The sequence below is a fragment of the Pseudomonas sp. P42 genome (assembly GCF_017973755.1).
GTDB lineage: Bacteria > Pseudomonadota > Gammaproteobacteria > Pseudomonadales > Pseudomonadaceae > Aquipseudomonas > Aquipseudomonas iridis.
In genome coordinates, this window is sequence record NZ_JACOPU010000010.1 from 1 (window position 1) to 104,727 (window position 104,727).

General features: G+C 56.7%; 112 protein-coding genes, 1 tRNA gene, 3 pseudogenes and 1 riboswitch. Of the genes and pseudogenes, 61 read left to right on the forward strand and 55 right to left on the reverse strand.

Annotated features, from left to right (window positions below):
- Positions 1–238 precede the first annotated feature (238 nt).
- Positions 239–865 (reverse strand): TetR/AcrR family transcriptional regulator, encoded by a 627-nt coding sequence (locus H8B20_RS26910; protein WP_210625128.1) that lies wholly within the window; start codon positions 863–865, stop codon positions 239–241.
- Between the two features lie 130 nt (positions 866–995).
- Between H8B20_RS26910 and H8B20_RS26915 the strand changes: the two genes are divergently transcribed.
- Entirely contained in the window at positions 996–2,213 is a 1,218-nt protein-coding gene (locus tag H8B20_RS26915; RefSeq protein WP_210625129.1) for an MFS transporter, read from the forward strand.
- Between the two features lie 137 nt (positions 2,214–2,350).
- Here H8B20_RS26915 and H8B20_RS26920 read toward each other — a convergent pair whose 3' ends face one another.
- Positions 2,351–4,477 (reverse strand): TonB-dependent receptor family protein, encoded by a 2,127-nt coding sequence (locus tag H8B20_RS26920; RefSeq protein WP_210625130.1) that lies wholly within the window; start codon positions 4,475–4,477, stop codon positions 2,351–2,353.
- Between the two features lie 170 nt (positions 4,478–4,647).
- Here H8B20_RS26920 and ppk2 point away from each other — a divergent pair, with 170 nt between their 5' ends.
- Both ppk2 and H8B20_RS26930 read left to right on the forward strand, forming a co-directional pair.
- Positions 4,648–5,463 carry a polyphosphate kinase 2 gene (gene ppk2 / locus H8B20_RS26925; protein WP_042558878.1) on the forward strand — a complete coding sequence of 272 codons (816 nt, stop codon included), beginning with the start codon at positions 4,648–4,650 and terminating at the stop codon, positions 5,461–5,463.
- Between the two features lie 145 nt (positions 5,464–5,608).
- The gene (locus H8B20_RS26930; protein WP_042558879.1) at positions 5,609–5,812 is read left to right on the forward strand and encodes a hypothetical protein; all 204 of its coding nucleotides are present in this window, start codon (positions 5,609–5,611) and stop codon (positions 5,810–5,812) included.
- Positions 5,813–5,861: 49 nt separating this feature from the next.
- Here H8B20_RS26930 and H8B20_RS26935 read toward each other — a convergent pair whose 3' ends face one another.
- Complete coding sequence (locus H8B20_RS26935; RefSeq protein WP_210625131.1) at positions 5,862–8,507, reverse strand: bifunctional diguanylate cyclase/phosphodiesterase; 2,646 nt, start codon at positions 8,505–8,507, stop codon at positions 5,862–5,864.
- Positions 8,508–8,804: 297 nt separating this feature from the next.
- Between H8B20_RS26935 and H8B20_RS26940 the strand changes: the two genes are divergently transcribed.
- Positions 8,805–11,000, forward strand: a complete 2,196-nt coding sequence (locus tag H8B20_RS26940) for an OsmC domain/YcaO domain-containing protein (protein WP_210625132.1) — start codon at positions 8,805–8,807, stop codon at positions 10,998–11,000.
- A gap of 56 nt (positions 11,001–11,056) precedes the next feature.
- Here H8B20_RS26940 and H8B20_RS26945 read toward each other — a convergent pair whose 3' ends face one another.
- The 3 genes from H8B20_RS26945 to H8B20_RS26955 form a co-directional block, all read right to left on the reverse strand.
- Positions 11,057–11,515 (reverse strand): GNAT family N-acetyltransferase, encoded by a 459-nt coding sequence (locus H8B20_RS26945; protein ID WP_210625133.1) that lies wholly within the window; start codon positions 11,513–11,515, stop codon positions 11,057–11,059.
- An 11-nt stretch (positions 11,516–11,526) separates the two neighbouring features.
- On the reverse strand, positions 11,527–12,021 hold the full coding sequence (locus H8B20_RS26950) for a PaaI family thioesterase (RefSeq protein ID WP_042558882.1): 495 nt from the start codon (positions 12,019–12,021) through the stop codon (positions 11,527–11,529).
- 72 nt (positions 12,022–12,093) lie between these two features.
- Entirely contained in the window at positions 12,094–12,342 is a 249-nt protein-coding gene (locus H8B20_RS26955) for a hypothetical protein (protein WP_042562040.1), read from the reverse strand.
- A 170-nt stretch (positions 12,343–12,512) separates the two neighbouring features.
- On the opposite strand from H8B20_RS26955, the gene H8B20_RS26960 reads away from it, so the two are divergent.
- The 4 genes from H8B20_RS26960 to H8B20_RS26975 all read left to right on the forward strand — a co-directional run bounded on the left by H8B20_RS26960 (position 12,513) and on the right by H8B20_RS26975 (position 14,869).
- Positions 12,513–13,151: an ATPase gene (locus H8B20_RS26960; protein WP_210625134.1), complete on the forward strand. Its 639-nt coding sequence runs from the start codon at positions 12,513–12,515 to the stop codon at positions 13,149–13,151.
- Positions 13,152–13,236: 85 nt separating this feature from the next.
- Positions 13,237–13,578 carry a YajG family lipoprotein gene (locus H8B20_RS26965; protein ID WP_047302146.1) on the forward strand — a complete coding sequence of 114 codons (342 nt, stop codon included), beginning with the start codon at positions 13,237–13,239 and terminating at the stop codon, positions 13,576–13,578.
- 425 nt (positions 13,579–14,003) lie between these two features.
- Positions 14,004–14,729 (forward strand): SDR family oxidoreductase, encoded by a 726-nt coding sequence (locus H8B20_RS26970; protein ID WP_047302144.1) that lies wholly within the window; start codon positions 14,004–14,006, stop codon positions 14,727–14,729.
- Positions 14,729–14,869: a hypothetical protein gene (locus H8B20_RS26975; RefSeq protein WP_155418744.1), complete on the forward strand. Its 141-nt coding sequence runs from the start codon at positions 14,729–14,731 to the stop codon at positions 14,867–14,869. Before H8B20_RS26970 ends, H8B20_RS26975 begins: the two co-directional genes overlap by 1 nt.
- A gap of 34 nt (positions 14,870–14,903) precedes the next feature.
- Here H8B20_RS26975 and H8B20_RS26980 read toward each other — a convergent pair whose 3' ends face one another.
- The 6 genes from H8B20_RS26980 to H8B20_RS27005 all read right to left on the reverse strand — a co-directional run bounded on the left by H8B20_RS26980 (position 14,904) and on the right by H8B20_RS27005 (position 22,264).
- The gene (locus H8B20_RS26980) at positions 14,904–16,097 is read right to left on the reverse strand and encodes a GAF domain-containing sensor histidine kinase (RefSeq protein WP_210625135.1); all 1,194 of its coding nucleotides are present in this window, start codon (positions 16,095–16,097) and stop codon (positions 14,904–14,906) included.
- A 132-nt stretch (positions 16,098–16,229) separates the two neighbouring features.
- Positions 16,230–18,410, reverse strand: coding sequence for a TonB-dependent siderophore receptor (locus H8B20_RS26985; protein WP_042558888.1), 2,181 nt, complete (start codon positions 18,408–18,410; stop codon positions 16,230–16,232).
- A gap of 249 nt (positions 18,411–18,659) precedes the next feature.
- Entirely contained in the window at positions 18,660–19,499 is an 840-nt protein-coding gene (gene yghU / locus H8B20_RS26990; protein WP_115147981.1) for a glutathione-dependent disulfide-bond oxidoreductase, read from the reverse strand.
- Between the two features lie 269 nt (positions 19,500–19,768).
- On the reverse strand, positions 19,769–20,158 hold the full coding sequence (locus H8B20_RS26995; protein WP_210625136.1) for a hypothetical protein: 390 nt from the start codon (positions 20,156–20,158) through the stop codon (positions 19,769–19,771).
- A gap of 44 nt (positions 20,159–20,202) precedes the next feature.
- Entirely contained in the window at positions 20,203–21,246 is a 1,044-nt protein-coding gene (locus H8B20_RS27000; protein ID WP_210625137.1) for an alpha/beta hydrolase family protein, read from the reverse strand.
- A 76-nt stretch (positions 21,247–21,322) separates the two neighbouring features.
- Positions 21,323–22,264 carry a LysR family transcriptional regulator gene (locus H8B20_RS27005; protein WP_210625138.1) on the reverse strand — a complete coding sequence of 314 codons (942 nt, stop codon included), beginning with the start codon at positions 22,262–22,264 and terminating at the stop codon, positions 21,323–21,325.
- A gap of 124 nt (positions 22,265–22,388) precedes the next feature.
- On the opposite strand from H8B20_RS27005, the gene H8B20_RS27010 reads away from it, so the two are divergent.
- The 3 genes and pseudogenes from H8B20_RS27010 to H8B20_RS27990 all read left to right on the forward strand — a co-directional run.
- Entirely contained in the window at positions 22,389–22,664 is a 276-nt protein-coding gene (locus H8B20_RS27010) for a DUF2798 domain-containing protein (RefSeq protein WP_042558893.1), read from the forward strand.
- Between the two features lie 177 nt (positions 22,665–22,841).
- Complete coding sequence (locus H8B20_RS27015) at positions 22,842–24,629, forward strand: thiamine pyrophosphate-requiring protein (RefSeq protein ID WP_210625139.1); 1,788 nt, start codon at positions 22,842–22,844, stop codon at positions 24,627–24,629.
- Positions 24,630–24,675: 46 nt separating this feature from the next.
- Positions 24,676–24,780 (forward strand): annotated as a pseudogene (locus H8B20_RS27990) (DUF72 domain-containing protein); the annotation flags it as partial.
- Between the two features lie 51 nt (positions 24,781–24,831).
- Here the strand turns inward: H8B20_RS27990 and mntP are convergent.
- From mntP to H8B20_RS27030, 3 genes are all read right to left on the reverse strand, one after another.
- Positions 24,832–25,395 (reverse strand): manganese efflux pump MntP, encoded by a 564-nt coding sequence (gene mntP, locus H8B20_RS27020; RefSeq protein ID WP_210625140.1) that lies wholly within the window; start codon positions 25,393–25,395, stop codon positions 24,832–24,834.
- Positions 25,396–25,401: 6 nt separating this feature from the next.
- A riboswitch (yybP-ykoY riboswitch) is annotated at positions 25,402–25,573 on the reverse strand.
- Between the two features lie 136 nt (positions 25,574–25,709).
- Positions 25,710–27,080, reverse strand: a complete 1,371-nt coding sequence (locus H8B20_RS27025; protein WP_210625141.1) for an ATP-binding protein — start codon at positions 27,078–27,080, stop codon at positions 25,710–25,712.
- Positions 27,077–27,739, reverse strand: coding sequence for a response regulator (locus H8B20_RS27030; RefSeq protein ID WP_115147975.1), 663 nt, complete (start codon positions 27,737–27,739; stop codon positions 27,077–27,079). The genes H8B20_RS27025 and H8B20_RS27030 overlap by 4 nt, the downstream gene beginning before the upstream one ends.
- Positions 27,740–27,909: 170 nt before the next feature.
- Here H8B20_RS27030 and H8B20_RS27035 point away from each other — a divergent pair, with 170 nt between their 5' ends.
- The 5 genes from H8B20_RS27035 to H8B20_RS27055 are packed head-to-tail and all read left to right on the forward strand — an operon-like array spanning position 27,910 to position 32,729.
- Positions 27,910–28,176, forward strand: a complete 267-nt coding sequence (locus tag H8B20_RS27035; RefSeq protein WP_042558898.1) for a PepSY domain-containing protein — start codon at positions 27,910–27,912, stop codon at positions 28,174–28,176.
- Positions 28,176–28,721 carry a cytochrome b/b6 domain-containing protein gene (locus H8B20_RS27040; protein ID WP_115147974.1) on the forward strand — a complete coding sequence of 182 codons (546 nt, stop codon included), beginning with the start codon at positions 28,176–28,178 and terminating at the stop codon, positions 28,719–28,721. The genes H8B20_RS27035 and H8B20_RS27040 overlap by 1 nt, the downstream gene beginning before the upstream one ends.
- 51 nt (positions 28,722–28,772) lie before the next feature.
- Positions 28,773–30,068 (forward strand): sialidase family protein, encoded by a 1,296-nt coding sequence (locus H8B20_RS27045; protein WP_047302124.1) that lies wholly within the window; start codon positions 28,773–28,775, stop codon positions 30,066–30,068.
- Complete coding sequence (locus tag H8B20_RS27050) at positions 30,068–30,679, forward strand: hypothetical protein (RefSeq protein ID WP_210625142.1); 612 nt, start codon at positions 30,068–30,070, stop codon at positions 30,677–30,679. The genes H8B20_RS27045 and H8B20_RS27050 overlap by 1 nt, the downstream gene beginning before the upstream one ends.
- 22 nt (positions 30,680–30,701) lie before the next feature.
- Positions 30,702–32,729, forward strand: a complete 2,028-nt coding sequence (locus tag H8B20_RS27055) for an LTA synthase family protein (RefSeq protein WP_210625143.1) — start codon at positions 30,702–30,704, stop codon at positions 32,727–32,729.
- Between the two features lie 139 nt (positions 32,730–32,868).
- On the opposite strand, the gene H8B20_RS27060 is transcribed toward H8B20_RS27055, so the two are convergent.
- Complete coding sequence (locus H8B20_RS27060) at positions 32,869–33,087, reverse strand: hypothetical protein (protein ID WP_042558903.1); 219 nt, start codon at positions 33,085–33,087, stop codon at positions 32,869–32,871.
- An 86-nt stretch (positions 33,088–33,173) separates the two neighbouring features.
- Positions 33,174–34,109, reverse strand: coding sequence for a LysR substrate-binding domain-containing protein (locus tag H8B20_RS27065; protein WP_210625144.1), 936 nt, complete (start codon positions 34,107–34,109; stop codon positions 33,174–33,176).
- 206 nt (positions 34,110–34,315) lie between these two features.
- On the opposite strand from H8B20_RS27065, the gene H8B20_RS27070 reads away from it, so the two are divergent.
- From H8B20_RS27070 to H8B20_RS27090, 5 genes are all read left to right on the forward strand, one after another.
- Entirely contained in the window at positions 34,316–35,245 is a 930-nt protein-coding gene (locus H8B20_RS27070) for a LysR family transcriptional regulator (protein ID WP_210625200.1), read from the forward strand.
- A gap of 116 nt (positions 35,246–35,361) precedes the next feature.
- A complete protein-coding gene (locus H8B20_RS27075) occupies positions 35,362–36,873 on the forward strand; it encodes a GMC family oxidoreductase (protein WP_210625145.1) in 1,512 nt (503 codons plus the stop codon).
- Between the two features lie 19 nt (positions 36,874–36,892).
- The gene (locus H8B20_RS27080; RefSeq protein ID WP_210625201.1) at positions 36,893–38,350 is read left to right on the forward strand and encodes an aldehyde dehydrogenase family protein; all 1,458 of its coding nucleotides are present in this window, start codon (positions 36,893–36,895) and stop codon (positions 38,348–38,350) included.
- Positions 38,351–38,448: 98 nt separating this feature from the next.
- Entirely contained in the window at positions 38,449–39,378 is a 930-nt protein-coding gene (locus tag H8B20_RS27085; RefSeq protein WP_210625146.1) for a catalase family peroxidase, read from the forward strand.
- The gene (locus H8B20_RS27090) at positions 39,375–39,605 is read left to right on the forward strand and encodes a putative antibiotic biosynthesis monooxygenase (protein ID WP_210625147.1); all 231 of its coding nucleotides are present in this window, start codon (positions 39,375–39,377) and stop codon (positions 39,603–39,605) included. The genes H8B20_RS27085 and H8B20_RS27090 overlap by 4 nt, the downstream gene beginning before the upstream one ends.
- Before the next feature lie 43 nt (positions 39,606–39,648).
- Here H8B20_RS27090 and H8B20_RS27095 read toward each other — a convergent pair whose 3' ends face one another.
- The 6 genes from H8B20_RS27095 to H8B20_RS27120 all read right to left on the reverse strand — a co-directional run bounded on the left by H8B20_RS27095 (position 39,649) and on the right by H8B20_RS27120 (position 45,411).
- Positions 39,649–41,328: an MFS transporter gene (locus tag H8B20_RS27095; protein WP_042558908.1), complete on the reverse strand. Its 1,680-nt coding sequence runs from the start codon at positions 41,326–41,328 to the stop codon at positions 39,649–39,651.
- A gap of 191 nt (positions 41,329–41,519) precedes the next feature.
- Positions 41,520–42,287, reverse strand: a complete 768-nt coding sequence (gene phnE / locus H8B20_RS27100; protein WP_200617070.1) for a phosphonate ABC transporter, permease protein PhnE — start codon at positions 42,285–42,287, stop codon at positions 41,520–41,522.
- Positions 42,284–43,108, reverse strand: coding sequence for a PhnE/PtxC family ABC transporter permease (locus tag H8B20_RS27105; RefSeq protein ID WP_210625148.1), 825 nt, complete (start codon positions 43,106–43,108; stop codon positions 42,284–42,286). Before H8B20_RS27105 ends, phnE begins: the two co-directional genes overlap by 4 nt.
- Positions 43,102–43,899 carry a phosphonate ABC transporter ATP-binding protein gene (locus H8B20_RS27110; RefSeq protein WP_115147961.1) on the reverse strand — a complete coding sequence of 266 codons (798 nt, stop codon included), beginning with the start codon at positions 43,897–43,899 and terminating at the stop codon, positions 43,102–43,104. The genes H8B20_RS27105 and H8B20_RS27110 overlap by 7 nt, the downstream gene beginning before the upstream one ends.
- Positions 43,896–44,759: a putative selenate ABC transporter substrate-binding protein gene (locus tag H8B20_RS27115; RefSeq protein WP_047302104.1), complete on the reverse strand. Its 864-nt coding sequence runs from the start codon at positions 44,757–44,759 to the stop codon at positions 43,896–43,898. Before H8B20_RS27115 ends, H8B20_RS27110 begins: the two co-directional genes overlap by 4 nt.
- A gap of 250 nt (positions 44,760–45,009) precedes the next feature.
- Complete coding sequence (locus H8B20_RS27120; protein WP_210625149.1) at positions 45,010–45,411, reverse strand: RidA family protein; 402 nt, start codon at positions 45,409–45,411, stop codon at positions 45,010–45,012.
- Positions 45,412–45,526: 115 nt separating this feature from the next.
- On the opposite strand from H8B20_RS27120, the gene H8B20_RS27125 reads away from it, so the two are divergent.
- The 3 genes from H8B20_RS27125 to H8B20_RS27135 all read left to right on the forward strand — a co-directional run bounded on the left by H8B20_RS27125 (position 45,527) and on the right by H8B20_RS27135 (position 48,816).
- Positions 45,527–46,420: a LysR family transcriptional regulator gene (locus H8B20_RS27125; RefSeq protein ID WP_047303357.1), complete on the forward strand. Its 894-nt coding sequence runs from the start codon at positions 45,527–45,529 to the stop codon at positions 46,418–46,420.
- Positions 46,421–46,543: 123 nt separating this feature from the next.
- A complete protein-coding gene (locus tag H8B20_RS27130) occupies positions 46,544–47,704 on the forward strand; it encodes a radical SAM/SPASM domain-containing protein (RefSeq protein ID WP_210625150.1) in 1,161 nt (386 codons plus the stop codon).
- Between the two features lie 86 nt (positions 47,705–47,790).
- Entirely contained in the window at positions 47,791–48,816 is a 1,026-nt protein-coding gene (locus H8B20_RS27135) for a GlxA family transcriptional regulator (RefSeq protein WP_210625151.1), read from the forward strand.
- 480 nt (positions 48,817–49,296) lie between these two features.
- Here the strand turns inward: H8B20_RS27135 and H8B20_RS27140 are convergent, their stop codons facing one another.
- Complete coding sequence (locus H8B20_RS27140) at positions 49,297–49,665, reverse strand: endonuclease domain-containing protein (protein WP_210625152.1); 369 nt, start codon at positions 49,663–49,665, stop codon at positions 49,297–49,299.
- 637 nt (positions 49,666–50,302) lie between these two features.
- Here H8B20_RS27140 and H8B20_RS27145 point away from each other — a divergent pair.
- Positions 50,303–50,668 carry a DUF6124 family protein gene (locus tag H8B20_RS27145; RefSeq protein ID WP_210625153.1) on the forward strand — a complete coding sequence of 122 codons (366 nt, stop codon included), beginning with the start codon at positions 50,303–50,305 and terminating at the stop codon, positions 50,666–50,668.
- A 105-nt stretch (positions 50,669–50,773) separates the two neighbouring features.
- Entirely contained in the window at positions 50,774–51,133 is a 360-nt protein-coding gene (locus tag H8B20_RS27150) for a DUF6124 family protein (RefSeq protein WP_200617066.1), read from the forward strand.
- Positions 51,134–51,206: 73 nt separating this feature from the next.
- Here the strand turns inward: H8B20_RS27150 and H8B20_RS27155 are convergent, their stop codons facing one another.
- Complete coding sequence (locus tag H8B20_RS27155) at positions 51,207–52,235, reverse strand: alpha/beta fold hydrolase (protein ID WP_210625154.1); 1,029 nt, start codon at positions 52,233–52,235, stop codon at positions 51,207–51,209.
- Positions 52,236–52,553: 318 nt separating this feature from the next.
- Between H8B20_RS27155 and H8B20_RS27160 the strand changes: the two genes are divergently transcribed.
- Positions 52,554–52,628, forward strand: a tRNA-Gln gene (locus H8B20_RS27160).
- A 114-nt stretch (positions 52,629–52,742) separates the two neighbouring features.
- Here H8B20_RS27160 and H8B20_RS27165 read toward each other — a convergent pair.
- Positions 52,743–54,731 (reverse strand): peptidase U32 family protein, encoded by a 1,989-nt coding sequence (locus H8B20_RS27165; protein ID WP_210625155.1) that lies wholly within the window; start codon positions 54,729–54,731, stop codon positions 52,743–52,745.
- Between the two features lie 310 nt (positions 54,732–55,041).
- Positions 55,042–55,422 (reverse strand): RidA family protein, encoded by a 381-nt coding sequence (locus tag H8B20_RS27170; protein ID WP_210625156.1) that lies wholly within the window; start codon positions 55,420–55,422, stop codon positions 55,042–55,044.
- Between the two features lie 274 nt (positions 55,423–55,696).
- Between H8B20_RS27170 and H8B20_RS27175 the strand changes: the two genes are divergently transcribed.
- Complete coding sequence (locus H8B20_RS27175; protein WP_047303372.1) at positions 55,697–56,110, forward strand: cupin domain-containing protein; 414 nt, start codon at positions 55,697–55,699, stop codon at positions 56,108–56,110.
- 3 nt (positions 56,111–56,113) lie between these two features.
- Here the strand turns inward: H8B20_RS27175 and H8B20_RS27180 are convergent, their stop codons facing one another.
- A complete protein-coding gene (locus H8B20_RS27180; RefSeq protein WP_042558927.1) occupies positions 56,114–56,323 on the reverse strand; it encodes a hypothetical protein in 210 nt (69 codons plus the stop codon).
- Positions 56,298–56,471 carry a hypothetical protein gene (locus H8B20_RS27995; protein WP_228732773.1) on the reverse strand — a complete coding sequence of 58 codons (174 nt, stop codon included), beginning with the start codon at positions 56,469–56,471 and terminating at the stop codon, positions 56,298–56,300. Before H8B20_RS27995 ends, H8B20_RS27180 begins: the two co-directional genes overlap by 26 nt.
- Before the next feature lie 107 nt (positions 56,472–56,578).
- Between H8B20_RS27995 and H8B20_RS28040 the strand changes: the two genes are divergently transcribed.
- The 4 genes from H8B20_RS28040 to H8B20_RS27195 all read left to right on the forward strand — a co-directional run bounded on the left by H8B20_RS28040 (position 56,579) and on the right by H8B20_RS27195 (position 58,242).
- Positions 56,579–56,647, forward strand: coding sequence for a hypothetical protein (locus H8B20_RS28040; RefSeq protein ID WP_241866083.1), 69 nt, complete (start codon positions 56,579–56,581; stop codon positions 56,645–56,647).
- Positions 56,648–56,752: 105 nt separating this feature from the next.
- Positions 56,753–56,887: a hypothetical protein gene (locus tag H8B20_RS28100; protein ID WP_274611395.1), complete on the forward strand. Its 135-nt coding sequence runs from the start codon at positions 56,753–56,755 to the stop codon at positions 56,885–56,887.
- 178 nt (positions 56,888–57,065) lie between these two features.
- The gene (locus tag H8B20_RS27190) at positions 57,066–57,527 is read left to right on the forward strand and encodes a hypothetical protein (protein ID WP_210625157.1); all 462 of its coding nucleotides are present in this window, start codon (positions 57,066–57,068) and stop codon (positions 57,525–57,527) included.
- A 292-nt stretch (positions 57,528–57,819) separates the two neighbouring features.
- Entirely contained in the window at positions 57,820–58,242 is a 423-nt protein-coding gene (locus H8B20_RS27195; RefSeq protein ID WP_210625158.1) for a DUF4952 domain-containing protein, read from the forward strand.
- Here H8B20_RS27195 and H8B20_RS27200 read toward each other — a convergent pair.
- Positions 58,223–58,756, reverse strand: coding sequence for a hypothetical protein (locus H8B20_RS27200; RefSeq protein ID WP_228732775.1), 534 nt, complete (start codon positions 58,754–58,756; stop codon positions 58,223–58,225). The genes H8B20_RS27195 and H8B20_RS27200 overlap by 20 nt on opposite strands.
- Positions 58,757–59,693: 937 nt before the next feature.
- Between H8B20_RS27200 and rimA the strand changes: the two genes are divergently transcribed.
- From rimA to H8B20_RS27225, 5 genes are all read left to right on the forward strand, one after another.
- A complete protein-coding gene (gene rimA / locus H8B20_RS27205; RefSeq protein WP_210625159.1) occupies positions 59,694–60,467 on the forward strand; it encodes a S6 modification regulatory phosphodiesterase RimA in 774 nt (257 codons plus the stop codon).
- A gap of 218 nt (positions 60,468–60,685) precedes the next feature.
- The gene (locus tag H8B20_RS27210; protein ID WP_210625160.1) at positions 60,686–61,045 is read left to right on the forward strand and encodes a hypothetical protein; all 360 of its coding nucleotides are present in this window, start codon (positions 60,686–60,688) and stop codon (positions 61,043–61,045) included.
- Positions 61,046–61,047: 2 nt separating this feature from the next.
- The gene (locus H8B20_RS27215) at positions 61,048–62,337 is read left to right on the forward strand and encodes a sensor domain-containing diguanylate cyclase (RefSeq protein WP_210625161.1); all 1,290 of its coding nucleotides are present in this window, start codon (positions 61,048–61,050) and stop codon (positions 62,335–62,337) included.
- A 384-nt stretch (positions 62,338–62,721) separates the two neighbouring features.
- A complete protein-coding gene (locus tag H8B20_RS27220) occupies positions 62,722–63,186 on the forward strand; it encodes a DUF3429 domain-containing protein (RefSeq protein WP_210625202.1) in 465 nt (154 codons plus the stop codon).
- A gap of 179 nt (positions 63,187–63,365) precedes the next feature.
- Positions 63,366–64,502 carry an ABC1 kinase family protein gene (locus H8B20_RS27225; protein WP_342345727.1) on the forward strand — a complete coding sequence of 379 codons (1,137 nt, stop codon included), beginning with the start codon at positions 63,366–63,368 and terminating at the stop codon, positions 64,500–64,502.
- Positions 64,503–64,582: 80 nt separating this feature from the next.
- Here the strand turns inward: H8B20_RS27225 and H8B20_RS27230 are convergent, their stop codons facing one another.
- Entirely contained in the window at positions 64,583–65,542 is a 960-nt protein-coding gene (locus tag H8B20_RS27230; RefSeq protein WP_210625163.1) for an EamA family transporter, read from the reverse strand.
- Positions 65,543–65,903: 361 nt separating this feature from the next.
- Here H8B20_RS27230 and H8B20_RS27235 point away from each other — a divergent pair, with 361 nt between their 5' ends.
- The gene (locus H8B20_RS27235) at positions 65,904–67,100 is read left to right on the forward strand and encodes an MFS transporter (protein ID WP_210625164.1); all 1,197 of its coding nucleotides are present in this window, start codon (positions 65,904–65,906) and stop codon (positions 67,098–67,100) included.
- A 64-nt stretch (positions 67,101–67,164) separates the two neighbouring features.
- On the opposite strand, the gene H8B20_RS27240 is transcribed toward H8B20_RS27235, so the two are convergent.
- Positions 67,165–68,091 (reverse strand): universal stress protein, encoded by a 927-nt coding sequence (locus H8B20_RS27240; protein ID WP_210625165.1) that lies wholly within the window; start codon positions 68,089–68,091, stop codon positions 67,165–67,167.
- A 278-nt stretch (positions 68,092–68,369) separates the two neighbouring features.
- Here H8B20_RS27240 and H8B20_RS27245 point away from each other — a divergent pair, with 278 nt between their 5' ends.
- The 4 genes from H8B20_RS27245 to H8B20_RS27260 all read left to right on the forward strand — a co-directional run bounded on the left by H8B20_RS27245 (position 68,370) and on the right by H8B20_RS27260 (position 72,040).
- Complete coding sequence (locus H8B20_RS27245; protein ID WP_210625166.1) at positions 68,370–69,443, forward strand: NAD(P)-dependent alcohol dehydrogenase; 1,074 nt, start codon at positions 68,370–68,372, stop codon at positions 69,441–69,443.
- A gap of 35 nt (positions 69,444–69,478) precedes the next feature.
- Positions 69,479–69,691, forward strand: coding sequence for a hypothetical protein (locus tag H8B20_RS27250; protein WP_210625167.1), 213 nt, complete (start codon positions 69,479–69,481; stop codon positions 69,689–69,691).
- 54 nt (positions 69,692–69,745) lie between these two features.
- The gene (locus H8B20_RS27255; protein WP_210625168.1) at positions 69,746–70,987 is read left to right on the forward strand and encodes an MgtC/SapB family protein; all 1,242 of its coding nucleotides are present in this window, start codon (positions 69,746–69,748) and stop codon (positions 70,985–70,987) included.
- Between the two features lie 129 nt (positions 70,988–71,116).
- Positions 71,117–72,040 carry a universal stress protein gene (locus H8B20_RS27260; protein WP_210625169.1) on the forward strand — a complete coding sequence of 308 codons (924 nt, stop codon included), beginning with the start codon at positions 71,117–71,119 and terminating at the stop codon, positions 72,038–72,040.
- 52 nt (positions 72,041–72,092) lie between these two features.
- On the opposite strand, the gene H8B20_RS27265 is transcribed toward H8B20_RS27260, so the two are convergent.
- Both H8B20_RS27265 and fnr read right to left on the reverse strand, forming a co-directional pair.
- Positions 72,093–72,656, reverse strand: a complete 564-nt coding sequence (locus H8B20_RS27265) for a GNAT family N-acetyltransferase (RefSeq protein WP_042558939.1) — start codon at positions 72,654–72,656, stop codon at positions 72,093–72,095.
- Between the two features lie 213 nt (positions 72,657–72,869).
- The gene (fnr, locus tag H8B20_RS27270) at positions 72,870–73,610 is read right to left on the reverse strand and encodes a fumarate/nitrate reduction transcriptional regulator Fnr (protein ID WP_210625170.1); all 741 of its coding nucleotides are present in this window, start codon (positions 73,608–73,610) and stop codon (positions 72,870–72,872) included.
- Positions 73,611–74,175: 565 nt separating this feature from the next.
- On the opposite strand from fnr, the gene H8B20_RS27275 reads away from it, so the two are divergent.
- Positions 74,176–75,096, forward strand: coding sequence for a universal stress protein (locus H8B20_RS27275; RefSeq protein ID WP_210625171.1), 921 nt, complete (start codon positions 74,176–74,178; stop codon positions 75,094–75,096).
- Positions 75,097–75,190: 94 nt separating this feature from the next.
- Here the strand turns inward: H8B20_RS27275 and H8B20_RS27280 are convergent, their stop codons facing one another.
- The 3 genes and pseudogenes from H8B20_RS27280 to H8B20_RS28000 form a co-directional block, all read right to left on the reverse strand.
- Positions 75,191–75,967, reverse strand: coding sequence for an SDR family oxidoreductase (locus tag H8B20_RS27280; protein ID WP_210625172.1), 777 nt, complete (start codon positions 75,965–75,967; stop codon positions 75,191–75,193).
- Positions 75,961–76,293: a nuclear transport factor 2 family protein gene (locus H8B20_RS27285; protein ID WP_210625173.1), complete on the reverse strand. Its 333-nt coding sequence runs from the start codon at positions 76,291–76,293 to the stop codon at positions 75,961–75,963. Before H8B20_RS27285 ends, H8B20_RS27280 begins: the two co-directional genes overlap by 7 nt.
- Positions 76,294–76,382: 89 nt before the next feature.
- Positions 76,383–76,586: pseudogene (locus H8B20_RS28000) on the reverse strand (response regulator transcription factor); the annotation flags it as partial.
- 250 nt (positions 76,587–76,836) lie between these two features.
- Between H8B20_RS28000 and H8B20_RS27295 the strand changes: the two are divergent.
- Positions 76,837–77,754, forward strand: coding sequence for a LysR substrate-binding domain-containing protein (locus tag H8B20_RS27295; protein ID WP_210625175.1), 918 nt, complete (start codon positions 76,837–76,839; stop codon positions 77,752–77,754).
- A 20-nt stretch (positions 77,755–77,774) separates the two neighbouring features.
- Here H8B20_RS27295 and H8B20_RS27300 read toward each other — a convergent pair whose 3' ends face one another.
- Positions 77,775–79,214, reverse strand: a complete 1,440-nt coding sequence (locus H8B20_RS27300; protein WP_210625176.1) for an HD domain-containing phosphohydrolase — start codon at positions 79,212–79,214, stop codon at positions 77,775–77,777.
- Positions 79,215–79,302: 88 nt separating this feature from the next.
- On the opposite strand from H8B20_RS27300, the gene H8B20_RS27305 reads away from it, so the two are divergent.
- Together H8B20_RS27305 and H8B20_RS27310 are read left to right on the forward strand one after the other, a co-directional pair.
- On the forward strand, positions 79,303–80,076 hold the full coding sequence (locus H8B20_RS27305; protein WP_210625177.1) for an alpha/beta fold hydrolase: 774 nt from the start codon (positions 79,303–79,305) through the stop codon (positions 80,074–80,076).
- Between the two features lie 26 nt (positions 80,077–80,102).
- Positions 80,103–81,686, forward strand: a complete 1,584-nt coding sequence (locus H8B20_RS27310) for a GMC family oxidoreductase (protein WP_210625178.1) — start codon at positions 80,103–80,105, stop codon at positions 81,684–81,686.
- 228 nt (positions 81,687–81,914) lie between these two features.
- Here H8B20_RS27310 and H8B20_RS27315 read toward each other — a convergent pair.
- Together H8B20_RS27315 and H8B20_RS27320 are read right to left on the reverse strand one after the other, a co-directional pair.
- Positions 81,915–82,678, reverse strand: a pseudogene (locus H8B20_RS27315) (integrase); the annotation flags it as partial.
- 1 nt (position 82,679) lies between these two features.
- Entirely contained in the window at positions 82,680–82,922 is a 243-nt protein-coding gene (locus tag H8B20_RS27320) for a DUF4224 domain-containing protein (protein ID WP_095135434.1), read from the reverse strand.
- Between the two features lie 102 nt (positions 82,923–83,024).
- Here H8B20_RS27320 and H8B20_RS27325 point away from each other — a divergent pair, with 102 nt between their 5' ends.
- The gene (locus H8B20_RS27325; protein WP_210625179.1) at positions 83,025–83,234 is read left to right on the forward strand and encodes a hypothetical protein; all 210 of its coding nucleotides are present in this window, start codon (positions 83,025–83,027) and stop codon (positions 83,232–83,234) included.
- Between the two features lie 58 nt (positions 83,235–83,292).
- Here H8B20_RS27325 and H8B20_RS27330 read toward each other — a convergent pair whose 3' ends face one another.
- Both H8B20_RS27330 and H8B20_RS27335 read right to left on the reverse strand, forming a co-directional pair.
- The gene (locus H8B20_RS27330; protein WP_210625180.1) at positions 83,293–83,487 is read right to left on the reverse strand and encodes a hypothetical protein; all 195 of its coding nucleotides are present in this window, start codon (positions 83,485–83,487) and stop codon (positions 83,293–83,295) included.
- Between the two features lie 49 nt (positions 83,488–83,536).
- Positions 83,537–83,905 carry a hypothetical protein gene (locus H8B20_RS27335; RefSeq protein WP_228732776.1) on the reverse strand — a complete coding sequence of 123 codons (369 nt, stop codon included), beginning with the start codon at positions 83,903–83,905 and terminating at the stop codon, positions 83,537–83,539.
- Between the two features lie 44 nt (positions 83,906–83,949).
- Between H8B20_RS27335 and H8B20_RS27340 the strand changes: the two genes are divergently transcribed.
- From H8B20_RS27340 to H8B20_RS27350, 3 genes are all read left to right on the forward strand, one after another.
- On the forward strand, positions 83,950–84,138 hold the full coding sequence (locus H8B20_RS27340) for a hypothetical protein (RefSeq protein ID WP_210625181.1): 189 nt from the start codon (positions 83,950–83,952) through the stop codon (positions 84,136–84,138).
- A 129-nt stretch (positions 84,139–84,267) separates the two neighbouring features.
- Entirely contained in the window at positions 84,268–84,495 is a 228-nt protein-coding gene (locus H8B20_RS27345) for a hypothetical protein (RefSeq protein WP_210625182.1), read from the forward strand.
- Between the two features lie 242 nt (positions 84,496–84,737).
- Positions 84,738–84,950: a hypothetical protein gene (locus tag H8B20_RS27350; RefSeq protein ID WP_149658583.1), complete on the forward strand. Its 213-nt coding sequence runs from the start codon at positions 84,738–84,740 to the stop codon at positions 84,948–84,950.
- Positions 84,951–84,976: 26 nt separating this feature from the next.
- Here H8B20_RS27350 and H8B20_RS27355 read toward each other — a convergent pair whose 3' ends face one another.
- Entirely contained in the window at positions 84,977–85,291 is a 315-nt protein-coding gene (locus tag H8B20_RS27355; RefSeq protein ID WP_210625183.1) for a hypothetical protein, read from the reverse strand.
- Between the two features lie 81 nt (positions 85,292–85,372).
- A complete protein-coding gene (locus tag H8B20_RS27360; protein WP_228732777.1) occupies positions 85,373–85,672 on the reverse strand; it encodes a hypothetical protein in 300 nt (99 codons plus the stop codon).
- A 6-nt stretch (positions 85,673–85,678) separates the two neighbouring features.
- On the opposite strand from H8B20_RS27360, the gene H8B20_RS27365 reads away from it, so the two are divergent.
- From H8B20_RS27365 to H8B20_RS27380, 4 genes are all read left to right on the forward strand, one after another.
- Complete coding sequence (locus H8B20_RS27365) at positions 85,679–86,035, forward strand: hypothetical protein (RefSeq protein WP_210625184.1); 357 nt, start codon at positions 85,679–85,681, stop codon at positions 86,033–86,035.
- A 161-nt stretch (positions 86,036–86,196) separates the two neighbouring features.
- A complete protein-coding gene (locus tag H8B20_RS27370) occupies positions 86,197–87,345 on the forward strand; it encodes an acyltransferase family protein (protein WP_210625185.1) in 1,149 nt (382 codons plus the stop codon).
- A 58-nt stretch (positions 87,346–87,403) separates the two neighbouring features.
- Positions 87,404–87,829 (forward strand): cell wall hydrolase, encoded by a 426-nt coding sequence (locus H8B20_RS27375; RefSeq protein ID WP_210625186.1) that lies wholly within the window; start codon positions 87,404–87,406, stop codon positions 87,827–87,829.
- 18 nt (positions 87,830–87,847) lie between these two features.
- Positions 87,848–88,078 carry a hypothetical protein gene (locus tag H8B20_RS27380; protein ID WP_210625204.1) on the forward strand — a complete coding sequence of 77 codons (231 nt, stop codon included), beginning with the start codon at positions 87,848–87,850 and terminating at the stop codon, positions 88,076–88,078.
- 31 nt (positions 88,079–88,109) lie between these two features.
- On the opposite strand, the gene H8B20_RS27385 is transcribed toward H8B20_RS27380, so the two are convergent.
- On the reverse strand, positions 88,110–88,835 hold the full coding sequence (locus tag H8B20_RS27385) for a hypothetical protein (protein WP_210625187.1): 726 nt from the start codon (positions 88,833–88,835) through the stop codon (positions 88,110–88,112).
- Positions 88,836–89,026: 191 nt separating this feature from the next.
- Between H8B20_RS27385 and H8B20_RS27390 the strand changes: the two genes are divergently transcribed.
- A complete protein-coding gene (locus H8B20_RS27390; RefSeq protein ID WP_200617214.1) occupies positions 89,027–90,100 on the forward strand; it encodes an NAD(P)/FAD-dependent oxidoreductase in 1,074 nt (357 codons plus the stop codon).
- 180 nt (positions 90,101–90,280) lie between these two features.
- Entirely contained in the window at positions 90,281–91,159 is an 879-nt protein-coding gene (locus tag H8B20_RS27395) for a hypothetical protein (protein ID WP_210625188.1), read from the forward strand.
- Between the two features lie 98 nt (positions 91,160–91,257).
- On the opposite strand, the gene H8B20_RS27400 is transcribed toward H8B20_RS27395, so the two are convergent.
- The gene (locus H8B20_RS27400; protein WP_200614522.1) at positions 91,258–91,476 is read right to left on the reverse strand and encodes a hypothetical protein; all 219 of its coding nucleotides are present in this window, start codon (positions 91,474–91,476) and stop codon (positions 91,258–91,260) included.
- A gap of 308 nt (positions 91,477–91,784) precedes the next feature.
- Positions 91,785–91,994: a hypothetical protein gene (locus H8B20_RS27405; protein WP_210625189.1), complete on the reverse strand. Its 210-nt coding sequence runs from the start codon at positions 91,992–91,994 to the stop codon at positions 91,785–91,787.
- An 841-nt stretch (positions 91,995–92,835) separates the two neighbouring features.
- Here H8B20_RS27405 and mauJ point away from each other — a divergent pair.
- Positions 92,836–94,188, forward strand: a complete 1,353-nt coding sequence (gene mauJ, locus H8B20_RS27410; protein WP_163004744.1) for a methylamine utilization protein MauJ — start codon at positions 92,836–92,838, stop codon at positions 94,186–94,188.
- 91 nt (positions 94,189–94,279) lie between these two features.
- Positions 94,280–95,944: an ATP-dependent nuclease gene (locus H8B20_RS28170; RefSeq protein ID WP_210625190.1), complete on the forward strand. Its 1,665-nt coding sequence runs from the start codon at positions 94,280–94,282 to the stop codon at positions 95,942–95,944.
- A 427-nt stretch (positions 95,945–96,371) separates the two neighbouring features.
- On the opposite strand, the gene H8B20_RS27420 is transcribed toward H8B20_RS28170, so the two are convergent.
- Complete coding sequence (locus H8B20_RS27420; protein ID WP_210625191.1) at positions 96,372–98,039, reverse strand: hypothetical protein; 1,668 nt, start codon at positions 98,037–98,039, stop codon at positions 96,372–96,374.
- A gap of 722 nt (positions 98,040–98,761) precedes the next feature.
- On the opposite strand from H8B20_RS27420, the gene H8B20_RS27425 reads away from it, so the two are divergent.
- Positions 98,762–99,478 carry a GNAT family N-acetyltransferase gene (locus H8B20_RS27425; protein ID WP_210625192.1) on the forward strand — a complete coding sequence of 239 codons (717 nt, stop codon included), beginning with the start codon at positions 98,762–98,764 and terminating at the stop codon, positions 99,476–99,478.
- 453 nt (positions 99,479–99,931) lie between these two features.
- On the opposite strand, the gene H8B20_RS27430 is transcribed toward H8B20_RS27425, so the two are convergent.
- The 7 genes from H8B20_RS27430 to H8B20_RS27460 all read right to left on the reverse strand — a co-directional run bounded on the left by H8B20_RS27430 (position 99,932) and on the right by H8B20_RS27460 (position 103,617).
- The gene (locus H8B20_RS27430; RefSeq protein WP_210625193.1) at positions 99,932–100,999 is read right to left on the reverse strand and encodes a tyrosine-type recombinase/integrase; all 1,068 of its coding nucleotides are present in this window, start codon (positions 100,997–100,999) and stop codon (positions 99,932–99,934) included.
- Positions 101,000–101,001: 2 nt separating this feature from the next.
- Positions 101,002–101,238 (reverse strand): DUF4224 domain-containing protein, encoded by a 237-nt coding sequence (locus H8B20_RS27435; RefSeq protein ID WP_116254740.1) that lies wholly within the window; start codon positions 101,236–101,238, stop codon positions 101,002–101,004.
- The gene (locus H8B20_RS27440) at positions 101,225–101,581 is read right to left on the reverse strand and encodes a pyocin activator PrtN family protein (RefSeq protein WP_210625194.1); all 357 of its coding nucleotides are present in this window, start codon (positions 101,579–101,581) and stop codon (positions 101,225–101,227) included. The genes H8B20_RS27435 and H8B20_RS27440 overlap by 14 nt, the downstream gene beginning before the upstream one ends.
- On the reverse strand, positions 101,574–101,714 hold the full coding sequence (locus tag H8B20_RS27445) for a hypothetical protein (protein ID WP_170929787.1): 141 nt from the start codon (positions 101,712–101,714) through the stop codon (positions 101,574–101,576). The genes H8B20_RS27440 and H8B20_RS27445 overlap by 8 nt, the downstream gene beginning before the upstream one ends.
- Before the next feature lie 25 nt (positions 101,715–101,739).
- On the reverse strand, positions 101,740–102,021 hold the full coding sequence (locus tag H8B20_RS27450; protein WP_210625195.1) for a phage antirepressor KilAC domain-containing protein: 282 nt from the start codon (positions 102,019–102,021) through the stop codon (positions 101,740–101,742).
- A gap of 10 nt (positions 102,022–102,031) precedes the next feature.
- Positions 102,032–102,622, reverse strand: a complete 591-nt coding sequence (locus H8B20_RS27455) for a hypothetical protein (RefSeq protein WP_210625196.1) — start codon at positions 102,620–102,622, stop codon at positions 102,032–102,034.
- A 272-nt stretch (positions 102,623–102,894) separates the two neighbouring features.
- Positions 102,895–103,617, reverse strand: a complete 723-nt coding sequence (locus H8B20_RS27460; RefSeq protein ID WP_210625197.1) for a LexA family protein — start codon at positions 103,615–103,617, stop codon at positions 102,895–102,897.
- 76 nt (positions 103,618–103,693) lie between these two features.
- On the opposite strand from H8B20_RS27460, the gene H8B20_RS27465 reads away from it, so the two are divergent.
- Together H8B20_RS27465 and H8B20_RS27470 are read left to right on the forward strand one after the other, a co-directional pair.
- Complete coding sequence (locus H8B20_RS27465; RefSeq protein ID WP_210625198.1) at positions 103,694–103,951, forward strand: hypothetical protein; 258 nt, start codon at positions 103,694–103,696, stop codon at positions 103,949–103,951.
- Between the two features lie 319 nt (positions 103,952–104,270).
- A partial coding sequence (locus H8B20_RS27470) for a phage regulatory CII family protein (protein ID WP_210625199.1) occupies positions 104,271–104,727 on the forward strand: 457 nt, incomplete at its 3' end.

Below are 104,727 nucleotides of genomic sequence, written 5' to 3' on the forward strand. Positions count from 1 at the left end.
TGAAACGATGCATCGCCGATGGTAGTGTGGGGTTTCCCCATGTGAGAGTAGGTCATCGTCAAGATTAAATTCCGAAACCCCAATTGCGAAAGCAGTTGGGGTTTTGTTTTGCCCGCAGGAAAGTTCTTACAGCATTTCTGGACACAGTACGCTTGTCATCTAGGTTCAATTTACATAGCTCATTCACATTAGGCAGCGAATTTCCGCTTCAGCGCTTTTTATAACGCGCTCCCTCTGATCAATCTTTGCCAGGCGTGGCGGCCGCAATGTCCCACGTCATCAATACCTGAGTGATTGCCGCATCAATCACCTGAATCGTTGTGTCATCCCGAGCGAGGATGGAAATCCCCTGCAGAAAACTGTCAAAAACCGTAGCCAGGGCGGGGGCCGCCGTATTGGCAGGTAACTCACCAGCACTCATTCCCCGCTTGACGCACGCCAAGATCCCCGCACGAGTCCGTGCGCGGGACTGGGTGAGGGCTTCAACCACTCGGACATTTTCAGGGCTGGGTGCGCTCATTACGCCGAGAGTAACCATGCAACCCTTGGGATGGCCATCCTCGCACTGCATGCGCGCCGACTGGCGCAACGCGGTTTCAATAGCCTGGCGCGGAGGCAGATTTTCGTCCCACAGGCATTGGGTAACCTGAGCAAAGGTCTCCAGGTAACGCTGCACGCATTCGTCAAACAGGGCTTCCTTTGAGCCGAACGCAGCGTAAAAGCTCGGCGCGGAAATTCCGCCGCCCAATTGTGCTTTCAGCAGAGCGAGGGAGGTGGAGTCATAGCCGTGTTGCCAGAACAATTGCATGGCTTGCTCGACGGCGTCGTCGCGGTCGAAATTGCGAGGGCGGCCCGTTCTTGCCATTTCAGAATTCCTCGGTGAGATGACTTAAATACTAGACGATACATAAGTCGTTGACAACGAGTGGTCGCTGCCATCAGTATTTTATATCGATCGGTATTTAATTCTCAAAATCACTACTCAAGGACTTCCCGTGACGCCTTCACTCGCTTTATCGGCAACGCCGAAAAGCCTGCCAATCGGCGCCTTGCTGGCGTTGGCCATGACAGGTTTTATCTGCATAGTCACCGAAACCCTACCTGCCGGCTTGCTGCCGTTGATCAGCGAAGGACTGGCGATCTCGCCGTCGATGGCTGGCCAGATGGTCACGGCCTATGCGTTAGGCTCGGTGCTGGCGGTCATCCCGATGACCATCGCGACCCGTGGCTGGCGCCGGCGTAATGTGCTGCTGCTGACTATCGTCGGTTTCCTGCTGTTCAACTCCATCACGGCGCTGTCCTCACATTATGGCGTGACGTTGGTGGCGCGCTTCTTTGCCGGTGTATCGGCCGGGTTGGCGTGGAGTTTGTTGGCCGGTTATGCCCGCCGCATGGTCGAGCCCGAGCAGCAGGGCAAGGCGTTGGCGCTGGCCATGGTCGGCACACCCATTGCGCTTTCGCTGGGGGTGCCACTCGGTACATGGCTGGGTGGTCTAGTGGGTTGGCGCACCGCGTTTGGCATCATGTCGGGCTTGACGTTGATTCTGATAGTTTGGGTATTGGTGAAAGTGCCTGACTATCCACCGCAGCCTGCGCATCAACGCATGTCGCTGCGCAGCGTGCTGACCACGCCAGGTGTACGGCCGGTACTGGCGGTGGTGATCAGCTGGATGCTCGCGCACAACATTCTCTACACCTACATTGCACCGTTCGTGGCGTCGGCGGGGTTGGAGAGTAGGGTGGATCTGGTCTTACTGGTCTTCGGGATCGCTGCGTTGGTGGGGATCTGGTTGACGGCGAAATTGGTTGAGCCGCTGTTGCGAAAAACCACACTCGTCAGCCTCGCGGCATTTGCGGCGGTTTGCGTGGTGCTGGGTTTCTCAGGGCACGTACCGCAAGTGATCTACATTGCAGTAGCGGTGTGGGGATTGAGCTTTGGCGGGGCTGCGACGTTGTTGCAAACCGCGCTGGCGGATGCCGCCGGCGATGGCGCAGACGTGGCGTTGTCACTGAATGTGGTGGCATGGAATAGCGCAATTGCGGGCAGCGGCGTTGTCGGTGGCGTATTGCTGGACAAGTGGGGCGTCGCGTCTTTTCCGTGGGCGATGACGCTGCTGGTGGCTGTCGGGTTTGCCATTGTCTGGCGCGCGCGCGGGCATGGTTTCAAGCCGGGGACGCGTGGACATGGACGAACGGTGGTTGCCGGGCATTGAAGCCCCGAAGCGCAGCCTTTCGAGCGTCCCTTTCAGGGAGGGACGTCCTCAATGGCAGCGCTTTCAATTCTCGGTCTGAAATGGCTGATCGTTGGCCCACAGAGATTGGCGGCGTATTTACCTATCCCGTCCTGGCCTCAGAGCAAACTCCACGAAACCCCGACATAAACGCCCATCCCTTCACCCGGCGTCGACCGCGCCGCATCCAGTCCCTTGTCGTCATACCCCGGCGTGACCGTCGCTGCGTAGTGTTTGTTGGTCAAATTGCGCATGTCCACCCAGGTCTGCCAGTCACCTTTCGGCGCGTTGTACCCCAACGTCGCGCCGAATAGCGCATACGGATCGGCGTAGTAACTATTGGCGTAGTCCACTGCAACTTTCGACACCAGTTGCGTGTTCAGAGCGGCAAAGAAACCGTGCGGCCAGTCGTAGCGCAATTCACCGTGGTAGTAATGCATCGGCAATCCCGGCAAGCGGTTGTCACCGAAGCGATCGTCATCGCGGTAGTGGAAATCGCTGAAGGTGTACGCCTGACGCAAACTTAACTGCTGCCCGTCGGCGGAAGACCAGAGTTTGCTGTTCAGGCTGGCTTCGACACCCTGGTGCACGGTGGGGCTGGCGTTGAGCTCATACGGCGTGACTGCGGTGGCGTCTGGTAGCACCGAAAGCAACTCGTGGCGCACTTGCGCGTAGTACCAGGCCAGGCTCCATTCACCGAGCGCGCTTTCACCACGACCGCCGAGTTCCAGCGTGGTAGCGGTCTGATTTTGCAGTTTGATCGGGTCGCGCTGTGTGCCGGTGGCCGCGCCGTTCCCAGTCGGGAAGCGCACGTTGGAGCTGTAGATCAGCGACCACGGATGCGGCGCTTCGACCGAGCGGCTGAGATTGCCGAACACTTGCAGGTCCGGTGTTACCTGGTAGCGCAGGCCGAGGCGGGGCGCGTAGTCCCAGTCGTTCATGCTGGTTTTGCCTCCGCTCTGCGGATAGGTGACGGCGCTTTCGCGGCGGGTGTAGATGGCGGCGAGGCCGGTGGTCAGCCACAGGTCATCGGCAATTTCCAGATCATTGCCAAAGTGCATAACGGTGTCTGAACCCTGATAGGTGAAATTGCGCATGCGCGTGCCCGGTACATAGGCTGCGGTGTTGCCGGTGGGAATGCGCACAAACTCACTGGCGCCATCGTTGGGCAGATGTTTGGTCACACGCAGGCCCACATTGCTGCGACTTTCCATGCCCCACAGCGTGTCGCGGCGCTTGTAGTCGAAGGTGCCGCTGACGTCGGTATAGGCGACCTTCAGACGATTCGGGCCTTCGCGCAGATCCATCGGGTAGTCGTGATAAACGAGACCGGTCTGGATGCTGGAATCGTCGTCGATGTAGAAGGTGGTCTTGTTGCCGATGAAGGTGCTGCCCGGCTGCTTGCGGCTGTCATCGCGTGATACGTACGCCGGGTTGGCGGCCCGTGAGTTGTGTTCGATGGAGTGCTTGGTCACGCGTCCGGCGAGGTCGTTGTCGGTTTCGCGGTAACGGATGTAGAAGCGGGTTTCCAGGTTCGGGTTGAAGCGATAACCGAAGTTGGCAATCAGGCCTTTGCTTTCGCTGGCAGTGTGATCCTGATAGCCGTCGGCGTTCGAGTCGGTCAACGACACGTAGTAATCGAAGTCGCCGAGCACTTGCCCGGAACTGACCTGACGCTGCTGGTAACCATGGCTGCCGGTGGCATAGCGGACTTGCAGTTTCGGCGCGTCGTAGCCGGTATGGCTGACGTAATCGATGGCACCACCGAGGGCCAGCGAGCCGCGATCGAAGCCGTTGGCGCCGCGCAGCACCTCAACATGGTCGACCCACAACGGTTCGAGCAATTCGTAAGGCGTGCCGCCGGGGCCGGTCAGCGGCAGGCCGTCGAGCATTGTATAAAGCCCCGAAGCATGAGCGCCCGGCGCACGATTGATGCCCGAGCCGCGAATCGAAATCTTCACGCCTTCATTGCCCGCCGACTGCGCATAAACCCCCGGCTGATAGGCCAGCACATCCTGATTACTCGCCACGCGGCCCTGCAATGGCTGGCGCATGTCGACAACGTTGGTGCCGCCGGGCACACCGGCCAGACGCACTTTGGCGTCGTCGACAGCCGCGTCGGTACCGCTGCGGTCCTCGGCGGAAATCAGCACCTGCCCCAACTCCATACCTTGAGCCTGAGCCATGGTCGGGCACGCGAGGGCCAGCCCCAACAACGCGGTGGGCAGGGAATTGGGCGAAGGCATCGAGAAAACTCCAGACAAGACAGGCACGGGCAATGAACAGTGCGACGTTAGAAAGAACGAAAGAAACACATCGCGATTTTGCTTATTGTCCGGCAATGGAAAACAACGCGCCATAAACTAATCTCACGAGTCTGGTTCACAGCGAAATTCCAATCCGTGAGGGCTCGATCATGGCAAAAGACAAGAAGAAAGCCGCAAAGACGTCCGAAACTCCCCGGTTGAAAAACAAGGCTTACCTTGAGGAGTTGCGCACGCTGCATGTCGAGCTGGTCAAGCTGCAGGAGTGGGTCATCGCCAAGGGCGTGAAGGTTTGTATCGTCTTCGAGGGGCGCGATGGTGCGGGCAAGGGCGGGACAATCAAAGCGATCACCGAACGGGTCAGCCCACGGATCTTTCGCGTGGTGGCGCTGCCGGCGCCAACAGAACGCGAGAAAAGCCAGATGTACGTCCAGCGCTACCTGCCACATTTACCCGCGGCGGGCGAAGTGGTGATCTTTGATCGCAGTTGGTACAACCGCGCGGGCGTCGAACGGGTGATGGGTTTCTGCACCGAGGAACAGGCCGACAAGTTCCTCAAATCTACACCGCTGGTCGAACGCGCAATCGTCGAGTCAGGGGTGATCCTGATCAAATACTGGCTGGAGGTCAGCCCGCAGGAACAGACCCGTCGGCTTGAAGCGCGTATCAACGACGGTCGCAAAACCTGGAAGTTGACGGGGATGGATCTCAAATCCTACAGCCGTTGGTATGACTACTCACGCGCACGTGACGAGATGTTCAAGCATACCGACACTAACCACGCCCCCTGGCTGGTGGCCGACTCAAACGACAAGCGCCGGGCGCGGCTCAACATCATCACTGATCTGTTGAGCCGCATTCCTTATGAGGAAGTCGCACACGAGCCGGTCACGCTGCCCAAGCGGCAGAAACCGGGCAAGTACCGCGAGCCGGATTATCAGTACAAACGTGTTGCAGACAAGTTCTGACGGCTCGCTCTTGGCGTTAGAGGTATGTGCTCGAACCTGTACCGGAATCGGAAGGTTCATGAATCAGCCTTCCACCCGTCGACTGCGCTGAACAACCGCACCTGCGCCTCTTTCTATAGGGGAAGTCCCCCATGAGTTAAACCCTATGTTCGATCAGCGAAAGAAAGAATTACTGGCGGCATGGCGCAACCTGGCGACCCAGTCGCAATTGCAGATGGATCCGGAGCAGCAGTACGACGAACTGCTCAAGGCTGCCGATGAAATGGAGGCGCAGGGAATCATTACCAGTGCCGAATGGCGACAGTTGGTGCGGGATGCGGGGAGCGTGTTTACCAGCGATATGACTTAGACACTTGGTTGAAACCGAACGAAGTAAGCCTTCATGTTCTGGGGGGGACTCACAAACCCTCCAGATTCAGGCCACTCCTGACGCCGACTTTTTTTGCCTTCGGCTGCGCTGCCTGGCCACTTCTCGATGTTTGCAGCAGACCCATAAATTCGGTTTTGTCGACCGGACGACTCATGAAGTAACCCTGTACTTCATTGCATTGATCAGCCCCCAGAATATCCAGTTGCTCCGCGGTTTCGACGCCTTCGGCAGTGACGGTCAGGCCCATGGCTTTGCCCAGCCCGATGATCGCCTGCACCACCGCCCGGTCATTGGCGCCGCTGTTGATCGAGGCGATGAAGCGCTTGTCGATCTTGATGCCATCGAACGGATATGCACGCAGGTAACCGAGCGATGAGTATCCGGTGCCGAAGTCGTCCATGTTCAGGCGCACGCCCAGCTCTTTAAGAGCGTTCATGGTAGTCAGCGCGCCATCGGTATCGTTGAGCATGACGTTTTCAGTGATCTCAAGCTCCAGTCGACTGGCCGGGAAGCGGGTGTCGACCAGCACTTCGCGGACATCCTCGACCACATCGGTCACGGCGAATTGCGCAGGCGACAGATTGACCGATAGCAAGATGTCTTCCGGCCACGTCAGCGCCGTTTCGCAAGCCTCACGCAACACCCAGCGCCCGAGCGGGACGATCAGGTCAGTCTGTTCCGCCAGCGGAATAAACAGGTCGGGCCCAAGCAAACCCTTGGTCGGATGCTGCCAGCGCACCAGTGCCTCGACTGAAACGATCTGCTTGCCATCAACTTTGTAGCGCGGCTGGTAGTGCAGGATGAACTCGTTGTGCTTGAGCGCATGTCGCAGGTCGTCTTCCATTTGCCGGCGTGTCTGGATCTGGTCGCTCATGTGCGCTTCGAAATAACACCAGGTGTTCTTGCCCTCGGACTTGGCCTGGTAAAGCGCAATATCGGCGTAGCGGATCAGTTCGCTGGGGGTGAATCCATGGCGTCGGCTCAGGGCGATGCCGATGCTGGCGCCAATGTGCAATGGGTGATGCTCGAAGATCACCGGTTGATGAAGGCTGCCGATCAATCGGGTGCAGAACTTGTCGATTTCGTTAGGTGCGTCCATGCCATTGAGCACCACGACAAATTCGTCCCCGCCAAGCCTGGCAACGATGTCATCGTCGCGGGTGCATTCACGCAAACGGGCGGCGACTTCCTGCAGCACTGCATCACCGGCCGGATGGCCGAGCGAATCATTGATCGGTTTGAAGTTGTCCAGATCGATCATCAGCAGCGACAGCGCCGGCGCGTGCTCCCTGAGCAACAGCGCTTCATCCAGATAACGCGCGAGTTTGTTGCGATTGGGCAGCCCGGTCAGGGCATCGTGCATGGACAAGTGCTGGATTTGAGCATGGGCGGCGACCTCGTCGGTGATATCGCTGGCGGTGCCGCGATAACCGATGACGACTTGCTTGTCGAAGATCGGGCGAGCCGAAAGACGACAATGACGTTGCTGCCCGGAATGGTCGCGGTAGGTGCAACGCAGATCGCTGGCGTGACCTTCTTCGTTCAGTTTCTTCAGCCACAGTTCCAGTGGGGTGGTGTCGCAGAACAGCAGTTGACCGATGTCCTGGCCCTGCCAAAGGGTTTGTGGGTAGCCGGTCACTTCGCTGAATCGCGCTGACAAATAGGTCAGCGACAGATGCCGGTCGGTCTCCCAGATCCAGTCCGAAGCGGCTTCCGCCACCGCACGAAAACGCTCCTCACTGGCTTCCAGGCCGAAGTTGGCGGCTTCCAGTGCAAGGTTGTAGGACTGCATCACCGCAAAGCTTTCATCGACATACCGCGACGAACGCAAAGCGTGGCGGAAGAAGTAGGCGGTCAGTAGCATCAATACCACCATCGTCGCGCCGAGGGTGGGCAGCAATGACCACAATAACTGTTGCCCCGGCCGCTCAAGATCGGACACCAGGCTAAAACCGGTGCTGTCCAGTGGCACTCGCGGGCGTGCCGGGTCCAGGGTTTCATTCGGGGCAAGGGTCAGATTTTTCAAGCCGTAAGCGCTGCCGATCTTGCGCAGTTTGGTCGGGGTGAGTTTGTCGACGAACACCAGCACAGAGGTTTGCTGCGCAGTCTTCTGCGGCCGCTCATCGTTAGGCAAAATGGCCGCTGCCGACACCAGCGCCGGCCAGCCTTCGAACAGTGAGTAGCGGCTGACGGGGTGGGTCAAGTCGCTTTGGCCTTGCACCTGATCCAGCAGTGAAGCCGCGCTGACCTCCACGAACGCCGCGATATCCGTATCGAGCATTTGGCCGCGAACCACAGCGTATTTGGTGCGCTCGCGATCCAGCACGAACACGCCGTCATAGCCGTCGGCGGTGAACAGCGTGTTACCCAGGTTTTGCTCGGTATAGGCCCATTGGGTGTCGACCTGATCGCTCAGACGCTCATAGGCTGTGGTCCAGTAGGCGTAACTGGTGATGTAGTTTTTCGAGGCAGTGATGCGATTTTCGAGGGCGCGAACCGAGTAGAACTCGGTCTTGCGGACTTCCTCCTTATCCAGTTTGTTGGCGATGCCGAGCAAGGCAACGGCCGCAGCAATCACGCCAGTGACAAATAGCGCACCCACGGCGACCGCCAGGCGCCGGGTGACGACGCTCTGCCGAGGGGGAAGCGGTGCTGCGTAAGTGGAAATGTCCATTCACTCGTCCTTGATCCGCTGTCTTCTGAATCTAGAACAGTGCCGCTGGTGCAATGTTCAGATTCTTCTTCAGGATCATGCTGATCGGAGTCTGTAGAAGCGTAGTGAACACGGGAGACTTTGCTTTCTCCAGTTTGCAACAAGTGACGACTGACCCGGCCAAGCCGCGCCGGATATGGGTTTGCGCGCCGAAGAAGGCGTCGCCCCGGTCAGCGGCGATTCCCGAAAGCACAAGACTTCCCGCTCAAAAACCGGATAATGGCCGCCATTCGTTTAGCCGTATTCTGGTAATCCCGCATGGAAATCAAGGTCAACTTTCTCGACAACCTTCGACTTGAAGCCAAGTTCGACGACTTCACGGTGATCGCCGATCAGCCCATCCGCTACAAGGGCGATGGCTCGGCACCGGGGCCGTTCGACTATTTCCTGGCGTCGTCGGCCTTGTGTGCGGCTTACTTTGTGAAGTTGTACTGCGACACGCGCAATATCCCCACGGAAAACATTCGCCTGTCGCAGAACAACATTGTCGACCCGGAAAATCGCTACAACCAGATCTTCAAGATCCAGGTCGAATTGCCGGCGGACATCTCTGAAAAGGATCGCCTGGGCATCCTGCGCTCGATCGACCGCTGCACGGTGAAGAAAGTCGTGCAGACCGGCCCGGAATTCATCATCGAAGAAGTCGAAAACCTCGACGCCGATGCCCAGGCCTTGCTGATGCCGCACTCGGGCTCGGCGGCGGGCACCTACATTGCCGGCAAGGACCTGCCGCTGGAGCAGACCATCGCCAACATGTCGGCAATTCTCGCCGACCTGGGCATGAAGATCGAAATCGCTTCGTGGCGCAATATCGTGCCCAATGTGTGGTCGCTGCATATCCGTGACGCGCACTCGCCGATGTGCTTCACCAACGGCAAGGGCGCGACCAAGGAAGGTGCACTGGCGTCTGCGCTGGGTGAGTTCATCGAGCGACTGAACTGCAACTTCTTCTACAACGATCAGTTCTGGGGCGAGGACATCGCCAGCGCAGAGTTTGTGCATTACCCGGACGAGCGCTGGTTCCAGCCTGGCCCGAAGGACGAGTTGCCGAGCGAGATTCTCGACGAATACTGTCTTGAGATTTACAACCGCGATGGCGAGTTGCGTGGCTCGAACCTCTATGACACCAACTCCGGCAACACTCAGCGTGGCATCTGCTCGCTGCCGTTTGTGCGCCAGTCCGATAATGAAGTGGTGTACTTCCCGTCCAACCTGATCGAAAACCTGTTCCTCAGCAACGGCATGAGCGCTGGCAACACGTTGGCCGAAGCGCAGGTGCAGTGCCTGTCGGAAATCTTCGAGCGCGCGGTCAAACGCGAAATCCTCGAAGGTGAGATGGCGCTGCCGGATGTGCCGCAGGAGGTGCTGGAGAAATACCCAAGCATTCTCGCTGGCATCAAGGGCCTGGAAGAGCAAGGCTTCCCGGTGTTGGTCAAGGATGCGTCGCTAGGTGGTGAATTCCCGGTGATGTGCGTGACCCTGATGAACCCGCGCACGGGCGGCGTGTTTGCCTCATTTGGCGCGCACCCAAGCCTGGAAGTCGCGCTGGAGCGCAGCCTGACCGAGTTGTTGCAGGGCCGCAGCTTTGAAGGCCTGAACGATCTGCCGCAGCCGACCTTTTCGGGGCAGGCAGTGACCGAGCCGAACAACTTCGTCGAGCACTTCATCGACTCCAGCGGTGTGGTGTCGTGGCGCTTCTTCAGTGCCAAGGCTGATTTCGAGTTCGTCGAGTGGGACTTCTCCGGCCACGGCGAAAACTCCAATGCCGAAGAAGCCGCAACGCTGTTCGGCATCCTCGAAGACATGGGCAAAGAAGTCTACATGGCGGTCTACGAGCACATTGGCGCCAAGGCCTGCCGGATTCTGGTGCCGGGCTACTCGGAAATCTATCCGGTCGAAGACCTGATCTGGGACAACACCAACAAGGCCCTGCAATTTCGCGCCGACATCCTTAACCTGCACAGCCTGAGCAAAGTCGGCCTGCGCAACCTGGCCCAGGGTCTGGAAAAAAGCGAGCTGGACGATTACACCGACATCACCACCCTGATTGGCATCGAGTTCGACGACAACACGCCGTGGGGCAAACTGACCATCCTTGAACTGCGCCTGCTGATTTACCTCGCGCTGCAAAAGTTTGACCAGGCAAAAGACCTCGTCGAAGCCTTCCTGCAATACAACGACAACACCGTCGAACGCGGCTTGTTCTACCAAGCGGTGAACGTGGTACTGGAAATGGAACTGGACGAAGATCTGGAACTGGCCGATTACGAAGCCAACTTCCGCCGCATGTTTGGCAACGAGCGCATGGACGCGGCCATTGGCTCTGTGAACGGCAGCGTGCGTTTCTATGGTTTGACGCCGACGAGCATGAAGCTAGAGGGCCTTGATCGGCATTTGCGCTTGATCGAGAGCTATAAGAAGCTGCATTCGGCACGGGCGAATGTGAAGGGTTGATCTTGAAATGCGCACCTGTGGCGAGTGAGTAAGGTTCCTCCACAGGTTTGCATGTCCTACACTTGGCTCAGCCATTTCTCCATGATGATCGTGCGCTCGGCGCCGTAAAACTCATCGCGGATTTTCTCAAAGCCCAGCGAGGCATAAAAACCTTCGGCGGTAATAGAGGAGGGCACGCGCAGGCGCTGCAAACCTTCATTGTTGGCCGCTGACTCAAGTGTCTTCATCAGTTTTTTGCCGATTCCGGCGCTTTGATGGGGTGGATCAACGAATACGCTTCGAACGACATCCCGATCAAGACTGGCCGTTGCAACGATGTGCCGTTCAATGGTCGCTACGTACACCCGACGCTGAGTCAGCAAGTGCAGGATGGCTGCAGCGCAGAAGCTTTGCTCAACCAGGTCGATGATCTCTTGGGAGTAGTCCTGAGCATTGGATTCGCGCAGGGCCGCGATAATCACTCGGCTGATGGCAGGCGCATCATCGCGGGTTGCGGCTCGAATCTGTAGATCCATTGAGGCTGTCCTTAGCGCTTATGCGCAGCATCCGCCAACTGCCCGGTATCAACTCGCACAAAAACCGAATCACCCACCGCGGTCAGCACGTCGCCCGCAAATACCTCGCAAATCACCCGGGTTTTACGCCCGACTTCACCCTCGACTTTCGCCCGCAAGGTCAGCGTTACGCCCATCGGCGTGGGTTTGATGAACTTGATACCGAGGTTGCCGGTGACGCAATCGATGCGGGGCAGGGTCCCGGCTTCGCGGTTTTCTGCGCGGTAGTGATAGGCCATCGCCGTCCAGTTGGAATGGCAGTCGACCAGCATCGCGATCAGTCCGCCGTAGACCAGATCCGGCCAGCCGCAGTACTTGGCATCCGGCAGATGCTCGGCGATGACGTGCACTGCGTCTTCATGCCAATGGCTCTTGATGTGCAGGCCGTGGGGGTTGCTGCCGCCGCAGCCGTAGCAAACGCCTTCGGGGGCGGCGCTGTCTTGCAGTGGGGTATCGAGGTTGGACATGGGTGTGGTCATCCTGAAGTAGTGAGCCCGGTCAGGCGAATGCGGTTACGGCCGCCGCGCTTGAATGTACGGTCATTCTTCGGACGTGAGCCACGTGTCGACAACCCGTCGATCCAGCTCTTCCCAATACGCCATGCCCAAAACCCGCGTGGTGTTCAGCCCGCGCAGGTAGCCGCGCAACTGATTGGCGGTGTCCCGAATGAGCTGCTGGTCAGCGTCATCCTTGCTCAGCAGGACACTTTCGTACTGGACCAGGTATTCAGCCACGCGCTCGCGATATTCGGATAGGACGGCGTCGCGGATCAGGTCAAATGTTCTCAAGGAGAATTCCTCATTCATCTTGTTCTAGTTGTGATCGAGTGTGTAATCAGTCTGCACATTGCGCAACTATCGCTAGAAGTAATAGTGACCATCACCAAACGCAAGTTCTGCTTTGTCGCCGATGGGCGGAAAATCGCTCCATCGAACACGCAGCTCAAGGAATTTGCGCGATGAACATTCTGACTCGATTGGCTCTGGCGGCCCTGCTGATGGGCGCTGTCGCTGCGCCGACCTACGCCGACAATGCCCGGTCGTGTCATTTTCAATCCATCACCGGCAGCAGCGCCACGTTGCAGCATTCGCAGACTGTTGGCGTGCTGTACAGCGAAAACACCCTGGACAACCTGCAATACCTTGAGCGTTACCACGACATGGCCCTCAACGGCGCGAAAGATGCGCTCGACTCGCGGATTCGCGACGCTTTCGTCGCCAGTTCCGACCCGGAACTGGCCATCGACTGGTTGATGAGTTCGTTACAACAGCAGTTCTTGTCCGTGACTGTCTACGGCAGCCTCGACGAGCTGGTACAGGCCCATCCCGATGTGGTGGTGAAACTCGACACGTTCAATCGTCTGCTGACCCAACGCAACAATCTGGTCGAAGCGCGTTTTACCGCGCGGTTCTACGACGCCGACCTGCAATACATCGGCAAGGCGGAAGGCGCGGTGGAAAAGCAGATGCCGTCGGTCTGGGTGCATAACCAGGCGGCGCCGCAAATCGCCGCGCAGATCGACAAGCAACGCGACTTGCAACTCAACGCATTGAAGCAGTTCGACCACTCGCTCAAGGCGTTGGTCTCGGCAAGCTGACATCGCAAATACCAACGGCAATGGCGGCAGCGTGAAGCCGAACCGTTGCCGGTTGAACCGAAACTCTATTTTCAGGATTACACCGATGCGTCCTTTATTCGTTTCTGCCTTGGTTGTCGCTTCCTTGCTGCTTGCCGGCTGCGCCTCTGCACCGAACGACCCGACCCTGACCTTGCAGACCAGCAAGACGCCAGCGCAATACGCCGATTGCGTCGTGCCCAAGTTGCAGGGCATTGCGCTTAACCCGACCGTCTCGCAGACCCAGCGCAGTTACCGGATCGTGGTGCCGAGCAAGGTCTCGGCGGACAACGTGCTGGAAGCCTACAAGGCCGGCAGCGGCGGCAAGGTGTTCCTTTACGAGCGCCACCTGCTGGCCTCGAACTTCCTGCCATCAAGTTTTGAACGGGCAGCCCAGGAGTGCATCTGATTTCGCCCGTTAACCGTATCTCACAGAGCTCCTTTGGTTGGCCGCAACCAACCAATTTTTTGCCCCGCCCCTTAATTGGGTTGCGGGGTTTTTTTTGCCTGGATTTTGCTTGGCCCGCCAATTACTGTGCGGTGAGGTACCTGACTTACGGCCCGACAATCTGCTTATACATTTCGGCACTGGCAGCCGACACATCAAGGAGGAGTTTTCATCATGAATACAAGGAAGTCGCTCAGGATCGCCATTACCGGCGTCAGCCGCGGTTTAGGCCAAGCCCTGAGTCATGCGCTGGCAGAGCACGGGGACACAAGGTCTATGGCTGCCAGTTCGCGGTCGACGCCGACGAACCAGGGCAAGATCTCCGGTAGCTGCACCGTTGCGCATCCTGGGCTGTAACAGTCTGCTTATTGAAAGGTACGTTGATCATGCTTAAAAACAAACGTGTTGTTGTCACCGGAGGAGGGCGCGATTTCGGCCAGGCGGTGTCGGTCTGGCTGGCCCGCGAAGGCGCCCACGTCGACTTGTGCGCGCGACAGTTGACCAGTGCGCAGGCCACTTGCGAGATTATTCAGCGCGAGGGCGGTACCGCCCGCGCCTATCAATGCGACATCGCCAGTGCGGCCTCTGTGCGTGCTTTCGCCGAACGCCTGCTGGAGGATGATCGCCCGGTCGACATCCTCGTGCTCAGTGCGGCGCAGTGGCTTGAAGGGCCGCTGGCAGAGGACGATAGCGACGAGGAAATCTGCTCGACCATTGACTCCGGTCTGACGGGGTCGATTGTCCTTACCCGGGCATTGCTGCCAAGCCTGCGCCGCTCAGGTGCAGCTGACATCGTCGCAATGGTATCGGTGTGCGGGGTGGCGAATTTCACCAACTCCGTCGCCCATCCAGCTTTTTTTGCCGCCAAGCACGGCATGAGTGGTTTCTGCCAGAACATGGCTGATCGGCTGGCCGGCGAGCAGATTCGGGTTACCGGTTTTTATCCGCCGGATTTTGAAATCACCGGTCTGGATGAAAGGGTCGATCCCCAGAGCAAGCTGCTCAATGGGCGGTCCATCTGGGAGACCATGCGATTCGTGCTGACCCAGCCGCGCAGCTGCCACATCAACGAGGTGCATTTTCGCGGTCCAACCCGCGAGAGCCTGCAATGATGAGTGCGACCCTAGTGCGGCAACCGGCTCAGGCCAGCTATTGCATGTCCAGTGCTGACGAAGCGTTGCGCCAGGTCATGCCGGCCAACATTGCCGCAGGCTTCTTTACGGCGCAGTGTGGCATTCTCGCTGACCTGTGACCCGTCACGTCAGGCATGTTCGGGCGGCGCGTGCTCAGACCCATTTGAACTGCGCCGGGAATCTCGCCACGAAACAGGTTCCCGATTCGCTGTCTGAGGTGACGCTCAGACTGCCGTTATGCGCCGTCGCAATCTGCGAAGCGATGTAAAGGCCCAGACCCAGTCCTTCGCAGCGCTGCCCGGCTTCGGAGCGGGAGAAGGGCTCAAACAACAGCGGAATCAAATGGGGGGCGATTGGTGTGCCCTGGTTGGTCAGCGAGATCACAAATTCGCCGTTCTCAGCCCAGGCGTTGAGGACAATCGGTTCACTGATTGAACCGTGGGTGACCGCATTGCCCAGCAGATTGGAGAGCAACTGGCTGATGCGCAACGCGTCGCAATAGACACCTGTCGGCACGTCCAGCGTATGAATGAACGTTGCCTGCGGGTGGGACACCTGAACCTCTTCAAGCGTCATCCGCAGCGTGCGCTGCAAATCGTCGACCAGTTTTCGCTGCACTGGAATGCCGCCGCCGAGGCGTCCGCGGGCAAAGTCGAGGATGTTTTCGATCAACACACCCATGCGCACAGAACTGTTGCGGATCGCCGCGATAAAATTGAGCGAACGCTTGTCTTCGACTTTGGTTTCGAGCAAATCGGCACTCATGCGAATGGCGCTCAGCGGCGTGCGCAGGTCATGCCCCAACACCGCGATGAACTGCTCGCGCAACCGGCCCAGCTCATTGGCAGTGTCCAGTTCGACTTTGGCGGCGTGCAGACGCGTCTGGGTGTCGAGGCTCATGGCGATCAGTTGCGCGAATAGCGTAAGCGTCTTGGCGATGGCGGGTTCGTCGAGCTTGGCCGGTACGGAGTCGATCGCACACAGCGTGCCAAAAAATTCGCCATCGGCTTTGACGATAGGAATGGAAATGTAGCTCTCCAGTCCATAGGTTCTCGGCGTGTGATGCAATGAAAAGATCGGATGCAGGCTGGCATGGCCGAAGATGACAGGCTGTTTATGCTGGCGGATCTCGTGGCAAATGGTCGATTCGAGTACCAGTTCGTCGCCGGGTTTGAGGCCGAAATCGATCGAGTCGTCGACCGCGCAGGCCACCCAGTTATTTTCGGTAACCCGGGCCACCGCCGCGAAACGCATGCCGGTGATGTGCTTGACCATGCTCAGGATGACAGGCACCGCATCAATGCTGCGGATGGCTTCAATGTCTGATGTGAACTGAGGATCGGTCATGGCGGCGCTTCGAAATAATGTCGTCGAAAGACTATCTCTTATTGCCAGTCTTGGCTAATTGGCCCGTCCGAAAAAAGGGCGCCATGGCTTGTCCAGGCGCCCTTGCGTGTGCCGAGGTGAGGGTTACACGACTCAGAACTTGTACTTGGCCGTCAGCATGTAGCTGCGCGGAGTGCCGTAGTTGTCGTTGGAACCCCAGGTGACGTTACTGCCGATGGCGGAGTAGTAAACGCGGTCGAAGATGTTGTTCGCGTTGACCTGCAGGTCGAGGTGTTTGCTGACTTCGTAACCGGCCATCAGGTCGGCGGTCGCGTAGCTGCCCTGCTCAAGACGATAGCTGTTGCCATTGGCGAGTGCGATGTCGTTATACATGCGGCTCTGCCAGTAAACGCTGCCACCGACGCGGAGTTTTTCCAGTGAGCCTTGCAGGCGATACATCGTTGAGACCTTGAACAAGTGCTCGGGCGTGTCGCTGTCGAATTTCTGATTATTGTTGGCCGGGTTTTCGTCCTTGATGTAATGCGCGCGGGTGTAAGTGTAGCCAGCGCCGAGCTGCCAGTTTTCGGTCAGCGCGCCTTGCAGCTCCATGTCGATGCCTTGGCTGCGCACTTTGCCGGACGCGTTGTAGCAGGTCATCACCGGGCAACCCAACTGGTTGTCCGCCGTGGTAGAGCGGCCGGTCTGGTCCATCTGAAACACGGCCAGGCTGGCGTTGAGCGCGCCGTTGAAATATTCACCCTTGATGCCGACCTCGTAGTTTTCGCCGACGATTGGCTCCAGCACTTTACCGGAAAGGTCTTTGCTGGTTTGTGGGGTGAAGATGTCGGTGTAGCTGGCATAAACGGAGTGGTGGTCGTCAAACTTGTAGATCAGACCCGCATAACGCGTCAGGTTGCGGGTGATTTTATAGTCGCCGTCGGTGGTGCGGTCATCGTAGTCATACCAGTCGAGGCGGCTGCCGAGGATCAGCGTCAGCGGATCGGCCAGGCTCAAACGGGTGGTCAGGTAAACCGCATCCTGAGTGGTGACGCTGCGCGTCTTGCCATCACGCACGAAGTTGGGCTTGGGTGCACCGATCGGCCAGGCCGTGGTGTAGGGATCATATTCCTTGGTAGTTGCATCGTAGACGCGATTGCTGGCGCCGACGACCAGCTCGTGGGTGCGGCCGAAGGCTTCGAACGGGCCACTGGCAAAACCGTCGAAAGCGTGCTGCTTATCGGTGTTGTGCGACTGATAGGCGGTGGTTTCCAGCGGGCCGGCGTAACGCGACAGGTACGAACCAGAGAATTCGCCGTTCAGCGTTGAGGAGGAGCCGGCTACGTGCAGTTTCCAGTCGTTGTCGAAGCGATGCTCGATGTCACCGAAAACGGTGTCGATCTGCAGTTTCTTGTTTTCCCAATCCGTGCCCGGGTAGGTGGAGCGGGGCAGGTCGAGATGGTGGCCGTTGGTGCCGATCGGCAAACCGCCCCAGAAATAGTTGGTTTGCTCATTTTGACGGGAGAAACCCAAGGTTGCCGTAGTGGCGTCGCTGAGGTCGTATTCACCGATGGCATAGAACAGGCCGTGATCGTTTTCTTCCTTGTCGCGGAAGCTGTCGGCGCCCTGATAGGAACCCACTACGCGGCCACGTAAGGTACCGCTGTCATTCAATGCGCCGGAGGCGTCAATCTCCCCGCGATAATCATCCCAACTGCCGGCTGCACCGGTGAGCGTCACTTGCGGGGTGGCTGTCGGGCGTTTGCGCACCATGTTGATCGCTGCCGAAGGGTTGCCGGCACCGGTGACCAGGCCGGTCGCACCACGGACGATTTCAACCCGGTCGAACATCGCCAGATTCGGCTGCACTGCCATCGAGTACGGCTGGTAAGAGCTCGGCAGGCCGTCGTACATGATGTTGTCGATGTCGAAACCGCGGGCGCTGTAATTTTGCCGACCCGGGCCGCTGGATTGGTTGAGGAACAACCCCGGCGTGCCCCGCACCACATCGTTGATGCTGGTCATGCCCTGATCATCCATGCGCTGACGGGTGATGACCGTCACCGCCTGCGGCGTTTCGCGCATGGTCAGCGACAGTTTGGTCGCGGTCTGCATCGGGCCTGTGGTGTAGGACTCTGAACCTTCCGTTGTGCTGCTCATCTGCGTGGCGCCAATTTCGGTCGCGCCCAGCTCCAGCGTGGCGGGCGCCGCGGTGTTTTCTGGCGTGGCTGGTGTTGCTTCATCGGCCAGCGCTGGCGCGACGCCGGCCATGCAAATGGCCATTGCCAACAAGTTAGGCGAAAGGTTCGAACGGCGAAAACCGGTATGAAACGACATCAATCTGCTTCCCCAAGGATACTAAAGACGAATCTGATGCACATGCGTGTAGGAATTATTCGCATTAGTCTGTCAGATTGATCCGCTCGGAGAAAGCCGTACGAGTCAGTTAGTTAACAAATTTTTCACATCTGGCTTATGACTGAACGGTCACCGCCGGTGATTGGATGAAGGTTGGGATTGAAAAAAAAGGCCGATCAATTTGATTTTGATCGGCCGTTTTTAAACCAAGGGAGCGTTGCGCGAATATCAGCTCAAATCTTCAGCCTGATGCCGCTCGGGGACCTGGCTCGCCTCATCACCCCACGTGCGGTTGACGCGCTGTCCACGGATGACGGCTGGTCGCTTGGCTATGTCTTCTGCCCAGCGCTGCACGTGGGTGTATTCATGGGCCGCGAGAAACTCCGCCGCCGAATAAACATTGTTGCGCACCAGCTGACCGTACCACGGCCAGACCGCGATGTCGGCGATGGTGTAGCTGTCGCCGGCCAGGTACGGGCTCTCGGCCAGGCGCCGATCAAGCACATCCAGCTGCCGCTTGGCCTCCATCGTGAACCGATTGATCGGGTATTCCAGTTTCTCCGGCGCATAGGCATAGAAATGTCCGAACCCACCGCCCAGATACGGCGCCGAGCCCATCTGCCAGAACAGCCAGTTCAGGGTTTCGGTGCGTCCAGCCGGATCTTCAGGCAGGAAGGCGCCGAACTTTTCCGCGAGATACAGCAGGATCGAGCCCGACTCGAAAACCCGAATCGGTGGCTCGACACTGCGGTCGAGCAGGGCTGGGATTTTCGAGTTGGGATTGATCTCGACAAATCCGCTGGAGAACTGATCGCCCTCGCCAATGCGGATCAGCCACGCATCGTACTCGGCGGCGCTGTGCCCCAGCGCCAGCAACTCCTCGAGCAGGATGGTCACCTTCACCCCATTGGGCGTGGCCAGCGAGTAGAGCTGCAGCGGATGCTTGCCAACCGGCAGCGTTTTCTCGTGAGTCGGCCCGGCAATCGGACGATTGATGCTGGCAAACTGGCCGCCGGACGCTGCTTCGTTTTTCCAGACCTTGGGCGGAACGTAGGGCGCATTGCTCATGAAAAAGACCTCATCGTTGCTGGCTGAGAATAGAGGGACACCGTAGGGAAAAATCTCGTTCCATTCAATGCGTCAGGATTGGCACTGTGGCCAGTGATCCTGAATGTCATACCAGGATGCTTTGGACATTACATCGACATGCAGCCATGGCATCTCCCCTTTACGCTTGTGGTCCTCTCATGGTGTTAGGGCCGATCGTGCATGGTTATGAGGGAAATGCCCTGTGTGGAGTGTTTCCCTGATCGTGATACGAGCAACCCTGCGCACCTTCATCTGGCGCGCAGATAGCGGACCCATTCAAGTGCTTTGCTGATAGCCCAGACTGCCAGAATTGAAAAGGCGATGGCGGTGACTGCCATCCCGATCAAACTCAAATCTGTTGTCAGCTGGACGTAGGCTGCAAGGGATAACGCGAGTGCCGCGTAGCCAGCCATGATGTTCTGCCGTGCGATCAATATCAGCGGGATCACCAGGACGACGAACGCATGCAATGTGACGGTAATGAGTATTTCAGCGATTAACTCAACCGGGATACTGCCCAATGTCGCCTGAGCGATGATTATTTCGCTGTCGTACATAAACAGTTGCAGCGCGGCCACAGCAGCGGCAGCGATGGCTACCGCAGGTAATGCGGCTTTTTTCGAAATGTTCATCGGCATTCTGTTCTCGAAAGAGAGAGCGGTATGTTTCTGGTCATGTTTCTTCAATGACCTGCAGGCTGATGCAAAAACTCGCTGATCAGCGTAATAACCTGCTGTTGGAGCACCTCACGCGGACGTCCACCCTCGCCATCGGTGCAGATGATGCCATCACCGGGCACGTCCTCTTCGAGCATGGCTATCGCGCCCGGTTTGCACAGCGACAGAAAGCTGAAATGGCTGGCATCGCCAATTTCAACGTACTGGCTCGACGGTTTGGGTAGACGCTTGGCCAGGTCGGCGGACTCCAACTCGGCCGGCAGATCTTCCGACGGCACGCCCGCTGCGATCACCAACACTGGCACCGGCAGCGTTGCAAGGCTGGCATCCGTGAAGCCGCGGGACAAACCCAGGTCCAATGCCACCACGGCCGTGACGCGCTTGTCGCGTAAATCGGCGGCGAGTCGGACCTTTGATGCCGGGTTGCTCGCGGGATTCATGGTTTGGTAAACGGCGCAACTGGCTAACTTCAGATGAACGCTGCAGTCGCGGGCAAACAGATCCGTGTCGAAACGCGCGCCGGCGATTTCCATTGCTGTCCAGCCGCCAAGTGAATGACCGATAACGGCAATACGCCGCGTCGCGACTGCACCAAATTTTGCCGGCTGAGCCGTCACCGCATCAATGGCCCGGCCAATGTCTGCGGGACGCTGCCATAGCTGCGCGGCTGCTTGTGGGCTACGGTCATGCGTGGTGCTACCGGGATGATTGACCGCCGCAACGATGTAACCCTGATGCGCCAGCGCGCTGGCCAGCCATGCCTGGTTAGTCCAATTGCCGCGATACCCGTGGGAAAGCACCACCAATGGGTGTTCGCCTTCAGCCGGTGCTGCGTTTTCGACAGACAGGACACCGACAAATGCCGGATTGTCGGCGATCAACTTGGGGGCACTGGTGGTTGCACGGGAAGGGTACCAAACGACCATTTCCAACGGACGGATGTTGTCCGTGTCGGGCAGTGTTGAAAGCTGGAAACCGATAGGCGTGTCATCAGCGAATGCGTGGGTGGTCAGGCAGAGCAGAAGCAGGGCGCGCAAAGCCTTTTTCATTGTTTTTATCTTCCATGATGAGCCTCGATTGGCGATGTGGACTTTGCCTTAATCCACATGTTTCAGCGAGTATCTTTTAGCGCCCCGATGACAGCTGTTCCATCGGCCAGCGCAGCGCCAAGTGTTCGATTAAATAGTCCATGAACGCTTTGACCTTCGGCGTCATTGCCGCGCGCTCCTGCACGCAGGCGTAAATCTCCATGGGTTCGACAACGGCGTGTTGTGCGCCGTGACGGGTTTCGAACAGTGGCAGCAGTTGACCGCTGGCGATGTAAGGCGCTGCTACAAACTCCGCCAGACGCGTGATGCCGGCGCCGCTGATTGCCATCTGCGCCAGTGCGTCGATGTCGTCGCTGATCGCTGTGGCATTGATGTTGGCCTCGTAACGCTGGCCGTCGCGCAGAAAACTCCAGCGCAGAAATCGCCCATCAAGAGGATAACGAAACGCCAGGCATGCATGGTTTTGCAGGTCGTGCGGTGATTGCGGCACGCCTGCGCGTTCGAGATAGGCGGGGGCGGCGCACAGGATGAAGGGCAGCGACACGATCTTGCGCGCGACAATGCCTTCTTCCAGTTGCGGTTTGATCCGCAGGCTCAGATCAATGCCATCCTGAATGTGGCTGATCTTGCCGTCGGTGGTCGACAGCTCAAGCAGCAGGCGCGGATGCTGTGCGGCGAAACCGGCGATCAGCGGTGCGAGCACATGCCGGCCGAATGCAGAGGTCGAGGCAATGCTCAGTCGCCCCTGCAGTTCGGTTTCTTCATTGCTGATTGAGCTTTGCGCCGACTCCAGATCCGCCGCGATGCGCTTGACCTTTTCGTAGTACACCGCGCCGTTTTCAGTCAGCGCCATGCTCCGCGTCGTGCGTTGCAGCAAGCGCACGCCGAGATGCGCCTCCAGACGATTGATCGTCTGGCTCACCGCCGCTGCACTGACGCCCAGGGTTTTGGCTGCACCGACAATGGAGCCCGATTCGACCACTTTGATAAAACTGGCTATCGCCGCTAACAGATTCATCCATGGCCTGCCGGGAAGAGGATTCGTAAATAATGCTTTATAAAGTACCTGTGACTGGCCGTCTAGTTGAGGGCAAAGGGCTTTGCTAAGGTGCCCGCTCCCTGTCAATGGATGCAAAAGCCATATGAATCAAAGAACGAGCTCCGATGCCCAGTATGTCAGTCGTCGCAAGCTGTCAGCGCGTGCCACACCCTATGTGTTTGCGTTGTACATGGCGACGATCATGGCGTTTCTGATGTCTCTGGTGATTACCGCCGCCAATTCCGGCATTGATAACGACTACCTGAGTAATGCGCTTCACGCTTACAAACTGGCGATGCCGGTGGCATTCCTGTGCATCCTCTTCGTTCGGCCCATCGTGATCAAACTGGTGGCGTGGACGGTGCATCCGCATCGGTGAGGTTCATTCGTCCCGGTTCAGCGCGTCCCGACAGATGTCGGGGTGTTGCCCAGACGGATAGGCACCGACCACCAGAAAGTCGAAACTTCGCCACCAACCCGACTGTCCAGACCCTTACAACTTCCGGCGGATGCGCTGCCGGAAAGCTCCATGCACCGGTGAAAGGCGAGGCACACGATGACGATGACAGTAGGAGATTTTCTGGTTGAGCGGCTCAGCCAATGGGGCGTCACGCGGATCTTTGGTTATCCGGGCGACGGCATCAATGGCGTATTTGGCGCGCTCGACCGAGCCAACGGAAAGATCGAATTCATACAGGCACGCCATGAAGAAATGGCCGCGTTCATGGCTTCGGCGCATGCCAAGTTCACCGGTGAGCTGGGGGTTTGTATCGCCACTTCGGGCCCCGGCGCTTCGCACCTGATCACCGGCCTCTACGATGCGCGGATGGACCACATGCCGGTGCTGGCGATTGTCGGTCAGCAGGCGCGCACCGCGTTGGGCAGTCATTACCAGCAGGAGCTGGATCTGGTCTCGATGTTCAAGGACGTCGCTGGCGCGTTTGTGCAGCAGGCATCGGCGCCCTCGCAGGTCCGCCATCTGCTTGACCGCGCGGTGCGCACGGCGATTGGCGAACGACGCGTCACCGCGATCATCCTGCCCAATGATTTGCAGGATCTGGCCTATGAGGCACCGGCCCGTGCGCATGGCACCGCGCATTCCGGTGTCGGCTACAGCAAGCCGAAAATCATGCCTTACGAGGCAGATTTGCAGCGTGCGGCGGACGTGCTGAATGCCGGTGAAAAAGTCGCGATTCTGGTCGGCGCCGGTGCGCTGGAGGCGACTGATGAAGTCATCGCCGTGGCCGAAAAACTCGGCGCCGGTGTCGCCAAAGCACTGCTCGGCAAAGCCGTGCTGCCCGACGATTTGCCGTGGGTCACGGGCAGCATCGGCCTGCTCGGCACCGAACCCAGCTACAAGTTGATGGCCGAGTGCGACACCTTGCTGATGATCGGCTCGGGTTTCCCGTATTCAGAATTCCTCCCTAGGGAAGGCCAGGCGCGCGGCGTGCAGATCGATTTGCAGCCCGACATGCTCAGCCTGCGCTATCCGATGGAGGTCAATCTGCAAGGCGATGCAGCGGAAACACTGGCCGCGTTGCTGCCGCTGCTCGAACAGAAAAGCTCGGGCAAATGGCGCAAGAAAGTCGAAGGGTGGCGCGGCACTTGGGAGAAAACCCTGCAAAAGCGTGCCATGGTCAAAGCCAAACCGATTAATCCGCAACGGGTGGTGTACGAGTTGTCGCCGCGCCTGCCGGATGAGGCAATCATCACCAGCGACTCGGGTTCATGTGCGAACTGGTATGCCCGCGATTTGAAGATTCGTCGGGGCATGAAGTGCTCTCTGTCTGGCGGTCTGGCCTCGATGGGCGCCGCCGTGCCTTACGCCATCGCGGCCAAATTCGCTTATCCCGAGCGCTCGGTCATCGCGCTGGTGGGCGACGGTGCAATGCAGATGAACAACATGGCCGAACTGATCACCGTCGCCAAATACTGGCGCCAATGGGCGAGCCCGAAATGGATCTGCGCGGTATTCAACAACGAAGACCTCAATCAGGTCACCTGGGAACAGCGGGTGATGGAGGGCGATCCGAAATTCGAGGCGTCGCAGAGCATCCCCGATGTGCCTTATCACTTGTTCGCCATTTCCATCGGTCTGAAAGGTATTTTCGTCGACCGCGAGGAAGACGTGGCGGCGGCCTGGGAACAGGCACTGGCCTCGGACGTGCCGGTGCTGATCGAGTTCAAGACCGACCCGAACGTGCCGCCATTGCCACCGCATATCAAGCTTGAACAGGCGAAGAAATTTGCCACGACGCTGCTCAAGGGCGATCCGGATGAGGCGGGGATCATCGTGCAAGCCGCCAAACAAGTACTGAGTTCGGTATTGCCCGGCAAAAAATAACCGAGCGGGGGGGCTGTTGGTTTTCATTAGCTATGCAGGGTGAAGTCTGGGGCGCGAGCATTGGCCTTTATTCCCGGCGCAAGGCACGCACCTGAAGCGCTTCGCCGTGCGATTGAATAGCATGGAAATCAACAGCTCGTTCTATCGTCCGCCGGCCATCAACAAGTCGCTGGCCGGCGTCGCCACTGCCTTGTTCTCTGAGTCAGACAGACAGGTGCTCATACAAAATCGTCGAACCGACGATCATTAACACCACGCCACCGACGATCTCCGCACGCTTGCCAACCACCGCACCCAACACACGGCCGAGCATTACGCCGAGGGTCACCATGGTCATTGTCGCCAAGCCGATAGCGCCGGCGGCCACCCAGATATTCACGTCGACAAACGCCAGGCCCACGCCAACGGCAAGCGCATCGATGCTGGTAGCGAACGCGGTGAGGGCCAGAATCAGGAACGAGTGCTGGCCGGATTTTTCTTCTTCCTCGTCGTCGTGTTTCAGGCCGTTATAGATCATGTGTAGGCCCAGAATCACCAGCAGAGTAAAGGCGATCCAGTGGTCCCATTCGGCGACCCAACGAGTCGCTGCCTGACCGATCAGCCAGCCGATAACGGGTGTGATGGCTTCGATGACACCGAAGATCAGACCGGTGCGCAGGGCTTCGGTCAGTCGCGGCTTGTGCAGGCTGGAGCCTTTGCCGATGGCGGCGGCGAACGCATCCGTGGACATGGCGAGGGCGAGAAATATGAGGGAAACGGGATTCACGGCAACACTTCCAGTCGGGCTATGAGTCAACGACACAATCACACGCCCGACTTTAGGCATGAATGTGTCGTCGGTCTCACCAACCAAAAGGTGTTCGTACCACGGCAGGTTGCCGAGAATGTTGATACGAACGCTTCCGAAAGTCTCGGAAACAGGCTACTCCCCAACGAGGCTGCGGATGTTAGTCGGGCGAATATGAAAATTTTGTCAAAGCCCCCGATTAATTCGAAGGTGACGAATAACCTGTGGTGAGGGCGTTCGCTAAATCCCCTCACCACAGAGTCACCGTCAGACTTAACTATCCGGCATACATTTCAGTGAGTCTCATTGATCCGCAACTGTGCACACAATCCACCCTGCGGCAGGTTGTACAGCTGCAACGTGCTGCCGATCTTGCTGACGATCATTTGCACAATGGCCAGCCCCAAACCGGCACCGTTGGCGTGGCCGTGACTGTAAAAGCGTTCGAACAACCGTGCGTAATCCTGTTCGTTGATACCGGGGCCGGCGTCTTCGACGCTGATGTACACCGCCCCGGAAGTTTGCGGCAGCACCTGAACCCGCACCTCGCTGCCGGGTGGGGCGAAGTTCAATGCATTGGTCACCAGGTTTTGCAGAGCGATAGCCAGGGCGACGGGATCGGTATCTGCCGGGCAGTGGTGGTCGCTGTCGAGGATCAGCTCTACGTCTCTTTCCAGTGCCAGCGGCGCCAGTTCCGCCAGTTCTTCGCGTACCAGCGCAGTCAGTTCCACTGCGCTTTTTTCCGGATTGGCCAGACGCGGCTCGATGCGCGCCATGGTCAGCAACTGACTGGCGATGCGCGTGGCGCGGTCGACACCGCTGAGCAGAAACTCCAGCGCCTCTTCGCGTTGTTGCGGCGTGCCGGCCAATTGCGCGTTTTGCGCGTGGATGCGCAAAATCGCCAGCGGCGTGCGCAGCTCATGTGCCGCGTCGGCGATGAAACGTCGCTCGCGACCCAGCAGATTGTCAATCTGCTGCAACAGCCGGTTGAGCGCGGTTTGCATCGGTTCGAGGTCGTGGGGCAGGGGGCTGAGGTTGAGCGGTTTCAGCGTTTCGGTATTGCGCCCACGAATGCTTTGGGCCATGGCCCGCAGCGGTTGCAGGCCCCAGCCGATGGTCAGCCAGATCAGCAGGGCCAACAGCGGCACACCGATCACACTCGGCCACAACGTATGACCGACGATACGCTCGATCAGGTCCTGACGAATGTCGTCACGTTCACCAACCCAGATCAATAGCCCCTGCTGCGTATCCTTGAGCAGGAAGGCGCACCAGTCACGGCCGTTGTCTATCAAGTCGTGCGAGCCCAGCGTCGTTGGTGGCGCCCTGAGTTCCGGTGCTTCGGCGGAACGCATCAGCAATTGGCCGTCGCTGCGCCAGACCTGAAACGTCAGTCGGGTTTCATAGGGGTGTGCGGCTTCGCCATCACCAACCCGGCTCATGGCCTGATCGAAAGCATGATGGAGCCGATCCCAGTCATTGTCGCCCGGTGCGCGCTGGGCCAGCACGCCTTGCAACAAGCGCGCACTCTGCGCCAGTTGTGCGTCGTAGACCTCTTCGATTTCATGGTGACTGTCGCGCAGCACCAGCCAACTGATCAGCACATCGCCCATCAGTACCAGAATCAGCACCGGCACCAGAATCCGCGCGCGTATGGAAATCATGGGTTGAGCTCCACGACATAACCGACGCCGCGCACGGTGCGGATCAACTCCGTAGAGAGCTTTTTGCGCAGGTTGTGGATCAGCACCTCGAGGGTGTTGCTCTCGACGCGCTCCTGCCAACCGTAAAGAGCCCGGGACAAGCGCTCGCGAGTGACGACTTTGCCGGGGCGGACCAACAGCTGATGGAGCAACTGGTACTCCATCGGTGTCACCACGACGTCGTTACCGTGCCAGGTCACCTGTTGGCTGACCGGATCGAGGCACACGCCCGCATGCTCCAGCACCGGTTGCGCACGCCCCTGACTGCGGCGCAGCAAGGCACGGATGCGTGCCTTCAACTCGTCGACATCGAACGGCTTGATCAGGTAGTCATCGGCGCCGGCATCCAGCCCGGCAATGCGCTCGGCGGTGCCGTCGCGGGCGGTGAGGATCAAGACCGGCAAGTCCTGCTGCCCGCCGCGCAGTTGTTGCAGCAGCGCCAGGCCGTCGAGCCGTGGCAGGCCGAGGTCGAGCAACAGCAGATCGAAGCTTTCACTGCGCAATGCGTGCAAGGCGCTGATGCCATCCTGCAACCAGTCGAGGGTGTAGCCTTCGTTGCTCAACGCAACGCGGATGCCTTGCCCGAGGGCGCGATCATCTTCGACCAGAAGTAGGCGCATGGACGGTTCTCTGTAGGAAATAGGGCGTTTGATCGGCGGCATGATGCCGCTGTACGGCCAGCCGTGGCAGTCCGGCCGACGGGAAAGATGTAACGACTCGTTGCCAACTAAGCTTTCACTAAGGTTGCTTTTGCACAGTGAGGCCTTCCTCATCGAGCGAGAGTGTTTCCATGCGTAAACTTCTGCTGTTGTCCCTGATTGTCGCCAGCCCGATGGCGCTTGCCGGCCCGCAATGCACCACCGCTGAGCGTTCGCAATGGCAAGACGAGAAGGCGTTTCAAGAGAAACTGAAAGGCCAGGGCTACGAGATCAGCAAGTTCAAAGTCACTGATGGCAATTGCTATGAGATCTACGGCTTTGACAAAGACAAGCGCAAGGTCGAGATCTACCACGACCCGGTCAGCGGCAAAGCGATCAAGACCGAGATCAAGGGCTGATGCCGAGCGAGTCCCTGCGCCTGTGGGATCCCGTGGTACGGCTGTTTCATCTGTCCATCGCGGGTGTCTTCGTCGCCAACTACTTCTTCAATGAGGCCGGCGATGACTGGCATGTCTGGCTCGGCTACTACGCCGTAGCCTGGCTGCTGGTGCGAATGGTGTGGGGATTCATTGGGCCACGCAGTGCGCGTTGGGCGGACTTCTGGCCGACGCCGTCGCGACTTGCCAGCCACGTGCGTTCGTTGCTGGCCGGGCGACCCGAACATCGCCTTGGGCATTCGCCGCTGGGTGCGCTGGTGATGATTCTGATGCTGCTGGCGCTGTTGACTGTCGGACTCAGCGGTTGGGCCATGGAAGAGATTGATGCCTTGTGGGGCGCCGATTGGCCACTTCAGGTTCATGAAACCGCAGCCGATGGCCTGCTGGTGTTGGTTTGCATCCACATCGCCGCCGCCGTGTTTGAAAGCTTTCAGGTTCGCGACAACTTGCCGTTGTCGATGCTCACCGGACGCCGTCGCCGATTGCCGGACGATTCGACGCGCTGACAAGGATGTTTTGCCGATTGCCACCCATCCTGCCTTTGCCGCGAGTTGACTATGCGTGCGTTATCTCTACGCCTGAAATTTATACTTGCCAGTCTGGCCGTGTGCCTTGTTTTTCTGGCTGCGTGGCGCAGCCATCCAACTCATGTTCTGGCGCCGTTCGCGGTGGCGACAGCCCCGGTCGACGCCGCGCTGCCAGCCCCCGAACCGAAGTACAGCAGCCGTTTCGTTTCCTCTGAACTGAAAGACTTTGTGCATTCCTCCTCGGTCACGGCGTTGCCCGGCGGGGATCTGATGGCTGTGTGGTTTGCCGGCTCGCGCGAAGGCGCCGCTGATGTGCAGATCCGCACCGCGCGCTATGACGCCGACAGCGCGGAGTGGGGCGCCGAACACGTGCTGGCCACCCGTGAATCGACCCGCGACGGCACGCGTCGATATATCCGCAAACTCGGCAACCCGGTGATTGCCCTGGCGCCGGATCAACGTCTGTGGATGTTCTACGTTTCAGTGTCCGTGGGCGGCTGGGCCACCAGCGCGATCAACGTGATGGTCTCCAATGACATGGGGCGTAACTGGACGGCGCCACGGCAGTTGATCACCTCGCCATTCTTCAACATCAGCACGCTGGTGCGCGCCGCGCCGGTGTTCCATGCCGACGGCTCAATCGGTTTGCCGGTGTATCACGAATTCATGGGCAAATTTGCCGAATACCTGTACCTGAGCGCAGACGGCGCGGTCATCGATAAATTCCGCATCAGCCGCGGCAAAAACTCGCTGCAACCCACCATCGTGCCCCTGGACGCCCGCCGCGCCGTGGCGATGCTGCGTTATGCCGGTGACATCCATCATCGCGTACTCGCCAGCCGCACCGAAGACGCCGGGCAAACATGGAGCGAGCCGTATCCGCTGGAACCGGCCAACCCCAACTCTTCGCTGGCCGCCGTGGGCACCGCCGACGATGGTCTGCTGGTGGCATTGAACGATCTGCGCGATGGTCGGTTCAAGCTGAGCCTGTACGGCACCGATGCCAGTTTCAAAGACTGGCGCAGCGTCATCGAACTTGACCAGTCACCGGATCCGCTCGGTCAGCCGTTCTCGCCCGAAGCTTATAAGGCGATCATTGGCGAAGGTTTTCGCGCCTCCAGCGGCGCGCGCCGGCTGCCATTGGAACAACGTTTCCTGAGCAATCTGGATTACCGCGTGTGCAAGCCGCAAGGCTGTGATTTCGAATACGAATACCCCTATTTCAGCCGTGGCACCGACGGCCTCTATCACCTGGTGTATTCGTGGAATAACACCTTCATCAAACATGTCAGTTTCAATGAAGCCTGGCTGGAGGAGCGCCTGTGATGCTGTTTCCATGGCAAGCCCATTTGAGTTTTATCCTGCTGGGTTTTGTCCTGCTGGGGTCATTGCGCGGCACCCGGCGCTGGCGCCCGTGGTTGTTGCCGCTATTGGCGCTGGTCAGTTTCATCCCGGTCAATCACCTGCCGCTGGCCGCGTATGTACGCAGTTTTACCGATGATCTGGCGATCACCACGCTGGTGTTGTTGGGCTGGGCGAGCCTGTTGCGCCTGGGCGTCGTCCAGCCGGTGAAACCTGTGGTGCGCATGCAAATGTTGCTGGTGTTTGGCCTGCTGGCCGCGGTGTTGTACCCGGCGACAATGGGCCTGACTTATGTCGACCCTTACCGCTGGGGTTTCAATCCGCAGCCGATGATCGTCTGCATCGGCCTGCTGACGCTGGCGTTGTTATGGCTGCGCAATGGCTTGGCGGTGTGGATGCTCGCGCTTGGCACGCTGGCCTTTGCGCTGAGGCTCAAGGCTTCGGAAAACTACTGGGATTACCTGATCGATCCGCTGCTGGTTGGCTACTGCCTGGTGGCCGGCGCGATGCTTTGCCTCAAATCGATCTGGCGGCGTTTACGCCGGACGTCGGCTGTCGCGGCATCTTCTATCTAAACGAATGACTCAGGGGTTAACGATGGGCTGCTTGCAATCGCGACGCCTGCGCTACGGCGTGGGTGCGGCAGGTTTGACATTTTTGCTGTTCGCTCTGCTCAGGCTGGTGTTTGTACTGGGTTTTTCCGGCGTTGCGGTCAGCGAGTTTTTCGATAATCCGCAGCTGCGCGAAACCCTCGGCATCGGCCTGCGTTTCGATCTGCGGCTGGCCGTGTTGCTGATGTTGCCAGTGGCCGTGCTCGCCTGGCTGCCACGCTGGAACCTGATACGAGTGCCGTTGTTGCGTGCTGTTGCTCGAGGTTATTGGCTGCTGGCGCTGGGCATTGTTGGCCTGGTGTACATCATCGATTTTGGCCATTACGCCTACCTCGGGGTGCGGATCAACGCCACGATCTTGCGTTATCTGGAGGATGCGCAGATCTCGCAGCAGATGGTTCGGGAAACCTATCCGGTGCTGTGGATTGCCCTAGGCTGGCTGACCGTGCTGGGCCTGTGGTTCTGCGGATTCTTGCGTCTTGAAAAGCTGACATTGACGCGTGAGCCTCGGGCCATCGGACGCACCTCGCTCGCCGTCGGCACCGGGGCCGGATTGATCGCCGTGCTGCTGGCACTGCTCGGACGAGTGGAAAATCTCAACCTGGAAAACCCGGTGCCGTTGCGCTGGAGCGATGCATTTTTCTCCGGTAACGCGCAAGTGGCGGCGTTAGGGCTCAACCCGGTGTTGTTTCTGTACGACACGCTCAAGGCAGGGCAGGCGCAGTTTGACGAGGCTCAGGTACGCGAGCATTACCCGGCGGTTGCGCGCTATCTGGGCGTGGATCGTCCGGACGCACAAAGGCTGACCTTTGATCGCCAGCAGGGCGTGCAGCCGTACCGGGTCGCAGGTACGCCGAACGTGATGTTCGTCATGCTCGAGTCCCTTGGCACCAGCGCAGTCGGGGCTTACGGCAACCCGCTCAACCCGACGCCTAATCTCGATCAACTGGCGACCCAGAGCTGGTTCTTCAAGCACTTCTACGTCCCGGTCACCGGCACCGCGAAAACCGTGTGGGCGAGCATCACCGGGGTTCCCGACGTCACCCGTCAGGAAACGGCAACCCGCCATCCGCTGATCACCCGCCAACACACGCTGATCAATGCCTTCACCGATTACCGCAAGCTCTACATGATTGGCGGCAACGCGGGGTGGGCCAATATCAATGCGCTGATCCAGCAAAGCATCGAGGGCGTGCGTCTGTATCAGGAAAGCGACTGGCGCGCGCCGCTGGTGGATGTGTGGGGCATTTCCGATCTGGATCTGTTCAAGGAAAGCGACCGGATACTTCGCGATCTGCCCAAGGATCAGCCGTTCTTCGCTTACGTGCAAACTTCGGGCAACCACCGGCCGTTCACCATTCCCAAGAACAACGACGGTTTTCAGGTCAGCAACCTGTCGCTGGAACAGGTGCAGGCCGCCGGGTCACGTAGCGTCGAGCAATACAACGCCGTGCGGCTGCTGGACTTCAACATCGGCAAATTGATGGAGCTGGCCAAGGCCGGCGGCTACTACGACAACACGATTTTTGTGTTCTTTGGTGACCACAACACCCGCATCAGCCAGATTCCGCACATGCCGCCGGCCTTCGAGCAGCTGGGGCTGGAGAGCAATCATGTGCCGATGCTCATTCATGCCCCGGGGTTGCTCAAACCCAAGGTGATCGACCAGGCCGTGGGGTTGACGGATCTGCTGCCCACCGTTGCGGGCATGGCCGGCATCCCGTTCACCAATGGCGCGATGGGGCGCGATATTCAGCAACCGCCACCAGAGGGTGAGCGTGTGGTGCCGCTGGTGTTGCGCGAGGGCACATTCCCGCTGATCGGTGGCGTGACTCGCCATCATCTGCTGCAAATGCAGCACGACGGGAGCAATCCGACCCTGCACGACCTGCGCTCGCTAACCCCACTGGAAAACGTCGCCGAGCAAAATCCGCAGGAGTATCAGCGGCTGGTGGAACTGACCCGAGGCTTGCACGAGAGCGCCAGGATGATGCTCTACCGCAACGTGCGTTGAGGCTGGAGACGGGCGGGAGCACAGTGATGAGTCCAGAGCCGGGATTATCTGCTCCCTTTCCCCCTCGCGCCCTTGGGGGCGGTCCGACGTTTCGGGTGGGTCGGGGTGAGGGGGTAAATCCCGCTGACACTACACCAACTCAATTGCCATCCGCGACCTTGCGCTCAATCTCATCGACCTTGCGCTGCAACGTCTCGGCGTCCTGCTCTTTGACGCGGGTGGAAGAAGGCGTGATGACCTCGTCCACAGCCTTGGTGTCATCGTCCCTGTCCGCAAGATCGCGCTCGACCACATTGACCGGTTTACCGGACGTATCAGTAGGCGGGGCGTTCGGGGTTTTGCTGTCGTTGCTGTTCATATTGTTGACCTCCGTGGGTGTAACCATTGGAGGAGGGACTGCGGCGAGCGTTCGATTTTTTTCAGAGGCTGTGAATGAACGGTACTTCAGGCAAGCGGCCTGTTTTTCATGCCTCGCAGCGGATCATCCAGCAGACGAAACTGCTCAAGCATGAAATCGAGCAGTAACCGCGTTGACGGCAGCATCCCTTGCCGTGTCGCAAATACGGCATGAATCATTTCTGTTCGGGGTTTCCAGTCCGGCAAAACCACGGCCAGTTCGCCGCGCTCGATGTAGTCGTGTACCAGTGACATGGGCATTTGTGCGACGCCGATGCTGTCGATAGCCGCGCAACGCAACATCGGCAGGCCCTTGGTAATGAGCTGCGGTCGGTGTTGCAGGGTGAATTCGCGGCCATCTTCATTGAATAGCGTCCAGCTGTAATCGCGTTGTGGGCTGCCGTGATGAACGCTGGGATAGCGCGCTAGATCTTCCGGTCCGTCGGGTGTGCCCAAACGGTTCAAAAGCGCTGGACTGGCAACCAGGCATTGTGGCCGTTGCGACATGACGCGGCTGACCAGATTGGAGTCCTGTAGCGGCAATGGGCGAACCCTCAACGCCAGGTCGACGCCTTCGGCAACCACATCGACCTGGCGATCACTGGCTTCCAGATGCACTTCCATGCGCGGGTGCATGGCCATGAATCGCGTGATGATTGCGCCAACGCATTCCTCCAGCAACGCAGTCGGACAGGTAACACGCAGCACGCCGCCCGGCTCGGTGTGGGTCATGGCGATCGCCGCTTCTGCGGCTTCGGCCTCCTTGAGCATGGCGCGGCAATGGTCGTAATAGCTTTGCCCCAGTTCCGTCACCGAGAAGTTTCGGGTGTTACGGATGATCAGGCGCACACCCAGCCGTTCTTCGAGTTGCGCGATGCGCCGGCTCAGGTTGGATTTGGGAATACCCAGCGCACGTGCGGTCGGCGCGAAACCGCCGTGGTCCACCACCATAACGAAGTACTGAAGGTCATTGAGATCCAGCACAGTCGAATTCCATTCAGTCAGAAGGCGCCAACTATACAAGGCTGACCGTCCCTTGTATGGGAATCAGCAACCCGTTTTTTGCGACTACCGCGCCGGCCAACCAGGGTTTTAGATTGCGGCTGTTGAATGACCGCCCCGGCATCCGCCTGAACCGTCAGCCCTGCGCACTGGCTGCGCAGTTTTTGCTGTTTCTCTGGATCTATAACGTGAACAAACTCAGTGAGATGCATTCTTTCGTGACAGTGGTCGACACCGGCAGTATTTCCGAAGCCGCGCGGCGTATGGGCGTTGCCAAATCGATGGTCAGTCAACGTCTTCAGCAACTGGAAAAGCGTTTGGGCAGTATTTTGCTGGAGCGCGGCCGGCATGCGCGCCTGACCGAATCGGGCGAGGTGTTCTATCGGTACTGTGTGCGTATCCTGGCGGATGTCGACGACGCCGAAGGCGCCGTTCAGACGCTGCAGTCGAGCCTGCACGGGAGCCTGCGAATCGCCGCGCCGATGGCGTTCAGTATTCGTTATCTGACGCCGATTCTGTCGTCGTTCGCGGTGCGTTATCCGCAGTTGCAACTGGACGTCGATTTTGACGACCGCCATGTCAATTTGCACGAAGAGCGCTACGACGCGGCCATCCGGATCGGTGAACTGCCAGACTCCTCGCTGGTGGCGAAAACCATCACGCCCAATCGCCACATCATTTGCGCCAGTCCTGAGTATCTGGCGGCGCATGGCACGCCGCAAACCCCTCAGGAACTGTCCCGACACTTCGCCATGCTCTATGTGAACCGCGAGCCGCACGGCATGTGGACGTTGCCTGTGAACAATGCGCTGGAATCGTTTCGTGTCCGTTGTCGACTGCGTACCAACAATGCTCACCAACTCATGGAAGCGGCCAAGGCAGGCATGGGCCTGGCGATTCTGCCAACGTTTCTGGCCGCGCAATCGATCGTCGCCGGCGAGTTGCAGGAGGTGCTGGCGCCTTATGCTCCGCGCGGCGGCAATATCTCGGCGGTGTATCGGCAATCACTGCGCGCATCGCCCAAGCTGCAAGCCTTGGTGAGCTTTTTGACTGAGCAGATCGGCAGTCCGCCAGAGTGGGAGCAGATGCTTGCCACGCACGCGCGACAAGCGGGCTGAGTCGTTCGGAATTCACGAAACGCCGATTCGTTTTTTGCCTGCTTATGGGCCTTCGTGCCGCTCCTTAAGCTTTTCCTGAAAGGCGCCATCTCGAGCGCCTGACAAGGAAGACATGCATGAACAACACCCTTGATAAAGTCGACGTGGTGATAGTCGGCGGCGGTTCGGCTGGCGCGGTACTGGCGCGCCGACTCAGTGAGAACAACCAGCGTCAAGTGTTGCTGCTGGAGGCAGGCAAAAGCTTTTTACCCAACGAGTATCCGGACTTCGTGGCCAGCAGCGACATTGTCGGAGCCAACGCTGATCCAGCGTTCGAATGGGGTTACAAAACCCGCCCCGGCTACATCGATCATCCCATCGGTGCCTTGCGCGGCAAGGTATTGGGGGGCAGTTCGGCGATCAATGGCGCCGTAGCGATCCGCGCCCGTGCCAGTGATTTCCAGCGCTGGGGTCTGCCAGGGTGGAGTTATGAAGACGTGCTGCCCGCTTTCAGGAAACTGGAGAGCCATAGCCGTGGTGCAAGCGACTTGCACGGCCATGATGGGCCACTGCCGGTCAAGCAACTGAGCAATCTGGACGTCACACCGATGCAGCGGGCGTTTATTCAGGCCACGTTTGCTTACGGCTACAAGATCATTGATGACTTTGACGGCGCGGATGCCAACGGCGTCGGCCCCTATCCGATGAATATCGTCGACGGCGTGCGCATCAACACCGGCATGGCCTACCTCACTGAACAGGTGCGAGCGCGCAGCAACCTGCAGATCCAGGCGAGCCGTCTGGTCGACAAAGTGCTGTTCGATGGCCAGCGTGCCATAGGCGTACAAATGAGTGATGGCACGCAACTGTTGGCCAGTGAGGTGATCCTGTGCGCGGGCAGTTATGGCAGTGCGGCGATTCTGCTGCGCTCCGGCATTGGCCCGGCCGCTGATCTGGACGCTTTGCAGATTCCGCTGGTTGCGGATCTGCCGGTGGGTCGCCGTTTGGTGGATCACCCGTTCTACTACAACGCCTATGCCGCCCGTGCGGATGTGATCGGTCGGCAATCACCGGCCATCGGGGCCAAGCTGTGGACGCACAGCCGCAGCGCCGACAAAGGTGAGCTTGATCTGCATATCACCGCCACGCACCTGTTTCCTCACGAGCAGAGTCCGACCGGTGTCGGCTTCGTGCTCGCGGTCGCACTCACCCGACCACAATCGCGCGGCAGCGTCACGCTGGCGAGTCGTGATCCGCTGGTGGCGCCCAACATTGACCTGAACTTCCTCGCCGAACCTGAGGATCGCCTGCGTCTGCTGGAGGGTATTCGCCTGGCGCGCAAAATCGGCGCCACAGCGCCGTTGAACGCGTTTATCCACTCGGAGCTCAATCCGGGGGCGGGCAATGAGTCGGATGAAGCGCTGTTGGCGAGCGTGCGGGCGAGCCTGGACACTTATCACCACCCGACCTCAACAGCGCCCATGGGCAAGCCGGGTGATACCGGCGCAGTGGTCGATTTGCAGGCTCGTGTCATTGGCCTGCAAGGGCTTCGCGTGGTCGACGCATCGATCTTCCCGGATGTGCCGTCGGTCGCCACCAACATCACTGTGATTGCCGTTGCGGAAAACATCGCCGCGCTCTACGCCTGACTTGAGGTTTTTAATGACTATGAACAACACACCGGTTTTGAACTGGATCGATGGCCTGTGGCTCGATTCGGGTGTTTACAAAGACTCCATCGACCCTGCGACGTCTGAGCGGATCGGGCGATACGCCGAGGGCGGTGCTCATGAAGCGCAGCAGGGCATTGAAGCGGCGTTACGCTCGTTCACCCAAACACCGTGGAAAGATGATCGCACCCTGCGCGCCACGGTGCTGTTGGAGCTAGCGGATGCTTTCGACCGTAATGCCGAAGAACTGATCGACACGTTGGCACTGGAAAACGGCAAGATCCGCCCTGAAGCCGAATTTGAAGTGCGGATGGTGCCGTCCAAGTTGCGCTATTACGCGGCAATGACGCGTGCCGAGTATGGGCGAGCGGCAGAGCCGAAACCCGGCAGGATCTCCATGGTGCTGCGTCAGGCCGTGGGTGTGGCGGGCATCATCGTGCCGTGGAATTCACCGGTGGTATTGATGATTCGATCGTTGGCGCCGGCGCTGGCCGCCGGTTGCACCACGGTCGTCAAAATGCCGGGGCAGACCGCTCAGACCAACGCGCTACTGGCACGGATCATGAGCGAGGCGCGGTCTTTGCCTCGCGGGGTCATCAATCTGTTCAGCGAACTGGGGGCAGCGGGTTCCATCCATCTGGTCGAGTCCCCCAAGGTGCCGGTGATCAGCTTTACCGGCAGCACCGGCACTGGCCGGGCGATCTCGGCGGCGGGGGCGCAACACCTCAAGCGCTTCGGTCTGGAGCTGGGCGGGAAGACCCCGATGCTGGTATTCAACGATGCCGATCTTGAGGTGACGGTGCCGGTGTTGCTCAAGGCCCTGACGGTGTTCGCCGGGCAGTTCTGCATGACCGGTTCACGGCTATTGGTCCAGCGCGATATTGCGCCCGCGCTGATCGAACGTCTGGCTGCACGCCTTGAGGCCGTGCGCGTGGGGCCGGCGGCGGATCCGGCCAGTGAAATGGGGCCGTTGATCGATAAAGCCAATGTGCAACGCGTCAACCAAGTGGTCGAAGAGGCGATGGCTGCCGGGGCGCAAGTCATCGTGCGCGGCGGGCCGGTCACTGAGGGGCCGCTGGCCAAAGGCGCGTTTTATCGGCCGACGCTGTTGCGCGTAAGCGATCAACACATGGCAATTGTCCAGCGCGAAACCTTCGGCCCGGTGCTGACATTGCAGGTGTTCGACACTGAGGCCGAGGCGATTGAACTGGCCAACAACAGCGAGTTCGGCCTGGCCGCCAGCGTCTGGACCCGTGATGTCGATCGTGCCCTGCGAGTCGCACGCGAGCTGGAGGCCGGCACTGTCTGGGTCAACGACTGGGCCATGGTATTCGACGAGTTCGAGGAGGGCGGTTTCAAGCAATCGGGGCAGGGGCGGCTCAATGGGGTGGCGGCCATGGACGATTTCATTGAGTACAAACACATCGCGCTCAATCCCGGTCTGCGCCAGGTATGACCACCATACGATTGCAGCACTTACTGATCGGGGCCGTGCTGGCCGGGACGCTGACATCGTCCTCGCTCCTGTTCGCCACTGAAACAAGGAGAAACGCTATGCCCCAGGAGCGGTTGTACGATGCGTTGCTCGATGCGCTCACTGCAACATTTGGCCGTCACCCCGCATTCAGGGCAACCCATGCCAAGGGTCTGCTGGTGAACGGCACATTCACGGCTACGCGCATCGCCGGTTCGATCAGCCGGGCAGCCCACTTGCAAGGGCAAACGGTGCCGGTGGTGCTGCGGTTCTCCAACTTCAGTGGCGTACCGGCTACCGCTGACGGCGATCCAATGGCGAGTCCTAAGGGGGTAGCAGTGCGTTTTGCTCTGCCGAACGGCGAGTTCACCGATATCGTGGCGCACTCGTTCGACGGCTTTCCGGTGGCCACGCCAGAAGACTTTTTGGGTTTTCTGCAAGGCATTGCGGCCAATGTCGCGACACCGCCGGATCCTCAGCCACTGCAAACCTTTCTGGCGAACCATCCACGGGCTCAGCATTTCCTGGAAGCGCCTAAACCCGCACCCCGTAGCTATGCGGGGCTCGAATACTTCGGTGTTAACTCGCTGCTGTTCATCAATCGCAAGGGCGATCAGCTGATTGGCCGTTACCGCATCGAACCACTGCTCATGCAGCCATCATTGAGTGACGCCCAAGCGGCGGCGATGCACGCTGATTACTTGCAGGAGGAAATCAGCGCGCGACTGAACAAGGGCTCGTTGAAGATGCGCTTGGTGCTGCAATTGGCAGCGCCGGGAGACGCTATCGAAGATGGCTCGATTGCGTGGTCGCGTCAGAACGAGGAGCTTGAACTGGGGGTTTTCAGCCTTGATGCACTGGAACCGACCGAGACTCAGCAACTCGCCCAGCAACGTCTGGCGTTCAGCCCGGGACGCTTGCTCGATGGCATCAGTCTCAGCGCCGACCCGATGACGCTGGCGCGTGATCGTATTTATCAGCGGGCGGTACTCAGGCGACAGCGACCATGAGTAGCAATACGGGCGCTCGCTGGAAGCAATGGGTGTTGTCATGGCTGGTCGTCTTGCCGCTGACGGTGAGCATGCCATGGGGGTTGGCGACGCTGCTGGAACTGGTCGACCTGGAGTGGCCGGGATGGTTGTTCAAAGTGGTGGTGGCCGGGTTGATCTCTTTCAACATGGTGTACTGGATGTTGCCGTTGAGTGCGCGACTGCTGTCACGCTGGATGCTGCGTTAGGGTCTGCGCTCCGCCCTCCGTTCAAGAGGGCGGAGCCCTGGACTCAGTCTTTGAGAATGTCGCGATCCTTGGTTTCCGGCAGGAAGAACGTGCCGAGTATCGCGGTCATCACCGCAATCACGATCGGATACCACAGCCCGTAGTAGATATCACCCGTGGCCGCGACCATCGCGAAAGCCACGGTCGGCAGGAACCCACCGAACCAGCCGTTACCAATGTGGTAGGGCAGCGACATCGAGGTGTAGCGGATGCGGGTCGGGAACAGCTCGACGAGCCAAGCCGCAATCGGGCCGTACACCATGGTCACGTAGATCACCAGAATGGTCAGCAGCAGCAACATCATCGGGTAATTGGTTTTCGCCGGATCGGCTTTCTCCGGGTAGCCCGCGTCCTTCAGTGCGCTGCTCAGATTGGCGGTAAACGAATCGTTGCGCGCCTTGAAGTCAGCCGCGGGCAGGGCGCTGCCCTCGAAGCTCTCGACGACTTTGTCACCGATGCGCACCTGCGCGACGGTGCCGGGCTCGGCCTCGACGTTCTCATAAGGGATCGCGCGTTTCGCCAGCAGGGTCTTGGCCAGGTCGCAGGAACTGGTGAATCTGGCCTTGCCCACCGGGTCGAACTGGAACGAGCACTGATCGGAATTGGCGATCACCTTGACCGGGTTTTTCTCCTGGGCGATGAACACGTCGGGGTTACCGTACTGGGTCAACGCATGGAAGATCGGGAAGTAAGTCAACGCGGCCAGAATGCAGCCGACCATGATGATCGGCTTGCGGCCGATGCGGTCGGACAGGCTACCGAAGATCACGAAGAACGGCGTGCCGATCAACAGTGATCCGGCGATCAACAGGTTGGCGGTCTGCGGGTCGATCTTCAGCGTCTGCAACAGGAAAAACAGCGCGTAGAACTGCCCGGTGTACCAAACCACCGCCTGACCGGCCGTACCGCCGAGCAGCGACATGATCACCACTTTGAGGTTGTCCCAGCGCGCGAAGGATTCAGTCAGCGGCGCCTTGGACGCCTTGCCTTCAGCCTTCATCTTCTGGAATACCGGCGACTCGCTCAGTTGCAGGCGGATGTACACCGAAACGATCAGCAGCAGGATCGACAGCAGGAACGGTATCCGCCAGCCCCAGGCTTCGAACGCTTCGGTGCCCAGCGCGGTGCGGCAGGCGAGGATCACCAGCAGCGACATGAACAGGCCCAGGGTCGCGGTGGTTTGAATCCATGAAGTGAAAAAGCCGCGTCTGCCCGGTGGTGCATGTTCGGCCACGTAAGTCGCCGCGCCCCCGTACTCACCGCCCAGCGCCAGGCCTTGCAGCAGGCGCAGGGTGATCAGGATGACTGGCGCGGCGACGCCGATGGTTGCGTATCCGGGGAGCAGACCAACAATGGCCGTGGACACACCCATGATCACAATGGTGATCAGGAACGTGTGTTTGCGCCCGATCATGTCGCCGAGCCGGCCAAACACGATGGCGCCGAACGGCCGCACGGCAAACCCGGCGGCGAACGCCAGCAAAGCGAAGATGAACGCGGTGGTCTCGTTGACACCGGCAAAAAAGTGCTTGGCGATGATCGCCGCCAGTGAACCGTAGAGGTAAAAGTCGTACCACTCGAACACCGTGCCCAGGGACGAAGCGAAGATGACCTTGCGCTCCTCCTTGGTGATGCCGCCGCTGCGAGGTGGATTGCCTGTGGGTGTCGTGTCGATTGTGGTCATGGGTGTACTCCGTCGTACGTGTTTTTTGTAGGCCGGAGTTCCCCATTACCGCTTTATCGCACTCTGGCCTTGTGGCGTATGCCGCAATTGCTGTTGCGTGAAACTTGCACAGTCTGACCGCCTCGCGGGTGTGCGAGGTTTCCTGAAGCATAATCAGCTTCTGACAGATATCCACTCGCCAACATCTGTACTTACGCCTTCACCCAGCGCTGGCGGCTCCACGCACTCAACCAGTCCACCGCAAACACCAGCACCAGCATCGCCAGAATCACCGTGCTGGCCTGTGCTTCCTGAAACAGGCTGAGGCTCACATACAGCATCTGCCCCAATCCGCCCGCGCCGACAAAACCCAGCACGCTGGCCATGCGGATGTTGTTTTCCCAGCGGTACAGGACGTAGGCGAGCAGTTGTGGGGCGAGGTTGGGCAGGGTGCCGTAGCAGAAGGCTAGGACGGGGTTACCGCCCTGCAAGCGGATCGCTTCGGCCGGTTGCGGCGGGGTGTTTTCCAGCGCTTCGGCAAACAAGCGGCCCAGCACGCCGGTGGTGTGCAGGGCGAGGGCCAGCGTCCCGGCGTTTGGGCCCAGCCCGGCGGCGAGCACCATCAGCGCGGCCCAGACCAGTTCCGGAATGGCCCGCAGAGCATTGAGCAGCCATCGCGAAGCACTGCGCAGCGGCCAACCGAAACGTCCGGCCGCGGGCAGGGCGAGGACGATGCCCAGCAGCGCGGCGAGCAGGGTGCCGAGCGCCGACATCGCCAGGGTTTCCAGCGAGCCATGGAGGATCGCTTTCAAATAATCGGCGCTCAGATCCGGGCTGAGAAAGCGCTGCACATACGCGCCCATCTGTTTCAGGCTGGTGGCACTGCCCAGTTCGCCGAGGTCGAGCCCTAAGTAGATGAACGAAGCGATGACGGCCACGCCGATGCCGGCGATCAGCAGCAGATTGATCAGACGGTTCATGCCAGCCTCCAGCGCAGCAAACGGCTGAGTTGATCGGCCACCAGCACCAGCAGCAGGAACGTCAGCAGAATGCTCGCGACCTCACCGCCGGCGAACATACGGATCGACAGGTCGATCTGCTGGCCCAGGCCACCGGCGCCAACAAAACCCATCACCACCGAAGCGCGTATCGCACACTCCCAGCGATAGACCGTGTACGAGAGCAATTCCCCGGCGACATTCGGCAAGATTCCATAAGCAAAACTCGCCAGTCGACCGCTGCCCGACTGCAACAGCGCGTGCGCCGGACGCTGGTCGGTGGATTCGAAAATCTCTGCGTAGACCTTGCCGAGCATGCCGCTGTAGGTGATCGCAATCGCCAGTACGCCCGCCGCCGGGCCGAGGCCCACGGCGCGCACGAACAACAGCGCCCAGACGATTTCCGGCACGCTGCGCAGGAAGATCAGCAACCCACGAACCGGCCAGCGCAACAAACGACCGAAACGACTAGGCACGCCACCCCGTGAAGCGGCAGACAGCGACAAGGCACGGCTGGCGAGCAAACTGGCGGGCACCGCCAGCAACAGCGCCAACGCCATGCCCGCCGTGGCAATCGCCAGGGTTTGCAACGTGGCTTTGAACAACAACTGCAAAAAATCTTCATCGTGGGCGGGCGGCCAGAACTGCGCGACAAACCGGCCCATTTCATTCTGACTGTCGGGCAGCAGCACGGCCAGATTCAGCTCGCTGAGCTGGATTCCCGGCCACAGCACCGCAATCGCCAAAACCGTCAGCAGCAGACGCGGCCACGCCGCAGGATCGTGTGAATCGGCCTTCAGCATCGAGGAATCTGCACAGGCAAAGGCGCAACTGCCGAGGGCGGCGATTGCAGATGTTCATTGGCGTACAGCGCGTCGAGCATGTCGTGGCTGACTTGATCGGCAGGGCTGTCAAACAGAATCTGGCCGTCACGCAAGCCGATGATGCGCGGGAAGTGCGACAGCGCGAGGTCCACCGCATGCAGGCTCGCCACCAGCGTGACGTTATGTTCGCGGGCATGACGCGACAGCACCGTCAGCGTGTGCCCGGCCATGACCGGGTCCATCGCCGACACCGGCTCATCAGCCAACAGAATCTCCGGCGCCTGATACAGCACCCGGGCGATGCCGACGCGCTGCAACTGGCCACCGGATAATTGCTGGCAGTGGGCGAACAATTTATCGCCCAGATCGAGCCGTGCCAATGCCGCGCGGGCGCCGGGCACGTCGAGTGGATGCAGCAGGTTCAGCAGGCTTTTACCCAAACTCCATTGTCCGAGCTTGCCGGCCAGCACGGCTGTGACCACGCGCTGGCGCAGCGGCAGGGGCGGCGCCTGATGCACCAGGCCAATACGCGCGCGCAGGCGTTGTCGCTGGCGGGCAGACAAGTGCCAGGCGCGTTCGCCGAGCACTTCGATCTCGCCGCTGCTGGGCCGCAGTGCGGTGGCCAGCAGGTTGAGCAAACTCGATTTACCGGCCCCGGACGGGCCGATGATCGCGACTTGTTCGCCGACGCCAATCTGCAAGTCGATGCCGCGCAGGGCATCGACTCCATTGGCGTGGCGCAGGCTGACGTGGGTGAGGCGTAGCGTCATTTCAGCAAATCGGCAGCGCGGGCGGCTTCCTCGATGCCCTTGTAGTTCTCAGGCTTGGTGTCGATGAAACGGCTGGCAGCCTGCAGATCGAGAATCTTCTTCTGTTCAGGATTGGCCGGATCCAGATCAAGGAAAGCTTTTTTGATCTTCGCCGCCAGCGCCGGGTCGAGTGTGCCGCGCACAGTCCAGTTGTAATCGAAGTACGACGGAGTGGTCGCGAAGACTTTGACCTTGTTGGTGTCGACCTTGCCGGCGTCCACCAGTTTCTGCCAGACACTGGCGTTCAACACACCGGCATCGACCTTGCCAGCCTGTACCCAGGCAACCGTGGCGTCGTGGGCACCGGAGTAGGCGACGCGACTGAAATACGCCTCAGGCTTGATGCCGTCGTTTTTCAGCATGAAGTAACGCGGCATCAGGCTGCCGGAAGTCGACGACACGGAACCGAAAGCGAAGGTCTTGCCCTTCAGATCGGCCAGGCTTTTGACGTTCGGGTCGGCGGTGATGAATTTGCTGGTGAACTGCGCATCCTGTTCGCGCTGCACCAGCGGAATCACCGGAGTGGTGGCGTCGGTCTTCAGGCGTGCCTGCACAAACGTAAAGCCACCCAGCCAGGCCATGTCGAGACGGTCGGTGGCCAAGGCTTCAACCACTGCCGGGTAATCGGCCACCGGGACGAACTGCACCTTCATGCCCAATTGCTGTTCCAGATACGCACCCAGTGGCTCGAACTTGCGCAGCAGTTCAGTCGGGGCTTCATCGGGAATGGCGCTGACCTTCAATACATCAGCGGCTTGCGCCATCAGCGCGGAAAAGGACAGGGCCAGGCCGGCCGTCAGTGCCAGGGTTCGTTTGAGCATGGAATTCTCCGTTTCGTGAGCGTCAAAGTCGAAGCGCCGCCGTTGTGCAGTCGAGGCTGGGCGCAAAGTCAGGTTAGACGAAACGGCGAGGTTATACGCATTCGTGGGTTCAAAGGCCAGTGCGCATCAGCGTTGGTCACACTTGATGCACCCCGAAAACCCTTGTAGGAGCTGCGGCACGCTGCGATCTTTTGATCTTGTGGTTAAAGATCAAAAGATCGCAGCGTGCCGCAGCTCCTACAGGGGGCAATCAGTGCTTTTCGGGGAGTCTGGCGATCACCTTGATCTCGAAGTCGAAACCATACAGCCAGGTCACGCCAACGGCGGTAACGGTCGGATGCGGCGCCTCGCCCCAGAACTCCGTCAGCACGATGTTCCAGATCGTCTCGAACTTCGATTGCGGATCAACCATGAAAAGGGTGACGTCGACCACATCCTCGAACGTGCAACCGGCCTCGTCGAGAATTGCGTTCAGGTTATTGAAAGCCTGACGCACCTGGTTCTGCAGATCCGGCTCGGGCGTACCCTCCTCGGTACTGCCGACTTGGCCCGAGACAAACAGAAAACCGTTGGAGCGGATCGCCGGTGAGTAGCGATGGCGCTCGTAAAGGGTCCGGCGGGTAGGTGGGAAAACAACATCGCGCTGTGTCATGGGGGTGTCTCCATCAATGAGGTGATGGCCAAACTTTAGGGATTTGCAGGTGCGCGATAAACGCGCAAGCTTGGCGTTAACTGTTTGTGAAACCCAAACAATCGGAAGCCGAGCAATGGACCGTTTTGATGCAATGCAGGCGTTTGCACGGGTGGTCGAGGCGGGGAGCTTCACCAAAGCCGCTGAAACCCTGCACATGAGCAAGACCACCGTGACGCAACTGGTCCAGCAGTTGGAGGCGCGGTTGCGGGTCAAATTGCTCAACCGCACCACGCGCAAGGTCAATGTCACGGCTGACGGTGCGGCGTATTACCAGCGCGTGATCAAGTTGCTGGCCGACATGGAGGACGCCGAAACCAGCCTGCCCGGTGCCTCGGTATCGCCACGAGGACGATTGCGCGTGGATGTGCCGAGCCCGTTCGCTCGCTTGATTCTGATCCCGGCATTGCCCGAATTTCACGCGCGGTATCCAGACATCCAAATCGATATGGGCGTCAGCGATCGTATCGTCGACATCATTGATGAGAACGTTGACTGCGTGGTGCGCGGTGGCGAGTTGCTGGACCAGTCACTGATGGCGCGCAAGGTTGCGGATCTGCAATTGGGCGTGTTTGCCGCGCCCGACTACCTCGCTCGCTCCGGCACGCCGATGCATCCGCAGGAGCTGGAAGATTCCCATCATCGCGTGGTTGCGTTCCTGTGGGCACGCACCGGCAAGCCCATGCCGTATGCCCTGCATAACGATAAGCAGAGCCTGCAGATCAAGGGTCGCCATGTGTTGGCAGTCGACGACGGCAATGCCTACCTTGCGGCGGGTCTGGCCGGCATGGGCGTGTTGTGGCTGCCCAGGTACATGTCCGACGCCCCGGTGGCGCGCGGCGAGCTAGTGCCGCTGTTCGAGGGCTGGCAACTTGAATCGATGCCTCTCTATATCGCGTATCCGCCGAACCGGCATATCAGCTTGAAGTTGCGAGTATTTATCGATTGGGTTGTGGAGTTAATGGCATAGCAGGCGTGTGGTGCGCTTTTTGCTTTGACGTGCTCAATGTCGTCAAATAACTAACACATCCGGCAACCCGAAAGCCTGCGGCGTTGACCAGAGTAGCGTTGAGCTCAAGGAGCTTTACTCATCATGAACATGTACATCGATATCGTCGGCGCCTGCAATCTGAGCTGCCCCTCTTGCCCGATGGGCAATTCGGAAAACCTCAACTTCAAAAAAGCCATGCAACTCGACATGTTCCGGCAGATCGTCGAGAAAGCCAAACGCGAAGGCGTTCGAGCGATTTTTCTCTACAACTGGACTGAGCCTTTGGTGCATCCGAAGATCGGCGAGTTCATCGAGATCATCAATGCGGCCGGCATGAACAGTGGCGTCAGCACTAACCTGAACCTGGCCAAGAACATGGAAAAGGCCTTGTTGGCCGAGCCGGGTTTCTTCCGTATTTCGCTATCAGGGTTTTACCAGGAGACCTACGCGAAGGGGCATGTAGGGGGGGATATCGAAGTTGTAAAACAGAACATGATCACGCTGAGTGAAATCGTGCAGCGCCATGGTCTGAACACCCATGTCGAGGTTTATTACCATCGGTATCTGGACAACCTGGCAGAAGAAGCACTGATGCGCGAGTTCAGTGAGCGTCTCGGCTTTACATTCAGCACGGGTTATTCCGTGATGATGCCGCTGGAGAAGGCGCTGGCCATTGTCGAACGTGACCCTTCCGTGACCGACACTGACCACGAGACCCTGAAAAGGCTGGCATTGCCGCCTTACGATGATCTGGTCAATGTCGTACAACACTTCCACAAGCAAGCGTGCACACTCAAAGATGACTGGTTGGTGATCGACTGCAACGGCAATACAGTGCTTTGCTGCACCATCTTCAATCAAAGCGAATATCAGGTCGGAAAGTATCTGGACATCAATGTCGACGAATTGATGACGCGTAAAAACACGCAGAAAAACTGTGTCGACATGTGCAATCGGTGCGTAAAGAAGGGGATGCACATCTACGCGATGTACCCCGGCAAGGGCGTGCTTGAAAGTCATGCAATCAATCGCATGATCGATTTCCAGCAACGCACCATTGCGGGTTTGCCGATTGATAGCGAGCAACTCGGCAGGGCCGGCGAGGTCAGTTCCGAAAATTTCGATGAAGCCCAATACCTTCAACTGAACGATGACGTGCGCCACGCCGTTTCCACCGGCGCTTTCACCAGCGGCTATCAGCACTACGTGCTCTTCGGTCGCCTGGAAGGGCGAGTGGGCGCCGGGCTTTTTTCAGCGGTGTAAACGCAGTCAGGATGACCCGGTCAGTAATAGGCGTGATTGACTCCGGCGCGGTTCAGGCCAACTATCGGCGCATAACAACATGACCGATGGACCAGACCTTGATCGAACGACGTCAATTCAGCGGGGGCATGAAGGGCAAAAACCTCCGCTATCTGAATGAGCAATCCGCTGACCAGACCCGCGTGACGCGCGCGGGTTTTTTACTGCTTGAACACTTTTCGCTGCCTGCATTCACCCAGGCGCTGGACACGATCATTACCAGCAATCTGTTGCGCGCAGAGCTGTTTTCTACGCGCACGTTTGGCTTGAGTGAAGCTGAGGTCATCAGCGATCTGGGATTGGTGATTCGGCCAGATGCGCGGGTTGATCTGGCGGCACTTCAGGATCTGGATTTGTTGGTGGTGTGCGGCGGTTATCGAACCGAACTGCGCGCCAGTGACGAGTTCATCAGCCTGTTGAAAGCGGCAGCAGAACGCGGTGTCAGCCTCGCCGGTTTGTGGAATGGCGCGTGGTTTCTAGGCCGCGCCGGATTGCTCGACGGCTATCGTTGCGCGATCCACCCGGAACATCGCCCGGCGCTGACCGAAATCGCCAAGACCACCCACGTCAGCAGCGAACCCTACGTCATCGACCGCGACCGACTCACGGCATCAAGCCCGTCGGGGGCGTTTCACATGGCACTGGACTGGATCAAGAACCTCCACGGCAAGGCCCTGGTCGAGGGCGTCGAGGATATCCTCGCCTTCGAGGAGTCGCGTTATCGACGGATCAAACCGGATGAAAACATCTGCGTCAGCGCACCGCTGCGTGAAGTGGTGAAGCTGATGGATGCCAACCTCGAAGAACCGCTGGAACTGGAACAACTGGCGGTGTATGCGGGCCGTTCCCGGCGCCAGTTGGAGCGCTTGTTCAAGGAACAACTCGGCACCACGCCGCAGCGCTATTACCTGGAGTTGCGCATCACCGAAGCGCGGCGGTTGTTGCAACACACTGAGTTGTCGCAGGTGGAAGTGCTGGTGGCGTGTGGGTTTGTTTCGCCGAGTCATTTCAGTAAGTGCTATAGCTCGTATTTCGGGTATCGGCCTTCGAAGGAAAAACGGCTGGTCAAATAGCTCGAGCTGTTACTAACCCGAGTTCACCCGATATCCCAAGTCGGCGTAGCGCCCCCCATTCAACTCGGTCAGTTCCCTCTCCCTCCGGGCGGTACGACGTGTCGGGAGGGCTAGGGTGAGAGGCTTTTTTCGGCGATTTGACGGGCGCGCAGCTTTTGCCGGAACAGGTGTTCGCAATCAGTTTGATGGGCGCGCAAATGGCGGGCGAATTGGGCGAGGGTGGGGCGATTGTGCATGCTTCACGATCCTTGCGAAGTTGATGGGAATTTAACTGTAGACCACTTTCCCTCACCCCAGCCCTCTCCCTGAGGGAGAGGGGGCCGACCGAGATGTCTTGCGTCATACATCGACCTGAAGAACCGAGTCGATTATGGATTCGGTAGTTCACTGTCAGTTCGATCGCGGATTCGGTGTTGCACTTTCAGATCGACGTATTGCTGAAGCATCGCACGGTCAGTCCCCTCTCCCACCGGGAGAGGGTTAGGGTGAGGGGGCTTTTCGATCCGCCGCGGTCTTTATAATCTGCTCCAGCACATCCCCCATCTGCTGAATCACCTCTAAGTTGCTGAACCGCACAACTTCAATGCCCTGCCGCTGAAGAAACAATGTCCGGCGCTGGTCGTGAATCACGCCCGCTGATTCATAGTGCTGACCACCATCCAGTTCGATGGCGAGTTTCAGTTCGACGCAATAAAAATCCAGGACGTATGGCGGGCAGGGGAATTGTCTGCGGAATTTCAAGTTGGCGATTTGGCGGGCGCGCAGCTTTTGCCAGAGCAGGTGTTCGCAATCAGTTTGATTGGTACGCAAATGACGGGCGAATTGGGCGAGGGTGGGGCGATTGTGCATGCTTCACGATCCTTGTGAAGTTGATGGAGATTTAACTGTAGACCAATTTCCCTCACCCCAGCCCTCCCGAAACGTCGGACCGCCCAGAGGTAGAGGGGGCCGACCGAGATGTCTTGCGTCATACATCGACCTGAAGGACCGAGTCGATTATGGATTCGGCGCAGTGCTGCAATGTCGATCATGGATTCGGCAGTGCACTTTCAGGTCGACGTATTTCTGAAGCATCGCACGGTCAGTTCCCTCTCCCTCCGGGAGAGGGCTAGGGTGAGGGGCTCTTCTAAACACCACCCCGCACGCACGTTTAACTTACACCAACTGTTACGCCATAAAGGCTACAAAACCTTGTGCCTTTACCTACGCATACGCCAGAATCCGCCGGCTTGTGCGCTTTGCCCTCGGACTCTATCGTTTACCTGCCACTGCCTATCAGTGGTCGGGTTTAGTAGCCCGTTTGGTATTAGTAAGCGCACGAGTTCCATTCAGTCAGGCATGCCTATTCCTGCACTTGATGGTGGTTGTGCGCAGGGCGCTCTCGGGCGCGCCGGTTTTGCTAATTCCACCGGTCTACTAACCTGCGCACAGCTGCCTCCCTTCTTTTAGTAGAGAAAGGATGCGGCCCTACTTATGGAATTAGACAATGTTCAAAATGACGCCCAACCCGCCAGAAACCGACCCAATCCCCTACGACGTGGCGCTCGAACCTCAAAACATCAAAGAGGCAACAGAACGCGCGATCAACTTCTATCTCAATCCCTCGGCATTGAAGACTTCAATCCCCACACGCAAGACCGGCCGAATCTATCTCATCGACCCCACGGTGGATGACGAAACGCTGCTCGTCGAGGCCTACGAAACCTTGTCGTCCGCCAGTGACATGGCGCGTGAGTTCGCCGAATTGATGGAGGGGCCACACCGCAAAAAGATGCTGGTGCTGCAGCAAGTGATCATGCTCAGCGAACTGGTGGTCGGGCGAGTCTTGGATAACCAGCGCTTGCCGCAATAGTCGCGATGCAGATGAGTGAGGGGGCTTGCTCCCTCATTGCAGACAAGCGTCTACGGTAGCGATCGTGACGCTTCAGGCTTTCTGGCTCTTATGGAGTTTCAGCTGATGTCCAAGACACCCGAACCACCCGTCACAGATCCGGCATCGCCGTACGCATCACCCAACTCAAGAAAACTCCACGAAGCGGCAGAGCGTGCGCTTGACCATTACCTGCTGCCAGCAGCCGGGATCATGGCAACACCCTATACGCCCAGTACTATGTTCATGGTCAACCCTCAGTCCGACGCCGAGTCTTTGCTGACCAATGCCAGCGGCTCTTTAGCGTCTGCCACCGTCATGCTCGGTAATTTTGCAGGGCTGCTGGAAGGGTCGAACCGCCATACCTTATTGGGTATCGCCCAAGTGGTCATGTTGGGAGAGCTGGCGGTCAACAAGGCGTTGGATATAGTTGTGCCAACGGAGTAATCACGCACGTTAGCCATTAAGCAGTCAGCCTGAGCGGCTGAATGCTTTTTTGTTCGGCTTGGGGGAGGGGCTTTTAAAGGTGATCCGCATCAATCACAGCCTTGGCAAACGCCTGCGGATCTTCCTGCGGTAGGTTGTGGCCAATGCCACCGTTGATGAGCCGAAACTCGTACTTGCCGGTAAAGCGCTTGGCGTAATCCTCCGGCGCCGGGTGCGGTGCACCGTTGGCGTCGCCTTCCAGGGTGATGGTCGGCACGCTGATCGATGGGGCGGTGGCCAGTTTCTGCTCCAGCGCCGCGTATTTCGCCTCGCCCTGCACCAGGCCCAGACGCCAGCGGTAATTGAACACGGTGATGTCGACGTGATCGGGGTTCTCCAGCGCTTTGGCGGAGCGATCAAAGGTTGCGTCATCGAACTTCCACTGCGGCGAGGCGGTTTGCCAGATCAGCCTGGCGAAGTCGTGGGTGTTCTTCGCATAACCAGCGCGGCCGCGGTCGGTGGCGAAGTAGAACTGATACCACCACTGCAATTCAGCCTTGGGCGGCAGCGGGTTCTGCCCGGCCGCCTGATTGCCGATCAGGTAGCCGCTGACCGACACCAGCGCCTTGACCCGCTCCGGCCACAGCGCCGAGACGATGTCCGCCGAGCGTGCGCCCCAGTCATAACCGCCGAGCACCGCTTGCTTGATCTTCAGCGCATCCATGAAATCGATGACGTCACTGGCCAGCGCCGCCGGTTGGCCGTTGCGCAGGGTGTCTTTGGAGAGGAATTGCGTATCGCCATAACCCCGCGCATACGGCATCAGTACGCGATAACCCTTGGCCGCGAGCAATGGCGCGACTTCATCGTAGCTGTGAATGTCGTAGGGCCAGCCGTGCAACAGAATCACCACCGGGCCGTCGGCCGGACCGGTTTCGGCATAAGCGACGTCCAGCACACCCGCCTTCACATGCTTCAGCGGACCGAACGGCGAGGGCGCGGAATAGCTCGCAGCCGCAGGTTCTGCGGTTTGGGCTTGAGCCGTACCCAAAGCGCCGAACAACGACAGCGCCAGAATCGAAAGTCCGAGTGCGGTTTTGCGGGTGTGCAGTGCCATTTTCATGGTGACGTCTCCTGTGCGAACTGTTGGTTGAGGGTTGCGAATGAACCCTTCAAACCTTGAGTGCATTTGAGCGCCGAGACGTATCTGACCTGTGTCGAAGAGGGGCGATGTTGAAATCCGCTGTATCGCGGCGGGGTAGGTACACAGTGTGATACACGCCGCCAAACGGGCCGATCATTGGGCTAAATCCGGCCAAGAAAATAAGTCGCTGTTTTAAAACAAAAAATATTTCATTTCGGGCTTCCCAAACGTAACGAATATTGATAAATTGCGCCCCGTTCTTGCAGTGATCCTCACGGAGCCGCTGACAAGTGCTGTAGGGGCGTCGCCAAGCGGTAAGGCAGCAGGTTTTGATCCTGCCATGCGTTGGTTCGAATCCAGCCGCCCCTGCCATTTATCAAAAAACGCCAACTTCGAAAGAAGTTGGCGTTTTTTTATGCCTGCGATTTGGCCTCGATGGAGCAGGGCAGGCGTGCGCGGCGCCGAAGCACCGCGCACGCCGACCACTCAGTGCGGTGCGCGCGGGATGGTTTTCATCAGGTCTTCAGGGCTGATGTGGCCAACCACGCTGCCCAGTTGCGGCAGGTTGAGGATGTGGCCTTTCATTTTGCCGATGATGTGCATCTCGCACGGCTTGCAGTCGAACTTCAGCGTCAGCACTTCATCGCCGTGGATCAACTGCATCGGCGCGACCTTGGTGCGCACGCCGGTCACGCCTTTGGCCTGTTTCGGGCACAGGTTGAAGGAGAAACGCAGACAATGCTTGGTGATCATCACCGGCACTTCGCCTGCTTCTTCGTGCGCTTCGTACGCGGCGTCGATCAGCTTCACGCCGTGACGATGATAGAAGTCGCGCGCTTTCTGGTTGTAGACGTTGGCGAGGAACGTCAGGTGCGAATCCGGGTACACCGGTGGCGGCGTGGTTTCGGCTTTGCGGCCGCCGCGCGGATGAGCGGCGACGCGGGCGGCGGTCAGCGCTTCGATCACTTCACGGCGCAGGGATTTGAGCTGCGAGTTCGGGATGAAGAATGCCTGTGGCGCATCGAGTTTGATGTCGGTGGCGTGGTACTGCGTGGTGCCGAGTTGGCCGAGCAAGTCGCGCAACTGCTCCAGTGCCTGCTCAGGTTTGTTGGCAACGCCAAACGGACCGTTCAGGGTGACGCTGGCGCTGATGCCTTCTTCACTGGTGGCGGTGACTTCCAGCTGCTCTTCACGCAGACGCGCAGCCCAGCTCAGGGCCACGCGACGCTCGGAAGAAGTTTTTTGCAGCGCCTGCTGCCAGTTGTGATCGAGGTTACGATTCAACGGGTGGTTCGGACGCAGTTTGTACAGGCCTTCCGGCATTTCGTTCGGCTCGACGCGGTAGCGGTAACGCTTCTCGCCGTCTTCTTCGAACTCGCCTTTTGGCTCGGCGATGTTGGCGCGGAAGCCGACCACTTCACGCTTGACCAGTACGTTCAGACCGTCGCCGTTGGACAGCGGTTCGTGGGTCACGACCTGCATGTCACGCTTGCCGACTTTCTCGACCGTGCCCACCGGCAAACCGGTGAAGGTCGGCGAATCGAAGGCGCCGATGTCGATCTTGCGATCAGTCACGAAGTAATCGGTGCTGCCGCGGTGGAAGGTTTTTTCCGGATCGGGCACGAAGAAGTGCGCGGTGCGGCCGCTGGAAGCGCGGGCCAGGTCCGGGCGATCTTCGAGCACGTCGTCGAGGCGCTGACGGTAATAGGCGGTGATGTTTTTCACGTAGCCCATGTCTTTGTAGCGACCTTCGATCTTGAACGAGCGCACACCTGCTTCGACCAGGGCGCGGATGTTGGCGCTCTGGTTGTTGTCCTTCATCGACAGCAGGTGTTTCTCGTAGGCGATCACGCCACCCTTTTCATCTTTAAGGGTGTACGGCAAGCGACAGGCCTGTGAGCAATCGCCACGGTTGGCGCTGCGCCCGGTCTGCGCGTGGGAAATGTTGCATTGGCCGGAGAACGCCACGCACAACGCGCCGTGAATGAAGAACTCGACGGCGGCGTCGGTTTCATCGGCGATCGCGCGGATTTCCTGCAGATTGAGTTCGCGAGCCAGCACCAATTGCGAGAAGCCGGCCTGATCGAGGAACTTTGCCCGCTCAAGCGTACGAATGTCGGTCTGGGTCGAGGCATGCAACTCGATCGGCGGAATGTCCAGCTCCATCACGCCCAGATCCTGGACGATCAATGCATCGACACCGGCGTCGTACAACTGATGGATCAGCTTGCGCGCCGGCTCCAGTTCGTTGTCGTGCAGGATCGTGTTGATGGTGGTGAAGATGCGCGCATGATATTTGCGGGCGAACTCCACCAACTCGGCGATCTCGCTCACTTCGTTGCAGGCGTTATGGCGGGCGCCGAAGCTTGGGCCACCAATGTACACGGCGTCGGCGCCGTGCAGGATCGCCTCGCGGGCAATGGCCACGTCGCGGGCAGGGCTGAGCAATTCCAGATGATGCTTGGGCAAGGACATAGTTTTTTTAGTCAGGCTGTCACGGTTGAGGCGCGCATTGTAGCCCCGAAATGCGCGCCGGGCACGCCCGTGCTGCCCGATGGCAAACGCCACCCTGCCAAACCCTGTGGGAGCAAGGTTGCTCGCGAAGGGGCAGGCACATCCAACATCAATGTTGCCTGACCCGCCGCCATCGCGGGCAAGCCCGCTCCCACAGTGATTTGTGCCATACACAGATCTCGCGACCACCGCAAAACCCTGTGGGAGCGGGCTTGCCCGCGATGGCGGTGGATCAGTCAATAAAGATGTCGACTATATCAGTGCATCGTGATCAGGCCTTGGCAGCCATCGCTGTCACTTCCACGCGCATGCCTTCAACGGCCAGCGAGGCAACGCCAACCGCCGCCCGCACCGGCCACGGTTTGGCGAAGAAGCGCTTGTAAACTTCGTTGAACGCGGCACGGTCAGTCATGTCGGTGAGGTAGATGGTCAGATGCATGACCCGGTCCATCGAACTGCCCGCGCGTTCCAGTGCAACTTTCAGCGCTTGCAGTGTGCATTCGCTTTGCTCGGTGATGCCGCCCAGTTCCAGGCTGCCATCGGCACGGGTCGGAATCTGGGTGGAAACCATGATCCCGCCGAAGGTCGCGACGTCGGAGGAAATGGACTCGGCATCCGGATCGGGCGTGAAGGTGATGTCTTGGTTGGCCATGTGGGTCCCTTGTCTGAGCGAGTAAAGATCGCCGCAGTTTACAGATTCGTTGCCGACATGGCCCGTTTGGCAATCGAATGAAGGCCAGTCACGCTTCGCACCCCAGGGCGGTCGCTCCCACACAGACAGAAAGACGAAACGTTTGTATAAGCGTGTATCAATCCCGGTCGGGTACACACGCCAATAACAAACCAAGGATTCACGACACATCAGCACTACAAGCCCTGTTCAAAGTGGCGTCACCACACACCACTGAGTTTGAGAGGGCAACATCATGCGCCGTCCATTGTTCCTGACTACTGCCGCCATACTTGCTTCGATGATCGGCATCGCACACGCCGCCGATACGCAGCCTAAAAGCTGGCAGCAAGGCCTGAGCCGAACTGATCTGGTTCGCCAGGATCTCGGCGCTGCCGACCGCGAAGTGATACAGGCACGAGTCGATTTTGAACCCGGCGTGACCTCGCCACGCCATGCGCATCCGGGCGTGGAAGTCGCGTACGTGATCAGCGGCACATTTGAATATCAACTTGAGGGCAGGGCGCCCGTGACGCTGAAGGCCGGTGATTCGCTGTTCATTCCGGAGGGTGTGGCGCATATCGCCAAGAACATCGGTACTGACAAGGGCTCGGAGTTGGCGACTTACATTGTGAAGAAGGGCGACCCGCTGTTGATTCTCAAGCCGTAGGGTTTAGTGCAGTGTCACAACCCGGCGACTCTCGCCAATCCGGATCCGGTCGAGCGCACGGTTTAATGCATCAAGTGCGTCGAGAAGGGCTTTGGCTTCCGCTTCTCGACCATCCCCCCACAAGCGTTCTGCCATTTTGTTTAGCGCCTGGATCGATCGCTCGATGTCTGCGGCGGTTGCGGCCTCTTTACTGGCCGGTTGTTTCCTGGGCATTCGGTGACTTTCCTGCAAAACGGATAGCTGCCGTTTTAGCACGATGCCTGCGTGCCGTGAAGTTCAAGGCAACATGGCGCCAACGTGCTTTAACTTTTTTAATGTGGTCGGTGACCTTGAATTCATCGCCCCCGCGGGATGGTTGCATCGACCTACCATCCTGCTTTGCGCATGAGAGTTGAAGATTGCCTCAGTGCGGGTTTTAGCACTCCGTGTGTTGCCCAAAGTGGCACTTTTTTCTTCCCGTCGTGGTTGATGCACTCGGTGAAACGTTATGAAGGAAAGAGGCCGCGGATTCCCATTGCGTTTAACTTCGGCGCTTAAAGCCTGTTCAGGGCAGCCCGTGCAAGCCCAAGAGAAAATTTGAATTAGTCAGTTGCCTGTTCGGTCAAGAATTATGAACGCAGTAAATCTGATGAGGTAACAGCGATGACTATCCAGGCAGAGACACTCGTACAACTGGCCGAAGCGCTCCAGGAGCGCGGCATGACTCTGGTTTCAGACGTCCACTTCACCCGCGCGCCTTACCGGCAGAACCACCGCTGGATCTGCACGGTAGAGTAGCGATCCTCAATGCCGGCGGCCTGCACCAACAGTTCGCCGCCGGCTCCTTATGCGCAAATTCGTGCTTGCACCATCAGTAAATCCGCACTGTTTCTCGAAGTACCAGTAGAACCGACGAAATCCTCCTCGTTAACTATCCTGTCACTGCAAGTACGCATCTGCTAACGAGGGCCGGGAAATGCCAGTGAGCTTTCGAAGTGATCTTGTCTTCGCCATCTTCCTGATCTGTCCTTTGCTGCTTTACGCAAGCACGGCTGGCAGTCCGCTTTATTTAGGTTCCTGGTATCTGATAGGCGTGCCTTTGGTCACGTTGATACCAGGACTGATCCTGCGTGCCCCCGCGATGTTTCTGAGCGGAACAACCGTGGCTGCCATTACGACGCTTTTGATCTACATCTCACTCATGTCCAACACGGGGCGCACCGAAGGGCTTGTTGGTCTTGGGCACGTATTTTCGGTCCCCGGCATGTTGGTCGGCACGTGCCTGTCAGCCTTTATATTGAAGTATCGCGTCAAAGCCACGTTGCCATGGGTAGTCGCGAGCATTGCATTTCTGGGAGCCGGTTTGGGCTTCTTGATTGCGCAGATGATTGTTTGTAATACGGTTATGTATTGCGGTGCGCTTTCGTTTGGGATTTGAGATTGACCGGGGAGGCTAGGGGGCTCCGGATCAGTCTCATGCCAATATTTCTACAGCCGGTTACAAGGCCGCACGTCCAGGAAGAGTATGCTGCAATGACGTCTGGTTCCTGATTGAGGTTGAAGGCACAACAGGGAATAGTATTCGGTATATTCACATCGGTCATTTATCAGAAGGATGCGTGACCTTGTAAGAGTTACTGAAGTGGAATGATATCTACGGCTACTTAATTAATAAGCGCATGAAAGACGGCAGAGGGAAATACATTGGCAAACTTATCGTGGAAAAATAAATGAATAGACTAATCTCCTTGCTTTTTTTGATAAGTTTTTCAATGCTTGCCAGCTGCGCGATGGCTAAAACTCGATGCGATGACTTTCTGGCAAAGCTAAGCGACAAGCCTGATTTTGTAGAGTACGTGGAATGCACTCAAAACAATGATGAACAGGGAAAGCCTCTCATTGCTCGGTACCGCGTAAAAGGCTCAGACGCCCTTGAGGCGGAAAAATACATGAACCAGACTTTCAACCTTCCGATGCTCCGGTTTATCTGCTGCGGCTGGGACTCAACATTTCATTCTTATCGCGATAAAAAAACACAGCGATGGTATCTGCTCGGCATGGGATCCGAAGAGACGCCGGTGAACAAATGTAATTCGTGGTCAGAAATAAAATTCTTCAACATCACTGTATCCATCAATACCGAAGAGATCTGAGCACAGTTAGTAAATGGATGATCACGTGTGCCGCGATGCCCATTAAGTAGATCGAAAGGTTCGGGTGCGGGACGTTGCGCATGAACGGGTTCAATACTTGCGAAAACCGCTTCTGTAAATGTGCTTGATCCTCATCGAGTTGGCGAACAGCGCCTGGCAACACCTCCTCAATTGCCTTGTGACGAACTGGCGCAACGCTGTGTTCGGCGACGATCATCTCAACGATCATGGTCAGCGCTTCTCGAAGAGAGCGCTGCTGCGGCAAAACCTCCAATGCTTCAGCAGATCGGTGCGCGTTGCAGACGCAGGGCGTCGCTGCGGCTCGGCGATCACTGCTTCCTTGTTCGGAAGGAATTGCAGCTATCTGGGTTTGGTCATGGGTTGGCATGGCGCCTTTATTCGCTTTGTGCCGGTAGCGGCGATTTTCATGATGATCCTCGTTTGGCCGATGAGTGGCTGGCGCGAAGGGCTGCAATCTACAACCCAAAGCAGCCATTCGCAGAGAAATGGTCATATCGCGTCGATCAGTTTCAGTTTCCTGCCTCCCGAGACGAGAAAGGCGAGCACCGCGGTCTGTCCACCTGAGTGAAGAGTTGAGGCGACATACCGCGTCGCTGCCATATCGCTTGATCCAGAGGGTTGGGAAACGTTGATAATTGGTTATGGCTTTTTAGACTAAAGTCTTCTGCGGTTAATAAGTTATAAAAAACATGAGGTTAAAGTTTATTTTGATTTAATTTTTTGCCCTCTGCAAAAAATAATGAATTTATTTGTCGTGGGGTTCTTACATTTTCTTTTCTGTCGTGATATCAAAGTACCACTAAATATTTCTGTTGAGATAAATGAGTCAAGACAAGAAAGGCAAAATCATTGGTGAAAGCAATGGTCCAGTATTAACATCAATTGAAAGTCGAAGCGTTTTAAATACAAGCAGAAAGAGCAGGAGGCTTTGATTAAGTGTCTGGTGTTTAAGAGTAAGGCAGTGTTGCTATCCTGGAATGATTGCAGGGTCATAATAGTTAATTCGCTTGGTTGTAAGTTTATTGTCGCAAAGGTGCGAGCTCTCATCTATATTTTAAATCAGCCATGGTCGATGTTGATCGTGCTAAATATTGCCCGGGCCTCTCACATCTGAAGCTCTCCGTCTGATTATATTGGTCTCATTTTTGCCGCGCACCCTCGCAATTTGCGACCGGAAACCCTCCATGCAAAAATTAAATCCAGCTTTATGAAATAAGGCTAAGTATCTAACTAATAGAAGTATTTTGATCAGGTGGTGTTGCTTTTAAGGCTGGCAAGACGTGAGTATATCAGTCGGTGAGAAGCACTATAAGAACCAACTGCTATAGTGAGAGTGCCCGGTCGAGGCCTCATAAAAGCTTCCATGATGTATCTTTTATTCCAATGCTTAAAACTTAATTAGGGTGACAACTAATTTTTTGGAGCGCGACATGACCGTCTTTCCAAGCGCACTGACTTCGTCAAAAGGTTGCAAGGGTTGCAAAAGCAATATTGATCTGGATTTAGATTTTACTTTCGCTTTTCAGCCGATTGTGGACGTGCGCGATCAATCGATATTTGCACATGAGGCGTTGGTAAGGGGCGTTGATGGTGAGGGGGCTATGTCAGTGCTGGGTAAAGTGAACGATGATAATCGTTATCGATTTGATCAACTTTGTCGCATGCGGGCTATTGCTACCGCTGCGCAACTTGGAATGACTGAAAATCTATCGATTAACTTTCTTCCGAATGCAGTTTATCGTCCAGAGCTTTGCATTAGAACTACATTGGAGGCCGCACGAAATAATAATTTCCCGCTCGATCGTCTGATTTTCGAAACGGTCGAAAGCGAATACGTTGATAACAATCACCATCTCACCAATATTCTACGTGAATATCGGGAGTTCGGCTTTAAAACAGCAATTGATGATTTTGGTTCGGGCTATTCGGGGTTAACACTGCTGGCAGACTTTCAACCGGATTTTATAAAACTTGATCTGGAACTGGTGCGTAACATTCATCGTGACCACTCTCGTCAGGCTATCGTCCGAGGTATTGTCATTATGTGTGCGGAACTGGGTGTTGAAGTTATTGCAGAAGGAATAGAGCATTCCGAGGAGCGAGATTTTCTAACCGAATGCGGAGTTTATCTAATGCAGGGGTACTGGTTCGCCAAGCCTGCATTTCAATCAATGGCTCTGGTGGCTCCTGATACATGGCAATAGAAAAGCTGGATTTCACAGTCGCGTGGTGAAGCCGATGCTCTTTGAGAATAACCTTGATCACTGCGACGAGTGTCATGTGATCCTTAAAATGGAAGGTATTCATCCTTACTTTATAGTTGAACGCTAAGGGTGGAGGCGCGTTATTGCGATATGGCAGGATAAGTACAGCCCATTGGGTCTTTACAAAATAATATTGTACTTTGCGAGTGAGTAGGGAAATGAGTCTTACGTTCGAAGAAACATCGATACAAACATTGTTGGCCGCGCCTGATCAGCTAGATGCTCTGGACTTCGGGGTAATTGGCTTTGACGAAGCTTCAGAAGTGGTAATCTACAATACTTTTGAAGCTAAAAGTGCGGCCTTGCGACAGGCGCGTGTTTTAGGTAAGAATTTATTTTTGGAAATAGCCCCCTGTTTGAATAACGCATTGGTTGCTCAAAGATTCGAGAATGAGCCTGAGTTAGATGTGATCATTTCTTACGTTCTAGCACTTAGAATGCGGCCCATCCCGGTAAGATTAAGACTGCTTAAAAATACTGATAATAATACCCGCTTCCTACTGGTTGAATGGGCATAAAAATGAGTAGCATAGAGCTGGCCAATGACTCAATCGAGTCAGATTACGAAGCATTGGTTTCATTCATGTATCTATCGCCAGTAGGACTGGTGAGAACCGATCTCATCGGGAAAATTGATATGCTTAATCCCAAGGCAACACAATTGTTGATGCCGTTGGTGAAGTCTATTGGCCTTGAAAATCTGTTTGAAACACTTGCTTGCGCGGCGCCTGATTTACGTAACCTTGTATCGAGTTTTAGAGAGTCGTGCGGGTCAATATGCGAAAATCATAGAATCCATGTATCGTCCGCAGCCGACGGAGGCATTGTTCTCGCATGTACAATTGTTAAGGTCAATGACGAGGTTTTGATAACAGTTCTGACTGATATTTCTTCCCAGGTTGCAACTGAAAGGAGACTCAAGCAGACAGATTCGTGGCTCGACGCCATTTATACGATTGTTAACGATTTCGCCGTCCTCGGTTTGGACAAACAGGGAGTGATTAATAGCTGGAGTCCTTCGGCAGAGCGTTTAACAGGTTACGCGGAGTCCGAGGCTATTGGTGAGACGTTGGGGCGTTTCTATAGTTTGTCTGATATGGAAGTTGATGTTTTGAAGGAGCAGCTCATATTTGCACGTGAAGAAGGTTGGCATTCACGAGACTATCTTTGTCAGCACAAGTCAGGAGTTAATTTTTTCGCTCAAACAATGATCGCTGTTTTGCGCGACGAAAGTGATGAGTTCTCTGGGTATACTGTTGTATTTCGAGATATCACTGAGCGAAAGGTGTCGAGTGACAATCTGGCCAATTTGCTCACTAAAGATCACCTTACAGGCGCAGCTAATCGCGCTCATTTTTTCAACCTGGCAGAGAAAGAGTTGGCTCGGGCAAGTCGATACGAGCACTCAATATCGATAATCATGCTAGACGCCGATCACTTCAAGCATGTTAATGATACTTGGGGGCATCCCATTGGGGACGAAGTACTTAAGTCTATAGTCAAGATTGCCGAGGGAGTTCTTCGGCCCGGAGATACCATAGCCAGGTTTGGAGGCGAAGAATTTGTGGTTTTGTTGCCAAAGAGCAATAGCGCCGAAACCTCAGCGATTGCTGAGCGATTGAGGAGCAGCATTGAAGCATCTAGTGTGGAGGCTGGTGATGATGAAATCAAAATCACAGTCAGTATCGGTTGCGCTTCGTTGAGTCAATCGCGATCCACTCTGAAACAGTTGTTGGTCTCAGCAGATCGCGCGCTCTACCAAGCAAAATCCAGGGGTAGAAACTGTATAGTTGATATTGATGACTGCTAATTGGCATCTCGTGGGTCAACAAGCGATAGGTCGAAAAGCCATTGCTGAAGATATCGAGGATATGTGTCTGCTATTCCCGATACTGGAAAAAACGCGAGCATCAGGCTGACGCCTTGTCTGAAGCCGCAAGTTCAAGCCGTTTGTCGATGTGAATTTTTTAGGCAATCAATTTAATTTGAGTAACTTGATTGGCTGGCCGTTAGCTGCCCTCCGCGAAGGACAGCTATTGGCCGACTACTACCCGTCACCAAGGGCAGAAAAAGACCCAAACGGCCGGTTCTTTATGAAAAGGAGTCTGATCCAGTGTTCAGGTCAAAAGCATTGGCATCAGGTCAGGGCTTTTGGGTCTACAGTCTTGTATATCGAGCAGTGGAAGCAGTTGAAATGAACGTGTCGTCTTCGATCTCGCCGCCAAGGCATATTGTCCTGCTGGGCTATGGTGGTTTGCTGCCGTTTATTGGTCTCGCGCTACTCATCCTCACGTCTGTGGAATATCGGCCGTTTTTGGCGGTGGCGCTGGTCAACTATGGCGCGGTCATCCTGAGCTTCGTCGGCGCGTTGCACTGGGGCTTCGCCATGTCAGTGCAAAACATGAGTGCCGAATTGCGTCGCGACCGGCTTATATGGAGCGTCATCCCGGCGCTTATCGCTTGGCTCAGCACGTTGTTACCGGTGCCAGTGGGTTGCTTGCTGTTGATCGTCGGATTTGTCGCCCACTTCTGGCAAGACCGGCAGTTGGTCCGGGTTGTGAACCTGCACGCCTGGTACCTGCCGATGCGATTTCGCCTGACAGCGGTGGCTAGCGTTTGCCTGCTTATTGGCGCAATCGCTGTAGTCATTTTTTCGTGAAACCGCGCCGGCCCGAATCGTCTGCAGTGCCAGGCAGTCGCTTGTCGCGGCTATTGCGTTTTGGCAGTTTGGCCTCGGGTGTGGCGGGCGGCATGCTGGCGGAAGGTGTGCGGCAGTTGGCTCAAGGTAAACGTCCGGCGTTCAGTGATCTGCTGTTGACCCCGGGTAATGCGCAACGGGTGGCCGAGCAACTGTCGCAATTGCGTGGTGCGGCCATGAAGGTTGGGCAGTTGTTATCAATGGATGCGGGTGATTTGTTACCGAGCGAGCTGAGCGACATACTTTCTCGTCTGCGTTCCGACGCGCATCCGATGCCCATGAGCCAGTTGGTAGCAGTCCTTGACGAAAGCTGGGGCAAGGGCTGGGAAGGACGCTTCGAACGGTTTTCCTTCACGCCTTTGGCGGCGGCATCCATCGGCCAGGTTCATGCTGCGAAAAGCAAAGACGGGCAACATCTGGCGATCAAGGTGCAATATCCGGGTGTGCGCGAAAGTATTTCCAGCGATGTAGATAATGTCGCTACTTTGCTGCGCATGTCCGGGCTGCTGCCTCCCGGCATGGACGTCACAGCACTGCTCCAGGAGGCCAAGTCCCAACTGCAAAATGAAGCCGATTACCTGAAAGAAGCTCAGCACTTACAGCGCTTTCATGAACGGTTAGCCGACAGTCCGGACTTTCTGGTTCCTCGTGGGTATGCCGAGTTCAGTAAGCCGAACATTCTGGTGATGTCCTTCGCCGACGGGGCCGCATTGGAAAGCCTTGAACACGCGCCACAGGCAGAGCGCGACCGGATCGTGACATTGCTGTTCGGCCTGCTTCTGCGCGAGGTGTTTGAGTTTCAGTGCGTCCAGACCGACCCCAATTTTGCCAATTACCTTTATCAGCAAGACACCGGGAAGATCGTATTGCTCGACTTCGGTGCCACGCGCCTTTATAGCCGCAACAGCACCGAGGCATTTCGCAAACTGCTCGTTGCAGGCCTGCATGAAGACCGCTCCGCCATCACCGCGGCGGCGTTGGAAGTGGGCTACTTTCAGCATGAAACCCTGGCCAGGCATCGGTTATTGCTGACCGACCTCATCGCCCAGGCCTGCGAGCCACTGCGGTATCAAGGTGCCTATGACTTTGCGATGTCTGACCTCGCAGGACGCTTGCGCGATGCAGGGTGGCAACTGGGTGCCGATCGTGACTTCTGCCACACGCCACCGGTGGATGTTCTGTTTCTGCATCGCAAGGTGGGTGGGTTGTACCTTCTGGCTGCGAAGCTAAAGGCGAGGGTGGATGTGCGATGCCTATTCGAGCCTTATGTAATTTGAGCGATTCCCGAACGAAAAATATCCCGGCAGGCTTACGTCTGGCCACTTCAGTTGCACATCGCTTCGTTGTCGAGCAATTCTCACACGACAGCTTTGGCTTCAGCCTTGATAGTTGATTTGCGATACGTCAGCAATACGATGCCGGTGACCACAATCACCCCGCCCAGAACCTGCCCTGTGCTGAGCATTTGGTCCAGCACAATCCACCCCATCAACAACGTCGCCAACGGCTCGATGTTCATGACCGGCGCATTGCGTGGCATGTCCAGCCGAGGCACGGAAATGAACAGGACGATGAAACCGGTGCCATAGAGCACCACCAGCGTGGCAAGGGCCAGCCATCCGGTGGAGGTCGCGGGCAGGTTCAGTCCGCTTGGGAAGGCGCCCGTCAGTCCTGCCAGATTAATGCTGCTGAAGACGATAAAAATGGTCAACAGACTGCGCGCCGAGCCGCGTACCTGAGACAACTTGTGGTCGGTGATCCACAGCGCGCAGGCGAACACGCTGGCGGCGCAGAATGCCAGCGCGACGCCCAGCCACCATTCCGGGCCGACGCCGGTCGTCGACGAAAGACGTCCGGGCACGTCCAGCACAAACACCAGCCCCACCAGAATCAAACCCATCAGCGTAGCGGTGCGCGCGGTCGGTCTCGGGCCGCCCATCGCCCAGGTGAGCAACGCCAGCAGAATGGGAAACACGTTGGCCACCAGCAGCGCCAGCGCCACCGGGATCCGAGCGACGGCGGAGTACAGACACAGGCTTTGCGCGGTAATCAGCAGACCCAGCAGTAATTGCCAGCGCCAGGCACCTGCCGGCAGACGCAGGCTTTGCCGTTGCCACAGCACCAGGATGGCGAGCACCAGTAAAGTCCCGCCCGAGCGCAGCAAGATCGCCAGCAACACCCCCGCGCCATCATCAAAAGCGACTCGTGCCGCCACATGGTTGCCGGCGAAAGCACAGCCCATGCACAGAAGAATGATCACGGCCAGATGGCGGGGGAAAGGTGTCGGAGCTGTTTGCGCAAGGGTAGAGCGGGGCATGGCAGATCTCGAACAGTGCTCGGCCATTCGGGATGGCGTGCGGGTTATTGTTATGTTGTCGTACAACCGCTCGTTTTGTACCGCAATCGGATAGGTCGGGCAAGGCGTGCGGCGTCCAAACCTCTTTGCTACTGAGGCTCATGTCGGTGGAATGGCGCAAATGCTGGTGGAGGTTCGCTGCTGCATACCCCCCTGCATCACCACAGGAATAGGCAAGCATTCAAGAGGAATGCACTAGGGTCCGAGCCGATTGACCGGGAGAATGTGTCGATCTGTTACGGGGGAGTGCTCACGCCGGCGACAAACCCCTTGAACCCCTGCGCATCACATCAACACGCTTCTGGCACCACAGGTAATTCCCATGACTTTCCCTTCTACAGAAAAACGCGGCTGGAGCGCCGTGCTGGCCATGTCGTTGGCCGCATTCGCGTTGGTCTCTTCAGAATTCATGCCCGTCAGCCTGCTGACGCCTATTGCGGCAGACCTGCACATCAGCGAAGGCCAGGCAGGGCAGGGGATTTCTGTGTCCGGTGCCTTTGCATTGATCACAAGCCTGGTCATTGCATCGATCGCCGCTCGCGTCGAACGCAAGAAGTTGCTGCTGTGCCTCACCTTGCTGATGATCGTGTCCGGCACGATCGTCGCGCTGGCGCCGGGCTACCCGTCATTCATGGCTGGGCGTGCCTTGATCGGCATCGCCATCGGCGGCTTCTGGTCATTGTCGGCGGCCACTGCGATGCGTCTGGTCCCGGCAAATCAAGTCTCCCGAGCGCTGGCCATCGTCAACGGTGGCAACGCGCTCGCTACGGTAATCGCCGCGCCAGCGGGCGCCTTCCTGGGCTCGCTGATCGGCTGGCGCGGTGCGTTTTTCTGTGTTGTTCCTGTCGCCGCACTGGCGGCCGTGTGGCTGATGATCAGTCTGCCGTCCTTCAAGACCGAGCGCCCGACAGGCAGCGGCAACGCCCTGCGACTGATGAAGCAGTTGCCGGTCGCATTGGGAATGGTCGCCGTCAGCGTGTTTTTCATGGGGCAGTTCATGCTGTTCACTTACCTGCGCCCGTTTCTTGAGGGGGTGACCGGTGTCAGCGTCTCGACATTGTCTTTCATGCTGCTGGGGTTGGGGCTTTCAGGTTTGATCGGAACCTTTCTGATCGAAAAATTCATCCGCAATAGCCTCTACCGCACGCTGACGGTTATCCCTCTGATCATGGCTGCCATCGCGCTGGCTTTAGTGAACTTCGGCGCGTCGCCGTGGCTGACCGCGGTGTTGCTCGGCCTCTGGGGGCTGGTCGCTACGGCCGCTCCCGTTGGATGGTGGACATGGCTGGCGCAAACGCTTCCCGATGATGCGGAAACCGGCGGAGGCATGCTGGTGGCCATCGTCCAACTGGCTATCGCAGGAGGGGCGATCGTTGGCGGGCTGGCGTTTGATCTGAGCGGTTATAAAGCCACCTTCGAACTCAGCGCGGCCGTGTTGGTTGCTGCGTCCATGCTCGCCTGGCTGGCGGGTCGCAGTGCCACTGAAGTTCATCTTGCCGAGTCGAACGTGACGGCCTGACAAACTCATGCGCACATCATCGGCCCCCCCCCCGGGAAGTGGAGTGGCAGCCTGATGGCACTCTTCAGAGGGAAAGGGTTTGCGGCGCCACCACCCACACGCTGCAAGGCATTTTGTACAACAGATGCTCCACCGTACTGCCGACCAGTCGGCCTATCCCTCGATGGGCAACACGGCCCATTACGATCACATCGACGTCGTACGCATCGGCGTAGCTGGAAAGCACCTTGGCTGGATCTCCCATGATCATGTGCTGGTTTTCTGCGGGGATATTGTTGCGCGCAGCCAGCGCCTGGAAGGCTTCGCCTTGGGCGTCAAACAGCCTCTTGGCGGCGCTGGAGGAAAAGAACGCCGACGCGTTATCAAAGCCGAATTCGGCGGCGCTGAGGGACGACAGGTCATGGGCATAGATCACGTCGAGTTCGGCGTTGCAGGTGCTCGCCAACCTTGCCGCTTCGCTCAGGATCCGGTCGTTGAGTCCCTCGTACTGGCCATCGCGATGGAAGGGATCGACGGCGGCAACGATCCGACGCGGCAGGGCATGTTGTACGTGGCTGACAAAATGCAGCGGTACCGGGCATTCACGCAGCAGGTGGATGTCCAGCGGCGTGAACATAAGGCGTGATAGCAGCGATTCATGCTCCAGTGCTTTGATCAGCGCAGCCATCGGCTGTTCCCGCAGGTGGATGAGGATTTCCTGCAAGGGCCGTTCAACCCACACCACTTCAGTGGTGACGTGCACACCGATTTTGCGCAGTGGCCGGGCCTGGTCTTCGAGCCATTGGTGATGGCGCTCGACGTAGCCCAGGCGCATTTGTTCCAGGGCTTGTTCGTTGACCATCCCGGCGGTCGCCAGACCCTCCAGATAATCGAACGCCACGATGTGCAGTGCGGCATCCGAGGCTTTAGCCAGTGCGGCGGCGCGGTCGAACGCAGGGCTGTTCTTCATCAGCGGCGAGGCGACGAGCATGAAGCGTGCTTGATCAGACATGACAAAACTCCCGTGGGTAATCACAGCAGTAATGCGCTCGTGAACTCAAACGTTCAGGAGCAACGGCAGCGACCTGTACCGATCCTGGCGCGGACGGCGGCGGGGCGCTTGATATTTGTCAAATGCCTGGCTGATCAATCACACCAGCGGATGCGCGGTCGCGTATTCCGGCTCATCCACCGATTGTTGACCATTATCAACCTGCGGTCTGACGGCGCGGCGCAAGCTCGGGTCGAGTGCTGAACTCAAACGCGCCACTGGCGCAGGGAGAAGTCACCATGGCCACCATGAAAGCCGCGATCTTCGTTGAAAAGAACCGCATCGTGCTCGACGACAAGCCGATCCCCGAAGTAGGGCCACTGGATGCCTTGATCCGCATCACCACCACGACCATTTGCGGCACCGATGTGCATATCCTGCGCGGCGAGTACCCCGTGGCCATAGGGTTGACCATCGGCCACGAACCGGTCGGCGTCATTGAACGATTGGGTTCGCAAGTACGCGGATTTGTCGAAGGGCAGCGGGTGATTGCCGGCGCCATTACCCCCAGCGGGCAAAGTTATGCCTGCCTGTGTGGCTGCGGCTCGCAGGATGGCCCCGAGACCCGGCATGGCTTCAAGGCCGTCGGCGGCTGGAAGTTCGGCAATACCCTCGACGGCTGCCAGGCCGAGTACGTGCTGGTACCGGATGCGCTGGCCAACCTGTGCCCGATTCCCGATGGACTGAGCGACGAACAGGTGCTGATGTGCCCGGATATCATGTCTACCGGGTTTTCCGGCGCTGAACGTGGCGAGATCGCTATTGGTGACACGGTCGCCGTTTTCGCCTTGGGGCCCATCGGCCTGTGTGCCGTGGCCGGGGCTCGCCTGAAAGGCGCCACCCGCATAATCGGTGTAGACGCGGTGCCTGAACGAATGAGTGTGGCCCGCCAGTTGGGCGCGACCGATATCGTCAACTTCAATGACGGTGACGTGGTGGCGCAGATTATGGCGCTGACCGATGGCCGTGGGGTCGATGTGTCCATCGAAGCGCTGGGCACTCAGGGCACTTTCGAGTCGGCATTGCGGGTGCTGCGTCCCGGTGGGCGCCTATCCAGCCTCGGTGTGTATTCCAGCGATTTGCGTATCCCGCTCGGCGCGTTTGCCGCGGGCCTGGGCGATTACTGCATCGTCTCCACCCTGTGCCCGGGCGGTAAGGAACGCATGCGTCGCTTGATGGGCGTGGTGCAGAGCGGTGCTGTAGATCTCTCGCCGCTGGTGACTCACCGATTCAAACTGGACGATATCGAAGCCGCCTATGAACTGTTCGCGCATCAACGCGACGGCGTTATGAAGGTGGCAATCACTCCTTGAAAGCATATGGATGTGCCGCAGAAGTCGAGGTTTTCATGAACATCGAGATCACTGAAAGACAGGCACCCCATGTCTGGGTTGTGCACCTGGATGGCTGGGTTGTGAGCTTCAGGAGCGTCAAGACTGCGCAGGATTTTGTCGATGTGCTTCAGGCCCGCATCAATGCACCTCATGTCTGGCCAAACGCTTGTGCTCAGACGCCAACGAGGCCGATTGTGGCTCGCCGGATGGGTGCGAGCGTTGAATGATCGCTCTGAGCTGCGTGCAGGGCGGTTCGCAAACCCTGCGCGGCGTTACCCATCATGAACGAAGTTTTCGATCTTTCCGGTGCCGCGGCGGCGTTGGGGATCGGCATGCTCATCGGCCTTGAGCGTGAACGGCACAAGGGCACTGGCGATGCGCGACACTGCGCCGGCTTGCGCACGTTCGCCATTACCGCTTTGTTGGGCTATGTCGCGCTGCAAGTTGGCGGTGGCCTGCTGTTGGGGATCATCGCCGCCTGTGTGACGCTGCTGATCAGCGTCGCGTATTGGCGCAGCCGCAGCGACGATCCCGGGGTAACCAGCGAGGTGGCGTTAATCACGGTGTTGCTTTTGGGCGCGTTGTGTACGACTGCGCCGGCGCTGGCAATTGCCCTTGGCGTGGTCATCGCGGGTTTATTGGCGTATCGCCAGACGCTTCATCATTTTGCCAACAGCCAGTTGACCGAAGCTGAAATGCGCGACGGTCTGATCTTGCTGATCGCGGCGCTTGTCGTGTTGCCATTGGTGCCGGATCGGTACATGGGGCCCTACGCCGCGATCAATCCACGCACTATTTGTACGCTGACGGTGTTGCTGATGCTGGTCGGCGCGACCGGTCATATCGCCGTGCGTATGCTGGGCACCCGCTATGGCTACGTGATCAGCGCAATCGCATCTGGGTTCGCTTCGAGTACCGTAACGATCGCCACCATGGGCCAGCGAGTCGTCCATGAGCCGGACAACATCAGGATCCTCAGCGCGGCCGCCATTCTGTCCAATCTTGCGACGGTGGTTCAGGTCGGCCTGATCTTCGCCATGGTTGATCCGGACTTGCTGCGCGACGTGTGGGCGCCTTTGGGTTTCGGTTTGGTAGCGACAGCCTCTTATGGCGCCTGCCTGATGTTTCCCGACCCGACTCGGGGTACCCGCAGCGAGCCGATCAAGACCTCCGGCGCGTTCAATCTCAAACTCGCAATAATCGTGACGCTGACCCTGACCGGCATCACGCTGCTGTCATCGGTAATGCTCAACCACTTTGGCCAGGCGGGAATGATGCTCACGGCGACTCTGGCAGGCTTTGCCGATGCGCATTCCGCCACGGCCTCCGTGGCGAATCTTGCCAAGGCGGGGCAGCTGCCATATGACGCCATAGCCGCCCCCGCGCTGATTGCCGTCAGCAGTAACTCGGTGAGTAAATGTGTAGTGGCCTGGGTCAGTGGCGGCAGACGCTTCGCCGCCTATGTGATCCCGGGCCAGCTATTGCTGACGCTTGCGATGTGGGCCGGCTACGTGTTGATTTAATCGCAAGCTGACTCACAACCCGGCGCCGTCAAAATCCGTGCAGTTGCTGATAAAGATCAAAGTGCTTGCGGTCGCAGCGTTCACGCTGAAGGTCTATTCCTTATGGCTGGCCGCGTGCCGAGGTATCCAATGTCGCAAACTCAGCATTTACTGTTGATCGCTCCTCCCGTCATGGAACGCACGCCGGCGTTTGAGCGCGCGGCGGCGCTTGCCCAGGCCATGCAAGTGCCGCTGCATATTGTGGCCTTCGACTATGTGCAAGCACTGGCGGTGGCAGGCCTGTTTGCCCCTGAGCAAATCCGCCTGGCCCGCGATGGTTATTTGCGCACCCATCGTCAGTGGCTCACAGAGCAGGCGTCATTGCTGGCAAGGCATCACATCAAGGTCACCACCGAGGTGGTCTGGGTTCAGGATCCTTTTGTCGAGATCCTGAAGTTCGTCAATGAGATGCCGGTGATATTGATCATCAAGGATGCCCAGCACGAGTCCGCGTTGAAGCGAATTTTTTATACCCCGCTGGATTGGCAACTGTTACGCGATTGTCCAGTGCCGGTTCACTTGGTAACTGACGACACTCATCCACGCCCGCGCAATGTACTGGCCATCGTCGATGTCTTGCGCAGCGAAGAACAGGATTGCCTGTTCAACGACCAGATCCTTGATGCAGCCACCCGACTGGCTGAGCAATGTGATGCCAGACTTGAGCTGGTGCATGTGTATGACTGGACAACGGTTTACACCACGGACATGGGGTTCGGCGCATTGCCGTTGGCCACCGGTATCCATGAAACGCTGGGTAGCGCTCAGCATGAGGCGTTTGCGGCCCTGGCCGAGCGTCACGGCGTACCAGATCCATGCCGACATTTCATCGAGGGCGCGCCGGTCGCAAGTATCTGCGAGTTCGCCGACAAGATGCAGATTGACGTCATTGTGATGGGAACAGTGCAGCACCACGGCTTGAGCAAGTTGTTAGGCACCACCGCCGAACAGCTGCTGCATCGAACTCCGTGCAGTGTGTTGGCGATCAAGCCGCAACACACCTTGCAGTCCTGAATCTGGATCGCCCCGTGATGAGTCGTTGGCCGACACATCACGAGGCGATTTTTTACAGGTGAAGTCGATGAATGACTTGGTGCGGATCGTCGGGATCATTCTGAGTCTCAAAGCCTAGACTTTTGGCCAGATCACGCATCAACGCGTTACTCGCGGCGTCGACCGAATACATCTGGCGAAAACCGTTGTGGCGGGCAGCCTTGATCAAGTGCTCCATCAGCAATGTGCCCAGGCCCAAGTGCCGCCATTCATCGGCGACCGTCACGGCACATTCGCATTGATGTTCGCCGGTGGCGGCATAACGGCTGATGCCGATTTCGATCAACTTGCCGTGCTCGTGAACCAGTGCAATGAAGGCCGTACGCTGTTTGTTATCGGTGTCCATCAACTGGTCGAGCAGGGCGGTGCCGGGCTCGCTGATCTGGGCAAGAAAGCGCATGTGCCTGGATTCGGGAGACAGGCGCTTGATGAAGTTGTATTCGCGCTCGCGATCCTTTTCCGAGAGCGGGCGGATCAACACATGGCGGCCGTCCTTGAGCGCCTCAATCCAATATTGGCCGGAGACCGCCGCATAGGCGGCTACGGCCTGATCGTTGTGGTCTTTAACGGTGAGCATGGGTCATCCTCCATCCAGTTGAAAGGCTGGCGCGCGGTGATAAAAAACGTCCGCTTGGCTTCCTTCTACACCGTTGCCCGCGGCTGCATCTGATCTAAGTCAGACACAGGCCATCGCGGTTTTTCATTGGCATCGGTTTGATGTCAATCGACATCAGGCAGGGGTTTTGGACAGGGCCGAGGCGTGCTTGCTCGACCTCTATTGCTGATCGTTTCAGTGGGGCTGGCGATTGCAGCCGGACACCATGTGCTTGAGGCCTTCCATGTTCTGGATGTTCACGTCGCGACCGGCGATTTCCACCAGTCCCTGATCGCGCAAGTGGGCAATGCCGCGACAGATGGTCTCCAGGCGCAGCCCAAGGTAGGAGCCGATCTCTTCACGGCGCATTTTCAGCACAAACTCTTTGGAGGAATAGCCACGCACGCTTAGGCGTTGCGAGAGGTTGAGCAGAAATGCCGCCAGGCGCTCATCGGAGTTCATGTTGCCCATCAACATCAACATGCTGTGGTCGCGCACGATTTCCCGGCTCAGCAGTTTGTTGAGGTTGTGCTGCAGGGAAGGAAGGCTTTGCGCCAGTTTTTCCAGTTGCGCGAAGTGAATCGGGCAGACTTCGCTGTCTTCCAGGGCATACGCAGTGCAAGCATGTTGATCGGCACTGATGGCGTCCAGACCGAGCATTTCGCCGGGTATATGAAACCCCGTCACTTGTTCTCGGCCATCGACGGACAGCACGCTGGTCTTGAACGAACCTATGCGCACAGCGTACAGCGAGCGCAGCGGGTCACCTGCCCGGTATAGAGCGGTGCCTTTCTTCACCTTGTATCGCTGCACGATCAGTGTGTCGAGTCGATCGACCTCCGAACCCGTCAGACCGATTGGCAGGCATAGCTCCACCACACTGCAACTGGAACAGGCAGCTTTGAGCAGTGGCGGGGGAGAATGAGCTTCAAGCATGGGGAAGGCGCCTCCAAGGGTCGTGATAAGCATAGGCGTCGTAGCGGCGCGAGTGCTTTTCATTTGGCCTTTCACCTTGATTGCAGACGAGCGGAGTGCCCGGATTAGCGAGGCGCTGGCAGCTTCGCCTTTATTGAGCTTCAAGGTTGATGTTGATACTTGATGTAAATCAATCGTTGCCGAGTTTTTCAATTTCGGCAGCCAGTCGCTCAGGCGTAACGAACACTCGTAAAGAATCAACACAGCAGCGATCACTGCTACCCAACGATGCTCTCGTTTGTTGACAAAAATCAGAGCCGGGAGCGGGCATCGTCAGATACTCAGTTCAGCGATTTAGCAGCGCAGTGATTAACCAAGGGGAAATCATGAACATGCGCTCGTCCATCATCGTGCTGAGTATCCTCTGTTGGCTACAGCCACCGGAGCGTGCAGCCGTCGAGGCCAATGAGCGCGTCAAGCGGATGGCCGAAAAGGCAGCGCGCAAGTAGTCGGCGATTACATCAAACCGGACACGGATGTCGGGCTGGCAATCAGGCCGGCGAAGCATTGTCAGGAGAAGTACGTCATGTTCAAGCTCAAACGCATTCTATTGATCGCACCCGCCGAAATGACTCGCACTCCGGCGTTTGACCGCGCCCAGGCTCTGGCCCGCGCCAGCGGTGCGTTGTTGCACATCGTGGCGTTCGATTATGTGCAGGCCTTGGCGCTTGCCGGGCTGTTTGACCACAACGCCATGACGCAGGCGCGCGAAGGTTATTTGCAGGTGCATCGGCATTGGCTGGAACAGCAAGCCCGATTCGAGCGTGGCAGCGGCGAGCAAGTCACTACCGAAGTGGTCTGGGCCAGGTCCACACCGGCGCATGTGCTTGAGTACGTCAATGACTTCCACGCCGATCTGGTAATCAAGGACGCCCATCATGTTCCGGCCCTTGATCGGGCATTCCATCAACCACTGGACTGGATGTTGCTGCGCGATTGCCCAGCCTGTTTGCACCTGGTGACCGAGGCAGCGAACCCGAAGCCTTTGAAGATTTTGGCGGCCGTAGACCTTTCCCACCTTGAAGACCTGACCCAAGGGCTCAACGACCGGATACTCGGCCTGGCATCGACATTGGCATCAGAGTGCGGAGCGTCGTTGCATCTGTTGAACGTGAGCAATTGGTCCGTAGTGGGTGATGCCGCGATGAGTGTGCCGAACCTGAGTCTGGATCACAGCTTGCGCGATGCGATCACCGATACTCAGCAAGAGGCGTTCGATACCCTGGCCGAGCGCTATGGTGTCGATGAAAAACACAGGCACTTGCTGACCGGTATCCCTTACCGGGTGATCGAACAGTTTGCCCGACAAAATACGTTCGACCTGATGGTGTTGGGCACGTCCTACCATCACGGGCTCGACGGTTTTATCGGCGGCACGGCGCAATGCCTGATAAATCGCGCGCCGTGCAGCTTGATGATGGTCAGGCCGCTACCTTCTGCAGCCTGATCGGTCAGCCGTTCATCACCAACCGCTTTCAGCCGAAAGCGGCAAACGATGACGGATGGAGTCACTATTTTTCGCTTGCCTTGCAAGCAGTAGCCTAAACCGTTGGTAGCGTTCCGCCGTCGATCACAAATTCACTCCCAGTGATCGATGACGCTCGCGGTGAAGCCAGGAAACAGATCAGGTCAGCAACTTCCGAAGGCGTCGATGGGCGTCCGAGCGGGATACCTCCAAGGGCTTTCATGATGATGTCTTTCCCCCCTTGATAGTCAGTACCTGCTTGCTGCGCGAGTCGCTCGGCAAATACGACCGACGCTTCGGTTTCAACCCAGCCCGGCGAAACCCGAACTACGCGAATGCCTTTGGGCGAAACCTCTTTTGACAGACTTTTGCTGTACGTCGAAAGCGCGGCTTTGGCCGCCGCGTATGCTGTTGTAGATTCCGGCAGTGGCAGCCGACTCTGGATGGAGGTGACGTGGATAACAACCCCTTCCTTGCGCGCCAGCATTCCCGGGAGCAGGGCTCGATCAAGGCGCACCGCCGGCAACAGGTTCAGGCTGAGCTCCTGTTGCCAGTGCTCTTCGTCCAGCGCAGCAAAACCTCCGCCGGGTGCCGACGAACCACCCAGGACGTGGATCATGATGTCTACGCCGCCGAACTGTTCCTGGACCGCTGCGATCAGCATGTCACAACCTTCCCGGGTCGAAAGATCAGCCGCAATCAGAACTACGCCCGGCATTTCCACGTCCACCTGCCTGGCCGAAGTGATGACCTTCGCGCCCTCGGCCATTAGCAACTCGACGACAGCCTTGCCGATGCCTTTGGTGCCACCGGTGACCAGGACCCGCTTGCCAGTCAAACCTGAAGTCAGCATGGCGTGATCTCCAGTGAACGGATTCGACCGTCCTCCAGCGTGAACGCGTAGCTCAGTTGAAGCGGGCTACCGGGAAAATTCCCGACAACGTTCGCAATGACCGTGAGTCTGTTCTGTTCTTGAAGGGCTTGTAGTGGGTGGACCTGATACGCGAAGGCCTTGCGGGCATTTTGTTGCCAGGCTGTGATAGCAGCGATGCCTTCGTATGTTTTTCTCTCGTCGCACACCGTGGCGTCAGGGCTGAAGCAGCTCGCAAGTTGTGCTGCATCGCCACCGTTACTGTCCGTAAAGTACATCTTCACGGCGTCGGGGAGTTGAAGGGGCATGTCGTTCTCCTGAATCGGGTTGTATGAAGCGATCTTGGGTGCGTTTGTAAGCGTGCCTGATGCAATGAGGCATCCATTCAGCTCGAGGATCAGGAGATCAACCCCAGTTTCGCTGCCTTGAAGGTGGCGGCCGCTCGGGTCGAGCACTCCAGCTTTCGGAAGATACTTTCCACGTGCGTGCGAACCGTGCTCGGGCTTATTTCCAGCAACCTCGCCACTTGCTTGTTGTTGGCACCATCGCTGATCTCCCTGAGAATGCGACGCTCGCGCCCGGTGAGTAAAAGCCCACCCGGCTGCTGGATCTGCTGCTCGTCGAGCACAGCCAGCTTCAGCGACGAATGACAGGCTTGAGGGGCCGAGCATTCAGTAGCAACCAGATCGCTTGAGCTGATGAGGTCAAAGTACGTGTCGACACTGCTGACAGGCTGAAGGCTCATTCGCTGATCTCCTGGATGGATTACCTGCAGTGATCTTGCTGCCAGACGGATAGTTTGTTCAACTGGGACAAACCTGTATGACCCATCCCGATATTCAGGACAATTCATGTCACACGAGCGTTTAGGCCTCAGCGAGCTGGACGCGGTTATAGCGGTCGCACGTCGCGGGTCGTTTCGCAAAGCCGCGATCGATCTTCACGTCTCCACTACCGCGTTGAGCAACACCATTGCGCAACTGGAAGCCCGCCTCGAATCGCGGTTGTTCAATCGCACGACCCGTAGCGTGGCCATTACCGAAGCGGGCAGGGTATTTCTCGAGCAGGTGGGGCCCGCCTTGCAGGATTTGCGCGCCGCACTCGATGCCGTTCGATCGCATAACGCCGGGCCCTCGGGCACGCTGCGCATCAATGCGTTTGCCAGCGCTGCCCGATCAGCGCTCATGCCCCTGGTGATGGAGTTCTTGCAGCAACACTCGAAAGTACACATCGACCTCGTCACCGAAGGCCGTCTGGTGGACATTGTTGCGGATTGCTTCGATTTCGGCGTGCGCTCGGCAAGTCTCGTTCCGAACGACATGATCGTGATCCCCCTCGGCCAGCCGCAATGCTACGCCGTGGTCGGCTCGCAGGCGTACTTTGAAAAACACGGCAAACCGCAAACGCCATCCGAGCTGCTCCAGCACCGATGCATCCGCGTGCGACTACCCAATGGGGCGATTTTCCCGTGGCATTTCGAGCGGGACGCAGAAGTGACTCGTCTCGATGTAAGCGGGCCGCTTACGCTGGATGAACCCAGTGTGGTCAAGGCGGCCGTGCAGGAGGGCATGGGGCTCGGCTTTTTCATGGCGCAGGACGTTCACCACGAAATCCGTGCCGGACAGTTCGTGCAGGTTCTCGAGGAATGGACACCGCCCAGGGACAAACTGTGTCTGTACTACCCGAACCGCCGCAACCCATCTGCGGCAGCCAAGGCATTCATCGAGTTGGTACGCGCCCGTCAAGCCGATCAGGACGGGGTCGCATGATTAAGCCCTTCGGACCGGGCTCAGGCGATCAATCCCAGTGTCAGTCCCTTCAACGTGGCGGCTGCGCGGGTGGAGCATTCCAGTTTGCGAAATATGCTTTCCATATGCGTACGAACCGTGCTCGGACTGATGTTCAGCAGCCGTGCTACCTGCTTGTTGCTGGCGCCACGACTGATTTCCAGCAGGATGCTGCACTCGCGAGTCGTAAGTAACGACGCTCTCGGTTGACGCCTCCGACGCTCGCCACCTGCGGCGGCAATGACTGCTTCGCAAACATCTTTGTCGAACAAACCACTGTCAGCATCGTGTTTGAGTAGCCTGGCAGCCTCCGCTTCGTCGTGGGCGGACCGCCATGGCCTGGCCTCTCTTAGCGCGACCCAGGTGACTGACGTGGCAAACAGGCGATACTCGGCGCACAGCGCATCACCCGCCAAGCCTCGAAAATAGCCACTGCCGTTGAGTCGTTCATAAGCATGGGTTGCAATCTCGGCGGGCACGGCCAGTTCAGAGACAGGCCTGAGCGCTTGTTGCGTCCAGTAAGGGACAAGGCGCACCCGCTCCGCAGCGCCGTATGGCAGCTTCCCTGCGGTATTCCAAAGGTTGTTTGAAACGGCTGCCCGGCCAAGACCGTAGATGAGCGCGGACTTGCCAATTTCAGTCAGGGTGGATTCACGCAGCCCCCACAGGCGTGCAGCTTCCACGGCGACATGCGCTACCTGCCGCGAATGCCCTGCCAGCCAGGGGAGCTTCAAGTCGATTATGTCTCCCACCAGCGTCATTGAGACGCAACGTTGCCCAGGCGCGGGGTCAACCGTTTTCGAAAGGGTTTCCAGATTCGCCAGCCACTCCTTGGCGTTCTCCAGAAGCAACGCTACCAGCGATGCGGGATAACGCCGATCCGATTGCTCTCTGATCCAGCGTAAAGCCGCGTCAAGGCCGTGTGCGCGACTGAGAATATCCAGATCGCCTGCAAGTACTACCAGATAGGCGACCTCTGGAATGTGCTCATGGGTCAGACCCAACGGCCGGCCAGTGCCGTCATAGGTTTCGAACACGCGACACAACCCCGCCTCGACGGCGGCACCGAGCTGGAGCGTTTTAGCGATTGCTCCCGACACCTCACAGTGCACGACGGCGAGCGGGGTCGCCTGATGCACCGCGTTCATTTGCTCCTTGCCCAGCGTTAAGTCGAGCATCGCGCGGCGGCCATCGACGTCGTCGCCCAGCAGGTCCGCAAAGCCTTCAGCATTGGCGGTACAACCGGACCAGCGCAGCAAGGCAACCTGTTCCGCGACCCTCAGGTGCTCGCCGTCGCCGTTCTGGGCCTGCGCCAGCATTCGCGCCAGTGCGGCAACGCGCCGGGAATGACCGAGTGGTTGGCCCATGCTGAGGTCACCGACCTGGGCGATCGTCGCCAGTGCCCCGTCCAGGGAGATATCCAGTTGCAACGCACTATCCATGAAAAATGTCCCGGGGTCGGATAATTGACCGATGCCCGCAACGCAGGCCAATCAGCAGAATTTGAACTCCAGAACAGGAGCTCATCCAATGAAAACATTCAAATCGAAAGTCGCTACCGTCGCCTTCGCCCTGGCCAGTACCTTCATCGCGAGCGCCAGCCACGCGCAGGATACAACGCCTTCCGTGGTGATCGTACACGGCGCGTTCGCCGACGGTTCCGACTGGGCCAAAGTGGTTCCACTGCTCCAGGCACAAGGCGTAGCCGTTACGGTCGTGCAAAACCCGCTTACCTCGCTTGCCGACGATGTTGCCGCTACGCGCCGTGCGTTAAGCAACCAGCAAGGCAAAGTGGTTCTCGTCGGGCACTCCTGGGGCGGCACCGTGATTACCGAGGCTGGCAGCGACAAGAAGGTCAGCGCGCTGGTCTATGTCGCTGCCTTCGCACCAGAGGCGGGGCAGACTAGCGGCGAACAAGGTAAAGGTGCGCCCACCCCTCCAGGCATCAGCCAGATCAAGGCCGACGGCAACGGTTTTCTTTACTTGACGCCAGAAGGCATGGCCAAGGATTTCGCCCAGGATCTCCCGGCAGCGCAGACCGCCGTCATGACCGCCACGCAAGGTCCCATCAAGGCATCTGCCTTCGAAGATAAAACGACCGTGTCGTCCTGGAAGACCAAACCATCCTGGTATCTGCTCGCCACAGAAGACCGGATGATTCACCCCGACGTCCAGCGTTCTGCCGCCAAGCGTATCGGTGCCACGCTTTCCGAGGTGCACACCAGTCATGTTCCCCAGCAGTCGCAGCCCGCTGAGGTCGCTGCAGTGATCCTCAAGGCAGTCCACAGCGTTGGCAAGCAGTGACCAATGCGTCGAGACGGAGTGGGCGCATGACACATTTACAGGATCAACACTATGACTTCATCGTGTGCGGGGCAGGTACTGCGGGCAGCGTGGTCGCTGCTCGTCTTGCCGATCAGAAAAGCGCGCGTGTCCTGCTGATTGAGGCTGGCGAAGGCTACTCGGGCCCCGAGGTTACCGAGCCGGCGCTATGGCCGATGAACCTTGGTTCAAAGCGCGACTGGGCATTCGAGGGGCAGCCCAATCCGCACCTCAACGGCCGACGACTCTCTTTGAGCATGGGTAAGGGACTCGGCGGTGGCTCCAGCATCAATGTGATGGTCTGGTCGCGCGGCCACCGCTCCGACTGGGACTATTTCGCTGCCGAGTCCGGCGACCCGGCCTGGGGCTACGATTCGGTACTCAATTACTACCGCCGGATCGAAAACTGGCAAGGCAGCCCTGATCCCGCTCGACGTGGCTCGGATGGCCCGGTGCATGTCGAACAGCCGGCGACGCCCCAACCCCTCGCGTGGGCAACGCTGGAGGCGGCCAGCCGCCTGGGCATCCCCACATTCGACAGCCCTAATGGCGAAATGATGGAAGGTCCGGGCGGGATGGCTATGACCGATCTGCGCATTCAGCATGGCAGGCGCGAATCCCTTTATGACGCCTACATCCGGCCACGGTTGCACTATCCAGACTTGACGGTTCTGACAGGGGCATTGGTGACCCGCGTGTTGCTGGTCGGTACACGGGCAATCGGTGTCGAGGTGGTGGTCGCAGGCGAACGGCAGTGCTTCTATGCCGCAGCCGAGGTCATCCTGTCGATGGGCGCGGTGCAAACACCCAAAGTGCTCATGCAATCGGGAATCGGCCCGGAAGACGAACTGCGAAGCCACGGCATCGCGCCGACCCAACACCTTCCCGGCGTGGGCGAGAATCTACAGGACCATCTGGCCTTTGGCTGTACGTGGGAGTATCTGCAACCCCAGGCTGTCGGTAGCGGCGGGTGCGAAACCACGTTGTTCTGGAAAAGCGACAGTCGCCTGGAAGCCCCGGACCTGTTGCAGTGCCAACTGGAGTTCGCGGTGCCGTCTCCGCCGGAAGTCGCGATAGAGCCGCCACAACATGGCTGGACGATGTTCGCAGGGCTGGCCAGGCCTACCAGTCGCGGACGCTTGCGCTTGTCAGGCGCCGGACCACTGAATGCCCCAATCATCGAGCCAAACTCCCTGAGTACGCCCGAGGATGTGAAAGCGGCGCATGCGTCGATCGCGCTGAGCAGGGAGCTCGGCAACAGTGAAGCCTTCAGTAATCTGGTCAAACGTGAAGTGGTGCCTGGGTCTAAGGATCATCGCGCTATGGAGCAGTTCATCCGCAACTCCGCTGTCACTTTCTGGCACCAGTCCTGCACCGCAAAAATGGGGCGAGATGCAATGTCGGTGGTCGACGCTCAACTGCGGGTGTACGGGATCGATAAATTGCGCATCGCGGATGCCTCGATCATGCCGCGAATTACCATTGGCAATACGATGGCACCCTGCGTCGTCATCGCCGAACGAGCAGCAGATCTCATACTCGCCGCGTACGGAGTGATCGCTGCGGCCACAGCGCCGGACGGCAACTCCTGAGAATAGAGGTAAGGCGGTGGTTTCCTCAGATACATTTGCCGTCTTCGGATGCACGGAAATGGCCAAAAAGATGCGGAAACGATTTATAAAGAGAAGAGTAAAATTCCCAAATGCCAGGAACGACAAAGCCCTGAATAATCAGGGCTTTGTCGGTACAAATATGGCGGAGGCGTTGGGGTTCGAACTCATGGACCTGTTACAGTCGACAGTTTTCAAGACCGATATTCAAATGTGCTGAGCATTGCGCTCGGCCATTTTCCCGATCAACAGGCCCAGACTGTTTGGCTCATCACCGTCAGTCATCTGAATACGCAGCCTCTTGTGTGTCTTGTTCTGCTGCACACCTAGTAATTTCCTTCGACATCGTCCTTCCTCATGACCAGGACATCTGCCGGTCTTGGCCCGGTCAGATAGGCCAAGTCCATCGCGTCCTTCAGTTCTTGAGCTGCCTTCGTGTAAACAGCAACCCAAACCACGTCATTTGCGTAATAGCCCCTCGGCGTTTCCTTGTTTTTGCGTACGCCCTGGCAGGGATTTTCTTTGGTCGTCAGTCCCGATTTCCGAGCAATGTTGAACACGTGGGAGAGGGTGGCAATCTCGCGATTCGCGCGAACCTTGGCGGTCCGCGCGTCGCGGTACCCGGCGATAGTTGCAGGGGTGATTGAGTCGATGGGAGCACTGTCGAACATGGGCCGAAGCTGCTTGATCTCCGCCAAATTGTCCTTCTGCGTCCGCGCCGCTTTCTTCGATACGATGTCGCGGATATATCGGTCGAAGATGCCTTTCATGGTGCGTAGATCAAGCGGCTTTTCCTTCGCCTCCAGCTCCGCCCATTTGACCCTGGCCAAGTCCAGATCCTTGCCCAACGGGATCGCCTTACCTGTCATGTCCAGGTAGTAATAGGCGATCCAAACCTTTCCGCTTTTTCGTGTTCGCGTCCACTGGTACATCCGAGGCGGCAAGTTGCGTGTGTCGGCCTTGCGGGGGCGCATATCAATTCACTCGCGAGTAGTCTGGTGTCCATACCGGTGCTGCCGGCGGCGGGTTGGGATCGGCAATCGTAGGGCTGATCATGCCCAGCTTCATACGGGCATACATGCGGCCCACCAACGGGCGCTTGCCGCGGCTTTCGACGAACACCCACTGGCGATCAATCAGCCAGCGGCGCTGGTAGGCACGGGCCTTGTAGCCAGTGAGTTCGGCCAGTTCCTCGTCGGAGAGGATTTCGGTTTCCATGAGGTATTGCTCCATGCCGCGCGTGGCAGCAGAAGGTGGTTGATATGGGTGGTTGCGCTTGGGCTACAGTTGATCGATGCGCAACTGATGCGGAGTATTCGGATGTTCAACAAGTATCCCGAGCAAAAGCAAAGCCGGACGGTACTGGGTGCGCTCGGCGCCGCACTCCTGACGCTGGGAATATTTCTGGTCGTCATCGATGCCGTTGGTGGGTTTATTTTCGTCGTGGCGGGAGGCGGCCTTGTCATGCTGGCGTGGGTGGCGAGTGAGCGAACATTCGAGAGAGTGCTGCGAGTGCTGAACTGGTTATGAGTGAGTGATTCCCCGCAGCACGGCCGCATACGGGCAGACTGTTGAGTTCGGTGATGTGTTACGGGTACTGGCGTTTGATGCGATCGGCAATGTCTTCGAGCTTTTCCGCCATGTACCGCATGTCGTTGTTATCGCGGCGGGATGCGACGCCCGATCGCTGCACGTTGCGGCCGTCGATGATCCACGCAGCCAAGACGATGATTGCGGTTTCAAGCCGGCGCCGAAGCCAGCCGGTGTGGGGAACAACTTTCATCGCCACGGCCCCTTGTAGATGAGGTAGGCCATGTAGAGCGGGGCGAAGATCATGGCGTCACCTCGCGTCGTGCCCACTGCACATAAGGGCCATCGTCCGTGTCTAAGATCCCCATCAAGAACCACTCCGGCCCCGGCGATTCGGGACTCCAAGCGGTGCATGCGGCATCTTCATCTGGAAGGTCGTAGGTTTCGTCGCCAGAGTTCCAGCCTTTCAGTTCCAGTCCCTGTTCTTTGACCCAGGCAATATAGGGGGCCGGGTCTTCGCTTTCGCCAAAGCTCGGGATGTTCGGGTGATACCACCAGCCATCCTTGTCGCGCTTCACTTCGACTGGTCCGAAAGGTTTTGGACTGTGGGCAGCACACGGCATCACGTAAAGCACGTCGGAGTATTGCCCGCCGCCAGGACTGAATTCCATCTTGCAGCCGTGTATCCCTCAGCTCAAATAGGCAGGAGGCCGACATGAGGTTGCAGAGCGATGTAGATGCGCTAGCGGCTATCGAAGAGGACGCTAAAGCGATGCTGAAACGGATAGGGCTGCCGGACGATGCAGTGAAGCTGGAGGTGGTCGTGTTCCTCCGGGAGGTAATCGACCTGGCCAGCTACATGGAGTTGAACCATCGACTCTTCGAAGAACCGAGCTTTCGTTGACACCTGCGCCGCTGCGGTCGATGCGCCCGGATCCGCTTTTACGATCGGCGTAATCAGGCACTGATGGCATTTTGATGACCGATAGGTTAGATTTTCCCCCTTCGGCACGATGCTAAAAGGGAGAAAGAAATGGCCACTGCTCGTGAAACAGCGCTCCAAACCGCTCTAATGTCCCTCATGATCGCTTCAAAAAAACAGGGTTACGATCTCCGTAATCTCGTTGATTGCGCACTTCCCATGACAGATAGCTATCCTCGCGATTTGTCAGGAAAAGCGCTTTCCCGCGCGACTATCGAACTTCAGCACGCCTATAACTCGGTGTTGATGGGTGAGCGGTTGGGATCTAAAGAGGCGTAATCGAGCCCGGCTCGGTTACTTCGTCCTCAGATTCTCCGGGGTGCTGAGTCTGATGATCTCGAGTAGAGCCCCTTGCCGTAACACTCTTTCGAATGGCTCTAATGTAACGTGACATGAGAGCATTTAACAAACCTCCTGCGAGTTGTCGGTGCCATGCACCCCTAGGCGTCGTCGGCTGGCGTGATTCGTAGAAGTGGGTATTTGTGTTCGGCCCGTCATGGAGCCGGATCAAGGAGCAAGAAATGCAACGAGGCGCTGCGGTTTACACAAAAGGGAAATTCACCGTTTACGAAAGGGTGATGATTCACCTCGACAATACGAGAGAGGTTGTGGGCTATCAGTTGATCGGCCCTGGTGCAGACTCAACTTGGATTTATGATCTTGATTCAGCCATTGCTGCAGCTGATGATCTTGACTCGAAAAGCAAACCAAGCTCGATGCCCGGCCCACGGTAATACAGTTGATCGGCACCGAATGGATTTCACTGGAAATTCTCGGTGCCTGTTTTCGCAAAATCTTTAAGCTGCCTCGACCACTTATCCTTAATGACCATTTCCGGTCGCGACATGTTGGTGAATGGTTCAGAGTCGGTGGCAGGCGCTGCGGCCAGATTGATGATGAACGTCGACACCGTCTCCTGCCATTCCTCGAAGCCGTGACGCTCGCCGAGGATCTGAAGTGCGTTATCGAGCGCTTTCGAAACAATCAGCGATCGCTTCTCGGCGCCGATCCTATCGAGCAGCGCCTTCTCCTTGGCGCGCTTGTCCTTCTGCAATTGCGCGTTGCTCTTGGCCATGGCCTACCTCTTCAATTGCGCTGGCCGGCAAGTCCAGCCAGGTTTGTCGGCGGCGGGTCGTCGCCCGGTTACTGATGCGTTTCATGAGTTGAACTTGAATCCGTTCTCGCTGGCGATCAGCGCAACCCGCTTGACGTGAATGTGCAGTGTCTTGGCCGTCTCGCTGATGGTCTTGCCGGCTTTGGCCAGTTCGCGCACCTTCGGGGCAATCTTGTTGCGCTCGACGCGCAGACGGTCGTGGTGAGGTGTGGATGCCAGCTTTGGCTCGCCAGTGACGCCACTGGGGGTTTGCTGAGCCTTACCGCCGGAACCGAAGAATTGATCAAGTTGCTGGTTCAGGTTGTCGAGACAACTGGTCTCGTGGGTTTGGCATTGGTGCACCGATCAATGCACACCTTCCGCCAGGCGATTGGCCTGCTTTTCGAATGCGATCGCCATGTTCACTGCTACCTGGTAATTGAAGCGGAAGACCTTGGTCTTTCCGGTGGCCAGATCAACGATGTGGTAGGCATTGCCGACCGTCTTCACCTGAAATCGCACTTTCTTATCTGGCGCCGCCAGACCTGCATGTCGGGCGAACTCTCCACGGGCTGCGTGGGAGCGAACAAGCAAGGCGTTGAGGACTTCCCTACGCTGTTGCATCAGTGGATGCATTTCGGCCTGGCATGGCAGATGCCTACATCGCTGGCCTATTGGACGCAGCAGATATCGCAAAATTCAAAGCATACGCAGCTTACAAGCTGAAATTGAACAAGGTTGATCACCAGCCCGGGTTCCCGCAGACCATCGAATGGCCTTCACTTTCCACCTGATGTGAGGCTAAGCGATTTGATCGCAAGCCCCTGATGGCACGACGCAATCGTGATAACATCCCCAAAAAATCCAACCACAGGATGTGTCACATAATGAGTACTAGACAAATTGGGGGGCTTACTGCCCTCCGATTTTTTGCGGCGTTCGCGATATTGTTTCATCACGTTAAAGGAAATTTTTTTCCTCCTGATTTTATGAGGGGGCTTCCTCTGGATGCTGGGGTAACTTTCTTTTTTGTTCTGTCCGGCTTCATTCTCTCTCATCGTTATTCCGAGACAGGTATTAGTGGCGGGCTACCGCGGTTTTACGTCGCGCGTTTCGCAAGGCTATGGCCTGCTCACGTTTTTTGCTTGCTGGTATTGCTGATATGCATTCCCTGGCAGCGTGAATTACTGCAAATGGGTAACAACGTATATATATTTGTTTTGAATTTGCTGATGCTGCACTCAGCTGTCCCAATCCCAGATGTGTATTTTTCTTTCAATGCCGTATCATGGAGTATTTCAACCGAAATTTATTTCTATATGGCGTTTCCGTTTTTGCTTATCTGGTTTAAAACGCAGCCGGTGATTAAGCTGTGCTGCGCAGTTATGGTCGGTGTCTTACTCGGATACTCACTGGATGCGTCGAACGTCCTATATTATGCTGCGGATAAGCTGGACAAGGTATCGTCCCACGGATTTGTATACATTAGCCCAGTCGCAAGAATACAGGAGTTCATGCTTGGGATCGTATGCCAGCAACTTCTTTCTAAATTGCAGCTTGGCTCTGTCAAGAAAGTTTCCGCCACAGCTCTTGAGATGACGGCGCTTCTAGCAGTATTGCTCTTAACTCCTCTGCTTGGTTTTTATTCAGCTAAAATTGCTGGCCCTTCTAATGTCGCGTTGTCAGAAGTTTATCGACACACTTCGATGGCGATTTTGTTTGCAGCGGTTATCAGTTGTTTCTATATGGATAAAGGCTTGATATCAAAAGCTTTGGCGTGGCGACCACTGGTGTTCCTCGGCGAAATAAGCTTTTCTCTTTACTTGATTCATCAAGTTATTATCAGGTTTGTTGTGCAGGATCAATTGCTCGTAGGATACCCATCTTATACGGGGTTCTTAGTTGTAGTGGCGGCGTCTATCGCGTCAGCCGCGTTTATCTGGCATTTTGTAGAGAAGCCCTCACAGAAATCAATACTGCGATTGTATGACTATCTGATGTTAAAGCTTGATCGTCGAAGTACGGATCCTGCCTAGAACTAACATCACATCGAAACCGCTCAACTGAGCGGTTTTTTTATGCCTGGAGAAAACTATGGACATATCCGATAAAGATCGCGACATCCTTGCGCGAACGCTGTGGGGGGAGGCACGCGGCGAATCGCTGGCCGGTCAGATTGCCGTAGCCTGCACCATTCGCAACCGCGTATTTGATGGGAAGGAGAAGTCATGGTGGGGTGAGGGATACGCCGGTGTTTGCCAGAAGCTTTACCAGTTCAGCTGCTGGAACAAGACCGACCCGAACTATCAGTTCCTGATCGGAATGAAACAGATCCCGTTCCGCGAACTGGCGCAATGTCGTATCGCGGCTGACCAGGTGATTGACGGCAAGGTGGCTGATCCAACCGGCGGTGCCACGCACTATTACGCGCTCAGCATGAAGAAGCCGCCAGGGTGGGCGGCGAAAGCGAAGCAGACCCTGAAACTGGGCGGTCACGTCTTCTTCAAGGATGTCCTGTGAAGGTAATAGGTGGCTGACGTGGAAGGCGTGGTGCTGAGCGAGAAGATGCAACGAGAAGCCGATCGGCTGCTGGCGCAAATTGTCCGGGCAGACTCGATGATCATCGCCGTAAAGGCGGGGGCACGGGCGGATGGCTTCGTGCTTGGACTGGAAACCGGCGGGGCTTTGCGCGCCGGTGATTCTGAACGGTTGTACATCATTTTCGAAGCCGCTTTGGTGGAGCGCCTGAAAACTCTGTCGCGGGGTTAAATCAGTTAACTGGCATGATCAAGCACGCCCTTCAGCGCAGACCCGCAGGCGTCGACTTCGTCACAAAACCGTTTCCAGCGCACATCTGGCAATCTTCGCGTGCGCCAAAGCGGTCGAGACAAGCTGGGCAGATGCAGAAGGCTGCCGACTCGATATTAGGTCGTATCTTTTCAAAGGCGTGAAGATCCCGGTCCTCTTGCGCAACCTGAGCGGCGTCTACCAGAGCCCGATAGGCGTCAGAGTCAGAGAGAGGGCGGTGGGCAATCCCGGCAATCATCCGCTCGGTCTCGATCAACTGATACCGACGTCCGTTCATTTCCAGAACCAGGCCTGAAATCCGCCCAATTTTTCGGGAAAGCCCTAAGGTCAGCCTTACCCCGTCCGTGTCGGAATAAACCTTCCCGTCATAAGCGAAGCAGGCACCGCGAGGCTCGTCACTTGCGAAGTTAAATATCGAGCGGCTGATGGTACCTAGCAGCTTTCCGTTGTCGAACTGCACAACGTCATAGGTCGAGGCTCCGCGGTATTGGCTGGGCGAATTCTGCAGCTCCTCGACGGCGTGCCAGTACGCGGCGTCTGCCATTTCGTTCATGTCGAACTGCTCAAGCTTCTTGATCAGGCCCTCATCGCGGAGCGTGGTTGCCATCCCGTAGAGGGTTTCCCGGTGGCCCTCCGGGTTTTGCATGCGGAAGTCTTGGTCATCGAGAGTTGCACGCCTTTGCTGGAGCCTCAGAGTTTTAGCCTGGTCGAAATTCATGACAGGGGTTCACTGTACAAATGCTGTATGCATGTACAGTAATCGAGGTTCGGCCGTAGAGCGAGCAAGAAGCGACGAGCTGCGATTAAAGGGCCAGAAGCAGACGTTCAAAAAGCTGAACGATCAGGTTCTCATGTAATGAAATCATCCAGCTGTCGTACCATCGGCACATCAACAAAACGGGGGTTGATATGGGAAATGGTCAGGGCAAACGAGTCGTTGTCATTGGTGCAGGCATCGTTGGCGCGTCATTGGCGTATCACTTGGCAGATAAAGGCGCGAATGTCACTTTGGTAGAAGCTGAAGATATAGCTTCGGGAGTGACTGGCAGCTCATTCGCTTGGCTCAATGCCTCACACCTTGAACCCGACCCAATCGCGCAACTGCGCTGTTCGGCCATCAAGGAGTACCGCCGACTCGAAACGCAGCTGCCAGGTCTGGAGATAAGATGGACAGGCGCCTTGTCTTACAGCGTGATGGCGATTGAAGCGCTGCCAACCTCAGGTCACCAAGCTTCGGCAAACCTGATGTCTCGATCGCAGATTCTCGACTTGGAACCAAATCTCAAGAACCCTCCCCAGTCTGCTCTGTATGCGGCTGAAGAAGGAGCGCTGGACGCAGTGGCAGCTACGCATGCGTTGATCGCAGGTGCCCGGGCTTATGGGGCGAAGATTCTCACTCAGACTCGAGTGCTCGGTTTTGTAACCCAGAGTGCAACGGTGACTGGAGTCGAAACAACAATAGGCATCCTCGATGCCGATATTGTCGTACTGGCAGCCGGGACAGCAATCACGAAGCTGGCAGACATGCTTGGAGTGTCCCTGCCAATAGAGGCATCTCCTGCCATTTTCATCCGTTACAAGTCACAACCCAACCTCGTGCATACCCTCATCTCCAGCCCTGAAATGGAAGTGAGGCAAAGTTCGGATGGTACGTTGCTGGCAGCAGAGGATTACCTGGACGACGCCGTGGACAATCAGCCGGCAGCGATAGCGCTTCGAACTGCCAAGACGATCCAGAACGAACTCCATGGTGTTGTTTCCATAGATCTGGAACGGGCTTGTGTCGGACTCAGGCCCATGCCTGCCGATGGCATCCCCATCATCGGTTATCTACCCAAAGTGGGTGGCGTCTACGTTTGCGCAATGCATCCTGGAATTACTTTGGCGGCGGCAGTGGGACGTCTGGCCAGCGAGGAGATCATCGATGACAAGGTGTCCAGTGCCCTTTGCCCATGCCGGCCCGATCGATTTTTGCAAGCGTAGGGGGTTTCTCTTGTAAGGCAGCAATCGGCCACTGTGTCCACTTCAACCGGACGTCGCTGCTTATGGCCTGCTGTGACCATAGTTAGCTTATTTCTAAGCGCTTGACGATTAAGAGCGAAACAAGCCGTATTCTCGGGCGCTAAATAACGGAAGACCAATAACTTACGGCAGAAAAAGAAAATGGCTTTTAGCCATCACCCTTTAATAGCCAATAACTCTAAAGAATTGGAAGCACTTTTCTATATCGGATCTATTCTCGTAACGCGCAATGGAAGTATGGATATCTTGCGCACCAACTCATGCCATAAACTATTAAAGGACTACCCCATGGAAAGCTTCGCTATTGCGGCATCACAAATTAACTGGAATGGCGGTCAACGGATCACTTTAAATGCAGGTGATACGGCCACTTGCACGACGTTGCGTCCGGGGCAGATTTACGGAATTTTCATTTATAATTCCGCCGGCAGCGATAACAATGCAGCCGTAAATGTTGTATGGAGCAATAGCCAGCCTCCTGCAACCATCACTGTCCCCGGCACCACCGCCAATGCCGGCTTGGCATCGCTGGGATTCGTTTCCGGCACTGACACTCAGACAATCTCAGTTTCGTTGCCTAGTAACAGCGGCATTGCACAGGTTGAGGTGTGGTTGGGCAGTACCAGCATGCCAACGAATACGAGCGGACTAAACAACAACTCGTTGCAGGCTAACGGGGAGCAGTACCCGTTTAACAAATATAATCGCTACTATTCCGTGCCGCCTTCGAAATGGATGAATCTGACAATTGTTAGCAAAATCACACAGTTCATTTCGTGCCAGTTTCGCGAAGCCGCTGCAACCGTATTTGTTGTGAATGAAACGTCAAATGGCTTACTGGTCGGGCAAGTCACTAACATTGGACCTACTGCTTCGGAAAAAGGGGCAGTGACCATTGTTGCCACTCAGATTCAAAACATCAGTAATAACTTGCAGGGCGACGGTACTCAATGGGTCTGGATGGATGCAGATAGCCAGCAAGACTCAACGAGCGCCAGCATTTCATTACAATCCCTATAATCTATAGCAGACGAAGAGAAGAGCCGCGCAGGTCGCGGCTCTTTTTAGTTACCCGTGTAATTAAAAAGTCGGCACGGTTGGTGCCTTGACGCGACTCGCTAACAACTCCGTAACCGCATAATCGCATCCGTAATCGCTTTTGCATTCGTGTCCAGGGTTTCCAGAGCTGCAATTGCGTTATCAGCAACATTGTCTGCACCAGCCCCTGAAATCCAGTTGGTAATCTCTTCAATCGCCGCACCGAGAGCATGCTGGTTGTGCAAGAGCAACGTCAACGCATCAGCAGTGGCGATGTTGCCGTCTGAATAACTTGGCATGTGGATCATCCTTGAGCGAAAGGTTCGTAAAGCCTCATTCGTCCCGCCAGGACAGATTAGCCCAAGCAATCATTTATTGAGGGCTATTTCCGCCCTAAAATGCCGCATCTATCCCATGTTGCCATTCTACAAACGTCAAAAACCACAACCCCCCGACTTTCTCTAGAAAAATAAGGGGGTTGCGTTTTTAGAGTTTGGCGGTGAAGGAGAGACTCGAACTCGCTACCTTTGAGGGCCTGTAGCCCACCTCCAAGTGCACACCCAGCTAGCTCCATTGCTATCTGCTTTACATTATCGGCCGATAACGGTCACTCGGGTGTCATCAAAACCGCAAGCGTCATCTCGATGAATTCCTCGTTCTTGTCTATTGCCCAGAGGGCGCCCCGGACGTTCTCGGCGACATCGGCCGACCCTCGCTGCTCAACCCAATTCGATAGCTCCATGATGGCGGCTTCGAGGGCGAGTTGGTTTTCGTTGATCTTGAAGAGCAGGGAAGGGAGCAGGTCTGAGTTGGGCATTTTGGTTTCCTTGGTAGCCAAAGAACCAGCGTAGCACCGTGTTACATGAAGAGTTTTTTAACGATCGGCAGGACGCCGGAGAGGGGGGAGTTTTGTAACGCGTTGCAAAAAGTTTTGTAACGCATCGGAAAAAGCCGCAAAAATCTCAGATCTCAGAAACGACAAAGCCCTGAATAATCAGGGCTTTGTCGGTACAAATATGGCGGAGGCGATGGGATTCGAACTCATGGACCTGTTACAGTCGACGGTTTTCAAGTCCGAAGATTAGTCCTTATATTTCAATAAGTTAAGCTGTATTCGTTTCCGCGAAGCCGCATTCGTCAATGCTCTGTAGGGCTCTGAAATCAAGGGGTAGTGAGTTACTTGCGGAAACGAATTTGGCCGGTTATTTAGCGTTCATGGTTGGCTCATGATCGCCCAAAATTCCATAGCTGCAACCGAGAGACTGCGCTTGATGAAAAGTGACTTTCATTTGAAGTGAAAATTTGCACCCAGCCTGGTCAGCCTTGACAGGTAGATAACGGCCATAAGCGGAATTTGCAACCGACCGCTGACGGCCAATAGCGGACGTTTGCACCAAGCCCGCGTTCGGCCAGAAGCAGACGCGGACGACGACACTTGTCCCCGATACCGACCATAGACATATTGCCGAAGGCTTCGTAATCTCAAGCCTGAGCCTGTCGATTCTCCTTTACCTATGCCGTGTTTCTAGCAGTCAAATCAATTTGTCCTGGGGGGCGCATGGAAAACGAATGGAACGCGAAACAAGTTGCGGACAACGTCACAACACATGTGTCACCTACTTGTAGTTCGGCCGTAAAATTAGCAGGGAGCAACGTCAATGATGACGCCTTACGCTAAGCATACATTTGGTGAAGAGGTAGATCGAAAGCTCAGAAGCCGGCTCGGTTGGCTAACCGCAGGCGTTGCATCTTCGATTACTTGGCCATCACACGACGTCTGCATTGAGTACGCCGGAGACGAATACTTTCTAAGAGGCTCAGAAAGGGATGGAAAACCGTCTCCTCCCGGGATAACTATTGCCTGCGTAGGAGATAATCCAGATGATGCTATCTCAAAGATATACCGATTCACCTCCATACTAAGTTGGTATCTCTGCGGGTATGTGGATGTTTCTGGGTATGTGTGGGGAACGCATCCATGCCTGTATGGAGATCCTCAAACCGTATATTCATCTTTGGGCATTTTTGGCAAAAAATCATTCAGCTGTAATCACATGCCTGTCATAGAATGTGACAGCACTCGTAGGGCATTAGCCTTTTGGAGAGAAGGACAGCGACTTAGGGGGGTACACGCTAGTTACGCTTTCCTTAGTTTCTATAAGGTCGTTGAGTCCCAATTCTCCAATCCCAAGAGAAAAGTTGCCTGGATAAATGACGCTATCGAGCGCTTGTCGGGTGATGCATCCAAGCGTGTTGCAGAACTGAAAAATGCTGGGAAAGACGTTGGGGTACATCTTTTTCAAAGCGGTCGTTGCGCTATTGCGCATGCCTCACTTGATGGGGAAATCGTAGACCCGGATATACCCAGCGATCGAAAGCGACTCCAGGATGACTTGGTGATAGTAGAGGAGCTCGCCCGTATGTTTATCCGGGACGAGCTAAAAATTCCTGACTCAAGGTCTCTCTATCGTTCACGTAATAGGCTCTTACCATGGAGTACGCTTCTGGCAGAAGATACCTTTCGTCTGCTCGAAAAGGGCGGAACGACAACTGACTGCGGCCAGTTGCAGGGGCAGGAAGTATCCGTCGGCTTGTGGCCGGATGGCCCAATTCGCGGCCTCGAGAGCATGACTCTACACGTTGATACTATTAAGGATGGCGTTGTAAAGATCGTCCTATTAAACGAGCGCAAGACCATTCTTCTTGTATTCTTTTTGGATTTTAGGAGTGGGAAAGCACACACCAATCTTGAGGATGGCGGCCTACTCTGGGGAACAGAGGAGCCTGATGAGCAAGATGTATTGGCTTACGCTACTTTTTTTTACAAGGTGCTTGGAAATGGTATTGCCGAACTAACTAGTGGCAAGCTTGAGCCAATAGATTGTGAAGTTGTAATTCCAGTAAATATTATTCCGCCCGATCCAGAAGAGGCCATCAAGCAGACTCTCGAAAATTTCAGGGCGGAGGCAGCCACTAAGAGTGGTGCCGCGGCAACAGAGCAACCACAGTAGTTAAAGGATGGGGGCTGATCTATTTTTAGAAAATAGATCAGCCCCCTTTTCTGGTTTGTCACGTTAATTTCAAGGATAGGCTAGGTAAATTGTGACTATTAATACTAGTTTTTGGGTTCGGAATTATAGAGGTTTTAAAGAAGACGGGGCTGGCTTTTTGGTGATCAAGCCAGTTAATGTGATAGTTGGCAAGAACAATATAGGCAAGTCGAGCCTTATTGCTGCTGTGGACCATATGTTCAGGGAGCGTGGAGTTGAAAATGAAATTGGTAGAAACATTGAATTTGGCGAGGTATTAACCGAGGCCGAGTTGCAGCCATATTTTAGTAATAATACAGCAGGTGGAGATTTACCTAACAATCACTGGCGAGGGCATGGACAGAATTTTATCGATAAGCGTGTTGTATGGAGGGAGCCGGGCAGAGATGTAGAAGTGCTCAGGATTGAGGGGTACGAGGGAAGTTTATTATCAGGTGAAATATCGCGGATTGGCAACGTTGTAGCAGCGAGTAAACGTAGGAATTTGCGACATGTTCGGCTTGATGCAGATAGGGATCTTGTCAAGGAGCCATATATACATGAGCTTGCACTGAAAAGTAACGGCGAGGGAGCCACAAATATTGTTCAGAGTTATATAAATAGCTCTAATCTTGATAGGGACCTGATTCAGGTCAGACTACTTACCGCGTTAAATGTGATTTTTACGCCTGATGCTGTATTTTCAGAAATGGTCGTGCAGCATCATTCCGATAATAATACATGGGAAATTTATCTTGGCGAGGAAGGGAAGGGTCTTGTTCCACTTTCAGCCTCGGGCAGCGGGCTGAAGACTGTTATACTAACGTTGCTTAACCTCTTGGTGCGCCCCGACTTTGAGAAAAAAGAGATTGCAAATTATATCTTTTCATTTGAAGAGTTGGAGAATAATTTGCATCCTTCGTTACAAAGAAACTTGTTTTCATTTCTATTGGATTATGCGCAATCGAAGAATTGCCATATTTTTTTGACTACACACTCACAGGTAGCAATTGACCTTTTTCATGGTGAAAATGATGCGCAGATTCTCCATGTGAAAAAGCAGAGTGGAGACGTTCTTGGTATAATTCTGGATGACTTAAATCGCGGATATTCCATTTTAGACGATTTAGGTGCCAAAGCCAGTGACATACTCCAGGCGAATGGCATCATTTGGGTAGAAGGGCCGTCAGATAGAATTTATTTGAATAAATTTATTGATTTGTGGGGTGAGGGGGCTTACAAGGAGGGGCATCATTATCAGTTTATTTACTATGGCGGTAGTGTGCTGGCTCATATAGATGCTAGTACTCCAGAGGTGGATTTGCAGGAGGCGGTTAGCGCAATAAAAATAAATAGAAATTTTATTTTTGCGTGTGACAGTGATAGAAAAAACAAAAATGGTAAATTGAAGACCAGGGTAACAGAGCTTCTTTCAAATGTTGCTAATGATCGTGGGTATGTTTGGGTCACGCGATGTCGAGAAATTGAAAATTATATTCCCAAGGAATGTTTTGAGTCGGTTTATGGGAAGTCTGGCTTGCCTCAAATTGGCGAGTATGAGTACGTTCAGGACTATCTAAGGAGTAATGATCTTTCCCGCGCCGCTGAATTCACAGACAAACATCATAAGGCGGTAAAATTTAGTGAGGCTTTCTCCAAGGAGAATCTGTCATTTAGACCGGAATTGTCCACGGAAATGACGGCAATAATTAATCGCTTAATGATCTGGAATAGTTGAATGAATTCTTAATGTATGGACATTTTGGACGCTATAAGATCAGACCAGTTCCTCTGGGCCGCGCTGGAAAGCGATCTTTACCCAACAAGGCCAGCATGGGACAGGCGGTGGCCGCTGTGGCAATACAGTTACGAGCCCTAGGAATGAGGAATTACAGGGGGGCGCACTTTGTGTCCCCTACATCGACTACTGAAACCCCTGTTCTCGTAGGGGAGGCGGAGTGACCGCTTTTGGCCGGAAGCTTCCGCCCACTGACGGCTGTTTCCGGTCAAAATGGTCATTCGCGGGCAATGGAGATTGAAGAACGCAACGCTGAGATATCACAATGTTTTACTGGCAAAACGCCAGTGCCAAGGCAGCATAATCAGCATTTCTAATGATATAAAAAATACCATATCTAATCTGATTATCTCATAATTTTGCAGTACTAGCCGTTTAACAACCTGAATTCTTTGCCTTCAATGCTGTGCGTTATAGTTGTGCCTTCAATAGCATAAACCTTAATACCAAGCTCTTTACCTGATGAAGAATCTAGATCAGTGAAGAACGCTGCCTCAAATCCGTTTAGAACGCTTTGGAATATAGGTGGCGTCACCAAATTGCCCAATAGATTAAAATCCTCACCGCAGCGCTCTTTGATTTTAAGATAGGAGGCGAGTCCACTGTCATTCATTGCTTTAACGGTTTCTTCTCCAATTTTTAAAACAGATGCTGTAAGAATTTCTTTTCCAAGCGGTTGTCTTTCTACATGGTTATTTCTTAATATCTCACTGTAAATGTTGACAAGCCTTTCGTCGTGCGGAGATACGTCGAGGCTTAAAACTCTCAGCTCACTATCAACTGCAGCGGCAATAGTCCTTGCTCTATCTATTAATTGCACAACATGAGCAAGGAATTCATACAATGGAAAGAAGTCATGATCAGTGCTCTCGCCAAACGACAAAACATTGCCATTGACATTAAACTCAACGACCACCCTTGATTGTACGTCACGTTTAAGAAAATTTACTGCTTTTAGGAGTTTAGGCAAGTGATCGATATTTGAAAATTTTGAACCAATCCACTTCTCAGGGTTAAAGTTATAATCAATTTTTAGATTAAGGGTTTCTGTATTATAGGTGCACTTTTGGCTAAGTAATCCACCAAGACAATCTCCGACAATGAAAAGCTTTTCGCCGGCGGAATGGTGGTAGGAGTCAAATGATGCCAACTCAAACTCAGTATCATGTATTAGAGATCTAAGATATAGGGTGGACGGTACAGCAGTCTTATGCGGCTCTAAAACAAATACCCCATCATTCTTCGTTTGGTTGATAATTTCAAACAGAGCAGAGCCAACAAACTCAAACTCGTTGGTATTAAGCTCAATACCCTCTCCCGTTTCTAGAAAGTATTTCCATTTTTGGTTGGCTTCACGGGCTATGTCATCATTTTTAAATCTGATTTTTATTTTCGCACTTTCACCTGGCTTTACACTGATTTCATGAGATAGGTGATCATTTTTAGCCGTAGTTTTTACAACGAAGCGCGGATCGAGCTGGCTGAGGTAGTTCTCATATCCACGCACAAACCCAGAAAGAGGCGCCTTGCCAAAGTTCCCCATGCTAGTGTAAGCAAGCTGGGAAGCGCTGGCGACAGCCTCGACCAGCTTTTGCTGTAACTCGTCAGGTCCTATGGAGGTCTTGCCTATTAACTCCATAGCACGCTTCTCAGCTACAAATTTCCACTGCTTAAGCAGCTCAATTGGAAATCGCGCTTCATCGGTATCAATGAGCTTCGAGCATGATTGACACAGCCAGATACCGTTAGCCGCTGCACTACGTTCATCCGCCGTCATATCGGCATTATAGCGGCGTGCGCCGGCGCCGGGAGCGGCAGCTGTAATGTGTGCAGCAACCCCTATGCTTGAATAGCCGCTCCTTTTCTCCATTGTAGGCCCAAAGGTGTAAACCCTGCAGTCAGGGTTGGAGCATATACCGCCGCACATTTCACGAAGCTGGTTTTTAATCGACTGTAGGAAATCATCCCTTACTTTTTTTTCCTCTTTTTTTGTTGATTTTTTAGATTTTACAGCTTTAGTCGAATTTCCTTTCATTATAACCAGCTCTTTATTGTTCTTACTTTTGATGACCTTGTAGAGCGACGCTCTTGACGCCGGCAATTTGCTAACGCTTAAATTGTTTCTCGCAGTAGCTCACATAAAAGCTGGTCTCTGCGCGTATAATTAATCCGGTCAGAAAGCTGATATTTGTTTTGCTCCATCAATGAATTGGCCTGCTTGCTCCACAAATCCAAATTAGAGCTATGTATTTGCAAGTCATCTCTTGGTGAGTCCTCAATGGGTACAAAAACGTTGTAGCACATTTCCGTTCAAAGATGAGATAGGTCGAGCGAGGCGAGCGCACTTGTAGGCTTGAAAGTCTACTGCTGGCCGACAGCGGTAGCTTGCCGACGTCCGCTTTTGGCCGTTTTCTGCCTTTCGCGATAGGCGGAAAACGACCCTTTGCAGCCGGTCGGGGTGGACCGAATATTGCCCGCTTTTGCCTGTCGTCGAGGACAGGCGTCGGCTGATCCCACAACCTGGGCGTGACAGTAGCTCGGCTGTGCAAAATGTGCAGTCTGCAGAGGGCGTTCCCAATGGATCCGAGGAGCCCGGTTTGGCGCGCGTCAGAGGCAACGGCCAGGCGGTGTCTCCGAAAGGGCCTACGGCGTACACACTTCTTTCCCTTTCCAGGACTGTGACTTCTAACAAGACTAGGTGGCCCATTGGTTGGTATAAAGCCTAACCCCAACATCGATCCAACAGTGAGGTACTCAATGGAATTCTTGCATCAAACCGAAGGAACGAACCCTCGCGTGATCAGTGAGTGTGTTCGCCTCGCGGTGTCCGAGGCACCTGCAATGGTTGGTCAACACATCACCTTTGACAGCCCTTTGCTTCCGCTGGCTCAAGCTGAGGTTGAGATACTGCTCGCTATGAAGCTCAAGATGATCGGTGCTGGCGCACGAGAAGTCTATGACCGGCAACTGGTCGAGTTAAAAGTAGGAGTCATCGTTGCCATCGACGATGAGCCAGAAGAGCCAGTACTCGCCGGGTTCCTCCAATACACGCCGCGGCTGTTCACCCAGGGCGTGGCAACTATTGGCTATGCTGCCGTGCATCCAGACTATCGAGGCAAAGGCCTTTTTACCCAGCTGCTCGATATCCTGAAGCAATCCTACCCAATCATCGGCCTGGATTGTCCGCTTGAGGTAGCTCCTATCTACGAAAAGCTGGGCTTCAAGCCTGACAACGTTCAAGGTGCTCACGTCGGCATGAGCCTGGGTGCTATCAGCGGAAAGACCTGGATGTACACTCAGGAAGACCTGGACAACGAAAAACTCTATCAACAGGCAAAGGAGAAGGTACGCGACAGGCTTGGCAAGGAGACCCGCGCTGCCTACGCGAAGCGTGATGCCGACACAGCCCGGCGGGCAGAAGAGGTGAAGGCATACATCGCACAGTTCAAGGCTAAGGCTGCCGAGCCAGCCTAACTCCAGCTGGAGGGGAGGCCACGATTGTGAGCTTCCCCACTTCTGGCGAATAGCCGCCCGATGCCGTAGGCTCGGGGTCGGTACTGCTGCCGGTTTACTCCTGAAGAGCCTAGACTCTTTCGCTGCGGTTCCCCGCTGTTAGCCAGTCGGAAGACAATTCAGCGCTCTCCTCAGCTTTTAGTCTGGAGGGCTGTTCTTACAGTGATTGTGAAACAGCTATCTAGGAAACCTGGGGCGATTCAGTTCTCAGTAACGCTTTAAACTAATTAGTGGGTAATGCCGCTGTTGGACATCATCGTCAGTGGCCGCAATTGGCCGTATGCGGTCGCTTGGGAATGTCCGCTTCTGGCCGAAAGCTGCCCGTCTCGAATGCCTGCCTCCAGCCGAGAGCCTTACTTCGAGGAAGAGCAGCGGTTAAGAAAACTCGAGTACGAACTCAATCGATTGTCGGGTTCATCGGGTAGGTTTAACGATCTCACCGACGCGTCGGTAAACCGTTTCTGTTATGCGCTTATCTGTATGACCAAGCAGTCTGCTGGCATGCCCAAGATCGTCAATCTCACTGGCTGCCTTCGGACGGATATCCCTGAACTGGAACTGTCGGATGCTTGAAGCGAGTTGCGCATCTTCGTTCTCTAGAGCTTTCGCGATTGCAATATTGCGCGCATCGTCGAATCGTAGACGAAGCATTGGCGCAGTCACTCGACGACCGTCTTCCGTGACGATCAAGTACGGGTTTCGGACTGCGCGCGCCTTCCGCTGTGCGAGCAGCTTTTCTATCAGCTCACCCAAGCCGTTGATGATCTCCCCGGCATCAAGCCGGATGCGGAGTTTTTTCGAGGTCTTTCCCTGGGCAACCTGCAGAAAGTTGTCGGTGACATCGGTAGCGCGCATGGACAGAACATCCGCAGGGCGTTGGCCAGTAAGATAGGCCAAGTCCATGGCGTCTTTGAGTTCTGGCACGGCAACGCCGTAGACGGCATTCCAAATCGTGGCATCAGCGTAAAAGTCACGTGGCGTCTCTTTGTTCTTACGCACCCCTGAGGCTGGGTTTTCCTTGTCGGTGATACCCCATTCCCTGGCGATGTTATAGATATGCGAAAGCAGTGAAATTTCACGGTTTGCCCGAACCTTTCCAGTTCGTTTGTCGCGATACTGCGCTATCACCTGTGGTGTCACTGCATTGATCGGAGCTTCACTGAATGCTTTTCTGAGTTGTGTCAGTGAAAGCAAGTTGTCCTTTTGGGTTCTAGGCTTTTTCCCTGGAATGATCTCGGCCTCGTATCGGTCGAAAACTTTACCCAGCAAGGTGTTCTTTTGTGGAATAGGTTTGCAGTCGAGTTTTGCCCATTCCGCCTTGGCGACATCTAAGTCGCTACCCAAAGGAATTTCCTTCCTCTTTCCCTGAGCGTCCCTTCCGTCGTAGTAGTACCCGACCCACTCGGAGCCATTTTTCATTGACCTGACTCGCCTGATCATTCGAGGGGGGAGATCGCGATTTACTGCCTTTCTTGGTCGCATTTTCACCCCACACGAGAAAGATCTAGCGACCAGGCTTCAGCCGCAATGTTGTCAGATGAAGGCTTTACACCTGACAGCTTCATTCGGGCATATACGCGGCCTACAACGGGTCTTCTTGCGCCAGTAAGTACGTACTTCCAGCCATTTCGATTGAGCCAGTCCAGTTGCAACGAGGGTCGTTGATATCCGGTGATTGCGACCAGCTCGTCCTCGGCAAGTGTTTCGCTATGAATTTCCATGGCTATTCCTTTCTGAATTCACGTCGGCTTGTATGGACTCGTCCTGCTGTCGTTGCATGTCTTCATCAGCCTTGTAGGCGCGGATGTCGATCAACGAGGCCATGTGCCGTATGTGGACGTATTTGAGTGCCTTGCGACTGGCGTCGATCGTGGTGATCGGAAGCTGAATCCGGCCGTTGTAGATCTCAGTCACAAACAGCTGTGAATTCAGGTTGCGAAAATAGGCTTCCCGTACTTTTTCCAGTGGGATCAGTACATTCCCAAAAGTGCGATAGAGCATTTCGACGGTGGTCGATTCGGGCGCCGGATGAAGGCGAAGCGGATTCTGCGTGGCGTTACTCATGGCCTTGTCGAGCCTCCTTGAGTTGTTTTCGGGCCGGGTGGTTCCAGGCATTCAGGCAGTGGCGTTTAGTCAGCTCGCGCAGATGTTCGGGCACTTCGAGGAGCGCGGCGTTGCGCTCCTCTCGTGTGCGCATGGCAACAATCTGGCGGGCGTACTCCCTAGGCCACGTCACGGCGATCTGCCGGGATGGCAGGAAGATCGATGTCCAACTGCTCGGCCAGCCAACGGATACCGGCCTGCTTCACCCGAGTCGACTGGCTGTACTGCATTCCGTGTTTCTCGTCATACCAGGGACTATCCTTGACCCGCAGGTACGCTTTGTCGCGCTTCGGGTTCGCCGGCAGGGTTCCCCTGAGCAAACCTTTTTCCCGCATGAGAGCGATCAGTTTGGGGCGAGTGAGGCTGAGTTGAGCGGCTGCTTGGGCGAGGGTGCGTTCCATAAACGGTTCCTCAAGCAGCATGCGCAGCAGGAGTGGCCGCTGCAGCAAGGTGGTTGATGGACTCAATGAGCTTTGCGTAGATCTCGGCATCGGGGTCGTACAGAGTGAAGCAGCGCGTATGCGGGCTCTTGTTGCCGATGCTCAAGATGGCGGTGACGCCTCGGCGTGAATGGGTGCGATGCAGCGCCACATGCAGGGGAAGCTCGAAACCCATGTCGAGGCTCAGCACACCGCCGGTGTGCACCAGTTCGAATACGCGCTGCTTGTCCTGGAGCTCAAAACGGCCGTATTGACGATCGCCATGCGGGAGATGCACCAGGTCGCTGGAGTTACTCGCGTCGAACGGACCGTTGGCAATCTCCTCAATAAAGTCGGCCAGCTTTAGGTGCATCTTCTTGTCGTTCTGCAGGGTCAGCGTGTGGCGTTCGCTGCCCAGTTCCACGACGAAAGTGCTTTCTACTGAGCCGCGCTCAGCCTTGAGGCGGAATGCCAGGCATTCGCGCTTCGGTGCTGTGCGCAGGATGTGGTTGAAGGTCTCGGTCAGGTTTACCTGGGCGTTGAGCAACTGCAGGGTGCGGTTGTCGATCTTGTACTTGATCATGCTGTGTGCCCTCCACCTTTTGGATCGATAGGAGAGGGTTGGCAGGACTTGGCGACAAGCTTTGGTTTGCTGTTATGGATGACGACCAGACAGCCCGTGGCTAGCTGCAGCTGTTCGATCAGTTTGCGATTGCTGACGCATGCCGGATGGACATGCAAGGTTGCGGTGGTACGCATAGGTATTGCCTCGCTCCGTGGTAAAGAGTGAGGCAAATATCAACCAGTGGTTAAATTAAGTCAACAACCATCGGGTGAAATTTTGGGATTGAGCATTCACTCGGGAGTGAATGAACCAACGATTTTTCCACAAATTTGCATATCGTCCGTCATTTCAATGATGGGGTATTGCGGGTTGATCGGTTTCAGATAGAGCTTTCCCGCATCTTTCACGAGGACCTTGAACGTGGCTTCGTTGCTGCTCGGCAAAGAAGCAATCACTCGATCGCCGTTGTTCACAGCGAGATCGGGGTCGACAAAAATGATGCAACCCTCAGGGTAGCTGCGACCTGGGCCGGTATTTGTCATTGAGTCTCCAACAACGCGAAGCGCATACCCTGATCTGCTGATATTCACCGGGCAGGGCACCCACTGTTCGGCATGGAGCAGTTCGACGGTGGGGGCAATTTCACACCAAGCTCCAGCTTGAACCCATGAAATCAGTGGCACTTTGTTCATGCTTGATGTCAAGGCAATAACGTTCTCGTCCTGCGCTACTTGCTGATTGCCTGCTTCATGAGGAAAAACTGGCATGACCCCATGCTCAAGCCATTCTCTGCGCACGCCGAGCCAAGCAGATAGCGCCGTCAAGCTATCGATTTCAGGAATAGCCGCCCCGTTAAGCCATTTGCTGACGGCTTGGGCGGTCTTAACCACGCCCTTGGAGCTGAGCTGTTTGATGATGTCTGCCCCTCGGCCACGCTGGCGAACACCATTGGCGTCCAGTGCAGTGTTAAGCCGCTCAGCAAACATAACTCTTTCGGATTCTTTATCAATCATAGGTTGATAGTCACATAATGGTTGCTAATCTGTCAGTTGAACATTATTATCAACCGACAGTTGAAAGGAGGCATTCATGCTCAAACCACAGAATTTCCCTAATGCCATTGCCTTCGCCTTTGAGGCAGTAGGCGGTATTGGAGCAGCAGCACGTGTGTGTGGACGCAGTTATCAAGCACTCAACAAGTGGAGGCTAGCAGCTTCGTTACCACGCACGGACTACACAGGTGAAACGGAGTACGCGAAATTGCTTGCTGCGGCTGCTCGAGAAAAAGGAAACCCATTCGACGCCGATTGGCTGCTTGGAAAATCTTCACCGCAGAAAGCTGCATAGAAAAAAGGCGACCCAAAGGTCGCCCAGTTCCTCCCGGCAGCATCACCACAATGCAGTCGGGTCGCGATGTCGGAAGGCGAGCACACCACATGCCGCCGACTTTCATCGCGTTTCCAAGGCTCGGAAGCCTTGGTGTTGCTGCCGTTCTTACCACAGAGCTGGCAGCTGTTGCGCCAGGGGTGAACAACGGATTGTTCGCCCCGGCACGGTGCCGGTTATCCCCTGCAAGGGTTCCCGGCGTTTGGGCCATACCAAGCCACGCGGCAAATGTATCACCAACTTCTGTCGCGCGGCACTGGCAACTTTTAGGATTAATGCCATGAGCCGAATTGCTCTCAGTTCTGTGGAACGGGCGCAGCGGGAAATCCTGCCGCTCGATTTAGCGCTGTACCACGCCGCTCGCGATTACCCGGGCGGCGCCGCTGCCATCGCCGCGACTACGGGCCGCAACCCGACCACGCTGCAGCACAAGCTGTCGCCAACCCACCCGAGTCACTCCATCAACATTCAGGAATTCGGCGAGATCCTCGAACTGACCAAGGATCGCCGCATTCTCGATGCGGTGCATGCGCTGGTCGGTGACACGATCTGGCAGGAACTGGCCGACACCTACACCAACGATATGCCCGAGACCCTCACCACGGGTATCGCCGAATACTTCCGCCAGGTCGCTGATCTGGCCGAGACCTGGGCCAAGAGCATCGGCGACGGCGTGGTGACTGATCAGGAACTCGCTGCGATTCGCCTGCAGGTGTTCCGGGGTATTCAAGGGCTGC

What these genes read in the sequence shown, in the direction of transcription:
- H8B20_RS26910 (WP_210625128.1), bottom strand. Translation starts at nt 865, where the DNA reads ATGGCAAGAACGGGCCGCCCTCGCAATTTCGACCGCGACGACGCCGTC.
- H8B20_RS26920 (WP_210625130.1), bottom strand. Translation starts at nt 4,477, where the DNA reads ATGCCTTCGCCCAATTCCCTGCCCACCGCGTTGTTGGGGCTGGCCCTC.
- ppk2 (WP_042558878.1), top strand. Translation starts at nt 4,648, where the DNA reads ATGGCAAAAGACAAGAAGAAAGCCGCAAAGACGTCCGAAACTCCCCGG.
- H8B20_RS26930 (WP_042558879.1), top strand. Translation starts at nt 5,609, where the DNA reads ATGTTCGATCAGCGAAAGAAAGAATTACTGGCGGCATGGCGCAACCTG.
- H8B20_RS26935 (WP_210625131.1), bottom strand. Translation starts at nt 8,507, where the DNA reads ATGGACATTTCCACTTACGCAGCACCGCTTCCCCCTCGGCAGAGCGTC.
- H8B20_RS26940 (WP_210625132.1), top strand. Translation starts at nt 8,805, where the DNA reads ATGGAAATCAAGGTCAACTTTCTCGACAACCTTCGACTTGAAGCCAAG.
- H8B20_RS26945 (WP_210625133.1), bottom strand. Translation starts at nt 11,515, where the DNA reads ATGGATCTACAGATTCGAGCCGCAACCCGCGATGATGCGCCTGCCATC.
- H8B20_RS26950 (WP_042558882.1), bottom strand. Translation starts at nt 12,021, where the DNA reads ATGTCCAACCTCGATACCCCACTGCAAGACAGCGCCGCCCCCGAAGGC.
- H8B20_RS26960 (WP_210625134.1), top strand. Translation starts at nt 12,513, where the DNA reads ATGAACATTCTGACTCGATTGGCTCTGGCGGCCCTGCTGATGGGCGCT.
- H8B20_RS26965 (WP_047302146.1), top strand. Translation starts at nt 13,237, where the DNA reads ATGCGTCCTTTATTCGTTTCTGCCTTGGTTGTCGCTTCCTTGCTGCTT.
- H8B20_RS26970 (WP_047302144.1), top strand. Translation starts at nt 14,004, where the DNA reads ATGCTTAAAAACAAACGTGTTGTTGTCACCGGAGGAGGGCGCGATTTC.
- H8B20_RS26975 (WP_155418744.1), top strand. Translation starts at nt 14,729, where the DNA reads ATGAGTGCGACCCTAGTGCGGCAACCGGCTCAGGCCAGCTATTGCATG.
- H8B20_RS26980 (WP_210625135.1), bottom strand. Translation starts at nt 16,097, where the DNA reads ATGACCGATCCTCAGTTCACATCAGACATTGAAGCCATCCGCAGCATT.
- H8B20_RS26985 (WP_042558888.1), bottom strand. Translation starts at nt 18,410, where the DNA reads ATGTCGTTTCATACCGGTTTTCGCCGTTCGAACCTTTCGCCTAACTTG.
- yghU (WP_115147981.1), bottom strand. Translation starts at nt 19,499, where the DNA reads ATGAGCAATGCGCCCTACGTTCCGCCCAAGGTCTGGAAAAACGAAGCA.
- H8B20_RS26995 (WP_210625136.1), bottom strand. Translation starts at nt 20,158, where the DNA reads ATGCCGATGAACATTTCGAAAAAAGCCGCATTACCTGCGGTAGCCATC.
- H8B20_RS27000 (WP_210625137.1), bottom strand. Translation starts at nt 21,246, where the DNA reads ATGAAAAAGGCTTTGCGCGCCCTGCTTCTGCTCTGCCTGACCACCCAC.
- H8B20_RS27005 (WP_210625138.1), bottom strand. Translation starts at nt 22,264, where the DNA reads ATGAATCTGTTAGCGGCGATAGCCAGTTTTATCAAAGTGGTCGAATCG.
- H8B20_RS27010 (WP_042558893.1), top strand. Translation starts at nt 22,389, where the DNA reads ATGAATCAAAGAACGAGCTCCGATGCCCAGTATGTCAGTCGTCGCAAG.
- H8B20_RS27015 (WP_210625139.1), top strand. Translation starts at nt 22,842, where the DNA reads ATGACGATGACAGTAGGAGATTTTCTGGTTGAGCGGCTCAGCCAATGG.
- H8B20_RS27025 (WP_210625141.1), bottom strand. Translation starts at nt 27,080, where the DNA reads ATGATTTCCATACGCGCGCGGATTCTGGTGCCGGTGCTGATTCTGGTA.
- H8B20_RS27030 (WP_115147975.1), bottom strand. Translation starts at nt 27,739, where the DNA reads ATGCGCCTACTTCTGGTCGAAGATGATCGCGCCCTCGGGCAAGGCATC.
- H8B20_RS27035 (WP_042558898.1), top strand. Translation starts at nt 27,910, where the DNA reads ATGCGTAAACTTCTGCTGTTGTCCCTGATTGTCGCCAGCCCGATGGCG.
- H8B20_RS27040 (WP_115147974.1), top strand. Translation starts at nt 28,176, where the DNA reads ATGCCGAGCGAGTCCCTGCGCCTGTGGGATCCCGTGGTACGGCTGTTT.
- H8B20_RS27045 (WP_047302124.1), top strand. Translation starts at nt 28,773, where the DNA reads ATGCGTGCGTTATCTCTACGCCTGAAATTTATACTTGCCAGTCTGGCC.
- H8B20_RS27050 (WP_210625142.1), top strand. Translation starts at nt 30,068, where the DNA reads ATGCTGTTTCCATGGCAAGCCCATTTGAGTTTTATCCTGCTGGGTTTT.
- H8B20_RS27055 (WP_210625143.1), top strand. Translation starts at nt 30,702, where the DNA reads ATGGGCTGCTTGCAATCGCGACGCCTGCGCTACGGCGTGGGTGCGGCA.
- H8B20_RS27060 (WP_042558903.1), bottom strand. Translation starts at nt 33,087, where the DNA reads ATGAACAGCAACGACAGCAAAACCCCGAACGCCCCGCCTACTGATACG.
- H8B20_RS27075 (WP_210625145.1), top strand. Translation starts at nt 35,362, where the DNA reads ATGAACAACACCCTTGATAAAGTCGACGTGGTGATAGTCGGCGGCGGT.
- H8B20_RS27080 (WP_210625201.1), top strand. Translation starts at nt 36,893, where the DNA reads ATGAACAACACACCGGTTTTGAACTGGATCGATGGCCTGTGGCTCGAT.
- H8B20_RS27085 (WP_210625146.1), top strand. Translation starts at nt 38,449, where the DNA reads ATGCCCCAGGAGCGGTTGTACGATGCGTTGCTCGATGCGCTCACTGCA.
- H8B20_RS27090 (WP_210625147.1), top strand. Translation starts at nt 39,375, where the DNA reads ATGAGTAGCAATACGGGCGCTCGCTGGAAGCAATGGGTGTTGTCATGG.
- H8B20_RS27095 (WP_042558908.1), bottom strand. Translation starts at nt 41,328, where the DNA reads ATGACCACAATCGACACGACACCCACAGGCAATCCACCTCGCAGCGGC.
- phnE (WP_200617070.1), bottom strand. Translation starts at nt 42,287, where the DNA reads ATGAACCGTCTGATCAATCTGCTGCTGATCGCCGGCATCGGCGTGGCC.
- H8B20_RS27105 (WP_210625148.1), bottom strand. Translation starts at nt 43,108, where the DNA reads ATGCTGAAGGCCGATTCACACGATCCTGCGGCGTGGCCGCGTCTGCTG.
- H8B20_RS27110 (WP_115147961.1), bottom strand. Translation starts at nt 43,899, where the DNA reads ATGACGCTACGCCTCACCCACGTCAGCCTGCGCCACGCCAATGGAGTC.
- H8B20_RS27115 (WP_047302104.1), bottom strand. Translation starts at nt 44,759, where the DNA reads ATGCTCAAACGAACCCTGGCACTGACGGCCGGCCTGGCCCTGTCCTTT.
- H8B20_RS27120 (WP_210625149.1), bottom strand. Translation starts at nt 45,411, where the DNA reads ATGACACAGCGCGATGTTGTTTTCCCACCTACCCGCCGGACCCTTTAC.
- H8B20_RS27125 (WP_047303357.1), top strand. Translation starts at nt 45,527, where the DNA reads ATGGACCGTTTTGATGCAATGCAGGCGTTTGCACGGGTGGTCGAGGCG.
- H8B20_RS27130 (WP_210625150.1), top strand. Translation starts at nt 46,544, where the DNA reads ATGAACATGTACATCGATATCGTCGGCGCCTGCAATCTGAGCTGCCCC.
- H8B20_RS27135 (WP_210625151.1), top strand. Translation starts at nt 47,791, where the DNA reads ATGGACCAGACCTTGATCGAACGACGTCAATTCAGCGGGGGCATGAAG.
- H8B20_RS27140 (WP_210625152.1), bottom strand. Translation starts at nt 49,665, where the DNA reads ATGCACAATCGCCCCACCCTCGCCCAATTCGCCCGTCATTTGCGTACC.
- H8B20_RS27145 (WP_210625153.1), top strand. Translation starts at nt 50,303, where the DNA reads ATGTTCAAAATGACGCCCAACCCGCCAGAAACCGACCCAATCCCCTAC.
- H8B20_RS27150 (WP_200617066.1), top strand. Translation starts at nt 50,774, where the DNA reads ATGTCCAAGACACCCGAACCACCCGTCACAGATCCGGCATCGCCGTAC.
- H8B20_RS27155 (WP_210625154.1), bottom strand. Translation starts at nt 52,235, where the DNA reads ATGAAAATGGCACTGCACACCCGCAAAACCGCACTCGGACTTTCGATT.
- H8B20_RS27165 (WP_210625155.1), bottom strand. Translation starts at nt 54,731, where the DNA reads ATGTCCTTGCCCAAGCATCATCTGGAATTGCTCAGCCCTGCCCGCGAC.
- H8B20_RS27170 (WP_210625156.1), bottom strand. Translation starts at nt 55,422, where the DNA reads ATGGCCAACCAAGACATCACCTTCACGCCCGATCCGGATGCCGAGTCC.
- H8B20_RS27175 (WP_047303372.1), top strand. Translation starts at nt 55,697, where the DNA reads ATGCGCCGTCCATTGTTCCTGACTACTGCCGCCATACTTGCTTCGATG.
- H8B20_RS27180 (WP_042558927.1), bottom strand. Translation starts at nt 56,323, where the DNA reads ATGCCCAGGAAACAACCGGCCAGTAAAGAGGCCGCAACCGCCGCAGAC.
- H8B20_RS27995 (WP_228732773.1), bottom strand. Translation starts at nt 56,471, where the DNA reads ATGCAACCATCCCGCGGGGGCGATGAATTCAAGGTCACCGACCACATT.
- H8B20_RS28100 (WP_274611395.1), top strand. Translation starts at nt 56,753, where the DNA reads ATGACTATCCAGGCAGAGACACTCGTACAACTGGCCGAAGCGCTCCAG.
- H8B20_RS27190 (WP_210625157.1), top strand. Translation starts at nt 57,066, where the DNA reads ATGCCAGTGAGCTTTCGAAGTGATCTTGTCTTCGCCATCTTCCTGATC.
- H8B20_RS27195 (WP_210625158.1), top strand. Translation starts at nt 57,820, where the DNA reads ATGAATAGACTAATCTCCTTGCTTTTTTTGATAAGTTTTTCAATGCTT.
- H8B20_RS27200 (WP_228732775.1), bottom strand. Translation starts at nt 58,756, where the DNA reads ATGACCATTTCTCTGCGAATGGCTGCTTTGGGTTGTAGATTGCAGCCC.
- rimA (WP_210625159.1), top strand. Translation starts at nt 59,694, where the DNA reads ATGACCGTCTTTCCAAGCGCACTGACTTCGTCAAAAGGTTGCAAGGGT.
- H8B20_RS27210 (WP_210625160.1), top strand. Translation starts at nt 60,686, where the DNA reads ATGAGTCTTACGTTCGAAGAAACATCGATACAAACATTGTTGGCCGCG.
- H8B20_RS27215 (WP_210625161.1), top strand. Translation starts at nt 61,048, where the DNA reads ATGAGTAGCATAGAGCTGGCCAATGACTCAATCGAGTCAGATTACGAA.
- H8B20_RS27220 (WP_210625202.1), top strand. Translation starts at nt 62,722, where the DNA reads ATGAACGTGTCGTCTTCGATCTCGCCGCCAAGGCATATTGTCCTGCTG.
- H8B20_RS27230 (WP_210625163.1), bottom strand. Translation starts at nt 65,542, where the DNA reads ATGCCCCGCTCTACCCTTGCGCAAACAGCTCCGACACCTTTCCCCCGC.
- H8B20_RS27235 (WP_210625164.1), top strand. Translation starts at nt 65,904, where the DNA reads ATGACTTTCCCTTCTACAGAAAAACGCGGCTGGAGCGCCGTGCTGGCC.
- H8B20_RS27240 (WP_210625165.1), bottom strand. Translation starts at nt 68,091, where the DNA reads ATGTCTGATCAAGCACGCTTCATGCTCGTCGCCTCGCCGCTGATGAAG.
- H8B20_RS27245 (WP_210625166.1), top strand. Translation starts at nt 68,370, where the DNA reads ATGGCCACCATGAAAGCCGCGATCTTCGTTGAAAAGAACCGCATCGTG.
- H8B20_RS27250 (WP_210625167.1), top strand. Translation starts at nt 69,479, where the DNA reads ATGAACATCGAGATCACTGAAAGACAGGCACCCCATGTCTGGGTTGTG.
- H8B20_RS27255 (WP_210625168.1), top strand. Translation starts at nt 69,746, where the DNA reads ATGAACGAAGTTTTCGATCTTTCCGGTGCCGCGGCGGCGTTGGGGATC.
- H8B20_RS27260 (WP_210625169.1), top strand. Translation starts at nt 71,117, where the DNA reads ATGTCGCAAACTCAGCATTTACTGTTGATCGCTCCTCCCGTCATGGAA.
- H8B20_RS27265 (WP_042558939.1), bottom strand. Translation starts at nt 72,656, where the DNA reads ATGCTCACCGTTAAAGACCACAACGATCAGGCCGTAGCCGCCTATGCG.
- fnr (WP_210625170.1), bottom strand. Translation starts at nt 73,610, where the DNA reads ATGCTTGAAGCTCATTCTCCCCCGCCACTGCTCAAAGCTGCCTGTTCC.
- H8B20_RS27275 (WP_210625171.1), top strand. Translation starts at nt 74,176, where the DNA reads ATGTTCAAGCTCAAACGCATTCTATTGATCGCACCCGCCGAAATGACT.
- H8B20_RS27280 (WP_210625172.1), bottom strand. Translation starts at nt 75,967, where the DNA reads ATGCTGACTTCAGGTTTGACTGGCAAGCGGGTCCTGGTCACCGGTGGC.
- H8B20_RS27285 (WP_210625173.1), bottom strand. Translation starts at nt 76,293, where the DNA reads ATGCCCCTTCAACTCCCCGACGCCGTGAAGATGTACTTTACGGACAGT.
- H8B20_RS27295 (WP_210625175.1), top strand. Translation starts at nt 76,837, where the DNA reads ATGTCACACGAGCGTTTAGGCCTCAGCGAGCTGGACGCGGTTATAGCG.
- H8B20_RS27300 (WP_210625176.1), bottom strand. Translation starts at nt 79,214, where the DNA reads ATGGATAGTGCGTTGCAACTGGATATCTCCCTGGACGGGGCACTGGCG.
- H8B20_RS27305 (WP_210625177.1), top strand. Translation starts at nt 79,303, where the DNA reads ATGAAAACATTCAAATCGAAAGTCGCTACCGTCGCCTTCGCCCTGGCC.
- H8B20_RS27310 (WP_210625178.1), top strand. Translation starts at nt 80,103, where the DNA reads ATGACACATTTACAGGATCAACACTATGACTTCATCGTGTGCGGGGCA.
- H8B20_RS27320 (WP_095135434.1), bottom strand. Translation starts at nt 82,922, where the DNA reads ATGGAAACCGAAATCCTCTCCGACGAGGAACTGGCCGAACTCACTGGC.
- H8B20_RS27325 (WP_210625179.1), top strand. Translation starts at nt 83,025, where the DNA reads ATGTTCAACAAGTATCCCGAGCAAAAGCAAAGCCGGACGGTACTGGGT.
- H8B20_RS27330 (WP_210625180.1), bottom strand. Translation starts at nt 83,487, where the DNA reads ATGAAAGTTGTTCCCCACACCGGCTGGCTTCGGCGCCGGCTTGAAACC.
- H8B20_RS27335 (WP_228732776.1), bottom strand. Translation starts at nt 83,905, where the DNA reads ATGGAATTCAGTCCTGGCGGCGGGCAATACTCCGACGTGCTTTACGTG.
- H8B20_RS27340 (WP_210625181.1), top strand. Translation starts at nt 83,950, where the DNA reads ATGAGGTTGCAGAGCGATGTAGATGCGCTAGCGGCTATCGAAGAGGAC.
- H8B20_RS27345 (WP_210625182.1), top strand. Translation starts at nt 84,268, where the DNA reads ATGGCCACTGCTCGTGAAACAGCGCTCCAAACCGCTCTAATGTCCCTC.
- H8B20_RS27350 (WP_149658583.1), top strand. Translation starts at nt 84,738, where the DNA reads ATGCAACGAGGCGCTGCGGTTTACACAAAAGGGAAATTCACCGTTTAC.
- H8B20_RS27355 (WP_210625183.1), bottom strand. Translation starts at nt 85,291, where the DNA reads ATGGCCAAGAGCAACGCGCAATTGCAGAAGGACAAGCGCGCCAAGGAG.
- H8B20_RS27365 (WP_210625184.1), top strand. Translation starts at nt 85,679, where the DNA reads ATGCACACCTTCCGCCAGGCGATTGGCCTGCTTTTCGAATGCGATCGC.
- H8B20_RS27370 (WP_210625185.1), top strand. Translation starts at nt 86,197, where the DNA reads ATGAGTACTAGACAAATTGGGGGGCTTACTGCCCTCCGATTTTTTGCG.
- H8B20_RS27375 (WP_210625186.1), top strand. Translation starts at nt 87,404, where the DNA reads ATGGACATATCCGATAAAGATCGCGACATCCTTGCGCGAACGCTGTGG.
- H8B20_RS27385 (WP_210625187.1), bottom strand. Translation starts at nt 88,835, where the DNA reads ATGAATTTCGACCAGGCTAAAACTCTGAGGCTCCAGCAAAGGCGTGCA.
- H8B20_RS27390 (WP_200617214.1), top strand. Translation starts at nt 89,027, where the DNA reads ATGGGAAATGGTCAGGGCAAACGAGTCGTTGTCATTGGTGCAGGCATC.
- H8B20_RS27395 (WP_210625188.1), top strand. Translation starts at nt 90,281, where the DNA reads ATGGCTTTTAGCCATCACCCTTTAATAGCCAATAACTCTAAAGAATTG.
- H8B20_RS27400 (WP_200614522.1), bottom strand. Translation starts at nt 91,476, where the DNA reads ATGCCAAGTTATTCAGACGGCAACATCGCCACTGCTGATGCGTTGACG.
- H8B20_RS27405 (WP_210625189.1), bottom strand. Translation starts at nt 91,994, where the DNA reads ATGCCCAACTCAGACCTGCTCCCTTCCCTGCTCTTCAAGATCAACGAA.
- mauJ (WP_163004744.1), top strand. Translation starts at nt 92,836, where the DNA reads ATGATGACGCCTTACGCTAAGCATACATTTGGTGAAGAGGTAGATCGA.
- H8B20_RS27420 (WP_210625191.1), bottom strand. Translation starts at nt 98,039, where the DNA reads ATGAAAGGAAATTCGACTAAAGCTGTAAAATCTAAAAAATCAACAAAA.
- H8B20_RS27425 (WP_210625192.1), top strand. Translation starts at nt 98,762, where the DNA reads ATGGAATTCTTGCATCAAACCGAAGGAACGAACCCTCGCGTGATCAGT.
- H8B20_RS27430 (WP_210625193.1), bottom strand. Translation starts at nt 100,999, where the DNA reads ATGCGACCAAGAAAGGCAGTAAATCGCGATCTCCCCCCTCGAATGATC.
- H8B20_RS27435 (WP_116254740.1), bottom strand. Translation starts at nt 101,238, where the DNA reads ATGGAAATTCATAGCGAAACACTTGCCGAGGACGAGCTGGTCGCAATC.
- H8B20_RS27440 (WP_210625194.1), bottom strand. Translation starts at nt 101,581, where the DNA reads ATGAGTAACGCCACGCAGAATCCGCTTCGCCTTCATCCGGCGCCCGAA.
- H8B20_RS27445 (WP_170929787.1), bottom strand. Translation starts at nt 101,714, where the DNA reads ATGCGCACACGAGAGGAGCGCAACGCCGCGCTCCTCGAAGTGCCCGAA.
- H8B20_RS27450 (WP_210625195.1), bottom strand. Translation starts at nt 102,021, where the DNA reads ATGGAACGCACCCTCGCCCAAGCAGCCGCTCAACTCAGCCTCACTCGC.
- H8B20_RS27455 (WP_210625196.1), bottom strand. Translation starts at nt 102,622, where the DNA reads ATGATCAAGTACAAGATCGACAACCGCACCCTGCAGTTGCTCAACGCC.
- H8B20_RS27460 (WP_210625197.1), bottom strand. Translation starts at nt 103,617, where the DNA reads ATGATTGATAAAGAATCCGAAAGAGTTATGTTTGCTGAGCGGCTTAAC.
- H8B20_RS27465 (WP_210625198.1), top strand. Translation starts at nt 103,694, where the DNA reads ATGCTCAAACCACAGAATTTCCCTAATGCCATTGCCTTCGCCTTTGAG.